The sequence below is a fragment of the Treponema denticola genome (assembly GCF_024400535.1).
Lineage (GTDB): Bacteria > Spirochaetota > Spirochaetia > Treponematales > Treponemataceae > Treponema_B > Treponema_B denticola_C.
This window is the reverse complement of the sequence record NZ_CP038800.1, coordinates 2,595,215-2,710,557: the sequence shown is the minus strand read 5'-3', so window position 1 is coordinate 2,710,557 and position 115,343 is coordinate 2,595,215. Positions and strand designations below refer to the sequence as shown.

The following is a 115,343-nucleotide window of genomic DNA, read 5'->3' as shown; positions in this document are numbered from 1 at the left end:
AGTTCCAATATCTCGGCTTGAATTGTAACATCCAGTGCCGTTGTAGGTTCGTCGGCAATTAAAATTTTAGGATTGCTTGCTAGGGCTATCGAGATTAAAACCCTCTGCCTCATGCCGCCTGAAAATTCGTGAGGGTATTGCTTGAGTCTTTTTTCGGGGTCAGGAATTTGAGCCAGCTCTAAAATTTTTATAGTTCGCTCTAAGGCTTCTTTTTTGCTCAACCTTTGATGAATTAAAATGCTTTCCATAACCTGCTTGCCTATCGGCATTGTAGGGTTTAAATATGTCAGAGGGTCTTGAAAAATCATGGATATTTCATTTCCTCTTATGTGCTGCATTTCTTCTTCGGAATATTCCAAGATATTTTTATCTTCAAAAATAATTTGGGACTTTTCGTGTATGCGTGTTTTTTTTCCGGGGAGGAGTTTTAAAATTGAATGAGCCGTAACGCTTTTTCCGCAGCCGGACTCTCCGACAAGTACAAGAGTTTCATCCTCGTAGAGATTAAAAGAAATTCCGTTTACGGCATGGATTGTTCCGCCGTAATTTTTGAAAGTAACAGCCAAATCTTTAACTTGTAAAATAGGTTTCATTTGTACTTCCTTAAATGCGGATCCATTGCATCCCGTAAAGCATCGCCGATAATCTGCAACGATAAAATTGTCAGACTTATAAAAAGGGCAGGAAAAAATAATTGGTAAGGATAAAAAAGCATTGTCTTTTGGGCTTCGGATGCCAACACTCCCCAGCTGGTATATGGCGGCTGAATTCCTAAGCCGATATAAGACAAAAAAGCTTCTCCAAAAATAAATGAAGGAATATCAAAGGTTAAGGCTATTATCATAATGCTCACAGTGTTGGGAAGTAAATGTTTTATTATGATTTTAAATGAGCCCGTGCCCAAGGCCTGTGCCGCCAAAATAAAATCCTGATTTTTTATCTGTAAGACCTGACCGCGCACGAGCCGAGCAGTAAAACACCAGCCTGTAATTGTCATTGCAATGATAATCGAAAAAATTCCTTTACCGAAAATAAGAGAAATTAAAATAGCGGTAATTAAATAAGGAATACTTGAAAGTATTTCGACTATACGCATCATTATAGTATCGGTTCTTCCGTCTGCATAGGCTGAAATACCTCCATAAATTAAACCTATGCTCATGTCGATTGCGGCTCCTATAATTGCAATTATAAGAGAAACTTGTCCGCCCTTACAGACCCTTGTAAATATATCACGCCCCAATTCATCCGTTCCAAAAAAATGAGAAAACGAGGGGCTTAAATTTTTTTCTTTTAAGGTTCCGTCATCAGCCGGCCGGCTGCTTAAAATCGGGCCGAATGAACATATCAAAATAATTAATCCCAAGACTGCACACGAAAAAATAGCTCTCTTGCTTTTTTTAAACCTCCGTCTTACATCTTCCCAAAATCCTATACTGACCCTTGTTGTTTGAAGTTTCTTTTTTGTTCTTATAACAGGTTCAAAATCCGATGGACTTAAATTTAATTCTTTACTCGGCTCATCATAGCTTGCAATTTTTTCATCCATTTTTAAAGAACCTCATTTTTTGCTTGTACCTTAATTCTCGGGTCGAGCAGGCTATAAGCTATATCTACTATAATGAGAGATGCTACATATAAAAAAGAAATGAAAATAGTCTGACCCATGACCATTGTATAATCTCTTTCGGAAATTGAACGCACAAAATAGGAACCCAGTCCGGGAACCGAAAAAATATTTTCTATTATAAAAGTGCCTGTGAATGTAAAGGCTATTTGAGGACCGAGCATTGTTATGATCGGTAAAAAAGCGTTCCGTAGAATATGATTTTTTATAATTCTAAGCTTTGAAGCTCCTTTTGCTCTTGCAGTTAAAATATAATCTTGGTTTATAATATCCAAATAATTTGAACGCATATATCTGGAGTATTTTGCAATCGGGCCTATGGCCAAGGCCAAAGAAGGGAGTATGGTATATTTAAAACTTCCCCAGCCTGTAATCGGAAGAAGATTATGTTTAATGCCGAAAAAATATTGCAGCATCTGGCCCATAACAAAACTTGGAATAGATATTCCTATAACTGCAATTAATATAAGGCTGTATTCAATTTTTTCCCCGCGCTTAGCAGCTGCTAAAATTCCGAAAGCTAAACCTGCAGAAACACCGAAAAATAAGGCTTGGAGTCCCAGCCTTGCCGAAATAGGGGCATGGGTTTTTATTACATCGGTAACAAGCCTCCCTCTGTAATAAAGCGAGGTTCCTAAATCTCCTTTAACCAAAAGATTTTTCCAAAAAACTATGTATTGAGTAAAAAGAGATTTGTCGTATCCGTATTGAGAATAAAGCTCGTTCCGTCTTTCTTCAGGTAAATTTTCTGCTATGGTTTCAATCGGGTTTCCCGGAATAATATGCACTAAAAAAAAGGTAATACTTGCAACTATGAACATTGTAAGAATACCGTATAAAATTCTCTTAAAAATAAACTTAAGCATATTATAAACCGAGCCTTTTTGTTAAACCTAAGATTTAGAATACCATAAATTCTATATAATAGGAAGAGGGGATAGGTTGTAGATAATTGTTTAAAATGTATAGGCTTAAAGCAGAGGCCGGAAGCCTATACACTGTTTTTATATCTTAAATTTGCTTACTTCTTCAGCTAGAGCCTTAATATTCATTTTATTTTTTTGAGAAATACCTTTTACTTCAGTACAAGAATTTAATACTTGATCTGTTCCTGAAGACATTTCATAAATGCTTTCATTAACTATCTGTGTTAAACTCTCAAGCCGATTCATTTCATTTACTGCATCTTCTCCGGCTTTAAGTATTTCAGCTGAACCTGCTTGAACCTCGGCTGTGATATTATTTATATCCTGTATTGCGCTTAGAACCTCTTTGCTGCCTTTTTCTTGTTCATGCATTGCGGACATAACACTATTACTCATTGCTTTTACATTTTCTGCAAGGTTGAAAATTGTATTGAATTTTTCTTCAACGGTTTTTGAAGCATCCGATAATATTTCAATTTCTTGTGAGAATTTTTTTAGAGCTGAGGATATTGACTTGCCCTGCATACTTGATTCTTCGGCAAGTTTTCTTATTTCATCTGCAACGACGGCAAAGCCTTTTCCCGCTTCCCCTGCATGAGCTGCTTCAATTGCAGCATTCATTGCTAAAAGATTGGTTTGGCTTGCAATATGCTGAATTACATCCGATGCCTCTATTAAGCTTCCAGACTCTTCTGCAATTTTTTGAGTAACGGAATTTGAGAGGTGGAGAGCATCCTTACCGTAAACCGTTGCTTCCGCCAATTCTTTGATTGCAGAATCGCTATCATCTAAAGTTTTTGTAACTGAAGAAATATTGGCTGCCATTTCTTCGATTGCTGAAGAAGACTGTACAACATTGGCTGCCTGACTATCAATCCGCTTGCTCAGTTGCTGTATTGTTTGCAATATTTGCTCAACATTTGCAGTAGCTTCACTTACACTTGCAAACTGAAATTCGGATTGTTCTTTTACTTTAAAAATATTTTTGCTTATTTGGTTTATTGCACTCGCCGTCTCAAGAGCATTTGCTGCCAGGTCATCTCCTGTGTTTTGCATATTTTCAGTACTGCCTGCAACCGTGACTATAGAGTTTCTTATTTTTTTGATTGTTTGATTAAAAGAGTGGGATAAATCTGCGATTTCATCTTTACCGGATCCCTCTAAGCTAACCGTTAAATCTCCATCTCCTTGAGCAATATTTCTAAGAGCTTTTACCACATTTGACACTCTTTTTGTAATTCCATTTATTATAATGGAAAGAATAATTATTGAAATAAAAAAGCCTATTGTTAATATTATAAATATTAGCGATATTAACTTTCTTCCTTCCATATATATTTCATTTTCTGGAATTGAAGTTCCTACAAACCAAATCTCATTTGTACGGCCGATCTTTACGGGGGTAAATACTTCAAGATAAGTATTTCTGTTTATGGAGGTTTCAAGTAAAAAGGGTTCAAGAGATCTCTTTGCATCAAAAAATAAATCTGTTGTTTTCTTATCTTCAAATTCCGGAAGAGTTTTTGAGATTAGATTTTTATTTTTGTGTGCAAGAACCGTACCTTTAGCAGAAATAAGAATTGCATAACCGGAGTCAAAAAAAGTTTCTTTTGAAAGTTTTTCTTGCATATAATCAAGGGAGTAGTCAATTCCTACTACGCCTAACACTTTTCCTGTTTTATCCCTGATTGGAATTGCGGTACCTGCAACATAAAGCATTTTTCCTTGGAGTTCATAATTATTGGGTTCAATCAAAATACCCTGAGAAGAAGATTTAGGCTTTTCATACCAAAAGCTGCCTACATAGCCGGTTAAGGCTGTCATCGAGGTTTTTCCGTTTATCTTTGTCCAATATGGGATAAATCTTCCTGTATCATCATGTCCTTCGGTATTTTTAAATTTATTATCAAGACCGTCAAGAGCATTAGATTCCCAAACCGTCCACACATCTATAAATTGTTCGGAATCTTTTAGAATTTCTTTTTGTAGATTATTAAAATAATCTCTGCGTTTTTCTGCCGGAATTTCATAAAATGATTCAAAACTTTTGACTAAGGCTTTATTTGTATCATATACATTTTTAATAACCGATTCGGTAAAGCCGCAAAGCCCTTTACTTGAATCATATAATTTTGTAATAGCATTCCGGAGGGAGTTTTCACCGAGCCTTCTGATTAGGATAATGCTTGTAAAAATAATAAATACCGATAAAACGGAGATCAATGCCGTAAGAATCTTTTTTCTTATAGTCATTACTGAGGCACCATGAGGTCTTTCAAAAGAAGATACTGTTGTCCTTATCTTTTTCTTCATAAATTTAGCTCCTAATGATAATATAAAAACAAATTAAATAATTGGAAAGGCTGTACTGATTGAAGACAAGTTCAATTATTCTGTAAGAAAATTTCTTAGGCACTGACAGAATAAAATATAGCCCAAACGATAATAACACAATAGCTTCTTGAGATGCACAGCTTGAGCTAAATTTACAAAAAAACTTATAAATTGTCAAGATATTTTAGTAAATTTTATCTATATGCTTATTTAATAAAATTAGACTAAATTATTATGACAAATGTCATATTTAAACTCGCAAAAACATGACAATTTTCAGTTTTAAAATTGTAAAAAAAATGTATAATTATCTATAAGATATCGGAGGAAGTTATGATTTTAACGGTGAAAAATCTTGTAAAACGGTACAATGAAAAAACGGCACTTGATCACTTTAATATGGAAGTTAAAGAAGGCGAGATTCTAGGTCTTTTGGGCCCTAACGGATGCGGAAAAACTACAGCCATAAACTGTATGCTTTCCCTTTTAAAACACGGCAAGGGCGAAATCATCATTTTCGGCGAAGAAATGAAGCCTAACGCCCTGCACATAAAAAAAAGGATAGGCCTTGTTCCTCAAGAGGTCTCTGTTTTCTATGATTTTACCGTAAAACAAAATATAGATTATTTTTGCGGTCTCTATGTAAACAATACTCAAGAGAGAAAAAAACTGGTAGATGAAGCAATCGATTTTGTAGGCTTAAACAATTATGCTTCATTCCGTGCAAAAAAACTTTCAGGAGGCCTTCTCCGCCGGCTCAATATTGCATGCGGCATAGCTCATAAACCTGAGCTGATTTTTTTGGATGAACCCACAGTTGCCGTCGATGCCCAAAGCCGAAACTTCATTCTTTCAGGAATAAAGGAACTGGCAAAAAGAGGAAGCACTATCGTGTATACTACCCATTATCTTGAAGAAGTTGAAGAACTTTGCGATAGAATCATTATCATGGATGAGGGACGAGATATAGCAAACGGCACCTTAGAAGAATTGCACAAGCTGATCCGCACAAGCGAAAAAATGGTTGTTGAATTTGTTGAAACTAAGGATAACCTGCAAGAAGAACTAAAAAAAATCCCTCATGTTCTGGAAGTTACCAAAAACGGAAACGAGTTTTTAATCAGTTTTGAAAATTCGATTAACAACTTAAACGAACTTATTTTATTTATCAATAATAATAGTTTGGCTTATACCAAATTATATTCGGAGTTACCCAGCTTAAACGATATTTTCTTGGAGCTTACGGGAAAGGAGTTAAGAGACTGATGAAATTCTTTTTACGCGAAATAAAATATTATAGTATCGGAATGTTTTATTCTTTAGACGGAATGTTTTGGACGCTTTTATATCCTATTCTTATGGCTGGACTGTTCTTTACGATATTTTCGGCCGTAGGTAATTCCGATACCGGTAAAATAGAAATCGGAATTGAAAAAGACAATCCTGTTTATTATCCGCTTAAATTTACAGGGATGTTCAATACAAAAATAATAGATGAGACGTCGGCAAATGAGATGCTCCGTACAAAAAAAATAAAGGCCTTTGTTGAAGCCGATCAATCTTTGAGGCTGAGCGAAGACGGATTATCTCAGACAATAACAAAAACCGTGCTGGATCAAATAAAACAAATCGAAGCCCTTAATATTCCAATGAAGTCTTTTGAATACGGTAAAAATTATGTCGAAAGTAAAAACGAAAAAATGAGTTTAAGCATTATATTGTTCTATTCTCTTTTGGCAATGGTTTCGATTTATACAATGTTCGGCTCAATAGATATAGCTGTAAAAATACAGGGTAATATTTCAAAAATCGGAGCAAGAATTTGTACAACTCCCATTAAACGCTTTTATTCTTATCTTGCAGGAATTATATTTTATATTATCTTTAATCTTACAGCCAATCTCATATATATTTCCTTTGTGCTCTTTGTTTTAAAGATACCATTTATTACGGATTTTAAAATTACTCTTTTGCTCTTGATCTATGCGAATTTTTTTGGAGCGGCTCTCGGCTTATTTATAGGCTCAACGCCTATTGGAGATGTCCGGTCAAAAACTCTGATATGTACTTTTACAAGTCTTTTTTTAGCCTTTCTATCCGGTATGATGGGACCTGAGGTAAAAATGTCCATTGAAAAAGCAATACCGAGTTTGGGAATAATAAATCCTATAGCTCTTTTTACTACCAATCTTTACAACATAAATATTTTGGGAGAATATAACGCAGTACCGGTATTTTTTATTGTCTACACAATAGGTATCGTAATTCTTTTAACTCTTTCATTTATTAACTCAAGGAAGGTGCAATATGATAGTTTATAAAACCTTTTTAAGATTAATTTTGACAAAGATAGTAAGCACTATTATTTATGTTATTATTTTTTTATTTATCAGTTTTATGACATTAAAGTCTCAAAATTCTCAGGTAAGCGAGTTTGCAGAAACACCTTTAACCGTAAATATAATCGATAGAGACGGCTCCGAATTATCGAAGCATTTAATTTCTTATTTGAAGTCAAAACATGATGTTATTATCATAGACGAAAAAGGCAAGACCGATGAAGAAATTTTACGCGAGTTAAAAAAAGATATTTCTCTGCAAAGAATACATGCTGGGATTATTATAAATAAACATATGGAAGAAAATGTAATGAACGGTAAAAAGGCCCTTATAACTTTTAAAGATGACAGAAAAAAGTCGGGCTTTTATATGGATTTACAGCTTAATACATATTTAACATTTGCTTCAAGTGTAAAAAAGACTCAAGGATATTTCGATTTTCAGAGAATCGAAAAAGCTCTTAAAGTAAACACAAAGGTGAATAAGATTAGTTTTCAGGAGAATACTTCGGTAAATATTTGGTTTAAAATATTTTTTAACTTTTTAGGCTGGATAGTTTTTTCGGTTGTTCTTAATTCTGTAGGCTGGGCGATGTTCGAGTTAAATAATGAACGCTTAAAAATGCGGAATAATGTTTCTCCGGTATCGACTTTGCGCTTTGTTTGTGAAAACTTTTTGGCCCAATTAACGATAGTAGTTTTTATCCTTTCAATATTGATAGGCTTTGCTATTATTACAAATATAACGAGATTGGAAAACATCCCTCTTTTATTCTATACATTTAATGCCTTAATGTACACGGCCGTTATTTTAAGCTTAACTTTTATGCTTAATTCTTTTTTAAAAAAAGGCTCTGTTATGGGTATAGTCGGCACTGTTCTTCCTCTTTCATTAGCCTTTATTTCGGGTATCTTTGTTGAACAAGAATTGCTTCCGGATTTTATTGTAAATATCTCCCGCCTTTTCCCGACCTATTATTACATAATGGCAAACGAATTTACTCAAGTTAATTTATCGATTGATTGGAAAAATATCGGAATGCTATTTTTATTCCTATTTCTTTACTTTACGGTAGGTACCTACTTTTCAAAATTAGGAAGGTCGCAAAGCAAGATAGAATTTGCTCAGCAATAAAAAAAAGCCGGTAAGATTTTTAGGTATATCTAAAAAAGATTTCCTTTTATCTTATCGGCTTTCTTATTTAAATCATTCCTTCAACCATCAGTTTTTCAAACCATAAAAATGCTCCGACTGTAATAGTTAAGGTTCCGTTAACGGAGGGGGTTCCCTTTTTAACATAAACGGTAATTCCATTATTTTCGAATTTATTGAAATGATCTATGTTTCTGGGCGTTCCGACATACACGGCCGGATCTAAGGTTGTCCCTCCTCACGAAGCACACATATTAAGCATACAGTGAACCGTATCCGCGTTTTTCGCTTTAATTTTATCTCTAGCAGAATCTTCAACTATGATATTCATTTTTGGCCTCCAAAAGTTATTGGTAAAAATAAGAGTTTTTTAACTAAAAGTCAAGAAGGTTTTACAGCCTTTTTTTAAATCTTTCTACCCTTAAGCCGAACAGTCACAGTCATCTACAAAGAGCAAAAACCAACTATCGGCAATATCGAAAAAGTAAAAGGTCTTTTTGATAAAACCGCCGTCTAAGACAACTATTTTTAAGATTGCCTTATAGTTTTTTGGCAAGTCTATTTTTAAGTTCTTTATTTCATCGCTTTCAAAACTTGAAGGATCAACGGCCTCGGGGATTTCTTTGACAATGGCACAATATACGCCGTCTTTATCTTTAGATTCTTCACAAAAGCCGCCGTCAGGCATTCGATTATAAAAGGGGATTGAACCTACGAATTTATTGGCCGATGGTTTGGTAGAAAAATCGGCGCTTTCATCAAAGCCGAAACCATCCTCAGCCGAAAAAAGAAGGGGAGCCGCACCGGGATTATAAAAACGCCTTATGCCGTAATCAGGGTGTACAAAATCGGCTAATTTTGGACTTGAATTTTTTAAAAGAAGATTAAAGTTATTTTCCCAATACACATTCGATAAAAAACTAAAAGCAAAGGAGATGAGCTTTCCTTCATCATAAGATTTTTTGTCTTCACTTCCTTCTTGAGAAACTGATGCCGAAGTCAACTCAAAAGAATCTACTATATGAGTTAAAATATCTCTATATGTATCATACTCTTTTTTGTTATATTCAAATCTGATTGTATAGAACTTTTCATTTATAGCAAGAGCTTGACAAAAAAACATCTTGTCCTTTGAATAGCCTTTTAAAATAAAACCGTCACGGCCCATATTTTTATCGCTTACCGTAAATTTTTCCGCTTCTTTTTTTTCGTAAATGTCAGCGGTTTTAAAAATAAATTCAGGGCTTAAATCTTTTAAGTCCAAAACGGAAACCGATAAATTCACCTCTCCGTCATTGCTCGTAAATACTTGCTCTGCAGGAGAGCCGTCTATAGGTTTTAAAATTTCTGAAGGGTAATCGATTTCATAACCTGCTTCCGTATTTGTGTAGGTTAAATATTTTCCCGTAAATTCGGGATTTTGTTTTGAACAAGAAGATATAAAAATTAATGTAAAAAGAATAAAATAAACTTTTCTTAGATTAAACATATTTTCCTTTTGGATAATCCGTATTTAAAGTACAATTTGCATGATTTATAATATAAATATAAGCTAATTTACTTTTCATGTCAATAAACTACTTTATTTTATACTTTCTCACCGTTCATCTTACGTTGAAAGACAATAATAGCAAGAACGAAGATGACTATTGTATAGATCATTACAACAGTCAAATGAGAAAAGACATGACCGAAATTACCGCTTAAGGTCGACTTTATTGCTTCCGCACTATGATAAAATGGCAGGATATTTGTTATTTTTTTAAAAGCTCCGCCTATTAAATCAATAGGAATAAATACTCCGGATAACCATCCGGCTACATTTGTTAACAAGGCTCCGCAAACACCTCCTACGGCTTTATCATTCATAAGACTGCCGAAGAGCAGTCCTGTTCCCACGAATAGTAGAGAGGTTAAAGCTGTCACAATCACCGCAAACAGGAAGTTAATAGTTATTTCAAGACCAAAAGCTCCCGCCGTCAATAAGGTTATCGCAGCCTGCACTATTGTCATTGCTAGCATAGGCAAAGTGTAGCCTAAAATAAAATCTACGGAAGTCATAGGAGAAGTAAACAGGCGCATTAAAAAAGATGAAGTACGGTCTTTTGATAGCAGCATACCGGAGAATAATGCCATAAATACGCTCCCAAACATCGCTAAGCCTGGTGCAAGATTTCTTATTTCAAACATAGGATTTTCTGCTTCAGGCGGAATGGCATCATTGATAATGGATAGAAGAACCAACAGTATGATAGGAAATCCCAGACCGAAAAAGAAATTTATGGGGTCACGCAAAACTTCTTTTGTATTTCTTTTTGCAAATAAAAGTATCCTCATAGCACACCTCCGGAAAGTGTAACAAAAGCGTCCTCCAGCTTGACAGTATCGGTTTGCATAGTTAATTCCTCTACCGTACCCATCGCTTTTAACTTGCCTTTTGACATTATTCCGACACGGTCGGACAGCGTTTCAACTTCATCCATATAATGAGTTGTGAGTATAATTGTCACTTTTCCTTTTAACTCTTTAATGGATGCCCATAACTCACGGCGAGCCAATACATCAAGCCCTAGGGTCGGTTCATCGAGAAATAAAATCTGCGGATCTGAAATCAGTGCCATTGCAATAGAAAGGCGCCTCTGCATACCTCCCGATAAGTGTTTTGCTTTTTTGTTCAATTCATTTTCCAATTTGAATTTTTGAGCTATCTCGTAAGCGTTTTTCTTTGCTGTTTTACTGTCTTGCCCGTAGATTCCCGCAATAAGTTCCAGGTTCTCTAAAACCGACAAATTAGCGGCTACCGCCGTTTCCTGAGGAGAAATATTTATTTTTTTCTTTATTTCATGGGATGCTGAAATAATACTGTTTCCAAGCAACAAGGCATCACCGCTCGTGGGTTTTATTAGACAAGAAAGCATTTTAATTGTTGTGGTTTTTCCGGCTCCGTTCACACCGAGTAAGGCAAATAATTCACCCTGCTCAACAGTTAAATTAAGATTATCTACAGCAGTTATACCGCCGTATTTTTTTGTAAGTTGTGCAGTTACAATGGCACTCATTCTTCGTCCTCCTTTGGTACATTACCTCCGAAAATATTGTCGATAATACTTGCGAACATATTTTTAGGCGGAATGGCGATACCTTGGTTTATATCTCCCAAAACAATCAAGGTATCACCGGGATTAATGTTGAAAACATCACGGGCTTCTTTAGGTATAACGAACTGCCCTTTCTCTCCAACCTTAACCGTCCAAGCATATTTTCCTTTTGGATAACCCATTTTCTCTCCTCCAAACATAAAGTATGATTTGTATGATTTATAGTATAAATATAACATAATTTACTTTTCATGTCAATAAACTATCGGATAAATTTAATGAAGAACTTGACTATGAACTCCTAATGATATATTCTCTTTTGATGATTAATATCAAACCGGATATTACTTTGAAGGATGGGGAAATATGAGACTATGGCATGAAGACATGATCGGCAAACTGCCGCGGCAACAGCTTCTGGGGCAACATAGAGAGTGCTGTGCCTTGCGGGGAAACGGCTGGGGCAGGCGGCATGCTACAGTCGACTATGTTTTTCGCAGCTCGCCCTATATGCTATATCGATACCACCGGCTTATTATGGAAGAGATGCAGCGGCGAGGTTACAGAGTGAGCCCTGAATGGATGGACAAGAACTACCGCGGCAAGACCTGTCCGGGCTATGATAATTTGAAGGCTGTTAAAGTAGGGAAGCCCATCTATGCCGAACACGATGATAACTATTATCTTGAGTGTGTCGAGAATTTGAAAGGCAAGGGAATTAAGCTGGAATAAAAAAAATGCACTGCAAAAGTTTTGCAGTGCATAAAAATTATTGGATTATTTCTTCGGCCATGTCGATGGTCATTTTCTTTATGTTTGTAAAATCTGCGGACATAATTATCTTTGTATTTTCATCCATAGAACTTAAAGCGTTTATCCATTCTTGCGAAACGGTGAGCTTTGCAGCTTCCATACCGCCCTGAATTTGGGTAGAAGCGGCAATTTTTTTAATACCGTCTGCAGTAGCTTCGGCAACGGCAACAATTTCGCGGGCCTGACCTTCAGCCTCATTTATCATTCTTTCTTTTTCACCTTCGCTTATGTTTACGGCCTCTTCATAAGCAGCTCTTGAAAGGTTGATAACCGTTTCCATCTCTCCGACCGAGCGGGCTATTTCTGCACGCTTTTCTCTTTCAGCCTTCATCTGGTTTTCCATGGCATCCATGATAGAATCGGAAACTCTTATGTTTTGAATTTCATAGCGGGTAACTTTTACGCCCCAAGGATCCGAAGCTTCATCTACGGCTTTTACAACCTGAGCATTTATCTGTTCCCTTGCTTCAAATGTGTCATCCAAATCCAGCTGTCCTACTACAGAGCGCATGGTCGTCTGTGCAAGCAAAATAGTTGCATAGCGGTAATCGCGTATACCGTAGCTTGCCTTAATCGGATCAAAGACTTGAAGATAGAGGATTCCGTCAATGCGTACCTGAACATTGTCCTTGGTAAAACAGTCTTGGGCGGGAACATCTATGGCCTGTTCTTTTAGATTCTGCTTGTACTTTACTCTATCCAAAAACGGAAATAGAATATGAAAACCGGCATCCAATGTTGTGTGATACTTGCCTAAGCGTTCTACAATCAGAGCAACCTTATGCGGAACAATTCGAATGCTTCTAAAAAGAGCAACAATAAAAACTATGGCAATGATTGCCGCAATAACAATCGGGATTATAAAATTAAGCATTTTGACCTCCCTGGATGACCTTCACTTCTTTTCCTGCTGTTTTAATAATGTCGGTAAAGGCTGCAAGGCCTGCAATGTTTTCGGGGTAAACCGAAACATTTGATTTTTTAATAATATGCTCGAATCTTTGAATATAGTTTTCCGCAAGACGGATACCCATAGCCGTTCTGCCTCCCGGCTGAGAAAGCGCATCTGCAATTAAACGCAAACCTTCGGCTGTCGCATTACTCGTTATCTCGATAGCCTTTGAGCGGCCTTCGGCAAGATTGATTCTTCGCTGCTTTTCGCCCATGGCCTTGTTTATAGCTTCTTTCTTTTTACCCAAAGAAATATTTATTCGGGACTGCTGTTTTCCTTCACTTGAAAGAATATTAGCCCGCTTTTCGCGTTCGGCCCTCATCTGTCTTTCCATGGCTTCGAGGATTGTGCGGGTAGGCGTAATATCCCGTATTTCGTAACGGGTAACCTTTATGCCCCAGTTGTCGGAGGCTTCATCGAGAGCCTTTACTATATTGTCGTTTAAGCCTTCTCTTCCGCAAAAAGTTTTATCAAGTTCAAGCTTTCCTATTTCGCTTCGCATAGTTGTCTTTGCAAGCTGGGCGACTGCATAGCGGTAATTATCGATTCCATAGCTTGCCTTAACCGGATCAAAGATTTTTAGATAAAGAATTCCGTCAACCTGTACCTGAACATTATCGGCTGTGATACAAACTTGAGGATCTACATCCAAGGCTTCTTCCTTTAGGTTTTGCTTATAAGCAATCCTGTCTATAAATGGAGTTAAGATATGGAAACCCGCAGTAAGAGTCCGCGAATATTTTCCAAGTCTTTCAATAACATAACTTTCCTGTTCCGGAACTACAACAGCTATCGAAAATAAAATAATAACCGCTACGACCAGAGCAACATATAAAGCTATCATCAGAGCAACCTCCTCATTTGATTTTTAGGTTAATAAAATTGATATTTTAATAACTTATAATTGATTGTAACTTGTTTTGTAAGATTTGTCTATAGTCGGAAAAAGGACGGGACTGACTAGTTTCTGAATGGACATCTAGCGCCTATACATTGATTGTTCTGTTTGTAGTGAGTGCAATGTATTTCCGATTTTTCCATATTTATATTAAAAATTTTTTTAATAAAATCTATAGCCGTAAGCAACGATACATAGGAATCTCTTTTGCAACATCTTGGCCCTCCAATATTTCCTATTGCTTCAAGTGATTTGGAAGTCATTTTATTTGAAAGTCCCCACGGCTCATTCTCAAGCGGTGTAGATTTAGAAATAATGGAAAGAAATATGCCTGTACTTATTCCTGCGCCGCAGGCTCCCCAAAATCCGCAAACGCCGCCCGGCACGCTTTTCCCCCGTTTTTGCATCTCAATTAGATCTTGTTCTAAATCAATATCTCCACCTGCATTTTTATATGCTGTCAATAGTGCAGAACCTACCATCACATGATGTTCAGGCCCGTGCATATGACAAAATGGTGCAGCCATCAGCTTTTCAATAATTTCAATAGGATTCTTACTTTTTTCATTTAAACAAATGCCTATAATTGAATCCATCCCTTTTGTATGACATTCATTACATACATAATGACCTTTTTCACATCTGGTTTTACTTAATTCTTTCTTACGGCAAAGTACACACTCCATCATCTCATCATATTCGAGATATTCCAGCGGAGCCTTACATACTATACATTCATCTTTCATATTTATTATTTTAGTTGTTTTTTATAAATTGTCTAGTATCCGGAAAAATGGTAATTCAATCAATGCTGAGATTATTAAAGAAAAAATATATAGAAGGATTTGCAATTCTATGCTATAATCACAAGCATGAAGCAAAACAATATTCCGCAGCAAACGCATTTTATCGGTGTCTTGTTGCCGGAGGATATAAGTCTCAGCCTTGAAGATTGCCGGCTATATATGAACAGGGCTTACGGGTGTAAGTCAGGACATGGTACACCAATCCATGTTACTCTTGTTCCTCCGTTCAGATTGCAAAAAGACTATTCAACGGATGATTTAATAAGAGCGATTGAAAAAGAAGTTTTGCCTAAGGGCTTAGGTTTTACCGCTCATATAGATAATTTTGATGCGTTTGGGGATAGAACTCTTTTTGCAAAAATAGTTGCAGATGAAAATTGGACAAGGCTCCGTGATAAAACAGTAAAAGCAATTTTGAACGCCTGTCCGGGTTCTACCAAGAAAGACCGGAGGCCTTTTCAGCCTCATGCCACTGTTTCAAATCGGGATATTCCGCCAGGGGTAACGGCAAAGGCCCTTCAGGTTATGAATGAACTGAATCTTGTTGAAGATTTTCCGGTTGATAACATCACGATTTTTGAACGGAAAGCCAACAGGTGGGAAGCGGCGGTTAGTATGGAGATGTCCATATAGGTCTAAATATAAAGTTGTCGAACAATTTTCTCTAAGTACAACTTTCTCCAAGTACCTTGACAATAAAACGAATTAGTTGTATATTTACATGTGTTAGCTAACGCTGTATACAAAAAGAGGAGACTTATGCCGAGGGACAAAACCGCCAATCATATAAAAATTATGGCCGCAGCAAAAGCCGAATTTATGGAGAAGGGCTTTGATAAGTCTTCTATGCGGAGTATCAGCAAACGCTGCGGTATGACGGCTGCGGGAATATATCGGCATTGTGTAGATAAAGAAGATCTCTTCGATCAAATTGTTGCTCCTGCAGTGGACCGCATAAATGCGTGGCTGGATGCACATGTTGCGCGATATGTGGGTGCGGTGAATCACAAGGAACACATTCAGTGGCGGGATTCTGAAATCGATATGATGCGCGAGATAATCTATCCGAATATGGAGGAATATCATCTATTACTGGCAAAATCGCGGGGGAGTAAGTATGAGAATTTCCTCCACGATCTTACAGAGGGGCAGCAAACGCAGCTTTTAAAATATCTGCCGCTGTTGAAAGCGCAAGGATACGCCGTGAAAGACATAGATTCAAAGGAGCTGCATCTTCTGCTTTCGGCATATACGACCGCTCTTTTTGAACCGGTTATCCATAATTACAGTTTGGAAGAAGCATTACATTGTCTGAAAGCGGTGGAGGCATTCTTTGTTCCGGGTTGGAAGCAGTTGTTCGGGTTTTAATAACTTGCATAATTGAATTAGGATAAAGGCTCACCGCCTGTCTTTGTTTATAAAAATGGGCGATGGGTTTAAGTGAATGTTAGCTAACGCTAACTATTATTTGTTAGCTAACAAAAGGAAGTTTGCTTATGAAGGAAAAGGAAAAAAGTCCTTCGCCTATCGCGTGGGCGTTGGGACAAACAGGGGAACACAAAGGACAATATGTTTTGAGTGTTATCCTCGCAGTCATCGGCGTGGCCTTTTCCATCGCACCGTATTTTGTTGTTGCCGGCATCGTACACGGTTTGATGGGCGGAAACAAAGACCTATCATATTATATGATACGTTGTCTGATTATCGCAGCGTTTTGGTTTTGCCGTGTACTGTTTCATGCGCTTAGCACATCGAAAAGTCATAGGGCAACGTTTGCGGTGCTTGCTGAACTCCGAAAACGCTGCACGGAAAAACTGACAAGAATGCCGCTGGGGGCGGTGCTGGAGCAAAGTTCCGGGGCGCTCAAAAATACACTCATCGAACGTATCGACAGCATTGAAACAACACTGGCTCATATCGTTCCGGAGTTCACTGCAAATTTATTGATCCCCATTATTATTTTGATCTACATTTTTACAATTGACTGGCGTATGGGGCTGGCTTCTCTTGCAACGATACCGGTTGGCTTTTTCTGTTACGGTCTTATGATGAAGGGCAGTCCTCAATTTTATCAACGCACGGTTACAGCCACAAAGGCGCTCAATGATACGGCGGTTGAATATATCGGCGGTATTCAAGTCATCAAGGTTTTCGGGAATACAAAAAGTTCCTACGACCGCTTCGTGCATGACGCCTATGAAGCCGCTCACAGCTATATCGATTGGATGCGCTCCTGTATTCTCACCTTTACATTCGCCACGGTAATCATGCCCGCCACAATGGTTTCCGTGCTCCCCATCGGAGGTCTTTTGGTAAAGGGAGGATATCTTTCTCCGCAGAATCTCGTAACAATTATTATTCTGTCTGTAGGCATCATCACACCGCTTATAACCTTGATGAGTTATTCGGACGACTTTCGAACCATGGGAACCATCTTCGGTGAAGTTCAAAGTATTCTGTATGCTCCCGAAATGGAGCGCCCGTTAGACGGAACTGTTCCAAAGAAAAACACGTTGAAGCTGCAGGATGTTCATTTCTCGTATAAAGAAAAGGAAGTGCTTCACGGTATTTCTATGGAAATCCCGGAGGGCAGCTTTATTGCGCTGGTCGGTCCTTCCGGCAGCGGAAAGAGTACCATTGCTCGTCTCATCGCTTCGCTCTGGGATGTGAGCAGCGGCTCAATTTTGCTGGGGGATACGGACATTCGTGAAATTCCGCAAGAAGCATATTCGGATAAGATTGCCTTTGTCTCGCAGGATAATTATCTATTCAACATGACGGTCAGGGAAAATATCCGCATCGGACGGGCGGATGCAACGGATGCGGAAGTGGAGGAAGCGGCAAGACACAGCGGTTGTCATGAATTTATTTTGGAACTGGAGAATGGTTACGATACCGTGGTAGGCACTGCCGGCGGGCATCTTTCCGGCGGCGAGCGGCAGCGTATTTCCATTGCCAGAGCAATGCTGAAAGCGGCGCCCATTATCATTTTGGATGAGGCAACCGCATACACCGATCCTGAAAACGAAGCGGTTATTCAGCGCTCTATCTCTAAGCTGACGGAGGGTAAGACGCTCATCGTGATTGCGCACCGGCTCTCGACGATTACCGCTGCCGATTGTATTTATGTAATCAAAGACGGCACCGTTGATGACAGCGGAACCCATGATGAGCTTTTGTCTCATCACGGGTTATATGAAACGATGTGGAATGCACATATGGAGGTGAAAGATCATGCTTAAAGTTATTAGAAAGTTTTTTGCGTTTTGCGGTGAAGAAAACCGCCGGAAATTCATCACTTCCATTCGGCTCAATGTTATTCAGGCTCTGTTTGAGGCGCTAAAGATTCCGGCGATTGCAGTGATGATTCGGGCGCTGATGAACGGAACGGTAGAAACAAAGGATATCCTACTCTCGTTAGGGATTATGCTGATCAGCATTGCCGGATCGGGATTGCTAAAATCAAAAGCCGTTATGTTGCAGACCGAAGGGGGTTATGACACTTGTGCGAAAAAGCGGGTGGAGATTGCGGAGCACATGCGGTATCTTCCGATGGGATACTTTAACGCCAACAGCCTCGGGCAGATTACATCTATTACAACTAACATAATGGAAAGTCTTGAAAATATTGCGACTCGTGTGGTAATGCTTGTCTGCGATGGCTTGCTTACAACCTCGCTTATTGTCGTCATGCTGTTTTTCTTCGACTGGAGAATCGCCTGTGTGCTGCTCTGCGGTTTTTCGCTGTTTCTTTTTGCAAACAGCCGTCTCCGGATTGCTTCCGAAAAGGTGTCGGGAAAAAAGATACGCGCAGATGAAAGGCTCGTAGAAAAAGTTCTGGAATACTTGCAGGGTATGACCGAGGTTAAGGCTTACCGGTTGACGGGAGTTAAGAGCAAGGAATTAAATGAGGCCATCTCGGAAAATAGTAAGATCAATATCGATATGGAAATGACACTGGTGCCCCGCATAGCATTGCAGAGTTTTATCGCCAAGCTTACCGGTGCGGCAATGGTAGCTTTTTCATGCGCATTTTATTGTGCCGGAAGTATGGACGCGCTGAATGCTGTTGTCATGGTAATCTCCGCATTTATCATCTATACCAGTTTGGAAACGGCAGGACAATACTCATCACTGCTGCGCGTGGTTGATATGAGTGTTGACCGGGCGCAGGAAATTCTGAACACGCCGCAGATGGATATATCCGGAGAAACGATTGAACCGGCAGTGCGTGATATTGTTGCGCAGGATATCGCATTTTCGTATGAGAAGCGAAAGATTATCGACGGGATTTCATTGCATATCCCTGAAAAGACCACGACGGCGATTGTCGGTCCTTCCGGCGGAGGAAAAACCACCTTGGTAAATCTGCTTGCACGGTTCTGGGATGTAGACGGGGGAACCGTTATGCTGGGAGACCGGAATGTGAAGGATTACGATATGGATTCTTTGATGGCGAATTTCAGCTTTGTGTTCCAATCGGTTTATTTATTTCACGACACCATTGCCAACAATATCCGCTTTGGTCAGCCCGGCGCTCCGATGGAGGATGTGATCGCTGCGGCAAAAAAAGCCTGCTGCCATGACTTTATCTCAAGCCTTCCCCACGGATACGATACGGTTGTCGGTGAAGGCGGCGCAAGTCTTTCCGGCGGCGAAAAGCAGCGCATCTCCATTGCCCGCGCCATGATGAAAAACGCACCGGTCATCTTTTTGGATGAGGCAACTGCCAACATTGATCCCGAAAATGAAAATGAGCTGATGCGCGCCATCCAAGCGCTCACCGCCGAAAAGACCGTCATCATGATTGCTCATCGGCTGAAAACCGTAGAGAGAGCCGATCAGATTATCGTCGTAGACCGCGGCAAGATTGTGCAGCAGGGCACACATGCCGAACTGATGGAGCAGGACGGCATATACCGAAACTTTATCGGCGAGAGGCGCGAAGCTGCAAGCTGGAAGGTACATAAATAATTATATGGAGGTTCCCCTCACTGCGTTCGGGGCGCTACGTCCGCTGTTCCGCTGCCGCTCCATTCCTCCACTGCGTTCCGGAACGCCTACGGCGCAGCTACCATCGCTAACCTGGGGGGATCTGACAGTGGAGAAAAGCTTAAAAAATGGTATAATATTAGCAAATATGTAGAGAGAAAACTTTGAAGAAAAAGGTGGTGAGTTCGTTTGCTGAACTCAATAATTGGAACTTAGAAAGCAAAGAAATAAATCAAGTGTATAAGTTGGCGAGTAAATTTATTAGCTGACACATGAGAAGTTGTGGAGGGTGAGTGAGATTGTAAATAAATTGAGATATGGAAATACAAACACTTTTTTAATTAAAGGAGATACCGGTAATCTACTTTTTGATACTGATTATGCGGGCACAATGCGGGCTTTTTATAAGGAAATAAAGAGGCATAAAATTAGTCTTAGTGATATCACGAATTACAGACTTTTTTAACTTCCTAGTTTATCTTGGACAGATGTGATATCAAATAAATGTTAGGGGTGGGCGTTTGAATAAATACAGCCGAATACTAAATAAAGAAGTGAGAATATACAAAGAATGGGTTTATAAGCATTATTCTGAGATGACTGAAGATACTGATAATGGAGAATTTCTAGGTCCTTCTTTTAATAGAATGAGAGAATCTGCAATCTCATTTGTAAAGAATGTAGAAGTAAAAGATGTTACCGAAACTGATTTAGAATCTATACTTTATTGTGTAGCCAGGGACAATGAATGCGAATATTTGGCTGACTTTATTTCGTCATATAAAGAATGGTTTAAATATTTGATTGAAAGATGTATAGATTCAATTTATACAACTGCGAAGTGGCAGCTAGTAAAAAGATTGCCAGTTTATAAAGATGATAGTTCAGTTACTGATTGGGTATTCAAGTATATAAATGTAGATGATGAATATACACAGAGAATGTCTTTAAGTGCTTTAAGTGAGATAGATTATAAAAAAGCAGAACAGTATGCGATTGAATTTTGGGAAAGAGACAAATATAAGGGTGATACCTATGCTGAAGAGTATCAAAAAATAATGGCACTCAGTGTTCTTTATAAAATAAAATCAGATAAATTAAGCGAATATATTGAAGCGGCGAGACAATTAGACTTTGTTTATTTGAAAGAGAATTCAGATGAGATTGCAAATTCTGGACTGATACAATAAAAGGGCAACCGCCCTTAAAAAAACCAAATCAAACAGCAGCTAAAAAAAGTGTTGCTTAAATACATTTGGGATGTTCAGGTACTGAACTACTATTGACTATTCTATTCAGAAAAAATTATAATAGCAAAAAGGAGATATCATGGGAATTTTATCTATGCCAATGTTTAAAGGCGATAGCGGGTATTCATTGGAGAAAGTTATCGAGGATTTAAAATCATATTGGGGTCTTACGGTTGATCAGATAGAGGGTGATGATACTACCGCTTCATTTGAAATCGGCGAAGAATGTGTAGTCATTGGGTTGATGCCTGCACCCATACCCGCTGAAGAATTTGAATCCATGTACAGCTATTCTTACCTTTGGAAAGATGCGGAGAAAGAGGTAAAAGAACATACACAGCATGCAATAGTTTCAGTTTTAGCTGACAATACATCGGCAGTGGAAAGGTACTCTCTGTTAACTAAAGTGAATGCTTCTATTTTGAGAACGTGTGAAACGGCAATAGGGGTATATCAAGGTGAATCGACACTGTTACTCCCAAAAAATCTTTATCTTGATTTTGCTCATTTTTTATTGGAGGATATGTTACCAATTCAGCTGTGGGTGTATATCGGGATTATCAATGGAGATAAGAAAAGCAGTGCTTATACATATGGGATGAAAGAGTTCGGTAAATCCGAAATAGAAATAATCGATGCACATATGAAAGGTAGTGAAGTATATGATTTTCTATTATCTATCCTTGAGTACGTTTTAGAACAAGATGTAACGCTGCACCACGGAGAAACCATAGGATTTACCGAAGAACAGAAAATTAAAATCACAGAATCGGAAGCAATTTATTTGGATGGCACATCATTAAAGTTGGAATTATGACCCTGTCAGGAAAATTGTGTAAATGGATATGTACGTATTAGCAGATTGGAACCCGTTTGTCAAATAGTATGGCAAACTGATATTTGCTACAAAAGGTTTTTATTGGAGGTTAAACTATGAAAAAAATGGAACATCAATACTTCGGTCAGTTGAATCTTGCGATAACAGACGATGTGGTGGATGTAATTTGGGAAAAAGAGATTCAGGGGATAGATAAATAAAGGAACGATAAAAGAGAAGAGTACTTATGGTAGACTCAAATAACTACTGGGCTCTATTTGAGAAGGAAGGAAGAGGAGCTCCTCTTAGCCTTTCCGAAGGGATTATGCATACAGAATTCCAGAAAAAGAATCCTTTCGCCCCCTTACCTTCAGATTATGGAGACTGGAGGACTTCTGTCAATGCTCCTGTAGAGCTCCCCAAACAGCTTTGGTTTGTAACAAGAGATAGAGTGTATAACTTTGATTTACGCTTTAATAGTGCAGGATTTATAGTATCCCATGTTTTTCTTGGGTTATTACAGAGGCATACCTCTACACCGTATGTTTCAACTCCAGTGTATATGGTAAATAAGTTTGGAGATAGTGTCGCTAAAAAAGAGTATTACTACATCCGCTTCTATAATTATACAGACTTAATTGACCATACGTCATCTAATATTGTTTATGACAAGAAAGGCTTTATAAAGAAGCCTATAGAGCTACACTTAAGGACAGATATATCCCAACAGGTATTTATGACAGATAGTAGCTACTTCTTCAACAGGCTATTTTGTACTGATGAGTTTCGAAAAGCTTGCTTGGAAGCTTCTATTTATGGGGTGGAATTTGTGGAAGCGTTAAAAGCTGGAATCTATAAGCCATAATACTCTCAAGATAGTACGACTCGTATTGGGATTGTAGGTAATCCTACTGATTAGAATTATCCGCCGAGTAAGCGAGGCGAAGAAAAGTCATTGGGTTCTTAAATCCTCCCTTAGAGCTATCGCTTGCTCTTGTAGCTTAATGAGGAGCACGGAATACTTCTCGAGCTTGGCGAGCATTCGTTGAGCCGTGGCTACGGAGTGGTAGCTGTTCAGCGTCTTCACGGCTTCGTTGTAGAGGATGCCGATCTGCTGGATAGAGGCGATGATGGAAGACAATTCACGGAGATGCGAGTCTGTCCGAAAAATTGTGTAAATGGATATGTACGTATTAGCAGATTGGAACCCGTTTGTCAAATAGTATGGCAAATTGATATTTGCTGCAAAAAGTTTTCATTGGAGGTGAAACTATGAAAAAAATGGAACATCAATACTTCGGTCAGTTGAATCTTGCGATAACAGACGATGTGGTGGATGTAATTTGGGAAAAAGAGATTCAGGGGATAGATACCTGTCTTTGGCTCGGCAAAAATGTAGAACTGTCTACCGGCATGCTCGACCTTTATGCACAGTTTCTTGAGAACATAGACGATAAAATAAAAGAAGCAAGAAAAGCACTTATAGCATATTTAAAAGATGACAGTTACTATATCGACTTTCATATTGAAGAATGCGGACTAGAAGATTTGCCGAGCGATATTACCGAGTTTGTAAGTAAAATGACGGTAACGAATGTATCCTTATGGATTGACAGTGAACAGCCGCACATCGCAATGGATTTTATGATTGCACCTGATGAAAGCGATGAAATACTCTGCGTAAAATTCGGTGAAGATGCAAAGATCATAGCCATTGATTGGGAAAGTTAATTGGTGTTGTAGCTAAAGAGATTGAAAATGAAGAAGAGAAAAAAATGATAGTTACAAATTTAAGTTTTAAAGAGAAGAATATGAAAAAATTCATATCAAATAAATGTTAGGGGTGGGCGTTTGAATAAATACAGCCGAATACTAAATAAAGAAGTGAGAATATACAAAGAATGGGTTTATAAGCATTATTCTGAGATGACTGAAGATACTGATAATGGAGAATTTCTAGGTCCTTCTTTTGATAGAATGAGAGAATCTGCAATCTCATTTGTAAAGAATGTAGAAGTAAAAGATGTTACCGAAACTGATTTAGAATCTATACTTTATTGTGTAGCCAGGGACAATGAATGCGAATATTTGACTGACTTTATTTCGTCATATAAAGAATGGTTTAAATATTTGATTGAAAGATGTATAGATTCAATTTATACAACTGCGAAGTGGCAGCTAGTAAAAAGATTGCCAGTTTATAAAGATGATAGTTCAGTTACTGATTGGGTATTCAAGTATATAAATGTAGATGATGAATATACACAGAGAATGTCTTTAAGTGCTTTAAGTGAGATAGATTATAAAAAAGCAGAACAGTATGCGATTGAATTTTGGGAAAGAGACAAATATAAGGGTGATACCTATGCTGAAGAGTATCAAAAAATAATGGCACTCAGTGTTCTTTATAAAATAAAATCAGATAAATTAAGCGAATATATTGAAGCGGCGAGACAATTAGACTTTGTTTATTTGAAAGAGAATGCAGATGAGATTGCAAATTCTGATTAATTTTCTAATTTTCTCACTAGGAGGTAGATTGAAAAGTAGCTAACTTAATGCAGCATTCAATCCGTGAACTCATCGAGGCGTAACAGGTGTATAAAGATTTTTCAAACGAATCTTTTAAACCAAGTATCCAAAAAATTCATTTGTTCTTCAGTATGAAACCAATGCTCTCCCTCATCAAAAACCGTTAAGTTCGCATGTATTTTATTCGCAAAATTCGTTATTGTTTCTAAAGAAGTCATATCGTCTTTTTTACCGTAAAGAATGCCGGTAGGAATGTTCCATGCTATAGGATTTTTTCTGACAAAAGAAAGATATTCCCACGATAAGGGTTCGCCGAACTGAATGTTGATGACTTTTTTTAGTCTAAGTTCTTCTTCGGATATCTTTGCCCGTTTCATCATGTGTAAAATGATATTTTCCATATCGACAATGGGAGAAACAAACAGTGCTTTTTTGATCGGTTTTTCCGATAAGGCCAACATAGAAAGGTAAGCCCCTATACTGTTTGCAATTAATAAGATTTCATTATATTTCGGAATAAGGGAATCAAAATAGTTTTGAAATTCCTCACATGCCTGCCAAGGTAATTCCGATTTATAATCAAACCCTAAAACCTCATAATCGTCATTAAAAAACTTTTTATAGTAAAGCGCTTCGTCGGCAGAACCGCCTTTTCCGTGTATATATACAACTGCATTTTTCATTCAAAGTACCTCCATTAATTAAAAATAGCTATAACCGTGATTATTACCAATATCATGTATTAAATCGTACATGTGAAATTTTTCTCCGCAATTGCGGACTCTATCAAGCTTCATTCCAAGATGTTGATATCTTAAACTCTTATCCTTATCGTCGGTGTCAAGAATAATAGGAACCTTTTTTTCATTAGCTAATTCATAGACAAAGTCCATCATTTTTCTCATGTATCCTTGATTTTGATATTCCTGACATACTACCAATACTTCTATTCTGATAAATTTTCGTTTAGCTTTACGCATTCGGGTCTCAATTGTATTGCCGTCCGAAAAGCACGCAGATATAAAAGCCTTCATTTTCTTCCATCCGCCAAGAGCTTTCTTTTCGGCAATTATCATTTTGATACCATCGATGAACCTGATTTTTCCAAGTCCGTTTCCTGCTAATATCAGATATCCTTCTCTGTTTGGGGATGTTGTGTAAAGTAAGCCGCTATTATATGCAGCTTGAACGATTGCATGTATGTATACAAACATATTTTCGCGATTTGATATGTATTTAAGTAAGCCCTTATCATCGCTATTATACTTATAATCATAAAATGCATCCGCTATCCGATGAGATATAGCTTCAATTTCGTTTTTTGACAGCTCATTTAGTTTTTGCATTTTTACGTCCTTTCTTTTTCTATAAAAGTAAATCTGATGTTCCATATGGTATTAAAGCAGGCTGCAATTACCTTACAGAACCGTTCCGGCAGCATTTTTACTTGTTCAATAATTGTTTCGTAGGATATTGGGGCTCATCCTTTCGTAATTATAATTTAGTTATTTTCTGTATTTTCTTTGTTCTCATGTTTAGTTATTCCAAGCTTCTTGGCAAATTCTCCTATTTTTTCATTTTTATCTATCTTTATTCTAATATTTTCTTTAAATGTCTCTTGGTCTGATTCATCTGCTTTTTGTATTGTTTTTTTAATAGTTTCCAAAAAATTTAACAAGATTTCTATATGTGAATCAATAACATCCGTAGGGAATACTGTACGCAAGGACTCTTTGTTTTCTTCAAGTTTTCCATATTTTAGTAAGAATGAACCTATAACCGAGAATATATCGGAGGTCATAGTTACTTCTCCGCGCGTAAAGATATCTCGTATATTTTTTGCACCTGTCTGTAATGGATGTTTATCATTTTCAGCTTTACTGATAAGGTACTTAATTTGTTCAGAGCAATTTGTAAAACCTGATTCTGACTTTATAAAATTTTTAATAACTTCTTCCAATGCTTCAACAGCATAATGCGGTAGCGTACTGTATTCGATTGTTTGATAAGCAAAGCCTTCAGTTTTGATTTCTTCAATCCATTGTTCTTTAGTAAGGTTCTTAAAGTACTCATCAAGTATATTCATACAATGTTGTGTCAACTTATTATTAATGTCTTCAGTACTTACAGCTTTAAAAAATTCAACGGGTATATTTGTTATATTAGATATAGTAATATCTTTGATTGCATACTCACTCCATCCATTTAAACGAGAAATCAATACTTCATGGGCAAGTCCTAGTTTTTTACTAATAACATCATACTTATTTAATATTTCTTCTATATCTGCAGTAGATATACCATAGTGGTTTTCAGTAAGTTTTTGTGCAACGTGTTTATAAAGTGGAAAATTCATTTCCGACAGATTAATAAGAATATCTCCATAAGTTGTGTAGTACTCAATTCTTTCCGAAATCTTTGCAGTGGTATTATCATCAGTGCTTTTAAAAATATTCTCAAAATAGCTTTGATATGAAAATTGATCAAATCGTGCAATTCTCATACAAATTAAGTCATAGTAAAAATCATTTTTAGTATCCCAACCAGTAAAGAGGGAGTATATATTGCTATCCGATAAGAGACCTTGTGGAACATGACGTTCCAATTCTTTTAATCGGGTGTATAATATTTCAATATATTCTTTATTGCTCTGATTACTTTTAATGCTATCAATTAGTTTTGATTTGTATTTTTTAAAGGTATAATTTTCTACAATATGCGGTATAAATGTAACTTCCTTTAGTTTTTCAATCTCCAGTTCAGATAAATATGTATCAAGTTCATTATTGTCACAGCTAATTCTATAACTATTGATTTTGGATTCAGCAAGATTAATAAAGGCGATGAACTGTTCAATACTTAGTTTTTTTGAAGTGAGATAAGAAAATACATCAATATTTTTTAATTCAGAAATTTTTTTAATATCACTATAATATTGCTTAGGATTAAAATTCTTATCATTTGCTAATGTGTCTACAATAGCTTTTAGATATTGTATAGGTGTTTCAATATGTTTAAGTAATATATACTGATAATTTTCAAGTTTTATTTCTGCTTTACCTCTTGCTTTATTGTAAAGAACTCTCCAAATATGTTTGACATACGGATTGTTCGTCTTATCATCAAAAATATCGCTAATAACTTCTACAGCATTACCGATGCTGGTAACGAGCGGTACGGCAGATTCTAATACATCAATAAAAAGGGAAGATTTACTGATTTCTTTAACGGTATTTATATCTTTATTATCAAGCGACTGCTTAAGTTTTTCCTTAAATATAACACTCTCTACTTGCTCTGGCGGTAGCTGGTAATACAACGCTGCAAGATATTTTGCTAAGTCACTATCATTTTTGTATAAGAATTCAATAGCACCTAAAAAGGTAGGCGAGAAGATCTCAATAATACCTTTTTCGGTTATACTTTGCTTACCGAATATGTATAACGCAATGTATTGATAAGGTATGGTATCTTTTACAATTTGTTTAATTGTTACTATTTCATTTATAAATGCAATAATTTTTCGAGGCGATTGTTCTATTGTGAGCATGTCATATATTTGCATGACATTTTCATAGTTATTTTGATCAATTATATCTCCAAATGCTTCATGCCACTGCATTCTAAAATAACCTTTCCAGTCCGACATAATAGGCGGCGATACTCTATAAACAACATCAAAGGTTTTATTGATAAAATCATCACCATAGCATATGTATTTATCTGCAGAAGTATTTTCTTTTTCTGTCTTAGGTATTTGTATATCTTCTTTCTTAAAAGCATTTCGTATATGCATTCTATCAAAAGGAACAATAACCCATATATGTTCGTATCTTTCTTCTGCGAAAAAACTATGAATAGATGACCAAAGTTCTTGCACCTTATCCGATGGAAGTCTATCCATATTATCAAAAATGATTATGAGATTATTGTTATCACATAATGTCTCGGATATATCTTTTATCCATTTTTTAAACTTTCGAGAATCGGGAATTGATTCCGATATGCTCTCGTACGATATTATATCATTTCTATCTTTCGTATAAAAAGAAAATAAAGCTGAAAAGGCTTCTTTAATAGAACGGGTCTTACATACTTTATAAATAAAAAAAAGGACAAGGAGCATTGCAAATACAATGTATGTATACGTTGTAATATTTTCTGTATTTACTTTGAGTACTTTTAATATTGAAGTTATTATAGGGGGGAATATTATCGTTAACAATGCAATCACCATTCCACCGCTAAACTTTGGAATGGTCTTGGACTCAACCACCTTTGTTTTAGATAATAATTCTGACAATCTTTTTTCCCAATTTTTTGGATGGTCAACTTTTTTATTTGTTTTATCTTTAACCAGAAACTCGGTTAGATTTTCTAAAATCGCACGTCTTTGAATATCTTCTTGATGTCCCCATGCATCATATAGAAAAAAATGATATTTTTCACTCTCTTGTTGATTAAGCTGCTTTTCTACTATCTTTAACAGGTTTGATTTACCGGAGCCCCAAGAGCCATCAAGACCTATCATGCGGCAATCAGGATTATTTTTTATAGTATCACAAATATTTGCTGCAATTGTTGTATGTGCTTTACCGGCAAATAAATCTTCTGCACAAGGCATATTCTTGATAAGTTTAGGATATACGTTTGTTTCTGCATTCGTGTTATCTTCCATAATTTTCCTACTTCCCCTCCACAACCTTCACCTCATCCTCAGTCAGCCCGTACAGCCCATAAACAACAGCATTTATCTGCTTATCCAAAACATCAACCCTTTGCTGCAAGAATTTTTTATCAGAATCGGAGATTGCACTGTTCAGCTGTTCCTGTGCAGTAGCATAGATTTTGCAAGTCGTGTAAGCATTTCTATGTGTTCTGTATTCAGTTCCGGTAAAGGGAAAGGTTCAAGATATTTTGTTTTAAATCGAAAAAAGCCTCCACGTAGTGAAGTACCTGTCTGTTGTAGAAAATACCATGTTACCTTTGAGTTCAATATAGCAAGATAAGCATAATATCTATCCTCATTGCTATCATTAAGAATTAAGCCATACGAAGTATCGTTGTAGTAATATTTACCTTCTGAATCAAAACACATTGAAGTTCCAAAGCAAATATCGGGTGTAAGTATTTTTTTACTGGACAATATATGAGTATTTCTTGCATTCCATAAAGCGTACCATATCGGATACTTCATAGAGGCAGTTCCCCGTTTTGAAAGACGTGCTTTTATTGATTTGAAATATTCATAGCATTTTGGAAAATTCGTTTTCATTTCATTTTCTGTATAGAAAATAGTTTTCCCATTCGCACTATGATAAGGATAAATAATATATTCCTTTTTATTCATAAAGTTATATCTATTAATAGTTTTACCCGTAAGAATAGGCGTGCAAACACTTTTCTCGATTTGAATATATGTTTCAGTTATAGAATTATAACCAGTAATATATTGCTCGTCTAATCTACAATCGGAGAGATAAAATGCTTTATTATCACCGCTTACAATTCCTTGAAATATACCATGAAAAACATCCTTAACGGTGAACTTTTGCAATCTCAGTTTATCGATAAGGGCATTATCAACTGAAGATGCTAACTGCCAAGGGGCGCTGTCTTTCAAAACATCCAACGATAAAATATCAAAATGTAATTTTTCAGCTATCTTTTCAGGTTCAGTCTTAATAAACCTAAATGTATCATTATTATGTGAAAGCTCAATAATACAGGTATACACAGAAGCGGCATTAAACACGAGATGCGATTCAAAGTGAACAATGCTTTTTAGAGCACGATTATCATAAATAAATTGTCTTATACCGGTTCCAAAATCACTATTGATAAATTTATGAGGAAGAATAAAAGACTGTATGCCCTCTTTATTCAACAAATTAAATCCTTTTTCCATGAAAAGAATGTAAAAATCAAATCGTCCCGTTGCTGCCTTATATTCCTTTTCGTAGAATTTTGCTTCTTCTTCATAATTTTCACGAAGTCCCTGTACTCTCAAATACGGCGGATTCCCAATCACGCAGTCAAAACCGCCGTGTGCAAAAATATCAGGGAACTGTACATCCCAGTCAAAGGCATTCACCTTGCGCTGCTCCTCTATACCGAAAAGCGTTAAATCTTTACCGGCGTAATAATCCGTTCCGATAAGGCTGTTTCCGCATTTAATATTGTGCGACATATCCGGTAAAATTTTTGCCTGTATGTCGCTCGTTCTGAACAGTGCAGCCTGTCCCGTTGCGGAAAGCGCCTTGCCCTCATTTTCCAAGAGCTTCAAAAAGAGCGAAAGCTTTGTTACCTCCACCGCCTGTGCGTCGATATCCACACCGTAGATATTGTTTAGTAAAATACGTTTTTTCTCTTCAATGCTCAGCTTATACCCTTGCGTTGCCGCATCTTTGTAGATAAGCCCCTTCTTCTCTGCCTGCGCACGCCGCGCTTCCGCATAATACCAATCCAAGTGCCAGTCCAGCAAATACTGATACGCCCCGACAAGAAAGCTCCCGGAACCGCAAGCGGGGTCTACAAAGCTCAAACTCTTTACTTCATCAGGCGTTTTGCCTGCAAGCTTTTTACCGATTGTGTTTTCAACGATGTATTTAACGATATAAGGCGGCGTATAATACACACCCCCAGCTTTTTGTACTTCCGGCTTTTCAAGAATTTCTATGCTGTGCCCGTTCTTCGTTTTGCGCGTAAAGCGGATAATCTTTCCCAAAAAGCGTTCATAAATGGAACCGAGTATTTCAACTGGCAGCACACTCAACTCATACTGACATTCAGGATAATAGAGCGCATTGATAATACTGATAAGCGTTTTATCCGCAACAGCAAGCCCGTCAAGCCATGTATCGGAAGCAAAAGGCCCCGCATTAAATTTAGCATTCGCACTTTCAAAAAGCTTCTGCACATTTTTATAAATATTCGTTTTTTGTGCCGCAATTTTTTTAAGCTGATTTCCTTCTTCGATTTCTTTATCTTCACAAATCCGCAAAAAGAGAATCCTATCGATAATTTTTTGCACGGCAGCCGTCAAATTGAATTCATCGATTCCTTCGTTATGCAGAGCAATATCTTCGGCAAGCACTGTACGCCATTTTTCGATCATATTCAAAATGTCATCGTCAACGGTTGCCGTTCCCCGCTTATCCTTATTGCCTTCGTGATAAGTATCGAAGGTGCCGAGGTCAACGGCATCCCAGCTGATTTTATTGTACAACTCTTCAAATTTTTCGGTGAGCTTATCGTAGGTTAGATACTCAATGCGGGCAGTTGAAGCAGTGTCTTTTTCGGACGGCTTAATCCGCGTGTCGTAAATTGCCAATTCCTGAAAGTCCGTAAGCACCGCAATCGGCATCTTCGATGTATACGCATACCTCCGCACCTGAAGTGCAGGTTCAGGATTTGTTTTAAGGTCAACGCTCGGCTGTTTTGCTTCCACATACATCTTCCGCTCGCCCCCGTAACAGAGCGTATAGTCGGGATGCTTTACCTGACCGTTCATCACTACGCGGTCTTCGGTAATGACCTCCTGCCGGTCATGCCGCGCACCCTTCTCGTTTTTGACATCCCACTTCAGGCATTCAAGCAGCGGATCGATAAACTTATTGCGCACTTCGCTTTCCACAAAATTCTTGGAAAGATAAAATACCTCATTTTCTTTAAAGTGATTTACCAGCTGCGTCACACGCTCCTTGCGTTCAGCCATCGTCATGTCTTTTGCCTTAATGGACACCTCGACTACTCCTATTATTTGTATATTTAGGGTATTATAGCACACTTATAAGGATTTAGTAAAGAAGAAAATTTAGAGACGAAAAAACTTATAGAAATAGGGAGCGGTTAAGAATTAATCCTTCCTAAAAATCCCCAGTGTTTCAATGTGGTGAGTTTGAGGATAAAAATCGAATAGAAAATGTTTTTCTAACTTGTAGCCGGATACAAGAAGGTTTGCCGTGTCGCGGGCGAAGGTTACGGGGTCGCAGGAGATATAAAAAATCTGACGGGACCCGCTTGAGCAAAACCAAGACAGGGCTTCCTTATCGATGCCGCTCCTCGGAGGGTCTACAAATACCGTATCGAATTTCAATTTTGATTCTTTTGTTTTTGCCCAATTTTTTCCGTCCAAGGCATGATAAAAAATTTTAGGGAAACCGTTTTCTTTTTTTTCTCTGACAATTCCGTTTGATGAGCTGTTTATCAAAAAATTTTCTTGGGCATAAGCGAGAGCGTGTTTATTATGTTCTACAAGGTGAATCTCTTTTGCCTGATCATAAGCAAAGAGAGAAAATGTTCCCACACCTGAATAAAAGTCCAAAACAGAATTTGAAATTTCTGCGTATTCAAAAATCGTGTTTATCAGTTTTTCGGTCATTTCCAAATTAGATTGAAAAAAGCCCAAGGGATTAAATTTAATCCTTTTTCCTGCAAGCCTTACCTCACAGTCTTTTGCATTATCTTGGGTAAAAATTTTTTCTCCGTCCGAAAAAATATGGATTCTCGAATTCGGAGTATATTCTTTTAAATTCGATTTTAAAAGATTTCTTATTGCAGGTACTGCAATAGGGCAATCCTTTATCTTTACCGAACCGTAACTTTTATTTTCTTTTAAAGAAAGAGAGCCGTCCTCGTCAATGTAAAACTGAAAGCGGGCTCTATAATCCCAGTCCGGGCCGCTTACAAAAATACTTTTTCCAAAAAGATTCTTTTCAAGAGCTTGCTTTTCAAAAACAGCTTTTTCCTTATATAAACCCAAGGCTCTATCAAGGGCTTCAAGGGCCATGCTTTTTCTTAAAAAATGCTGGTATTTGTCATCGGCTGTTTGGAGGTTACAGCCCCCGCAAACATAAAAGTGTGGGCACCTAGGTTCTACTCTGTGGGGAGAGTCTTCTAAAATTTTTTCGATTTTTCCTTCGGTATAATTTTTATGTTCTTTTACGATGGAAATTTCCAAAACCTCATCGGGAAGAGAATAGGGAACAAAAACGGTTTTGCCGTCTTTTAAGGAAGCTATACATGAAGCGCCGAAAACCATCTTTTTTGTTTTTACGATTTCTTTTTGCATAATTTTTATTTTCTAATTAGCCTGACTATCTTGCAGAGGCGGAAGGTCGGGATGGAGTGCCCGTAAATTTTCGTAAAACCTGTCTTCAATCTTTATACCGTTTTTTGAAGTTGTTCCGAGTTTTCTGTCCTTTCGGATTGAGCCGTGAAAATCGCTTCCGGCAGTTATGGGCATATCGAGGGATGCCGCCAGTTTTTCAAGCCTTTTACAATCATTGTATTTTGTCGAAGAATTCCAAGCTTCAAGCCCCACAAGGCCCTGTCTTTTAAAATCGGCTATAACATCGGGAAGGGAAGACCAAGACAAATACAGGGACATAGGATGAGCTAAAACGGGAATCCCTCCTGCAGATTTTACGGCAGAAATTGCCGCTGCAAGGTCTGCATTTTCTTTTTCTTCAAAAAAAGGCCTTCCCTTTGCAAAATACTTATCGAAGGCATCCTGATTTTTTTTGACCATTTTATGAGCTGCCATGTAGGCCGCAAAATGGGGGCGGCCCAAGCCCTGATCTCCGCCCGCAAAATCTCTTACCTTTTCATAAGAAATATCAAAGCCGGCTTTTTTTAATTTTTCGGCCATCCTTTGATTTCTGTTTATCCTTTCATCCTGCAGATCCTGTAAGAGCATGTTAAGCTCACGGGAATCTTTACGCAAATCAAGGCCCAGTAAATGGAGCTCTCCGGGGCTCCATTTAACGCTAATTTCGACACCGCGTATAAAAATTATACCCTGCCTTTTAGCTTCTGCAGCAGCTTCATCGAGTCCGCTTAAAATATCGTGATCGGTTAAGGCAAAGGCTGAAATGCCTGCCTCTTTAACGGCTGCGGCAAGTTCCGCAGGGGTAAAGGTGCCGTCCGATGCCGTTGAATGAGTGTGTAAGTCCACCATAGAAAAAGATTATATCAAAAAAAACAAAGAAGGGCTAGGTTTTTCTTAAAAAATATGTTAAAATATAAGAACGCAAGTTTTGTATTGGGAGGCCGTAATGCCTAAGGCTATTAATTACAAGGCAAATTCAGTAGTTTATTTCTCCGGCGATTTTGATGAACGTGTTTTCCTTTTAAATACGGGCAGCATAGCTCTTACATCTATAGATATTGAAACCGGAGAACAGGTTACCGACTATATAAAGACAGGAGAATTTTTTGGAGTAAAATCGGCATTGGGTAATTATCCTAGAGAGGAAAGCGCAATGGTTTTAACCGATTCCATAGTTTATTCTTTTACAAGCAAGGGATTTGAAGCCTTTGCACAGACGAATACCCGTATTATTTTACAGATGATAAAGGTGTTTTCCCGCCAGCTTAGAGCTATTCATAAACAGTTAGCCTCTCTTTTGGACAGTGAAGAAGAAACAAATCCTGAAGAGGGCCTTTTTAATGTTATGAATGCCTTTTATTCTTCCCAACATTATCAGGCGGCAGGGCAGGTAGGTTCAAGGTATAAAACTATTTACCCCAATGGAAAATACATCTCAGAAGTAGACCAAATTGTTAGAAGTACGGCAGAGGCTGCAGGCCGCTCTTTCGGAAATGCAGAAGGACATAATAATGAGGCTTCTTTTGTTCAGCCTGAAAAACCGGCACCGGTTGCCGACGGCACGGTCTATCTTGCATATAATAAGGCTGAAGATTTTTTGGAAAAGGGAGAGTTTGAGGCTGCCTATAATCAATATCATGCCGTAATCGAGGCAGGGGCAGGCGATGAAATTACCGACAAGGCATATATCGGTGCGGGAAAAGCTCTCCATGCCCAAAAAGAATATGTGCGCTGTCTACAGCTTTTAACGGGCTTTATTTCTCAGCATCCCAAGTCTTTAAAGATAGGAGATGCCCTTATGTATTTGGGTATGTGTTATATGAATATGGAAAGACCTGATAAGGCGATTGCCTTTTTTGATAAGGCTGCTCTCTTGTCAGGTGCCGATATAATCGGAAAAATTCGGGAACTTCAAAAAGAATGCAGCACTCGGCTGCAAGGAGCATAAACTATGTCGGATCTTTTTTCTTCATTTTCAAGATTTGCAAAAAGCTTTCCTAAAGGCTCTCTTATATTTGCAGAATTTGAACCCGGTTCATCATTCTATTTGATACAGTCGGGCCGTGTTCAGCTTATAAAGATTATCAACGGATTTGAAAAAAATCTTGACATCTTACAGCCCGGAGAAATCTTCGGTGAAATGGCTATTTTGGATAATTCGCCCCGTTCTGCTTCTGCTATAGCCTATGACGATGTGATGGCCCTCGAATTCAATAAAGAAAACTTTGAAATTTTGATGAAGGGAAATCCGGCCATTGCTATGCGGCTTTTAAAGACCTTTGTAAGGCGTATCTATGCCCAAAGACGCCGGTTTATGATTTTAACCATTGAAGACAGGCCTGCAAGAATAGCTGACGTTTTCTTGATGCTGGATGAAACCCAGCCCAGTCTTGACCGCACCACGGAAATGCGCTCCTTTGATACGACAATTGAAGAAGTTGCCCGCTGGGCAGGTCTTTCAAAAGAAGAAACAGAAGACAGTATGCGCAAATTTATAGATCAGGGAAGAATTTCCGTCTATGATGATAGAATTATCGTACAAAACATGACCGACTTAACGCGGTATGTAAATACTCGACGCTCAAAAGAGCAAAATCTATATGTATTATAAGGCAGGTTCCTTGTGAGCAATAAAAAAGATTATTATCTTCCTTTTATTATGACTGCAATAGTTATTATTGTAGATCAGATCAGCAAGTTACTGGTTGTACAATATATGGAGGCATATCAAGTTATTCCTATATTGGGTGATTTTTTAAATTTACGGCTGGTATATAATACCGGAGCCGCCTTTAGTCTCGGTGCCGGTTTTGACGGTATCGTCAGAAAAGCGCTTTTAGGTATTTTACCGGCCATGCTTTTATTCGGACTCATAGCAGTTCTATTAAAGTCCAAAGAATTAAGTAAAGCCCAGCGATGGTTTATATGCGGTATAATAGGCGGAGGCTTTGGAAACCTTATAGACCGTTTTTTTAGGCCTGAAGGTGTTGTGGATTTTATCGATGTAAAATTTTTCGGCATTTTGGGAATGGAAAGATGGCCGACCTTTAATGCAGCCGATTCTTTTATTGTTTGCTGCGTAATAGGGCTTGGAATAAACTTGATTTTACAGGGTATCAAGCAAAAAAAGCTTCAAGACAGCTAAACCGGAGCCTCTTATGTTTAAAAAAACTATCTTTTTCTCATTTTTAGCTTTTTACCTGCTTTTAGCTTTTTCATGTAAACCTGCAATAAAAGAATATTCCAATACTTGGCTGGTAATGGGAACGGTTTGCAGGGTACGCATTCTGACCGCAGAGCCTAAGAAAAAGGCGGAAGAGGTTTTGGAAAAGGTATATGCCGAATTGACAAAACTTGATTCAATCTTTAATGCAAACACCGATAAGGTTTCCGCAGAAAATAATAATCTAAAAGGGCTGACTACTGTAAACGAATCGGAACTTGAGCGCTTAAACAAAGAGGCCGGTATTTCTCCTATAGAAGTTTCGCCGGAATTATATGAACTTTTGCAAATCTCCCTTATGATGGCGGAGCTTACCGATGGAGCTTTTAATCCGGTTATAGGCCCCTTGGTAAAACTTTGGAATATAGGCTTTGAAAATGAGACCGTGCCGTCTCAAAAAGAAATCGATGAGATATTACCGCTTTTAGACTATAAAAACATAATCCTAAGTGAGGGGAACAAGGTCTTTTTACAAAAAGAAGGTATGAGATTGGACCTTGGCGGGATTGCAAAAGGCTATGCCGCCGATAAAATTGCAAAAATACTTTTAGAGCATGATATAAAAGATTTTCTAATAGATTTGGGTGGCAATATCCTAGCTTCAGGTAAAAATCCCTCAGGAAAAACTTGGAAGACAGCCCTAAGGAATCCCATAATAGGAAAACAAAATCCTGTTATAAGTATGGATCTTCAAGATGCTTCACTTGTAACATCAGGCAACTATGAAAGATTTATAAAAAAAGACGGAATACTTTATCATCATATCTTTGACTCAAAAACCGGCTATCCTGTACAAAACAGCTTAAATGCTTCTTCCATTGTAAGTGAAAGCTCTACCCTTGCCGATGCTCTTTCTACATCGAGCTATGTTTTAGGAGAAGAAAAAACAAGGGCTCTTTTACAAAGGTTAGTTAAAGTAGATTTTCCCCTTATCGGCAGGCCTAAAACACCCGTCTGCATTTTATTTTATAAGGATAATTCCATTTCTGTTTTTGGAAATGATGGGATTACTGTTGAAATTATCGATCGTAATTTTTTTATAAAAAAATAAATTAAATTTTGCTCAAAAAAAGAAAAGAACCCCCGAAAGGAGGATACGGGGGTTCTTTTGAAGTAGTATGTGTATCTTTTCTGTGTGTAAACATAATCTACCAAATTAAATAAAAATTGTCAAGTGTTTTTAAGAAAAAAATGTATTTTTATTACTTTTATTACTATTTTCTGCGGTTTATTCTAAAATCTCTATTTATTGCTAAAATCTACCCTATATTCTATATATTTTATCTTCTTTTTTTCGATAGCATCTTTTAAAGCTTTTTCAACAGGACTCAAAGCTGATGAGCCTGTTTTTATTTCTATAAAGCTTATATCGGTAATAGTCCCTTGGGAAGAACCGTTAAAGGCAATATAGTCTACAGGTTTACCTATAAAGCGTACTTCTGTGGGGTCTGCAGGAAAATCGGGGAAAAAAGGAGCTAGCTGCTCTGAAAGCTGTCCGTTTAATACCGCTCGGGATCGTTTTACGGCATCTTTTCTTGCTTCATTTAGCTTTTTTAGATTTAAACTCCTTTCCTTGTATTTTCCGATGGCCATACCGAGTAAAAAGAATATTAGAATTATAAATATCCCTAAAATAATCTTAATCAATCATTTCCTCCAAATATTCAGGTTCCTGAGGTTCTTCTATATTTTCTTCTTTTTCAAAATTGTCCTCTTCCGTTTTATCGCTGTTACAGTAAAAAGATAGTATATTACGGGAAAATGATGAAGTAAATTTTATCAATTCAGCCATTTTAAAAATATCGGCAAGCTGTTGAGGTATTTGTTTATCCGGTTTATCCGTTTCAATTTGAGGCCTTTGATATAGACCTTGTGTATCCTGCGCTATAAATTCATTAAATTCCTCCTTTAGAAGAAAATTTCTAATATATAAGAGTTCGGGGCGGTATTCAAAGTGCATATTATCCCAGAGAGTCCATTTACCGCCCCAAATAAACCCTTCGCTTTCAAAGGCTTCTATAACCGCCTTAGGAGGAGACCATCTTCTATAAGGCATAATCTTCATCCAGAAATCATTACGGACGGCTTCCCAAAACCAATAAATTTTTTTATTTCTATAGTTTGCCGGCAAAAGATCTATAGCCGAACCCCAGCTGTGATTGCTCAGCTTACCTGAATCTGCTATAACTCTCCAATTAAAACTCCAACATTGATTTAATTCTTTTAAGAATTTTTTTACCTCGGCATCCGTTTTTAGGACTTCGTATATTTTTTTTTGAACTCGTTTTAAAGGAGCGGCTGCACGGTTATGTACCCAAACATCATAGCCCAAAAATTTAAAGCGGGTCAGTTGTTGTATAATTTCCTTTCTGTTTCTTCCATTAAATAAAAGCATCGCAAATGTATAGTTTGGAGGGGGCATATTTTTTCTGTTTTTTATTAAGCCTTCAGGTTTTAACCGGTTTATGAGATATTCTGAAAAATCCTTCGGATTTTGTACTTCATCAGGATAAAAATAGGAAATTGCAGGTGCCCAGTTTTGCCAATTTTCTACATCCTTTTTTAATAAAAGTCTACCATGTGCCCAATATAAATTTTGGTTTCTGATATTTATAAACCAATCGTTTACCTCCGAATCAAAAGATATGTTTTTTACAAGATCAGGATATGAGGTCTGGATAGCTTTTAAACTAAGCCATGGATTATCAATGTCTATATCAAATATGTCAAGCCTATACTTATTTTGTCCCAAGGCCGGACTTAAATTAAAAATATAAAAAAGCAAGAAAACAAAAACCTTTTTTTTAAAAATTGTTTTCATTTTGGGCGGTGTAAACATTTATCTAAGTACGGAATCGACAAGAGCCTTAAAGTCTTTATTTTCAGGTTTAAGATTTTCAGTTTTTCGGATAATGAAGACGCCGTCTTCATTTATAATGGTTTCATCTTCATTTAAATCCAACAGAGGCAGCGGCTCTATATCGCCTACTACATCTAAATTTCCTATAATGGGGCTATCATCGTATTTTCCCCACATTGAACGTATCGGGCTGTAGTCTTCTTCTATATATTCAACTTTTTTAGCTTCGGCATCTTTAAGTTCTTCTATAGGCACATCAAGTTCGGAAAAATCCAAACCTGAAATTGTATATCCGAAATCCTCTAACCTAAGCATGGGATCATCCATATCTAAGTTTGAATCCGGGTTTTCTTCAAGGTCTAATTCTTCCATAGGAGCAAGATCTTCAGCCTCTGTAAGCTCTTCTTCAGGAGTGAGGTTTTTAGCCTCTGTAAGTTCTTCTATGGGTGAAAGTTCTTCTGCCTCTGTTATTTCTTCTATGGGAGCGAGCTCTTCTGGTTCTGTAAGCTCTTCTTCAGGAGTGAGGTTTTGAGCCTCTGTAAGTTCTTCTACGGGTGAAAGTTCTTCTGCCTCTGTTATTTCTTCTATGGGAGCAAGGTTTTCTGGTTCTGTAAGCTCTCCTTCAGGAGTGAGGTTTTGAGCCTCTGTAAGTTCTTCTACGGGTGAAAGTTCTTCTGCATCTGTTATTTCTTCTATGGGAGCGAGCTCTTCTGGTTGTTCTGTAAGCTCTTCTACAGGAGTTAGTTCTTCGGCTTCTGTAAGTTCTTCTATGGGAGTAAGGTCTTCTGGTTCTGTAAGCTCTTCTTCAGGAGTGAGGTTTTGAGCCTCTGTAAGTTCTTCTACCGGTGCAAGTTCTTGAGCCTCCGTAGCTTCTTCTATGGGAGCGAGATCTTCGGCCTCAGCAGCTTCTTCCATGGTTTGAGCGGCAAGGTTAGGCGAATCTTTATGTCCTTTCTTTAATGTTTCCATCAAAAGACTAAGAAGCTCTTCCATATTGACATTATGTGCAGATGTCCCGCTTAAAGTCTTTTCACTTAGTTTTGCTCCGGCTGTTTTAGTTATGATGTCAAATATTTCTTGCCAGTTTTTTTGCAAAAATTCATCTATTTCTTTTTCTTTTGTTCTAAGGAGCTTCTTTCCTATACCTCTCTTTATTTCCGTATTGACTTCATGGCGGTGATATTCAAGCTCTTGTTGAAGTTCCTGCCAGTTCTCCGTTTGTGAAGTTTTTAGATAATTTCTTAAAATAGATAAATGTAATTGTTGAATTTTATTTTGAGCAATAAATAGTTTATCCCTTTTTATATTGAGAAGTAAAAAGAAGATTAAAAATAAAGTTATAAATGCCGTAAATATTAAAAAATATTTTACGGCAGCCGGAAATAAAAATATATGCTTTTCAGCGAGCCTACCTACATAGCCCAAATTTGATTTTTGGGTAATAAGCACCCAGTTATCTTTACCTTCAAAGCTTATAGTCCTTATGTTTTGAGGCAAACGCTCCCAGTCATTTAAAATAATTTCCTGCAATTCAGGTAAGGTTATGTTTTGAGAGCCGGTTAAAAGACCGTTTATGGTATGGGCCTCGTCTGAAATCATCGTTAAACCGTCTCCTATAGAAATCAGTTTTTCTGCCATCAATTGATAGAAAAGGCTTGTTCCTTCAACATAGAATACTGCTGTTCCCCTATACACATCATAAATATCATAAAACGGAAAACAATATAAGAAAAAGTCATATACCGAATTCGATGTTATTTTTATATCTTCTCCATCGAGAACTGCTATGTGCTGATATGGAATTAATTTATTATTGTCATTATATTTTTTATAAGATATCATTGAAGTGCTTTTACTTAGGATATCTTCGGCAAAGGTACTAAAATGTATCTTTTGATACTGCGAATCTATAATACGGAAACCCATAAATCCGGGCAGGGTCGATATTAGGTTTGAAACTAATGTATTCCTCTGATCTATATCGGAACTTATTTGTTCTTGTAATGATACTCGTTTTACCCCGTCTTCTTTTAGTACTTTTTTAAATATCTCTGCATTTTCATTATGCCAACGTTCTGATGCAGCGGCTATTTCCAATAAGTTTTCATTAATAGATCTGATTACTGCCGGTTGGTAGATTTTAGTTTCTGTAAAAGAGTCATAGCCTGATGAAGTTAAAAAGAAAAAGCCTACAAATACAGCTAAAGAGATAATCAAACTTATAAGAACTTTTAAACTCGTACGCAATTTAAATCTCCAAATATTATTATATCATATTTACAAAAAATTTGTAACCACTTGTAAATAAGCCGGTTATTTAAAAATAAAGAACTCAATAGTTTATCGGCTTATTTTCGTAATTCTTTATAAATTTGAGTTTTTTCAATATAAAATTTATCTTCAGCCTTGAGTATATTTTTAAAAATATAACGCAGGAGGTCTGTCCCGGACTCGGATTCTCGCGGCCTACTTAACATCCTTTTGTTTTTATGGTATTATTGCTTTCACTTATGGAAAAAAATGACAATAAAATATCAAAAGAGGTCTTTTCAACGCTTTTATATCTTTCCCGATTATCTTTAGGAGAAGAAGAAAAGATCCGCTTATCAGGACAGGTAAACAGTTTGATCGGCTATTTTGAAATATTGGATAAATTTGCCGACAATAATTTAGATTCTTCAATGTATGAAAAGCATGATGAAAGGGCCTTACGCTCCTCTGAAGTAAAGGAAGGTCTTGAACAAAGAGATCTTAAAAAAATGACCTCAGAATACATGGATAACTATTTTAGGGTTCCCAAAGTCTTGGGATCCGGGGCTTAGGGGGCTTATTTTATGATAACCGACTTAACATTTACACAATTACGTGAAAAATTAAAGAATAAGGAGCTTTCTTCTCTCGAAATTATGAGGGCTTTTAAGGCTGAGTATGAAAAAGATCTAAAACATCCTCTTCCCTTAAACGGATTTATCGAATTTTTTGAAGATGCTGAGGAAAATGCTAAAAAAGCCGATGAACTCATTGCTCAAGGCTGCTCTTTTGATGATAAACCTCTTTTAGGTTTGCCGATTGCAGTAAAAGACAATATTTCTATGATAGGCAAATTATGTACATGCTGCAGCCGCTCATTGCAGGGTTATTATGCTCCTTATAATGCAACAGTTATTGAGCGCCTTTTAGCTGCCGGTGCTGTTTTAATGGGTAGAATAAATATGGATGAGCTGGCTATGGGATCTTCAACGGAATTTTCATGTTATGGGCCTTCGCGTAATCCTGTAGATCGGGCAAGGACTCCCGGAGGGAGCTCGGGCGGTTCAGCCGCTGTTGTTGCCGGAAATCAAGCTCCTTTTTCTTTGGGCACTGAAACAGGGGGCTCTGTACGCCTTCCTGCTTCCTATTGCGGTATTTACGGACTTAAACCTACATACGGCCTTTTAAGCCGGTACGGCGTTGCAGCTTTTAGTTCATCTTTAGATCAAGTAGGTCTTTTTGGAAAAGAAATAAATGATATAGCCCTAGGTCTTGCTGTAATGGCAGGAAAAGATAAAAAAGACGAAACCTCTGAAGATGCAGACTTATCGTCATTGCTAAAACTATCGTCTTACTCAAAAGAAGAATTTGCCTCGTTAAGGTTTGCAATACCGAAAGAATTTTTAAATACTAAAGGCCTTGATGCGGATGTAAAAAAGGTTTTTGATGATATTTGTCTTTGGATTGAGAAAAATGGTGCAAAGCTTGAAGAGGTTTCAATTCCTGTTTTGGAAGCTTCAATTCCTACCTATTATACTCTTGCTCTTTCTGAAGGTGCAAGTAATCTTTCCCGTATAGACGGTATAAGATTCGGGCTTAGAAAGGATGTAGGAAAAGGAAATGATGAGCTCTATATTCAGACTAGAAGTGAGGGCTTCGGGCCTGAGGTTAAAAGGCGAATCATAACAGGTAATTATGTACTTTCAAAGGAATTTTCAGGTGATTGTTATGAAAAAAGTTTAAATGTCCGTTCTAAGATAGAACAAGGAGTAAATGAAGTTTTGGAAAAATATGATTTTATCATTTGTCCGACAGCTCCGGCTCCGGCTTTTAAACTTAACGAAAAAATTGATGACCCCATAGCCATGTACCTTTCCGACCTTTTTACAACATTTGTAAATCTTGCTCGAGTTGCCTCCCTTTCAGTACCGGCAGGAAAGACCAAGGACGGACTTCCGGTTGGAATTCAGTTTTGCGGTAAAAGATTTTCGGAAGAGCGTATTTTAAAACTTGCAAAGACTTGGGAGGAACAAAATGCTTAAATACGGTAATTTAGAGTATGAAATAATAATCGGCTGTGAAATACATTGTCAGCTTTTAACTAAAACAAAGGCCTTTTGCTCGTGTGAAAATAGGTATGGAGGTATTCCGAATACGAGGGTATGTCCGTGCTGCCTAGGTCTTCCCGGAGCATTGCCTACTGTAAGCAAAGAGTATGTAGAATTCGGTATTCGGGCAGGACATGCTCTCGGCTGTAAGATAAATAATTTTTCTAAGTTTGATAGAAAGCATTATTTTTATCCTGACCTTGTAAAAGGTTATCAAATTACACAGTTTTTTAAGCCTCTTTGTGAAAACGGAATAGTTGAAATAAATCTTTCAGGACAAAATGAAGAACCTCGGTTTAAGAAGATAAGAATTGAACGCATTCATTTAGAGGAAGATGTAGGCAAAAGCCTCCACATAGAAGGTTCTCACAGCTATATAGATTTTAACCGCTCAGGAGTTCCTCTTATAGAGATAGTTTCAAAGCCGGATATGTCCGGTCCTGAAGAAGCTGCAAGGTATATGCAGACTATCCGTGAGATTTTAAGGTTTGTAGGCGTAACGGATGGAAATATGGAAGAAGGGGCTCTTCGCTGTGATGCAAATATCAACCTAAAAATCATAGACAATGGAACCGAATTTAGGACGCCGATTTCAGAAATAAAAAACATGAATTCCTTTAAGGCTGTAAAGGATGCCTGTGCTTATGAGGTATTACGGCAGTTGGAAGAATATAATAGCAAGGACCGCATAGCCTTTAAAGCCGGCTTTAAGCGTACTATGGGCTGGGACGAGCCTTCAGGTAAAACCTCTATTCAGAGGACAAAAACAATAGCTGAAGATTACCGCTTTATGCCTGAACCTGATTTAAGGGCTTTGGAATTAAGTGATGACTTTATAAAAGAGGTATGCGATTCTGTCGGTGAGCTGCCCGAAGCAAAGCGGCTCCGCTTTAAAAAAGATTACCATCTTTCGGAATTTGATGTTCAAACTCTTACTTCAGAAAGAGACTTAGCCGAATGGTTTGAGGAAGCTGCAAAAAAATCTTCTTCTCCTAAAAAATGTGCAAATTGGATTCTTGCAGAAGTTCTGGCTGTCTTAAATGAAACGAACTCTTGTCTTGCAGACTTAAAATTCGGACCTGAGTTAATAGCAGAGCTTGTAAATATTATCGAAGACGGAAAGATTACAAGTAAACAGGCAAAGGATGTTTTTGTGGAGATGATTGCTTCAGGTAAAAAGCCCGCGCTTATAATCTCTGAAAAAGGTATGGAACAGATAAGCGACACTTCCTCTATCGAAAAAATAGTGGAAAAGGTATTTGCCGAAAATACGGAAGCCGTTAAGGATTGGAAAAACGGAAAAACAAATGTTGCAGGCTGGCTCATGGGGCAGGTTATAAAAGAATCCGGGGGCAAGGCTAATCCCAAACAAGCCGCTGAGCTTGTAAATAAGAGACTTAGCCTTTAGTTCTGCGGGGAATCCTAAATGATATTCCTAGTACGGCATCAAAAATATTAAGAAAATAAATATTTCTTGTGTTAAAAAATAAATCGGGGATGATGATGAATTTATTGCTTACTGCAAAATAAAGCCCGCAGACTTCTGTAAAAAATTTTGACAGGCTAAATTGGGCAATAATTTGAGGCATAATCATCATAACGCCTCCAAAGCCTCCTGCAAGCGTCATTTCCAAATCGTTTTTTAAAGCAAAGGTGTAACCGGCTAAGAAACCGAAATTCCATAGAGTACCTGTAGGAGGTTCTATTTTCTTTTTTGTGTTATCATACAGGAAGGGAAAATTCATCTCATTTGTAATTAAAAGAGAGAATCCGGATTTAAATAAAAACTGTGTATCAAATTTTAAGCTGGGACCGAAAAAGACGGTATAATCGGCTTTATTTGAAGGGGAAAGATCTACACCTATGCCCATACCCCCTGCAGCAGCAAAGACAAAGCGGTCAAAACCCCATTTTTTTTCATTAAGACTCGTTTTTTCTTGAACGGAATATTCTTCCTTATACGGCTCTTCTTCTGAAAAAAGCAAAAAAGGCTTTATAAAATATATAATAAATATTAATATAAAATATTTTTTTCTTTTCATGTATTGGATTCTGCCATATTATATATATAAATTCAAGATATAAATAAAATCCGTTTTTATGATTTTTTTCAAAAATCCATTTGATGTAAAAATTTATCTTAATTTATTTACTAAACCTTGATTTTTTTGTATTATGTAGACCTTAAGCTTTCAGCTTAAGCAGGAGACTCTATGAGACTTATCATAAAAAACAATTATGAAAATTGTTCAAAATGGACTGCCGATTATATCTGCAATAAAATTATCGAATTTAAACCTACAAAAGAAAAGCCCTTTGTTTTAGGACTTCCGACGGGTTCTACTCCCTTAGGGGTTTATAAGGAACTTATAAAAAAGCATAAAGAAGGTATTCTATCCTTTAAGCATGTAGTTACCTTTAATATGGATGAATATGTAGGCTTGGAAGCCGCCCATCCTCAAAGCTATCATTATTTTATGATGGATAATTTTTTTAATCACATCGACATTGAGCCTAAAAACATTCACATATTAAACGGAATGGCCAAAGATAAGAAAAAGGAATGCGAGGACTACGAAAAGGCTATCCGCTCTTACGGGAAAATCCATTTATTTTTAGGCGGAATAGGGGCAGACGGTCACATAGCTTTTAATGAGCCCTATTCTTCATTAACCTCCCGCACAAGAGAAAAAACCTTAACGCGGGATACCATCATAATGAATTCACGCTTTTTTGAGGGAAATGAAGCCCTTGTTCCAAAGACAGCCTTGACTGTTGGCATCGGCACGATTATGGATGCCGAAGAAGTTCTTATAATGGCAACAGGGCACGCTAAGGCTGAAGCTGTTCATCAAGCAGTAGAGGGGGGGGTAAGCCATGTTTGGACTGTAAGCGCTTTACAACTTCATCCTAAATCCATTATAATCTGTGATGATGCTGCAACAGATGAACTTAAAGTAAAAACCGTAAAATACTTTTTGGATATCGAAAAAGGAAAATAGAAACTGATGTATCAAGAAAACAAGCACCGACTTCAAACTATTTCGTTCTTCGTATTACTTGCAGGAATGTTGATTCTTGTGGGTAAATTATTTTTGCCATATGCAAGCGTTTTATTATGGTCGGCAGTAATTTATGTTTTGGTAAGGCCCTTATATAATAAGATACTATCCAAAATGAATAAAGAGAAAAAGACTTTCCCGATAAAAAAAAGATTGCTTGCAGGCAGTTTTGCAATAATAACGGTTCTAGTTGTGGCAGGTGTTTTGTTTTTTGTGGTGATAAAAATATTCGGGCAAGGAAAAATCCTTGTTCAAAATATTCAAAGCTTTTTAGAAAACATAAACAATGCAGAGTCCGGCTTTTCAAAAAACGATATAGCCGCAGCTGTAAACCGTTTATCTATGGGAACGGTAGATATTTCCAACCTTGATTTGCAAAAAGAATTTTTAAGCCTTTTATCTTCTTCTTCGGATAAAATATTGCGGTATGCAACAAGCCTTGTAAAAAATGCCGGTTCGTTTTTTTTATCCCTTGTTTTTTTTGCCTTTGCTCTTTACTTTTTTTATGTAGACGGAGCTTATCTTTTTAGCTTATTAAAACATGCCATTCCTATAGAGAATGAAACATCAGACAAACTTTTTTCTAAAATAGGCGAAATTACAACCAATCTTTTTAAGGGACTTTTTTTGGTTTCGTTTTATCAAGGTCTTGCATCTTTTATAGTTTATCTTATATTCGGTGTGCAAAGTGCACTCTTGCTTGCAATTCTAACCTTTTTTAGCACATTTTTACCCCTTGTCGGCTGTGGCCTAATTTGGTTTCCTGTAGGAGTCGGGCTATGCTTTACGGACGGCCTTGCAAAGGGTCTTATCTTTTTGGTTGTTGCAGGTTCGATAATCAGCTTTATGGATAACTTTCTACGCCCCTTCTTTTTAAAGGATAGAATAAAGATACATCCTCTTTTAATCTTTTTTTCAATGCTGGGCGGAGTGAGTATGTTTTCATTTGACGGTATTATTTTGGGGCCGATGATTGTAATCTTGTTCTTTACGATTTTGGATATGGCCTTGGACATAGAAGAAGAAAAAAAATAAAATGATAAAGACAGTTTTGAGCATTTAGTATAAGGAGAAATTTATGATAACGGAAAAAACTATTTTGCCGCATAAGGCCTTGTTTAATGAAAACGGAGATATAGAAACTCATAAGCGTAAGATGATTGGAGGAAACACCACCAACCTAAACGATTTTAACAATATGAAGTATTCATGGGCAAGCGATTGGTACCGTCAGGCTATGAATAATTTTTGGATACCCGAAGAAATAAATATGACCACCGACGTACAGGACTACCGAAAATTATCGGCTCCCGAAAAAACGGCCTATGATAAAATTCTTTCTTTTTTAATTTTCTTGGACAGTATTCAAACTGCAAATCTTCCCAACGTCGGCCAATATGTAACAGCTAACGAGGTGAACCTATGTCTTACCATTCAAGCCTTTCAAGAAGCCGTTCACTCGCAAAGTTACAGTTATATGCTCGACACAATTTGCTCTCCCGAAGAACGGACGGAAATCTTATATCAATGGAAAGATGATGAACATCTTTTACGCAGAAACAAATTTATCGGCGATTTATACAATGAATTTCAAACAGATAAGAGTGCTCTTGCCTTTTTAAAGGTCTGCGTTGCAAACTATATTTTGGAAGGTGTCTATTTTTATTCCGGTTTTATGTTCTTTTATAATTTGGGAAGAAACAATAAGATGCCCGGTTCTGTTCAGGAAATCCGTTATATCAACCGAGATGAAAATACGCATCTCTGGCTTTTCCGCTCGATGATACAGGAACTTCAAAAAGAAGAGCCGCAGCTATTTACTCCGCAAAATGTCGAACTTTTTAGGGGAATGATAAAAGAAGGCTGTGAACAAGAAATAGCTTGGGGAAATTATGTTATAGGAAACGACATTCCCGGGCTTAACAGTCAGATGATTACGGACTATATTCAATATTTGGGAAACCTCAGATGCGAAAACCTCGGTTTTGCACCCATTTATGAAGGGCACAGGCAAGAACCTCAATCTATGAGCTGGGTCAGTCAGTATAGCAATGCGAATCTGATTAAGACCGACTTCTTTGAAGCCAAATCCACCGCCTATGCAAAATCATCGGCGATGGTAGATGACTTATAAAAAGATAAAGCTCTTTAATTAAAGCTCTTCCGCCATGCGGCAGGGTTGCCGGGACCGACCCATTTATTAAGTTGGAATCCGTTTTGAAGGCTTAAAGTGATAAACTTTTTTGCTCTTCTTACGGCTTCATAAGGTTCAAGGCCTATGCCTAAGCCTGCGGCGATGGCTGCGGCCGTTGTGCAGCCTGCTCCATGTGTCCACCTTGTATCGATAAGCCCGCCTTCCACTTTTAAAAATTGTTCGCCGTCATAAAAAATATCTATAGACGATTGTTCCCCGTTCAACTTGGGTCCGCCCTTTATAAAGACATAGGGAACACCCATTCCGTGAATAATCTTGCAGGCTTCTTTTATTTCTTCGATTGTAGAAGGCGTCGGCATTTTTGCAATCTGTCCCGCTTCAAAAAGGTTCGGCGTAATAAGCTTTGCCAAAGGCAAAAGTTTTTTTATAATGAGATTATTAAGCTCGGGGTTTAAGGCAAGGTCTCCGCCCTTACAAACCATTACAGGATCCAGTACATAATTTTCTACATTATATTTTTTTAAGTATTCGGCAGAAAGTTCAACTGCATAATTTGTTGCAAGCATTCCCGTTTTTGCAGCGTTAACGCCTATGCCCTTAAAAATTGTTTCAAGCTGGGCTCTTATGGTTTGCTCGTCGAGAGGAAAAACTTCATGTCCCCACTCTTTATCTGGATTCATCGTTGCAATTACCGTAACGGCAGCCATTCCGTATACACCGTACTCCTGAAATGTTTTTAAGTCGGCTTCCAAGCCGGCCCCTCCGGATGCATCCGATCCGGCAATTGTTGCAAGTTTTATCATAGTAATCTCCTATAAAAACTTTTTGCAAGGATTATTAAATCCTGAAAAGAGTTTTTTCACGCAGTTTGTTTACAAACTGCATACAATAATGCGATGTTTTGTACTCAAGGTACAAAACTCGCAGATAAACAGTGAGGCTGAATTTCTGCCGAACTGTTTATCATATCTCCTAGTGGGTGGAATTATAACATTTTCTTTGATGTTTGTCTTGAGGCTAAGAAATTCAATTATACTTCTTTAAATTCAAAAACCTTATCGCAAAGAGCAAAAGATTTTTTGCGGTGAGTTATAAAAAGGATAATTGAATGAGGGAAAGCCTTACGCAATGCTTCGATAGACTGTGTTTCCCTTACTTCATCAAGACCCGAAAGAGCTTCATCTAATATTATAATTTTAGGTTCTTCTTTAAGGGCAAAAAACCTTAACAACACCACCCTTTGTTTTTGTCCCAACGAAATATTTGTTCCTTCAGTTTCCAAATTAGTTTCAAGCGAAAGGTTATCGCTTTCATCAAAAATAGAATCAAAGACTTCTTTTGTAATATGAGCATCTTCGGTAAGTTCGGCATTTTCTTTAACCGTACCTTGAAAAATTATAGACTTATCGTTTATGTAAAAAATATTTCCGTTAAGAGAATCGGGGTTTAAGGTTTTGACCTCCTTACCTCCGATATAAGCGGCAGCCGTTTCGGAATATAAAAGTCCTGAAAGAATTTTTAAGGCAGTACTTTTACCTAAACCTGATGGGGCGGAAATACCGTAAAGTCCCGCCGATGAAATATCTACATCGGTTTTAATGTTTATGTCTTTACTTTCAAAAGAATGTTTTATATCCTTTAATAAAATGGAGTTAAAGTTTTCGGCTTTATTGTGCCCTGCCAAATCGGCGGCAAATTCTTTTTTTATCTCATCAACCAGTTTCTTTTTTTCGTTAGAATTTAAAATTGCCATACGCAGGTCGGCAAGATTTTGTACCGGTTCAATAAAATGCCCTACATACATATAAAACGAAATTATAGCACCCAATGTAGTTTTTCCGTATTTCATTAGTATAAAACCGGCGACTAAATTTACAAGAGGTAAAGAGGTGTACAAAAATCCGTTTATGTCCCGATAAAGCCGCTGATAAAATTCTTCCGATTTTTCCACCTTTAACATATCTCTTCTTACCTTTGTTAAGGATGTTTTTATTTTCTTTTCGGCAGAAAAAATTTTTATATCTAAAAAACCTTTTAAGGCTTCACCTAAATGCAAAAGAAATTTTTCGGAGGCTAAAGAACTTTCTTTCGAATACTTCATAATGTTTTTTCTTACAAAGCAGCCTATAAGATATATCAGCGGAATAAAAAGAGAAGTTAAAAGTAAGAGCTGCCAATTTAAATATAAAAGAACACAAACAGCCACTACAAACATCATAATATTATTGACAAGCATTACAGGGCTTATCCCATAAAGAGAACCCAATTTATAAGGTTCATTGGCTATACGGTTTAAAAGTTTTTCATTATTAAATGTACCGGCTAAATTAGACTTTGCACTTAAAAACTCGTCAAGAAGAATTTCGGTTTCTGCAGCAGCAACAATATTTTTTGCCGTATTAAAATTATAGTTCCAAACAAAATTAAAAATTTTTTGAACAAAGATAATGATAAAACAAATTATTATGGTTCTAAATACTTCGGGTGAAAACCCCTTGTTTAAGTCATCTATTATTTTCCCTAAAAGCAATGGAATCGCAGCAGAGCATGCAAGCGGAATAATTGAAAGTAAGACAATTTTAGCATGTAATTTAAAATAAGATTTTTTATACAACATAGACAGCTCCTGTTATATTATATTATATTATATAGTGTTGTCAAGCTCATTTTTAAAGTATTCCCAGCCTCTCAACCGATTCTATTATGCCGCCGCCGATGATATAATTGCCGGCATAAAAAACTGCGGCTTGTCCTTCGGCGACGGCTTTTTCAGGCTCTATAAATTCTACCTTAAATTTCCCTGTATGTTTAAAGTCCTCATTTTTAAGCGGAATCAATTTTGCCTTTTCCTTTTGTTGACGGTACCGTGTTTTTATCTCAATATCGATTTCTTTATCTATTGTTTTTTTTGAGATTATATTTACCTTTGAGGCGATGAGGCTTTCGGCAAAGAGTTCTTCATCCTTGCCTACAGTAACCGTGTTCGCCTTTGCATCTTTTTTTACAACATAGACGGGATAGCCCATCGCGATTGCAAGGCCCCGTCTTTGACCTATGGTGTAATATTGAAGCCCTTTGTGGCGGCCTATTTCATTTCCCATTGTATCAACAAATTTTCCTTCTTTAAAAGAACCCGCAGCAAGGGCGTTTATTACCCTTGTATAATCGTCATCTGGAACAAAACAGATGTCTTGGCTGTCGGGACGGTGAGCATTTATAAGACCGGCATCTTCGGCTATGCTTCTCACTTTTTCTTTGGTAAAATCTCCTAAAGGAAAAATAGAACGGGAAAGCTGTTCTTGAGTAAGAAGTGCTAAAAAATAGCTTTGGTCTTTTTGAGCATCCTCAGCCTGTCTTAGTAAAAATCTTTCATCGCCTTCAATTTCGGTTTTTTCTATTTTTGCATAATGGCCTGTTGCAATTTTATCGAAGCCGTCCTTTAAAGCTTGTTCCAAAAAAAGGCCGAATTTTATTTTGCTGTTACATATAAAGCAGGGATTCGGCGTTCTTCCTTGTTTGTACTCTTCTACAAAGTAGTCGATGATTTCAGCCTTAAAAGTTTCCCTCATATCGTATACGATGTGCTTTATACCTAGCTTGGCTGCAACTTTTTTTGCATCTTCAATATCATCGGTCTGCTCTTTATAAATACCGGATAGTTTCGGTAAAAGCTGCATCGTAACTCCTGTAACATCATAGCCTTGATCTATCAATAGTTTTGCTGCAACAGCGGAATCAACCCCTCCGCTCAAACCAACAAGCACCTTCATCAAGCTTAAAGTCCTCTTAAAATTTTTTCTGGGTTTAAAATCATGGCACATCCCTGTTCTGCTAAATCCCTTTCAAGGGCAATACGGTTTTCGATTTTTTTTATGCTTGTAATTTCAGCTGTTTTTGCAGAACCGATTATCCTTCTGTTTAACTCGGTGCCGCAAAAAGAAACGGCATCGATTTTTATTTTTTCGATATAGTTGTCAATAAAAATTTCGTTTTGATAAACCGGATCTTTTATATTTTTAATAAGAAAATCTTTTGCAAAAACATGGAAGAATTTAAATAGATTGTTTTTTGCGTCTTCAAGCCAAGATAAAAAGTCCGTTCTTTGCTTTTCTTCATCAACAAAAAGAGGCGAATATTTTGCATAGCCTTGAGCAAAAATAAAATGAGCAAGGACATTTCCAAGGTCATAGGCTATTGGGCCGTAAAAGGCGAATTCGGGATCGATTATTTTTATCTTTGTTTCTTCATTTTCATTTTTTACAAAGATAGAACCCGAATGCAGATCCCCGTGAATAAGCCCTTGAGGATAGTTATTGAATTTTTCTTTTAAGGCAGCAACCCTTGCAATAAGGTTTAAATCTTCATAAAACTTTTTTTTAAGCCAGTCTGCATTTTCGGGGAGCAAAATATTTCTTTGCCTTACATCCTTATAAGGATGAGTAAAAACCAAGTCTTCAGTAATTTTACAAAGATCGGGATTATAAAATTTGGCTGCGGCTTGGAATTTTTTTTGATAAGCTAAAACCAAATCTGTGGAAGGCAGGCTTGTGTCCACAATAAACCGAGCAATCAGTTCTTCAATTCCGTAAAATATTTTTCCGGCCATTAATTCCATTCTTAAATTAGAATAAGAACCGATGTCTTCCATTATGATTGCAGCCATAACCGGATCGGCATAAATTATTTTCGGAGAAAAACCGGGAGCACATTCGTTATACAGTTTTAAAACTTCGGCTTCACGGATGCTCCTATCCGGATTTAAATATCCGTCGGGGCGCACCCTCGTTTGAACATCAGCTTGTTTTAAAATAAGAGATTTTTTTGTGTTCGTGTCAAAAATGCGGTAGACATAATTTATATTTCCGTCCCCTATTTCCTCGCAAACTAAATTTTCATTCGAATCAAAAAAATTACTGTGCTCAAAGACATAATCGATTATATCATCGCCTTCCATCTTGTAATGGGAACTAAACCGCATCCTGCCTCCGTTTTAATAATGCAAACCTATCCCGATAAAAATTTCGGAAACAGGTTTGCCGTCACGTTTTGCATAACCGTCTTTATTGTTTATTTCTCTTAAATCATGTCCGTAACTTATGCGTGTATAAATACTTCGCATTTTGATCGGATACATTATTATTTCTAAACCGCCCGAATACCAGCCGTATTTCGGATTGTAATAGGTATTGGTATTTTTATCATGAACCAAGGCCATATCAAAAAACGGTACTATGTGCAGCTCAAAGCCGAAAAAACGGGTCCATTCAACACCGGTAATTTCTTCCCATTTAAAAACGCCTATTTTTATAGGTACATCAAAATTAAAACTAAAGGCCGTATCCGTTTCAATTCGGTTATTTAAAATACCGCGCAAAATTTTTCCGGTATGTTCGCTTGATGTTTTTCCGAATAGATTATAAAAAAAATCGAACCTTCCGTATAAACCTATTCGGTCTAAAAAAGAATAGAAGCCCTTTGTTTCCAAATTAAAAGAAATATCTACATTACCTTTTTTATAAGTGTTATATTTATAGCTATTATCAAGATTTACCGTAAAGCCTTGTCTAAAATTATTTATCCAGTTTACCTTGCCCATTCCAAAGCTATGCGACCAATTAATGTTTAAGCCTTTTTTATTTTCCTTGGTAATTTTTGTAAATTTCCAATTACCGTCTATACCAAAATAAGGAGTCCATTTGATTGTGCCCAATGTTTGATTTTTATATATGTCAAATGTCAGCGATGTATAAAATCCGTTTTTAAGATAATAATCCTTTTCCGATGGAGAAGCTGATACATTTATACTTTGTGTGATGCCTGCCGTTAAAGTGAGCCAATCAAGGCCAAACTTATATGAAGCACTTAAGCCTGTTTCAATATTTAAACCGAATTCTTTGTCCTGATTTATACTCAAACCGGCTTCATTAAACAATACAAGTTTAACGGGATTGACATAAAAGGGTAATGCAAACTTTGTGCCTAATGAAAAAGATGATTTATCATTGTTATCTTTATTATATATTAAATCAATAGTGAAAGGTTCGAGTCTGCCTAAAAAATTAAAATCTTTTAATTTTAGTTTAAATTCAAACCCCTTGTTTGAATCGAAACTAGGGTAGGGGAGGGCTATAACATTCCATGTATCTTTAACATATATTTTAAGCTTTACAGGAATAATATTGTTTTTCGGTTCTAAAAATTCAAAACTAATTTCATGGCTTTCAATTGTCCTCATGTTATGGAATTCAGTATTAAGCTCTGAAATATATGCTTCGAATTCTTCTTGCGAATAAAATATTCTTTTTTTGTCTACCTGTATTTTATCTGCTAAAGGAGCTTCTTTTGTAAAACCGTTTATTATATATTCTACATTTTCAATTTGATAAGATACGGTAACTTGATAATCATCGAATATATTATCCATATCTTGAGTATAAATATTAATTAGAAAAAATAAGCATAATAGGGCCGTTAAAAACAATCGTTTGTGCATTTTAATTCCGTCATAATTTTTTTTGGACAGTTTATTTATTGTGAATAAAACTGCCGTTATTGTAATTTTAGTTTTGAATCGTCTTCAATTATTTTTTGAGCATTTGATTCCATATAAGATTTAACTGAAGCCGCTATTTCCTTATCATAAAGTGAAAAAATTCTTGCAGCAAGGAGAGCCGCATTTTTAGGCTCCAACACCAAGGCCGGAGAAATACCCGAGGGCATCCTAAGAGAAGAATAAATATCTGCTCCTCCAAAGCTGTCGGAGTGAGGAGGACAGGCAATCGTCGCACCTTTTACAAAACCGTCCACAAAGCCTGAAAGAGCATTGCTCCTTCCTGCAATAGTGATATAAAGTTTCGGCCTATTAAGAGCTTCATATTCTTTTAGAATAGAAATAACATGCTCCGCCGTTTTATGAGCCGAGCCTATTCTTATAGCATACTCGATTCCAAAGCTCTTTAACTCCGAAGCTATTTTTTCTGCATGGCCCATATCTGAAGATGAACCCATAAGTATTATTACAAGAGGTTTCACATTAAGCCTGCCTTTTTTAAGTTCTTTACTATGCGCTCTTCAACCGGATATTCTCCCGGAACAAATTTAGATTTTGTCAGTTTTTCGTAAGCAGTAATATAAAGCTGAATAGCCTCATTCCAGACATTTTCATCGAGTTCTGGGATTTCTCCGTCGCCTCGGTAGCCTTTTGCTGCATAGGCCATTCTCACAAATTCCTTGTCAAAGTTTTCCGGCTCCTTCCCTTCCTTTAATCTTTGTTCGTAAGTATCGAGTTTCCAATAGCGTGAAGAATCGGGGGTATGAACCTCATCTATTAAAAGAATATTATTATCCTTATCTACACCGAATTCGTATTTTGTATCTACTAAAATCAAGCCCGCTTCTTTTGCACTTTTTTGGCCGCGTGCAAAAAGGGCAAGGGCCGCTTTTTGTACAAAGTCCCATTCTTCTTTTGACAGATAACCTTGCGAAACAACCTCATCGCAGGTAAGTCTTTCGTCATGACCTGTAGGGCCGCCCTTTGTGGTAGGCGTTATAATCGGCTTAGGAAGTGCCTGATTTTTTTTCAAGCCTTCAGGAAAATCATATCCGTATATATTTCTTTCACCTAAAGAATATCTGTACCAAAGGGCTGTAGATGTTACGCCTGTAATATACCCCCTTACTATGACCTCTATCGGAAGCGGTTTTACTTCAGTTACGATAATGCAGTTAGGATCAGGACAAGATATTATGTGATTTTTGATTATGTCCTTGGTATTTTCAAACCACCAAAGAGAAAGCTGGTTTAAAACCTGCCCCTTGTATGGAAGGGCTGTAAGAACCCTGTCAAAGGCAGAAATTCTGTCTGTGGTTACAATCAAGCGTTTCCCTTCTTCGGGAGAGTACCAATCCCTTACCTTTCCTGTTTGTTTTGAAGGGAGAGGTAAATTAGATTCTCTAAAAGCTGCATTTCGTGAAATCATTTTAAACTCCTTAGGTTAATTTACACCGTCCAAGTATATATGAAGATTTATAAATTTTCAAGTATCGTGTATATTTCTACACGGAAATCAATTTTACTAAAAACTGCCGATAATGTAGGTATGGAAATAGAAAATATATTTGATTACTTTAACGACATCAAAATAATAAGCAATTACGACGGATATTTTTACAGCGTAAATGAAGCTTTAAAAATATTACTACTTGGACTTTGTACCGTAAAAACATTAGAGAAATACACGAATGGGCAACTGCCGACATTATAAAAGATAGGCTCAATAAAGAATCTGGCATAAAAGATACCTTGCTATTATTGGCTAACCTGTCTACTTAAATTGATAAACATAGACTCATTAAACGAATGTTTTATGAATATGGCTGAAGCTCTTATCAAAGAATACGGTACAGAAAAGCCTCTTACAATAGCGATAGACGGAAAACTATCCGTTCAACAGATAAAATGAGCAGCTATGAAAGTCCGCTGCACATAGTCTCTGCACAAGTTGCAGAATTGGTATAACATTGGCACAAAAGTGTGTTAAAGGAAAGACAAATGAGATACCTACGGTTCAATCTCTTATAAAAACTCTTAATATAAAAGGGCATATAATCGTTGCAGATGCCTTAAATTGTCAAAAAGAAACGGCAAAAATCATAAAAGAAGGAAAAGGGGACTATTTATTGTCGGTAAAAGGGAACCAGCCTTTATTAAAAGCGGATATTGAAGAATATGTTCAAGATGAAATTCTAAGAAAACAAATGGACACGGCTTGTAAAAGTGAAAAAAAATCGTGAAAGAGTTGAAAAGCGAACAGCCTTCTGCACAACTAATTTAGGTTGGATGGATAATACGGATGAATGGGAGGGGTTAAGCTGTATTGGAGCTATTCATTCAGAGTTTAAGAGTAAGAAAGGAAAGAGTGATGAATGGCATTATTATATTTCGAGCAGAAAACTTACAGCTCAACAGCTATTGGATATAGCAAGAAAAGAATGGGTTGTAGAAACCATGCATTGGTTATTAGATGTTCATTTTAGAGAAGACTTTTGTCGGCTTTTAGATAAAAATCTACAACAAGCCTTGAACATAGGACGGAAAGTGGCGTTAAATTTGGTCTCGCGATACAAACAAAAAAATGCACCTAAATCTTCTTTGTCACACATTATGTTTAAAGCTCTCATGGATATATCTTTTATCAAAAAAATATTACAAAATTGATTTCCATGATATTTCTAAATTTTCCGATAGAAGAAAAAAAAGAATTTTATCTATAATGATGAAGACTTTAATTTAGCTGAAACGGGGTATAATTATGAGAAAAATAGCGGTAGTAGCGGGAGGCTCAAGCGGTATAGGTCTTGAAATTACAAAGGCCTTGGTTCTAAAAGATTATTTTGTTTACACCATGAGCCGCAGAGAATTTTTAAGTTTGCCTCAAGAAAAAAGTAAGCATATCAGCCTTGATATTACGGATGAAGAAAATCTTACAAAAGCCTTTTCCGATATTTGGAAAAAAGAAGGGCGGATTGATTTAGCCGTCTGTGCAGCGGGGTTCGGTATTTCAGGCGCTGTAGAATTTACAAGCCTTGAAGAAGCAAAAAGACAAATGGATGTAAACTTTTTCGGAGCTTTTTTATTTATAAGGGCAGCCGCCTCGTATATGAGACCCCAGTCTTTCGGAAAGATATTTGTGATCAGCTCTATAGCCGGAGAAATCGCCATTCCCTTTCAGGGTTTTTATTCGGCATCAAAGGCTGCACTCGGCAAGCTCTTAGAAGCTTTTAGAGCGGAGCTTCAGCCCTTCGGTGTGGACTGTGCCCTAATCATGCCCGGAGATGTTGCCACTCCCTTTACGGCTGCAAGAAATAAGTCAAATCTGGGAGATGATGCCTATAATGGAAGAATTTCAAAAAGCGTTTCTAAAATGGAAAAAGACGAGCAAAAGGGGATGAGCCCTGAAAGCTTAGGAAAATTCGTTGTCTCCCTTGCCGAAAAGAAGAAGATTAAATTCTTTTATCCTTATAATTGGACTTACTCCTTCTTGCTTCTTTTATATAGAATTTTACCCCGTCAATTAGGTCTTTTTATCGTAAAAAAACTATATGCAGAATAAAGACGCTATCAAGGCCCGATGTGAGAATAACCTGTAAAGGAGATTTTAGGTAAAAAAATCGTCTTAGGCCTTGACAGCATAATTATTTAAAATGCCATTACTTTTTCTTCAATAAGAACTTCCCCCTTTGCCTGTGTTTTTTCGCCCGCATTTTTAAAGATAGGCTTAAACTCTACATGTTCTGCAACAACCTTTACCTTGCTGTAGTTTTTTCCGTCAGTACCTACCCATCTATCCTGTTTGATTCTGCCTACGACACGTACGCCTCTGCCCTTTGCTCCATTTTGTTCACACAACTTTGCAAGGTTTGCCCATGTTTCTATATCAAAATAGGAAGTTTCCTGTACAAAGTTATCATCTTTTTTGTAGTTCCTATTTGATGCAATAGAAAAAGTACATAAAGTTGTTCCGTTTGCCGTAGTTTTTACTACCGGTTCCCTAACCATGTTTCCTTCAATGATAAGCGAGTTTAATGACTTCATTTTATACCTCCGAAAATCAAAAAAATAACTTCAACTTGAACACTTGTCCATCCATATTACTAAGCTTAGTTACGGCGCCGTTGCCTTGCTTTCACCTAATTATAGGCTTATAAATGCAATTTTTAGTAAAATTTTGAAAATATTTTTGTAAAATTTAAGTATAAAAAACTCTTTTTTAAAGGCTTACCTCTTATTGACTGAATATGTAAAAATATGGTATTGTATTTCCCTATATTTATATTTTAAATTACTTTAAAAAGGATGGCTTTTATGAATTTTATGCCTTTATTGCAAGGAGCCGCTCCGGGCGCTTTCGGTTCCTTCGGTTTTTTAATACCAATGCTCTTGGTATTCGTTATTTTTTATTTTTTGCTTATCCGCCCGCAAAAAAAGGAACAGCAAAAAACCGAAAAGATGATTTCTCAGCTTCAGAAGGGTGATAAGATCATCACCATCGGCGGTATTCACGGTGTTGTAAGTTCTACAAAAGAAAAGACAATTATCATAAAAGTTGATGATAACTGCAAAATTGAAATCAACCGCTCCGCTGTAGGTGCCGTTTTAAAAGATGAGCCTCCTAAGCCTGATTTTGCCGGAGAGGGTGAAAAGAAAAAATCTCTATTCGGAAAAAAATCCAACGATTCCGAAAACGGCGGCACAGTTTCACAAAACGAGTCAAAATAAAACAATCTGCGGTTTTAGTATTAAAACCGCAGCTATTTGGAGATAAATAATGAGTAAAAGAGTTAGATTTATCATTGTCCTTCTTGTTATTGCCTTGTGTTTTGTTTTTTTACATCCTACCCTTAGATGGTATTTTTGGACGGATAAAGAAGATAAAGCTTTGGCATTGGCATCCAGAGAAAAGATTAAAGATTATTCCGAGAATATGGCTAGGGCTGATGTTGATCGGCTTATAGAAATGGCTGCTTCAAATTCAACAGAGACTCTTCCGGAAAAATATGATCCCATCATTAAAGAAGCTAAGTCCCGCCGAAAGGCTTTGGGTATGGAGCTTCCTTCTCAGTGGACGGCTCAAGAGGTTGTTGCAAGTTTTAAGCTTTCCTCCAAGGAAAAGTTTATCACGGCAGCTCAGCCTATTTTAGAAACTGCATATAGGGATTCCATTTTAGGTATAAAAAATTACCAAACAAATGCCGTTAAGCTTGGACTTGACCTTTCAGGCGGTATGTTGGTTATTATCAAAGCCGACTTGGATTCTGCAATTTCTGCCGATGGAGCGAGCAATGAGACAATAGCAGATTCAAAGAAGGCTGCCATGACTTTGGCCATGGATACGCTTCGAAGCCGAATAGACAAGTTCGGTCTTACGGATCCCGTTATCCGCCGTCAGGGTGAAGATAGAATCTATATTGAGATACCGGGAGCTGCCGATGCAGATAAGATAAATTCTATTATTATGGGGCGGGGTATCTTAGCTTTCCATATAGTGGATGATGAAGCTACTCAGGCCTTTAGGGAATATTACCGAAATAATCCGGGGAAAACCTTTGATGCAGAATACAATCTTTTAAACCCAGAAATTATTCCGGAAGACTGTATGGTACTGGGGGTATATCACAAAGATGCCTACGGTATAGATGAAAGAGATGATAGAGAGCCCTTCCTTGTCGTAAAAAAACAAGCAGGCCTTGAAGGGAAGCACTTGGTAAGCGTAGACACTACCGCAGATCAAAGGTCCAATAATCCCCTTGTCAATTTTTCTCTTGATGCTGAAGGAGCAAAGATATTTGCAGAATTAACTACAAATAATGTCGGAAAAAGGCTTGCCATAGTTTCGGACAATAAGATAAAGTCGGCCCCTAACCTTAAGGAGCCTATTACAGGGGGGGCAGGAAGTATAAGCGGAATGTCTGCAACAGAGGCAAACAATCTTAAAACCGTTTTAAGAACTGCATGGTTAAATGTTCCGCTGCAGCTTGAAACACAGCAGGTTGTAGGTGCCAGCCTAGGAGACGAAAAAATCAATGAAGGTATTAAGGCCTTACAGTGGGGCTTAATTGCCGTCTTGGTTTTTATGCTGGTATTCTATAAGGAAGCTGGAATCAATGCTTGTATTGCTCAAATTTTAAACCTTTATATAATGTTCAGTGTTCTTTCAGCCTTTAATTTAACTCTTACATTGCCCAGTATTGCCGGTATGATTTTAACTATCGGTATGGCTGTAGATGCTAACGTTGTAGTTTTTGAAAGAATAAAAGAAGAACTAAAATTAGGTAAGACAAGGGAAGCTGCTGTTAATGCAGGCTTTGACCACGCATTTTCCGCCATTATGGACTCAAATATCACTACTTTTATAGCTGCCTTCTTCCTATCCATCCTTGGAACAGGCCCGATTAAAGGTTTTGCATATAGTTTGGCTATAGGTGTTGTGTCCTCCGTATTTACCGCCTTGTTTGTTTCACGCTTAATATTCGATTTCGGAACTCAAACTCTAAAATTAAATAAGATTCATATCAGCTGGAGGAAGTTAGAAAATGAAAAAAATAATTAGTTTTTCGAAATTTTTCGTTCCGTGCATTATTTTCAGTATAGGGCTCATGATTTTTGGAATAGTAGGCTACTTTACTAAAGGAATAAATTTCGGTATTGACTTTCAGGCAGGTTTTATAGAAAAAGTAAAAATAGCTCCTACGGCAGTAGAGCTTTCCTATGAAGGACCTTTAACGGTTTCTTTTTCGCAAGGTATATCCGACATTTCGATTACTACCACCTCTCTGGATGGAGAAAACAAATCTTATGTCTTTAAGTTTGCCGATAATCCTTCTCTTAAAGACTTTGCTGACGGCCTTGCTTCTATTAACGGCTTAAAAGTAAAAGTTTCCGCTTCGGGAAATGTGCTTCTTAAAAACTTGTTTTCCAATTCGGAATCTTCTTCACGTCTTTCGTCTAATGTGTTTAGACTTCATTATTTAGAAAAAGGTCTTAAACCGATAAGTACCGATGAAGTTCGTCATGCTCTTTCTTCAATACCATCAGTTTCGGTTCAGCAATTAGGTGTTCCTGAAGACAGATATTTTCAGATAAGACTAGCCGATGACGGAAAATATGAAGATGCAAACAAAGAATTACGCTCGATTATAAACTCTGCCTTAAATGCAGCCTACGGTACCGAAAACATTGCAGTTATAAGTACGGACTTTGTAGGTTCACGTTTTTCTTCTTCGTTGGCACAACAGGCAATATTGCTGGTAGGCGGTGCCTTGGTTTTAATCTTTGTTTATGCAATGTTCCGCTTTCAGTGGAATTTTTCGCTTGCGGCAATTATTGCTCTGCTTCACGATACGCTCGTAATGATTATGTTTATTTCGTGGACACAGATGGAATTTAATTCTACGACGATAGCCGCCATTCTTACGATTATAGGTTATTCTATAAACGACACAATCGTTATCTTTGACCGTATCCGCGAAAAGATTCATCTTGAACCGAAGCTGGAATGCAACGAAATTTTGGACAAAGCCCTGACTGAGGTATTTACACGAACAATTATTACAACCCTTACAACGATGGTTGCAGTTGTAGCACTTTATTTGTTTACCACCGATTCGATGAAAGATTTTGCCTTAGCCTTAATTGTAGGTCTTATAAGCGGAACCTATTCGTCAATCTATATTGCGTCTTATTTTATCGCTCTTACCTCCAAGGGTAAAAAAGCCGGAGAGATGATTACCAGAGGCAAAAGAGCCCCCGGAGAACTTTCAGGAGCGGTTATCTAACAAGAGAGAATAAATCTCAGTAGAAATTATTTTAAGCCAAGCGGCCGGTTTTAAAAATCGGCTGCTTTTTTTATGAGTTTTGAGCTATTTGTTTTAAGGCCTCGGCAGCTTGCTTGACTTCTTCAAAGGTATTAAAAGAAGAAAAACTAAAGCGGACTATACCCTGCTCTTCGGTTCCGAGAGCCTTGTGTACCAAGGGAGCACAGTGGGCACCCGGCCGGCTTGCGATGCCGAACTCTTCATCGAGGCGGCGGCTTACTTCTCCCGAGGGAATATCTCCTATATTTATACCTACAACAGCTCCCGTTTTTTCGCTCCAAGGATTCCCGTATATTTTAAGATTAGGAATAGTTTTTATTTCCTCGATAAAAAGCAATTTTAAATCGGCCAATTTCTTTTGAATGGAAGAGATTCCTGTTTTTAAAACGTAGGACGCCCCTGCATTTAAACCCATAAAGGACGGAACATTCATGGTACCCGCTTCAAAGATGTCGGGCATCTCGGAGGGGTGAGTTTTATCGAAAGAGTGAACTCCGCTTCCTCCCGAAAAGACGGAGGCAAAATCAAAGGTTCCGTTTACGATAATACCGCCCGTGCCCTGCGGCCCATAGAGCCCCTTGTGGCCGGTAAAACAAAAAATGCTTTGCCCGTATTTTGATACGTCTATAGGAATTGTACCCGCACTTTGAGAAGCATCTACAATTAAGATTAGGCCGTGTTTTTTGCATATGGAATGAACAGACTCCAAGTTACAGATTGAGCCTATCACGTTTGAGCAGTGGTTTACAATAATGGCTTTAGTGTTTGATTTGACTTCTTTTTCTATGAGTTCATAGCACAAAAAGCCGTCTTGGATAGGGATAATGGAAAGTTCGGCTCCTTCTTTTTCGAGCTGATAAAGGGGGCGCAAGACCGAGTTATGTTCAAGAACGGTGGTTATGATGTGAGTATTTTCTTTGCCTGAAAAAAGGCTTTTTATAACAAGGTTTAAGGCAGATGTAGCATTTTGACAAAGAGCAACTTTTAAGGGATTTTTTATATTAAAAAGCTTTGCCAAAGTTTGCCTTGTTTTAAAAAGCTCTGTGAGCGCTGCATGGGCCGTACTATGAGCTCCTCTCCCCGGATTTCCGAATTGATGTGAAGCAATCCCCTTAAATACCTCTTGGGCCACGCTTTCAGGCTTTTGAAGGGTGGTTGCGCTATTGTCAAGATAGATCATATTTTTCCACAAACCTTTTATTTGTTTCTATTTTTAAAAGATAAGTTCCCGTATAAGGAATTTCGGCCTCGCTTAAAAGGCGTGAAGCCATTTTTATGCCTTCTTCATTTACCCGCAAAACCAAACCGCAGCCCGCAGAAATTTCAGGCGGAAGAGGAATAAGCCTCGCCTCAGTCAGGCCCTCAATTGCAGCAGAAGAAAAATCTCCCGAAGTTTCCAATGCTTCAGCATCGGAAACTTCACCTGAAGCTGTAAGTGCGTCAGCAGTTACAGCTTCAGCGGCTATCGCATGATGAGAAGACGAAAACGAAAAAACTCCGTAGGTTTTCAAATCTTTATTCCGTTATTCTTTTTTGCTATACTTTGGTAAACTATGGGCGTACTACAAAGTGGGTGCGCATAATTTCGGTAATGCGGTACATATTTGTAGGGGTTCCTACCTTGAGCTTTTCTTTAAGTCCGTAAAAGTCAAGACACAAGCCGCAAGACAGAACTTCGCAGCCTTGAGAGGCAAGAGCTTTTAGGTCGTTTACGGTTTTTTCGTTTTCGGTTGTAAGCTTTACACCCGAATTATAGCAGACAACGAACTTGGGAAGCACATCCTGTTCCGTGAGTGCATAGATAAAGCCTTCTAAAAGCTTTTTGCCGAAGCCTTCATCTCCAGACCCCATCTGATCCGAGTTTATCACAACAGCATATTCTCCGCTTGAAGTTTGAGGAACGGCAACAGGATTTAAATTTACACCGTCTTTTGCCTTTAAAAGAACGGTAAACTCTTTTTCCGAAACCTTGTTTACTTCAATCCCTATACCTAGCTGAGCCGCCATCTTTGAAAGGTTTTGAGTTGCAACCTCATTATCCACCTTGACCGAGATATTTTCTTTACCCGTATTTTCCCTGACAGCCTTTTTCGCCATAATAACGGGAATAGGACAAGCCTGTCCCATAGCATTTACTTCTATCATAAAAACCTCACAATATATTAAATTTTTAGATATATTATCATAAATGCTTATAATTAGTCAATGATGAAGATTGGAATATTAAGATGTTGTAAACATCTCTTTACATAAAATTTTTCTATCTACAGACATGGCTTTATTTCCCTGACTCAATTTTTAATTCATTCTCTAATTCCTCAATGCTATGATGATGACCATGTTTTGAATCAGAAATAAAGTGATTATGTAAATGAGAATGGGATATTGTATGGGTATGCGTTATGCCGTTATGTGTATGTGTAAATGTATGCCTATGTCCGTGCAAATGTTTTCTAATTAATGTGTCATACACGGCAAAGGCAGTACCTATAATCATTACGAATAATGCCGATATATATTTAATTGATATTTTTTCTTTTAATAATACAAAAGCCAAAAATGTTCCTATGAATGGTGCAATCGAATAATATGCACTTGTTTTAGCTGCACCCAAGTATTTTTGAGCACGAATGTATGTAAAAATACTTAATCCGTAGGATACAAATCCCAACAATAATGCGAAAGGAATATATTTAAGAGTAAAATCGGTTTCACCTGAAACAAAAGCTACAATTATCGAACCGAATCCTGAACAAAGTCCTTTTATTGTTACAATCTGATATGTACTTTTATCCGACATTCTGCGGGTACAATTATTTTCCAAGCCCCAGCAAATTGTTGCTCCAAGAACAAACAAAGAGCCTATGGAAAAATTTAATCCTTCAATATTTTCAAACGAAAGAATTATACTTGAAGCAGTAATAAAAAGAATTGCAAGCCATAATCTCCATGTAACTTTCTCCTTGAATATAATCAATGCAATTAATGATGTAGCTGCTATTTCAAAATTTCCAAGCAAAGATGCATTTGATGAAGTTCCGTATTTCACTCCAAGCATTAACAAAATTGGAGCGGCAATATCAAGGAAAATCATTCCAATAGTGTACGGTAAATAATTTTTATCAAGCCGTTCAGATTTTTGCTCTTTTTTAAAATTGAATAAATATAAAATTCCTACGCCAAGCCCTGCTCCAATATAAAGAAGTCCGGCCATAAATACAGGTGAAATATTTTGAAGAAGTATTTTGGAACAAGGAACATTCAATGCATAGAAAGCTGCTGCAGCAACTGCATAAATAATCGCGATTATATTTTTATTCATTTTCAATTAAAACCTTCTTAATGTTTTAACAAACAGTTTTTACATCATACAACGGAATCTTTGTATCTTTTGTAACAATCGTTAAATTATTTTCTTGTGCCATTGTAATTAGAAGCTTATCAAACAAATACCATAGAAGTGCATGAGTATCTAAAAAATATTTCACATATACTCCTTAAAATCTTCCAATGGTTCGTCAAAAGCCGGCCACATATAGAAATTTGGTTGCTTTAAAATGTCTGGCCGAAGATTAGGAAATCTTTTTACAGATTCTTCATGTTGCTTTTTATAGAGTATTTTGTATTGTAAAAGTTCTAAATAATTATACACTTCACCCATGTAAGGGCGGGTAATTGCCTGAGTTACAATATCCCATGGCTCGGGAGTTTTAACCTCCCATAAAAGCTCAATGGAGTTCCCCATTTTTATAGCTGAAATAATTTCAATGTTATATCCTCCAGTATTAAAGGGACCGCATGTTAAAACTATGACAGCTTTACGGCTAAAATCAATTTTTGGAGCTTTACGGTTATTACCGTAGAGAATTGAATAAAGATTATCCAATTGACCTTGTTCTCTAATAGTTTGATCTATTCCGTTTTTTGCATTATTTCCTGACATCAGCAATTCGTGGTGAACTGTATTTATCCCTGCCGTTTCTATAGGGGCCGTAGAGGGAATATCGGCAGAGAGATTCGATTCTGCTTCCGGTAACCGTGCCTCTTTTACGCTTGTACAGCTTAAAACCAATAAACCTAAAAATAAAATTGTATAAAAATATTTTATATTCATGTTAATGAGTGTATCATGCTCCCATGTATTTTGGCAAGTGCCTTATAAAAGAAGCAGTTCTTGCGATTGAATTAAACGGACCCGAACACTATAATGCGAGGGGAAAATCAAAAAGATATGAGGGTGAAATACCTATATTCTAACGATACAAATGTAAAGTTAATGAGAGAAGAACGATGACAATTTCAAATATAAAAGTTACCCTATTGTGTCCGAGAGAAAAAGTGTGGTATCTTGAATTAGGTAATATACTGGTAAAAAATAGGAGCCGTTTATGATAAAAATTATAAAAATAGAAAACAAAGACGAAAAAGCAAAAATTGTCGAAGAAGTTTTGACGGATTTACCGGAATGGTTCGGCTTGCCTGAAAGCACAAAAGAGTATATCAATGATTCAAAAGAATTGGATTTATGGGCCTCAAAGGAAAATGATAAAATTATCGGGTTTATAACATTAACCGAATCAAGCCCTGATTGTGCTGATGTGCATTGTATGGGAGTAAAAAAAATATATCACAATAAGGGAATCGGCACATTATTATTTAATGAGCTGAAAAAATTTGCTTCAACTAAATATGATTATATACAGGTAAAAACGGTAGATGAAGGACATTATAAAGAATATGACCAAACAATAGCCTTTTATAAAAAACAAGGATTTAAAAAATTAGAAGTTTTTCCTACACTCTGGGATGAGTGGAATCCATGTTTGATAATGATCCAAAAATTATAAAAATGCAACTGCATGATAGTCTAACAGATTGATAATTTACAAAGGAGCTTCACCGCATGTATATAACCGATAACGAAACAAAAAAGGCCCTACTTATTTTTACGGATATATTTTCAGGGCCGGCCTCAAGCTCTTATATAAGCCGCTCCACATTACAGGAAAAAACTGCGGAAGCCCTAAAAGAAATAGAAGAAAAGGAGCTAAAAAGTCTTGTTGAAACCATCTTTTTAAAGTCCCTATCATCCCTCCGCTTTAGAATAGCAAAAGAAAACCCTGCGACTCTTGTAGGTTCGGGGCAGCTTGAAAAAATTGCTCAAGCTATCGAAGAAGAAGGAGCCGACCTTGTTGTGTTTAACAGTGCGGTAAGCCCCCGTATTCAGCGAAACCTTGAAGCAGCCCTTGCAGATTTTTTAATCATAGTCTGCGATGCAGCCCATCCTGCAATGCCTGAATGTCTTGAAGTAACAAAAAAAGTCTTAGACGAGCTTTCTTGCAGTGGTAAGCCCTCTATAATCGCAATAAACAAAATGGATGAAGTTTTTGATGAGGCCCAAATACTGAGCTTAAAAGAGCGATACCCCGAAGCCGTAGAAATTTCGGTTAAGACGGGCGAGGGTCTTGAAGGCTTAAAAAGAAAACTTGTTTCAATATGCGGTCTATAAACGGAAAATCATAAAAAAACCCCCGTAAGGGCCTTTTAAGGCATCCGTCTTACGGGGGTAAAAGCATAAGAGCTTAAATAACCGTTATTAATTACGGCAATTCAATATAGAAAAAGTCATAATCCGGCTTATCATTGCCATCCGCATCCTTACCGGGAGAAACCAAGTTGCAGGCGAATGTCTTATTCCATGCATCACCCTTTGCCTTAGCTTGGGTAGGATCATTATCCGGTTCATGGCTATCGTTCTCAGCTGCAGTACGGGCTCCGTCGGTAATACCTTCACCGTCAGGATTAAGAGCTGTATCTCCGATCTTTACCGCATAGTTACCACCATGGAAAACCTTCTTCGAATCAATATAACCTGTAATAAGCACATAGTACTTTTTACCGGGCATTGCAACAAAATAGGTTGTATCAAGCTCACCTTGGTCATATTTAATAACAGGGTTATCGAAATCAGGCGAACCGTCGGCTTTTTCTTCAAAAACTGCAATTTGAGTATCGGTTTTGTCTTTACCGCCGTTATAATGCAAAGAAGGCACCGTAGAAACCCATACGATTTCCTTATTAAAAGCTATAGTAATGTTTTGATCCGTGTCTGTTACCGTAAATGTTTTTTCTTTAGCTTCTCCGGCAAAATTTGTATAAACGGAGTACTGTCTGCCTTTGATAAGACCTTTAAAAACGACAGGGGACTGGTCATTCAAATCGGCAACAAAGGCAAGAGGGGCTTTAGTAACGCTATCAATTAAGGTGATTTTGTTTCCCGATACCGCTTGTCCCTTATTGGTTACTTTAACCCTTATTTCCGCCTCACTATAGATGTCATTTGGAGCAGGAATTTCAGAACCGCCGTCTTTTACAGCCTTGGCTGCCTTGAACACATTGACCCGTCCGTAACCGTAGCGTTCATCAAACTCACCCATTCCGTCAATCTTATCGGCAGTCCTTTCGAGTAAGGTCTTAATCTGATAGGGTGTCAAATTACGGGCATTATCGAAGGATAAAAGATAGCCTATGGTTCCGGTTATAAAGGGAGTAGCCATGGATGTACCGCTCATACTCTGGTAAGAATCATCTCCGTGTACATTACAAGACATAACTCCGTCGCCGGGGGCGGAAATACTTATCCATGCCCCATTATTGCTAAAGTCTTTTTGCTTATCTTGTGCCGTAGTAGCTCCTACTGCAAGTACGCCGGGGAAGGCGGCAGGGTAAGCTGCAGTATAGCGGCCTTCATTTCCCATAGCGATTACGGGAAGAACATCATTTTTTACGGCATTGGTTAGAACAGCAAATGCGAATTCGGTGCCGTATGAACCTCCCAAACTCATATTTACAGGAACAGTTTTTTGGGTAATTTGATAGTCGGTATCTTTAAGATAGGAGGGGAGAGCATCAATTTCTTCAGCTGAGCGGTCTGCCTTAGGTTTACGCAAAATTTCTACGGTATCTACGAGGTCTGCCATTGCACCGTAAATAGCCCAAGTTCTTCCGCCGTCTTTAATACCTAAGCCTTGATAAGAGATAATTTTTGTATTTTTCCATGCAACGCCTGCAATACCCACATGGTTATCACCGCGAGCTGCTATGGTACCCGAACAGTGAGTACCGTGTTCTCCATGGTCCCAGTTTTCGCCTATGGGTATTTCTGTAAAGGCGTTTCCGTCTCCTACATAAGTCTTTCCTGTCTTGTCGGTTGCGGCGGATTTTGCATAAAGCACGATAGATTTGTTGCTATCGTCTTTAAAATCTCTATGCTCCATGTTAATACCGGTATCGATAATGCCTACAACTACCTGTTTATTCTCGTAGCCCACATCCTTATAGGCTCTTAAAGCTTCGGTTATCTTAAGCCCGTAATCCGAATTATTGGCTATGGGGTCATTAAGGTAATCTCCATTGAGGAGTCCCATAGCTTCTATAGGCTGTTTACCTTGAGAAATTGGGCCTTTGGTATATTTAGGTTCTTCAACCTTATAATCATATTCGGCTGAAAGAACTCCCTTAATAAAAAGTACCCTTGAAAGGTTCTTTTTTGCATTTCCTTCCTTGTGGATGTTCCAATATCGGATATCTTCGCCTCTAAGGGAAACAAAACCTCTAACTTCAAAGCCTTCTTTTCCAAAAAGGGTTTTGTCAAAATTTGAGGCAGTTTTTACGATAAAAGAACCTTCTACAATATCTTCAAGTCCTTTTTCGGTAAGGGCAGGAATGTCTATATTTAAACTTTCCTTAATTTTTTCATGCTTTGAACTTTCGGGAGTCTTTATTCCGAAAGAGCATGAGGACAGTATAACGGCTAAGGCCGTTAGCAAATAAAAAAATCGTTTCATTAAAATCCTCCATTCCTTATTCTGTTACCGTAAAGGTAAATCTTCCATTAATTGCATTAGCACCGTTAGAGCGGGTATTACCCCAAGTTTGGCTCTCAATCGATCCTGTAGAACCGTCGGGATTTGTATACTCATAATTTTTGACGATCAGCATCGGTCTATCATCGTCCAACCTATAGGCATTATTACCCCAATCCTGCATATCCCACTGATAGGTAGTACCTGCCGTGTATTCAAGAGCTCTGCCTTTTGTGTAGGTTTCAACGTTAAAAATACCTATCCGGGTAAATTTAGAAGTAAGAGTAATCTCTCCTGTTGCAGAGTCTACTTTGATGATATCTTCAAGGCTGTTAATACCCATTCGTGCCAATCGACCTTTCAAAACATCCTGATATGAAATCTTTGAGTACACCTTGCCTTGCTGCGCAATGTCTATAAGAAGGTCAGGACCCGAATTTCCGTCTTTATATGTTCTATTGTAGAAATAGCGGAATCTGGCACCGAAAAGAGCTTCTCCCTGTCCGTCAACTACTAATAGCCCTGAATTAAAGCGGTCTGCATTTTCTTTTTTAAGAAGATCGGGATTACTTACCTTGCAGATATAGCTCATGTTTTGAGCAGCTGCCTTTGTAATCAAAGCACGGTTATCGGGAGCTGTAAGCTCGTAGGTAAAGGATTCCATTACCTTCATTTTTAATACGGGAGATTCTGCCGTATGGCTTGCATTATAGGCTATAACCTTATATTCATATTCTACATTTTCTTCCAAGCGTGAATCCGTATCAAGTCCCTGATGTCCTCCTTCACTTTCTGTCGTAAGGTTTCCATAAATTGTACGGCTTACGCGTTCAAATTTATCACTTGTACCCGCTTTTTTTCGGTAAAGGTCAAAGCCGATAATGGGAATGTGGTTACCATTATTCTTATCCACAAGACTGAATATCATTATGGATAGATATGAAGAGCGTCTTCCGTCTGCGGGATCAAGGGCTAAAGGCTTTATATTGCCGTTAAAGCTCTTTCCCATTATATCTACATGTGTAATATCCTCTCCGTCATTTGAATAAATATTTGCCGAATAGGGTACGCGTCTTGAAATCATAACCATTTCGTCAAATTTAGCATTCTCTAAGGATTCTCCGTTTGCAGAGTTTTCCGATTTAATGCTTATGTGTTTTTCGACACGGTTATTTGCAATATCGTACCCGACAACTATTAAGTCGAAGTTTCCGTTGGGGAAGATAAAGTTTCCTGTACCAGGTTTTAACTCAAAATCGTATTTTGAAGTAAAAGTTGGGGCAGAATATGTTGTGCCGTCATAGTAACCTTCAATTCCTGTTATGCTGTTAGGAATCATTCCCATACCTAACTTAGCCCCAAAGCCGCTCCAAGCTTTTTCTTCGACAGCACCTACGCTTGAAGAAAATTCGACCTTAATGCTTTTTAGACTGTTATCAATGGAATCGCCTTCATTTATGGGTGTTTCAACTCCGTCGGCAGCCGCCTTCATAATTGAAGCTAGTTTAGGCGGTTCTACTCCCCGTGTATGATCCCCATGCGGGAATTGGATCATCGTAAGTTTTTGATTTGGTAAAGCTGAAATATAGTAGTTTTCGATTAAAGAACCTGCCCACTGTCCAGGAATACCTTCAAGTTTAAAATTATAGCGTAGATCGCGTTGTAGGGCTATTACATTGGCAATACCGTTATGAACCGGTATATCCAGTCCGATTTGGGCGTTTGTTCTTGCGTCAAAAACCTTAAGCGTGGTACCCGATACCTTTGTACCTCCTATAGAATCGACTACAAGGACTTCAACGTTTACGACGCTATGAGCGGCTTCAACAAAGTTAAGGGTGTACTCCTTTGAATTGCCGCCCTTGGTTACTTTAACAATTACTCGAAGTTTTGCGGCACTTATCGCAACGGTACCATAGCCCGGATCGCTGCTATTTTTACCGTCAATCATAACCTCTGCATTAGCATAAGCTACGGCTTTAATAAGGACATTTCCGTAAGGAACCGGAATATCTTGATATTCGGTTTTAGTGCCGTCAAAGATAAAACCGGGAGCCTTGTCTATCGTAAGCGATTTAAGTGAAGAGTTTTCATCTTCAAAGTTATTTCGGTGGACATTAATAGTTATAAGGCTTCCCTTAGTTGTACCGTCAGCAGCCGTTACCTGTAAAGTTATTGTGTTATCTCCAATGTTTAAGGGGCAGGTAAACTTGGTTTTGTCGTTTGTATCTGCTGTGATTGTAGAGCCATTACACTTTAGTTCAACTTTTGCTTCATTACATTTAGTCTTTGCCGTTATAACAATGCTGTCTGTTACATTTTTTACAGGGTCAAGAGTAATGGGGCTTGCTATAATGGATAAAATATCTTGGGTTCCGGCTTTTAAAACTTCAAGTGACGGGTCCTCCTCCAACAAGGTATATCGGTGAATATCGATGGATATATCTTCTTTTGTTTTTCCGTCGGCAGCCGTTACTTGTAAGATTATCTTATTGCCGCCTTCTTTTAACGGGCATACAAACTTTGTTTTGTCGTTTGCATCTGCCGTAATTTCGGCTTCATTACATTTTAAAGAAAGACTTGCTTTCTCATTTTTTGGAGCTGCTATTATAACAATTCCCGTTGTTGCATTTGCTACAGGATCGGCAGTAACGGTATTTTTGTAAACCATCTGCAAAATATCATGATTATTGGCTTTTAGTGTTTTAAGTGAAGTATCTTCACTCTCTCTTTTTCGATAAACGATGATTGTTGCAGTTTTAGTGTTATTACCCTTTTCGGCAGTTACAACTACTTTAATAGTGTTATCACCCTCATTTAACGGACATTCAAACTTCGTCTTGTCGTCCTTATGAGCAACTTGTGTATTGTTACATGTAACCTTAAGGCTTGCGTTACTATCCTCAGGTTTGACAATAAGTGTAACTTTGTTGGTTGCGTAGCTCACTGTTGTCTTCCAACCGGATGATAAAGCTTCTTTAATGTCGGCTTTAGTATCACCCACCTTAATTTCGGTAATATTGGCATTTTCTGAACGAGTGTCCACCTTTGCAGGACAGCCGATCAGTACCAATAGTACCGAAATCATTCCAAATAACGCTATTGCGTTTTTAATTTTTTGTGACATATAGTCCCTCCTAAATAAAAATATCCTTATATTAGGCTCTTTTTAGAGCTCCTTATTTAGAGAAGCTCTTTTCAGAGCCATTATAAGTGTCGTTTAGGCATTTTATGAGGATGGAGCCGTTTTGCTCTGCATCCACAGAAAATATACCATAAGGGCGGGTAATTGCCTGAGTTACAATATCCCATGGCTCGGGAGTTTTAACCTCCCATAAAAGCTCAATGGAGTTCCCTTTTTTTATCACTGAAATAATTTCGATGCTATATCCTCCAGTATTAAATGGACCGCATGTTAAAACTATAACGGCTTTACGGCTAAAATCAATTTTTGGGGCTTTACGGTTATTACCGTATAAAATTGAATAAAGATTATCCAATTGACCTTGTTCTCTAATAATTTGATCTATTCCGTTTTTCGCATTATTCCCTGACATCAGCAATTCGTAGTGAACTGTATCGGCTTCTATCGTTTCTATAGAGGCGGCAGAGGTAATAACTTTAGAAGCACCAGCTTCGGCTTGGGGCAACTGTGCTTGCTTTAAACTTGTACAGCTTGAAACCAATAAACCTAAAAATAAAATTGTGTAAAAATATTTTATATTCATGTTAATGAGTGTATCATGCTCCCATGTATTTTGACAAGTGATTTTTTTATAAATTATGACAAATTTTTAAAATGCCCTTGACAGAGTATTCATTTTATTGATATAATCAGTACATGTTGATGGGGATATAGCTCAATTGGTAGAGCGCTTGCATGGCATGCAAGAGGTCAGGGGTTCAATTCCCCTTATCTCCAATGTTTAAAGTTATTAGTCTTTTCCGACTTATTGGTTTAATTAAGGTGGTTTAATCGGTGGATTCGACAACTGAAATAGATCTTGATGAACTTCTCAAAGACGTAGTAATGCCTTCAGGTGATAAGCCGGCACAGCCGCCTCCGGTTTCTTCCGGTTTTGACTTCAATGTCGGTCAAAGGGCTCCGTTTCCTGATATAAAAGCCGGCGGGTTAAGCAAAGATACGATGTTTTCCATGGCTCCTGAGGCCAGAGGAGAAGCAAAGCGGGATCCGAGCGAACCCGATCTTACCTTAACTCATTTTGAAAAAGTTGAAAAGTTTTTTTCCGATACCCCCCATACATTATTTGATACTGCAGAGTTTTACAAGGCTGTTTTAAAAGGCGAAGGCGAAAATGCTCAGCGTCTTCATACTTCCCTTACCAAATTTTTAACGACTACTGACCCTAAAGACCGAACCGTATTCAGACAGCAAGTCGAATCGGCCTATTGGAATCTTGTTTCCGATATGGTCATGAAAATAGCCTCAGGAAAATCTTCAAAAGAAAAACAATATGCAGTAAGATACGGACTTGTTCTTCCTACGCTTTTAACCGCAGAACAAAAAGATATGTTTGCAAAAGTAATAGATGAAAATACATATTGTGAGGCCGTCTATTATTTGGATGAGTGGTTCAGGGAGATCGGAATAGGAAAAATCAACCCTTCTGCAACAGACGAAGTTAAAATTTCAAAAAAAGACGATAATTCAAGATTTAATCAGCTTTTAGAAAAGGCGAAGGGAAAACTCCAAACTGCCGATAATCTGCTGAGGGCAAAATCGGAAGAAATAAGCCGGTATGAAGACTCCATAAAACAGCAAATTGATAGCATGTTCTCTCATGATATGCTGGCTAATTTTTCCAATGTAAAATCGCCTTATTCAGAATCACAAAAACAGCAAATCATGCAAATAAATGACAGGCTTAAAAAACTGCTCAATTTTGACAAAGAATTACAAAGCTGTATTTCCGATTATAAAGAAGCCGATGCAGATGTACGCAGCTTGAGGGAAAAAGCAGATGCTTCCGGAGGAATCACGACCAATATGTCGGGAGCCGAAGGGGAATTCGATACTGTTAAGCAGATGGCTAAGATGACCTGCGGACGCAAAGGTAATCATTTCCCGATTCTGTCAAGAGAATATTTTAGGTGCTCATCAAAGGAGATGGGAACCAGAGAGAATATCTTGCGTGAAATGAAATGGCTTGAAGATATAGATGTGCAAGCCTATTGCAGGCAATATAAGAATCAATTAAACCGGATTCCTCCCTTTGTCGTATTGGTTCCGACTTATGGAGATATAGGCTTTTGCTGGGAACCTTTTGACCGCTATAATAGGGTTACAAGTAGAGGCAGAATAGTAATCCCGATGTATCCTAAAAGTCTTAAAGTTTCTCTCTTAATGGCTACTGCAGATTTACGCTGGCAGGTTGCTAAGGAAAAAGCTTCTTACTATTGGATGGAAGAAGGCTTGACCGGCAATTATTATCAATGGTTCCAAAACCAAAAATTAAAAGGTGACATAAAAGAATATTTTATTCAGGATTATATAACTTGGATGATAAAAGAAAGCGAAGGCATTCAAAAATTAGACAAAGAAGTTAGAGAAGTATTTTGGAGGTACATGCCCTTTTCTGACTCGGTTAAGGCAAAACTAAAAGATAGAGCCTTGGTATATCAAGAGCTTTGTCAAAGAGACCTAAACCGTCAGATGTCGGATGGGTACTAGATTATGAAAAAACAATTATTTTTATTCGGTAGTAAATTATGCCCCGATTGCGGGCCTGCAAAGGAATATTTAGAAAGAAAAGGAGTAAAGTTCCGCTATTTTGACATTACTGAAGATTTAGGTTATCTAAAGTTTTTGTTAAAATATCGGGACGAGAGAGCTGAATTTGCTCAGCTCAAAAAGGAGGGAAAAATCGGCATTCCTTGCTTGATGGTTGGAGACGGAGAAGAGTTTATATTCGACGTTGAAGAAGCTGACCTATCAAAATGGTCTTAAGGCTGACCGACTTTCTTGCTCTAAGTCATGTATCTTAGCCGGTTGGTATTTAGGTTTGACCCTAAATACAATCTTGCAGGACGTGTGAGGACACGGCCTGCTTTTTTTATGTAAATTCTTATTTTAAGACTGTTAGAGGATTAATAAGCTTTCCGTTTTTGTAAACGGAAAAATGAACATGAGGCCCTGTGGAACGGCCTGTGTTTCCTACAGTTCCGATAATGCTGCCCTGACTTAGAATCTGACCGCGTTTTACTTTTATCGTATGCATATGCCCGTACATAGACTGATACCCGCCTGAGTGAGTAACTATGACATAATTACCGTAAATGGTAGAGTAACCGGTATAAGAAACCGTACCGTCAAGGGTCAGTTTAATTGGTGTTCCTGTAGGAGCTGCAATATCTATACCTGTATGAAAACTCTTTCTGCCTGTAAAAGGATCCCTCCGGTAGCCGAATGGGGATGTAAGCCTTCCGGCTATTGGATAGATAAAAAGTTCTCCTAAGGCCTTTCTCAGCTCAAAAGTACTGATGCTTGCACCTGGAATAAAAAGCCTTTGTCCTAAGCTTATTGTTTGACTTTCCATATCATTTGCATCTAAAATTGCCGTAAGGGGCAATTTAAATTTTGCAGCTATTTCCCCTAAAGAATCTCCTTTTATAACTGTATAAATTATTCCGTCTGTCGATGGGATGGACAGTTTTTGTCCTACCGTCAAACTTTTGGCATTGTTTATATTATTTACTGAAAGCAGGGTGCCCATATTTTTAAGTCCGAATTTCTGAGTAATACCGCTGACTGTATCCCCTCGTGCAACTATATAATCTTTAAAATCTACAGATGTAATAAAAACTGAATTATCTGAGGGAGAAAGAGGTTCGGATATTTCTAATTGAGGCGTAAGGCTTTCATCCTTTGTGATATCGCTAGTAGGCATAGCCAAGTCCCGCATAGCATTAGTTGCCGACGGTTCATCCAAAAATGTTATAGCTTTTATTGATGAAATACCCCAATTTAACCTTAATAGAGGAATGTAAAAGATGCACATACATAGTAAGAGTAAAAAAAGAGACCATAACATAAAGATTTCTTCTTTTTGGCCTAATCTCTTTTTTGCATTTTTTGTTTTATAGGATGAGCCGAATAAAAGCTTCTGCGGGTTAATAGCTGCCGCCAGACTGCTTGATGAAAAATCATTTGGCTGCAGACTTGTAATAGAATAAGCTGCCGTTCCAACAGAAGTTCCGGCAGAAGTCTTGCCATTTAAAAAATTTGCTTTTCTTTTTTTAGGTTGTGTATTTTTATATCGTACAACATCAGAATAGGTTATAATATCCATATTCAGTATATCGGCATAAAAAAATATGGTTTTAGGCTAAATTAAATAAGAAAAAAGCATAAAAGTTAAGGTAATATCCGGCAATGAATTTTAACTTGAATAGGTACCGCTCTCTTGAAAAAATATAAGATTTATGGTAAGTTAGTTTATCGGGACTATTTATTTCCGTTATATTGTAGTATGCTTTTAAATCATATTTTTCTCTTTATATAATAGTTTTGAATAATCCCTAATACTTTTATAAGGACGGTTTTTATGAGCCAAGAAAAAAAACTTGTAATGATCGACGGTAATACTGCTGCCGGTCACGTTGCCCACGCCTTAAGCGAGGTAATTGCCATTTACCCGATCACACCGTCAAGTCCGATGGGTGAGGTCGCTGATGAATATTCAGCCCGCGGAAGAGAAAATATTTGGGGTACTGTCCCCGATGTTGTTGAGCTTCAATCCGAAGGAGGTGCTGCAGGTGCCGTACACGGAGCCTTGACCACAGGAGCTCTCTCTTCAACTTTTACAGCATCTCAGGGCTTGCTCTTAATGATTCCGAATATGTACAAAATAGCCGGCGAGTTGACCAGCACTGTTTTCCACATTGCTGCCCGAGCCGTAGCTTGCAGTGCTCTTTCAATCTTCGGAGATCATCAGGACGTAATGGCCTGCCGCCAGACAGGTTGGGCTATGTTGGCATCCAACTCGGTTCAGGAAGTTATGGACCTTGCCATTATTTCTCATGCAGCCACATTGGAAGCAAGAGTTCCCTTCCTTCACTTCTTTGACGGATTTAGAACTTCTCACGAAATTCAAAAAATTGAAGAAGTTTCTTATGACATTATGCGCCAAATGGTAAGCGATGAGCTTGTTCGAGCTCACCGAAAACGCGGTTTAACCCCTGAAAAGCCCGAACTTCGCGGAACAGCTCAAAACCCCGATATTTACTTCCAAGGCAGAGAAGCCGTAAATAAATACTATCTTGCTACTCCCGAAATTGTTCAAAAACAAATGGATAAGTATGCAAAACTTACAGGAAGACAATATCACCTTTATGACTACTACGGAGCAAAAGACGCCGAGCAAATCATAATCCTCATGGGTTCAGGTGCTGATACTGTTGAAGAAACGGTAGATGAACTTAATTCTAAGGGCGGAAAATACGGTGTTCTTAAAGTAAGGCTTTACAGGCCCTTCAGCGCCGAACATTTTGTAAAGGCTATTCCGACCACAGTAAAAGGAATTGCAGTTCTCGACAGATGTAAGGAAGCAGGCTCTTTAGGTGAACCCCTCTACGAAGATGTAAGAACAGCCATCGGCGAAATGCAGGCTGCAAAAAAATGCCCCTTTACTCATTATCCCGTTATCATCGGCGGACGCTACGGTCTCGGTTCAAAAGAATTTACACCGGCAATGGTTAAGGGCGTATTTGACAACCTTGAAGGCGAAAAGAAGACAAACTTCTCTGTAGGTATCGAAGATGATGTTACACATACCAGCATCAAATATGACCCCAACTTTAAACTTGAAGATAAGGACATGCATCAGGCTATGTTCTTCGGTTTGGGTTCAGACGGTACTGTAGGTGCCAATAAAAACTCTATCAAGATCATCGGTGAAGCTACAGAAAATAAGGCACAGGCCTACTTCTCCTATGACAGTAAAAAGTCGGGCGGTTTTACGATTTCTCACTTGAGATTCGGAAAACACGCAATCCGAAAGCCCTACTTAATTACAAATGCGGACTTCGTTGCATGCCATAAGTTCAGCTATCTTGAAACCTATGATATGCTCCACAGCCTTAAAAAAGGCGGAACCTTCCTTTTGAATGCTCCTTACGGAAAGAACGAAATATGGGACAATATGCCCGTCGAAGTTCAAAAGCAGATTATCGAAAAAGAAGCTAAATTCTATGTAATCGATGCTATCAAGATTGCAGAAAAAGCCGGAATGGGCAACCGAATTAACGTTGTTATGCAGACCGCCTTTTTCAAAATCTTCGGAATCTTGCCTGAAGCCGAAGCCGTAGACCTAATCAAAAAATTCATTGAAAAGTCCTACGGAAAAAAAGGTCCGGAAATCGTTCAAAAGAATATTACGACAATCGATATGGCTCTTGAGGGAGTTGAAAAGGTTGATTATCCCAAGACAGCAACAAGCAAGCTCAAGATGCACCCTGCAATCGCAGGCGATGCACCCGAATTCGTAAAGAATGTTTTGGGCAAGGTTGCCATCCAAAAAGGTGATGATATAAAGGTAAGCGAAATGCCCGAAGATGGCACTTTCCCGACCGCTACCACTCAATACGAAAAGAGAGCTATTGCAGAACATATTCCGATCTGGAAGAGCGATATCTGTATTCAGTGCGGTCAGTGTGTCATGGTTTGTCCCCATGCCTGTATCCGCATGAAGGCCTATGACGGCTCGCTCTTGGCAAAGGCACCCCAGGGCTTTAAATCCTGCGATTATAAGGGCAAGGAATTTGAAGGAGCTAAATTTACAATTCAGGTTTCTTCAGAAGATTGTACAGGCTGCGGTCTTTGCGTTCAGCAGTGTCCTGCAAAGTCCAAGGAAAATCCCGAAATTAAAGCCATCAATATGGAAAGCTTTGTTGAACACAGAAAGCAGGAAGTTGCAAACTGGAACTTCTTCTTTAACGATATTCCTGAGCCTGATGTAAAGAAGCTTAATTTGAGCGTTCCCAAGGGCATCGGTATGAAGAGACCTCTTTTCGAGTTCTCAGGTGCATGTGCAGGCTGCGGTGAAACACCTTATGTAAAGCTTCTTTCACAGCTTTTCGGAGACAGAGCCGTTATTGCAAACGCAACAGGCTGTTCTTCAATTTATGGAGGAAACCTGCCCACAACACCCTATGCAAAACGATGTGACGGAAGAGGCCCGGCTTGGTCTAACTCCTTGTTTGAGGATGCAGCAGAATTCGGTTACGGTATGAGGTTGACAAGCGATAAGCTCGCCGTTTATGCCCGCGAAGTTGCCGCTAAGGTAAAAGCAAAGGGTATTGCAGCCGGTGTAATCGATAAGATTCTCAATAATGCTCAAGAAGATGATGCAGCTATTGAAGAGCAGAGAGCCTTTGTTGCAGAACTTAAAAAAGAGTTAGCAGGTTCAAAAGATGAATTGGCTAAGGAGCTGGATTCTTTAACCGACCACTTTATCAAGCGCTCCGTTTGGATCCTCGGAGGAGACGGATGGGCCTACGATATCGGATACGGCGGATTAGATCACGTTCTTGCTTCAGGTAAAAACATCAATGTTCTTGTAATGGATACTGAAGTTTACTCGAATACCGGCGGACAGATGTCAAAAGCTACACCTATCGGTGCAGTTGCAAAATTTGCCGCTTCGGGTAAGGAAGTAAGCAAAAAAGACTTAGGCATGATGGCCATGAGCTACGGCTATGTCTATGTCGCTCATATTTCTATGGGTGCAAACATGAGTCAGGTAATCAAAGCCTTCCGCGAAGCTGAAAGCTATGACGGACCTTCGATTATCATCGCTTACAGTCATTGTATCAACCACGGTATCAACATGACAAAGGGTATGACAAACCAAAAAGAAGCCGTTTCTTGCGGTTTATGGCCCTTGTACAGATACGATCCGAGACTTGTCGAGCAGGGTAAAAACCCCTTCCAGCTTGACAGCAAGGAACCGGACTTTAATCTTGCCGACTTTATGTACAAAGAAGTCCGCTTCAAGACCTTAAAGAATGCCGATCCTGCAAGAGCTCAAATGCTCTTGGATAAGGCTGTTGCTAAGGCTAAGAGGCAGTGGCAGGAATACAAGTATTTGGCTGATAGGCCCTTCTAAAAGTCAATTTACGGTATAAAAAAAGAAGTCCCCTTAACTTCTAATGAAGATAAGGGGACTTCTTTTAAATTTTACTTATCCAAGATAGTTATTTCGACACGTCTGTTTTTAGCCATATTTTCAGGTGAATTATTGGCAGCAACGGGACGGCTGGCACCAAAACCGCGGGTGTAGACGTGTTCTCTTTTTTGGACTCCCAAGTCAATAAGATAATTAGCTACGGCAGCGGCCCTTTCTTCAGAAAGCTTTTGTCTTTCTTCTTCGGTACCGGCTAAGGCCGTATGCCCGGAGATCAAAAATTCCCTATCTGGAAATTTTAAAAGAATTTCGCCTATTTTTTTTATTTTTTCTTTTTCACTATCTCTTAAAATTGCAGAATCGGGTAAAAACTGGATATTTTCTATGCTGATTGTTAAACCTTCATCGGTTTTTTCAATAGTGGTATTTTCAAGATTTAGATCTTCAACACTCTTTTTTATTTCTTCTTCAGTGCTTGTATCAATCTTTTTTACTTCAATGACCTTAGCCCTTGCTGTCCCGATAAAATTATAGGTGTAACCTGAGTAAAGGAGCATTTTAATGCTGAATTCTTCATCATAGCAATAGAGATTCCCTCTTTCTTCATCCCAATATAGGTTTTGACGTGACTTCCCTAAAATTTTGACAGGTACATCTATTTTTCCCTTATAATTTTTAAGAACCCCTTGAGGAACAGCATGGTTTAAATCATAGCTTGCGGTTATGTGACGGTAGGTTTGACCGTCTATTTCTTCAAGGCCTATGTATTGATATTCAACCTTAAACGGAAAGGTAAAGGGCTTTTCAATCCCGAAGGCATCCCGAAAATCGTGGGCTTCAAAGCCTTCTCCTGTCCATGTATCGCCGGGTTTAACGGGGTGCTTTGGAAATGTCGGCACATTCCGTACAACAGGCATATAATATTCATCGCCTATAGAGTAAAAACCGGCTTCATCCCGTCTAAAAACGCTTGGGTAATTTCGGGACCAGTCAAATGTTTTGTTGGAATTTTGCTCGCTGGTCATAAACATGCACGAAAAAAGGGCTGAAGAGGTTTTATCGCCGTCTCCTGTTTCTATATCCGAGACTTCTACCTCAATCCTATTGATAATTTGGGCTTTATGATGAAATTTTCCGTTTACATAGACATTTTCATCTACAACGGAGTGAATTTTATATGCATCCTCGTCAATAAATTTAAATTTAAAGAGAAATTCAGCATTTTTTTCATCCTCTTGAGCAAAAAGGATAGAAAAAAGCAAAACAAACACGAACAAGACAAGTTTTTTTAAAATATTATTCTTAAAAATACGGTATTCCACACTTTCTTATCGGTATTTTTAGCATAAACCTTTAGAAAAGGTTTTTTGTAAAAAAATTCTATATTTTACACAAAAACTTAAAAGTTTTTCTTAAATTTTTAAATTTTTGTGTAACTAAAAGCCTCTAAATAGTTTTGTTTAGTGTATGTTGAACGACAACAAATAATTCAATATACCTCCTTTGCAGTTTCCCGACAGGTTTTTTCTCCTCCTTTTGCCTGTCGGGTTTTTTATTTTTATAGATAACTACCACAATCTAAATGCAGATATAAATCATTGACATGTAAAAATTTTTATATTGACTTTTTTATAAACTAAAGTATAATATGTTTATGTTGCTTTTATGTAAACTTAGATCACAAAAAATGGTTCTCGCTGAAATTACGTGCGCCTGCAAAATGTTATCTCCAGTTTACCCCCCCCTGTATACAAAAGTATACACTTGATTTATAAAATTATACTCATAAAAATCATATTTTTCTCCAACCTTTTGTATTTTCAAAAACTTGTACCTTGCTTTTTATTTTTACCCATTTTTAGATGTACAAGCTTTTGTCAAAATATAAATTTGCAAGAATTCCTTGCGAAAGTAATTTTATTAGGAGGTTTCAACTATGAAACACAAGGTATTAACTAAATTTTTATTATTTGGAGCATTATGTACAATACTGCTGTCGCTTACAGGCTGCCCTCAAAATAAGCAGCCTGAGAACATCAAAATTGTTTTTGATGAAGAAAAAATGGTATGTTGGAAGGACGAAGGTGATAAGTGGAATAAAATAACAAGCGGAACTGCAGTACCTGAAGGTACCAAATTATGCTTTTATCCCCGTAAATTGCCGAATCAACAAATACCGGATAAATGGACTTTCGGCAATAAAACCATTACAGCGGCTTTACAAGCAGATATTACTGTCAATAAATCTTATGCCGATAAAGAAAAAACAATTAATGTAGCCTATACTCTAAGGAATGTAATAAAGTTAAAAATAGTCTTTGATCCCGCAAAATTAAAGGTTGAAAAAATAATAGGAGAAAACACATTTACTACGATAAGCAATGAGGCAATGATTGATGAAAGGGTAAAACTAAGATTTTCTGCAATAAATATTCCCTTAGATAAGATAGTATACGGTTGGACTTTTAATAGATCTCCTGCGAATTTTTACAAGTATTCTACAAAACCACGAATTGCAATTTCAAAAGACTATGCCGATTCAACTAATACTATTAACATAGACTATAATTTAAAAACGCCTGAACAAATTATCATCAACTATGATAACAGCAAAATGTACTGTGATTATTACGATTCATCCACAGATTCATGGCCAATAATAAATCCGGGAGAAACCTTTCCCGAAGGTAAAAAGGTTTGGTTTAACTTAAAGGAAGTTGAAGAAGGAAAGGTTCCCGTGTGGACTATAAACGGTAAAACCGAAAAAAGCGGTCTTTTTGAATATGTATCTTATTTTCTCGATATAGATAAGATAGGAAGCGGTAAATCCGTACAAGCTGGTTTAAGTTATAGAGGCGGTAAAACATTTACTGTAAAATTTGATTCTTCAAAGATAAAATGCACAAAGAAAAAAGACGGCTTAACTATTACTAGCGGAACTCAGCTTATCGAAGGCACCAAGATAAATTTTAAAACAACCGACGGTACAAATGTTACATGGATTATAGGTAATTATACCTATAACGATAGGAATAGCATTGACTACATCGTTTTTGAAAATGACACCGATACCGATATCATTGAAGTAAGTTATGAATAGGCTTTCTTTTTAATAATGTGCAAACAAAGGCTGTTCCATTTGGGAACAGCCTTAACACGCAATGCCGGTTAGGCTAATATTATTTGTATACGCCGTCGGTGTTCAAGGAAACATGGCAAACAGAAGTTTGATTTTTTCATTGGATAAGCTGCCCGGTGAAGGAAAATTGCGCATAAAGGGGCTTTCGGAAAGCGAGTACAATATTCCGCTCATATACCGTATTCTCGTGAGTGTAAATCTGCAGGCGACACATTCAATTATTTGGAAGACTGATGAAAAAATTGCAATCACAGCAGATTATGCAGGCAGGGTTGCTAAGTTTGCAGAGTTTTTTGAGCATCTTCCCAAAAATAAAAAGGATAAAAAAGATGCGGAAAAAGTATTAAAGTTCTTGAATGATGAGGCAAATGCCGGAAAATACATTCATCTTGAGTACGGAGAAATTTTTGAAATGGAAGATGAAGAGCCGGAGGTTCAGATGACCAATCACAAAATAACATTATGGTAAATCGGGAATTATTTACGGGTTAAATCCGTCCTGCAATCTTCCCAAACTTCATCAAACCGTATTTTTTTCATTCGCCCGTTTCGATCTTTCGTACGGGTTAGCTTGAAACCCAGTGTTTGTTGTGATATGATTAAAACAAGGAGGTATGATAAACAGTTCGGCAGAAATTCGACCTCACTGTTTATCGATATTGTATACGATGCCGAGACCTACAACAAAAGAAGATTTGATTTTTGCTTCAAATGAGCAGTTTGAAAAACTGTGGAACTTAATTGACGGTATGACCGAAAAAGAAAGAACTGCCGATATAAATCCGAACGAGCGCGATAAAAATCTACGCGATGTAATTGTTCATCTTTATGAATGGCACTGCCTTTTATTGAATTGGATCAAGTCCAACACAAAAGGAAAACCGGCAGCCTTTTTGCCTGAAGCTTACAACTGGAAAACTTATCCTGAAATGAATGTTGAGTTTTGGAAAAAACATCAAGGCACCCCTTATGCCGACGCCGAAAAAATGCTTAAAAAAACTCATAAAGAAGTTATGAAACTAATCGAAACCTTTTCCAATGAGGAACTTTTTTCAAAAGCTGTTTTTAACTGGACAGGTACAACCACTCTCGGAAGTTACTGCGTGTCCACTACTTCCAGCCATTATGACTGGGCTATAAAGGATATAAAAAAAGCGTTGAAAAAATATAGAGCACGATAACACAAACGCTGCCGGAGTTTTAGGAATAATACATGCACTTTGTTCAAGCGAAAGGAATTTTATCAACTAAAAACGGAATGAATTTGTACCGCGGCTGTTCACACGGGTGTATTTACTGTGATTCAAGAAGTGAATGTTACCAAATAAAACATACGTTTGAAGATATCGAAATAAAAGAAAATGCAATAGAATTGCTTGAAAGCACCTTGCGTCGAAAACGAAACAAGTGTATGATCGGTACCGGTTCTATGACCGACCCGTACATGCCGCTTGAAGAAAAAATCGGCATGACGCGGAAAGCGGTAGAAACCGTTTACCGATACGGCTTCGGGTTTACGGTAATAACGAAATCGCCGTTGGTATTGCGTGACCTCGACCTTTTACGGGCGATAAACAAAAAAGCAAAATGCGTTGTGCAGATGACGCTGACCACATATAACGATAGCCTGTGCAAAATACTTGAACCGAATGTTGCCGTTACGAGCGAAAGGTTTGCCGTACTAAAAAAACTGCGTGATGCGGGTATCCCAACTGTTGTGTGGCTCACACCGATTCTGCCTTTTATAAATGATACGATAGAAAACATAGAAGGCATTTTACAGTATTGCATCGAGGCAAAAGTGTTCGGTATCATCTGTTTCGGCATGGGCTTAACGCTCAGGGACGGCAGCCGCGAATATTTCTATAAAAATCTTGACGCAGCTTTTCCGAGGCTAAAAGAAAAATATATACAACGCTATGGCAACAATTATTCCGTTATAAGTCCGCACAATGCACGCCTTATGAATCTATTCCGCACACGATGCAAGGAAAACGGAATAGAATACACCCCCGATACAATATTTTCTTATTTAACCGCTTTTGAAGATCAACAAAAAGACGCACAGCCTGAATTATTTTGATGGATAAATAGATATCTTATTGTACCTTATTCGTACGGAGAGTTTAATACCCCGACGATTGCGTCGGGGTTGTTGATTTTTTAATTGATAATTTTGTTATATTTATTTAAAGTAATCTTATAAAAAAGCAAATATAAAATCAGGGTAAAGCCTCCGGTTAAAAGCAGGGCGGCAAAAAAAACAGCCGTGTTAAAAAGGCCGAAGACCAATAGGAGCCGGCTGAACAAGGGAGAAGCAAAAAAGCAGTGGACTATCGAAACCAAAACAGGCAGCACAAAGAGCCAGACAAGCTGGGCGTGTGAAGCTTTTTTGATTAAAGAAGAGTCCATTCCTATTTTTAGCATTATTTGATAGCGCTTTCTATCCTCTACACCTTCAGCAATCTGTTTGAAGTACATAATTAAGATGAGCCATATTAAAAACATAAGACTTAAAAAGCCTCCTAAAAATAAAAAGCTACCGTCAAATTCTCTTCTGTCTTTATAAGACTGAAATTTATTGTCATAAAAAAAACCTGCGTCCGAAGACTTTGCCAATTTTTTTATGTCTTGAATGTAGTTTGGAGGGATAGTTTTAAGATTATCGGCGGAGGTATTCCAAAACAAGGATTCTTCAAGTGCAAGCAGTTTTTGGTTTTTAAACCGAGCCCTTTCGTTTTCTTTTAATGCGTTTAATTCATTTTTAATAAGCTCAAGATTTTCAGAATTTTTAGCTATCAGATTTATATAAGGAAAGGGAGAATACGGAATATAGGGCGAGTTATTCATTATAGAAACAAATTCGCTTTCAAGTTTTTTTAGTTTAAATTCTTTTTGCCCTATTTGTAATGGCTTTTTATAGTCAATCTTCTTATTAGAAAAAATAAAAAACTCATCATCACTCATACTTGCAGTATCCGTCAATAATTTTTTATAGAGGTCATTAGGGAAAATATTTTTAATATCTTCAAAACTGCACAACATAATCTGAACATTGTTGCGGGAAAAATATGAATCATCATTTTCATAAAGAGTATTATCGCTTATATTTGAAATTCCATAAAAATATCTTACATATAAAAAATCATTTGTTTCTATATTATGCTTTAGGCCTATCTCTTTTATGTCTGCAAGTAAGTTCTCTTTATTTTGTAATTCTATATTGTCTTTTTTAAAGAGCCTATTCAATTGATGATTTCGTATAAAAGCCTTTGATATGATTTTCTCGCTTACCATATAAATACTTGTTACCGAAGCTAGGGTAAGTAAGATCATCGTAAGCAAAATACAAATACTTGCCAAGCCCTTTGCATGCTGTCCCATTCTGTAAATCATTCCCGAAACGGAAATAAATCGTGCAGACCTGTAATAGGATTTGCGTTTTTTCATTCTATTTAAAATAAAAATAGTAATACTTTCAAAAGAGAAAAAGGTGCCAGCAATCACAACCAGAACGGCCGGTAAAAATGTTTTTAAGGCAGCTATGGGATTAAGACTTAAAACTGAAAGAGTATAACCGCCTCCGATAAAAAGAATAGCAAGGAATGTCTTTAAGCGTAAATATTTCGATCTTTTTTCTCCGCTCTTTGATTCGGTTAAAAGCTGAATGGGATTTAAAAGGCTTATCTTCTTTAAATTATAAAGATAATTTATTGTAAAAAAACAAAAGAATACGATACTCGCAGGTTTTAAAAAGCTAAAAGAAAGGCTGTAATTTATTTTTGAAGAAATACCGCTTATCTTAAACAATATTAAAAAGCATAATTTTCCAAAAAGAGCGGAACCTATTGCTCCGAAGAATAAACTCAAAAAATAACAGGCAAGGAATTCAAAAAATAAAACGCCTGCAATATGCTTTTTTTCAAGTCCTAAAACGGTATAAAGTCCTATTTCTTTTATTCTGTTTTTAATCAAAAATTTATTTCCGTAAAAGATAAAAATCATTGAAAAGAAACCTACTATTATCACACCGAAATTCATCAAGGTAATTAAACCGGCTGAATTTTGACTAAAGGCTTCTTTTGAAAGCGTATACATAATTGAGAACATCATTATCGAAAGTGAGCAGGCAAAAATGTATGGAATATAGGTTTTTGCTCCCGTCGAAATATTTTTTTTGGCAAGTTGAAAATAAAAATTAAGTTTCATAAATTTTTCTCCCGTACCTTATTCCAATTAAGAATCCATTCTGTTCATCATAAAAAGACCTTCGTTGATCCTTTCTCTGAATAGAGCCTGTCCCATATCGCCTTTATATATTTCGTAATAAATATTTCCGTCACGCAAAAACAAAACACGCTTTGCATAACTTGTTGCCCGTGCACTATGGGTTACCATTATGATAGTCTGCCCTGCCTCATTCATTTGAGAAAAAGTTTCTAAAAGCATATCCGATGATTTTGAATCAAGAGCGCCTGTAGGTTCATCGGCCAAGATGAGTTGCGGTTTTGTAATAAAGGCCCTTGCTGCAGCAGCCCTTTGACATTGCCCGCCTGAAATCTCATAAGGATATTTTTCGAGAAGGTCTGAAATCCTCAAAGCTTCAGCAAGAGGAAGAAGTCTTTTATTCATTTCATCAATAGGATAATTTGAGAGCACAAGAGGAAGCAATATATTATCCTTTACGGAAAACTGATCCAAGAGATTATAATCTTGAAACACAAAGCCTAATTTATTACGCCTAAAAGCCGAAATGTCCTTAGCCTTTATTTTGGATATGGGTTCTCCTTTTAAAAATATCTCACCGGAAGATGGCTTATCCAAGGTTGCAAGCAAATTAAGCAAGGTCGTTTTCCCCGAACCGGATTCTCCCATAATAGCTGTAAATTCATTTTGCTTTACCGAAAAACTTACATCGCGTAAGGCAACCGTTCCCTGTTTTGAAAATCGGGACTTATAAATTTTTTGAATATTTTTAACATCAAGCAATGTTTCCATAAAACACCTCCAATTTAAACAATTTTATCAAAAAATTAAAAGTCCTGCATTGACGGAGGCTTACATTTTGATTTTTTGACTTACATTTTTGTAAGGATTAAACCTGTTCAACAACGGGGTCATCGAATAGGTCTATTGAAGTTTCCGTTCCGAGTTTAACCTCTGCTCTAGTCCATTCACCTTGACGAGAGTTTATTGTAAGAGTGCAGCCGAGCCTTTCGGATATTTCCCGAGCAAGGTAGAGGCCGAGGCCTGTAGCTTTTTCGCTGAGACGGCCGTTTAAGCCGGAATATCCCTTATCGAAGATTTTGGGGAGGTCTGAAGGACTTATTCCGATTCCGTTGTCCTCAATTACAAGGGCTGAAGGATTTTGATTTTCAATATAGATGCTTAAAATTCCTCTTTTGCCGTCTATACCGCAATATTTTAGGCTGTTGGAAATTATCTGCTCAATCATCAATTCAAAAAGAACCGGGTCGCTTATAATGTTTAGATCACAAGTTTTATAATTAAGCTCTATATTTTTATAAATAAAAATACTTCTGTATTTACGGAAGATGTTTTGCAAAACTTCATTTAAATTAAACTTAAGAAAATCCAAATCCTTATCCGGTCTTTGGAGCTTTAAATAATGCAATGCCATTTGGGTATAATTATCTATACTTAAAAGAGCTTTTTTTATTTCAAATACCTCATCTTTTGAAGAATTCATATTTTGCAATAAAATATTTATAGAAGTAATAGGAGTTTTTATTTGATGAATCCAAAGAGAAAAATAATCGTTTTGATCGGTAAGCATTTTCCGGTTATTATAAATAGAAGCTTCTCTTTCCGACATTATTTTTTTTATCTTTTTTAACGAAAGAATTTGCGATAAAGAAAGCTCGAATCTGTTTTCAAACTCTTCATCATCAGAGCTTTCCGAATTTACTTCATATTGCTCCACGAGGTCAAAATAGTTTTTTATTTTACGATAGTAAAAAATAAATTTTAATATAAAGAAGATAATCAAAATGGAAATACTTAATAAGCTTATATAAGATATGAGCCCCCTTTCAGCATTACTCAAATATAAGATAAGCACTTGTAAGAAGATTAAAAGAAACGGAACAAATATAAATAAAAAATTATCTTTAAAAACACTTTTTATAATTACGCTTAATTTTAACTTACCGGTTTCCGTGATGTTCATTTAGTTTATATCCCAAACCTTTTTTGTTTTCGATAAAATTAAAAAGCCCTGCGTTTTCCAGCTTTTTGCGCAATCGGGTTATATTTACAGAAAGAGTATTATCGTCCACAAACTGATTATTTTGCCAAAGCACATCCATAATTTTTTCTCTCGAAACAAATTCGCCTTGAGCCAGATAAAGGCATTTTAAAATTTTAATTTCATTTGCAGTCAGCAAGGTCGTCTTATTATTATACACAAGAGTGAGCGTGCTCAAATTTAAAACGGTCCCCGCAAAACCGACTTCATTCATTGAAGCGGTAAATTGGTATGTCCGCCTGATAACGGCCTGTATCTTTGCAATGGTTATATCCATATCAAAGGGCTTTTCGATATAATCATCGCCTCCCATTTGCATGGCCATTACAATATCCATCTTATCGTTACGGGAAGATAAAAATATAATGGGGACTTGAGACTTATTCCTGATTTCGGAACACCAATGATAACCGTTAAATGCCGGAAGCCCTATATCCATTAAGACCAGAGAGGGGGCATAGTCTTCAAACTCCTCCAAGATATTGCTGAAATTTTTTGCACATCGTATATTAAAGTTCCATTGCTCCAAATTCTTTTTTAAGACCGAGGCTATTGTTTTATCATCTTCTACAATCAAAATTTTTATAAGCTGTTTCATTTTTTTATTCCGAATTATAAGAGCCAGTATAGCATATTAAGATATCTAATGTAAATATAAAAAGCCGCCCTAAACATTAAAGTTTAAGACGGCTTTAGGAATTTGCTTTTTAATAAATTTATAAACCTTAAGTCGGTCTAAAATTATTTACCAAGTTCCTTCATTACATAAGCTGCAAAGAGCGCTGCTCCTCTGTAAAACTGCGATTCATCCAAGGCAAATTTGGGATTGTGGTGAGGCCAAACTTTTCCTTCAATGGGTGAAGGCGTTGCCAAGAAGATAAATGAACCCGGAACTTTTTCTAAGTACCATGCAAAATCTTCTCCTCCCATAACAGGACGCTGCATAAGCTTAACATCATTCGGGAAAAGTCCTTTGGCAACTTCCATAACCTTATCCGTAACTTTCGAATCGTTTATAAGAGGAGGCGGCTGTCTAAAGAATTGATATTCAATTGAACCCCTAAAAGCTTTTGCAATATTGGAGGCAACTTCCTCAATCCGTTTCGCTATCAATTCCCTTGTCTCATTTGTTACGGCCCGTACTGTTCCTTCAAGATAAGCTTCAGGCGGAATTATATTAAATGCCGAACCTGAATGGAATTGTCCAACCGTTATTACAGCCGGTTCCGTTGGATGTACCTCGCGGCCTAAGATTTCCTGTATGGCGACAACTATGTGAGAGCCGATTACAACAGGATCTACTGAAAGAGAAGGATAAGCTCCATGAGCGCCTACGCCCTTAACCTTGATTGAAAATTTATCCATACAGGCCATCATCGATCCCTTTGAAAAAAGGAACTCTCCGGACTTTACTTCATCGCTTATACAACCTACATGAAGTCCCAGGATTTCTTTTACATCATCAAGGATTCCTTTTTCACAAATATCTACAGAGCCTGTTCCCAGTTCTTCTGCAGGCTGGAAGATAAGCTTAACGGTTCCTTTAAAATTGTCTTTTAAATCGTTTAATACCTTTGCGGTCCCAAGCAATATCGATGTATGTGCATCATGACCGCAAGCATGCATAAAGGAATTCTTAGAAGCAAACTCAAGCCCTGTAGCTTCACAAACAGGAAGGGCATCCATGTCTGCACGCAGAGCGATAACATCTCCTTTTTCTGCACCATGAATATAACCTATAACGGCACTTTTTGCTGCATTTCTGTCATACTCAATTCCAAACTCATCCAATTTTTTACATACAAAATCTATTGTATTAGGAAGTTCAAAGCCGACCTCAGGATTTTGATGTAAATGGCGGCGCCAAGAAATTATGTCTTTTTCTATTTCTTTTACCTTTTTTAATATATCCACTTTTCCCTCCCTTAAGCTTGTTCTTTAGTCTTAGGTTTTTTGTAAGTTAAAAAACCGAAAGCTACCGTTCCGAATACACAAGCCGGAATCATTATATATACCGGTATTTTGATAATGTTTAATAAAGACATGGCCAAGATAAAAGCAAAGATGCCGTATTTTATGTTTTTAACGGCAAACATTCCGAACATAGCCCCGAAGATTGCAGGCGAAACATAGGCAAAGGCTTCCAATACTTTTTTGGGGAAGATGTTCATTAAGGCCGCGCCTCCTACAGCAGCAATAGTTACAATTATAAGATTGGTAACTATCGAGCCTGCAATACCGAGGGTAGAAACTATTTCGGCTTTCTTTGTACCGGGTTCCACACCGACAGCTTCTTGCGTAACGGCCGAAGTAGGCAAGCGTACATTTCCGATATTACCTGAAAGGAAAGACATATAAGTTCCGGGTAAGCCGAGTATGGGGAAATAACTGATAGGTTCAACAACGGCATAGATTGCATATACGGATGCTGCCAAGCCCCAACCTGTCAATATATCCTGTGTTGACGGCTTTACTCCATAAACGACCCAAACAAGAATTGAAGGCAGAAAGCAAAGAACCAAGGATAATAGGTTTGTAAACCTTCCATACCTTATTATAGGTTTTGTAAAAGTTTTTTCATATAATTCGTCACTCATTTAGCTTCTCCTTATTTTAAAATTAAGTCTTTAAATACCATTGCAATTACCATTGCAAGAATCATAACTATTCCTAAGCTGTATTCTTTTAATTTAGGATATTTGTTGCCGAGTTTTTCAAATACAACCATTAGAAGAGCTGCAGATACGGCAGCAGCAACAGCCGGATAATTTTTTCCTTTTACCGATCGAAGAGCTTTTGTTATTTCATTACTGCATAAAAAGCCGAAGGCTCCACTCATTGCCGTAACCATTAAAATAGCCAGCTTGGCAGGATCCCCTTTCGATATTTTTTTTGATAAGCTATTAAGCTTATCGGAAAATAAACCTGTCATAAAAAGCCACGCACTTCCGTTTAAAGCCATAACCCACGTTGCATTTGCAAAATTTATTAAGCCGTAATCGGGGCTTGATAAGTCAATGCCTTGAGCTTGAGCTGCCATCTGTGCCGCTGCGAGTTCCGTTGAGGCTGCACCTATAATCGAAAGGCGCATCCACGCAAGAGGGCCGCCTATTACCGACATTAGGCCCAGCATTACAATAAAAACGCCCAAAACCGGTCCGATAGAAGATGTCATACCGATACGGAAAGACTTCCGCACATCGGCATCACTTAAGCCGACGATTTTAGCAGCGTCCTTTGCTTTTTTGCTAAAAATTATAGCTTGAAACAATACCGTAATCAATAACGGAAAAGCTGCAAGCCATAAAATCCAAGAGTTCGCAACATTCAAATAATTGTCCATAGATTCCTCCTAAATTTTGTTTGTAAGATACTCTATAACGAATAGTCTATCATGCTTTATTTAATTTGTCCAGAAAAATAATCATAATATTATAAAAAAATAATCATAAATAATCTTTAAAGATAAGATATTCTACAGATAGAGTTCCTTTTTTTTATACTTATCTTTTTTCCTTAAAATATTTTAAAAGTTTTAAGTGTAAATTATTTCTTCTTTGCCTCATATTCGGAAAGGCCGATAAAATATGCCCCTTGTTTTTTTCGGCAATAAGTTTAAGTTGTTCCTGTACTTTTTCATAAGCGGAATATCCGTCTTGTTTTAGTTTTTCACGCAGAAGATTAAAACTTTCTGCAATATTGCTTTCGCTTATTTTTTCATGTATATCAAGCGATTCAAGATGTGCATAGAAATTCTCTGTCAAAGTCTTAATATGTAAGAGTGCATCATGAAGACCGATTAGGGCTTTAAGCGTAAAAATAAAGTCAGCAATAAAAATAAAAAGTAAGGCTTTTGAAATAATCAAAATAAATAAATCTGGTATTTGATTTATATATTTTGAAATAAAAGGATTTATTACATACATTAACGCAAGCCCCAATATTCCAAAAAGGGTCGAGTTAAGAGCACAAACCCTTCCGTTAATATTCAGTTTGTGTTTTGAATAATCCCACCACAGGGTATCGAATAAATATTCCAAAATAAAACTTGCAGCGTATTCAAGAGAACTTGTTAAAAGCACGGCAGCAAAAAACAAGACTATAGGATGAGGGATTAAATTTTTTAGCGAAAAAATTAAAATCAAAGCCCCAAAACCGTATATGGGACATATAGGTCCGTAAAGCATTCCTCGGTTTAATACAAACTTTCTCTGTAAAAGCGAGCAATAGACTACTTCACAAAACCATCCGATAAAACTGTAAATAGTGAAATATAAAATTAAATAATCAAATGCCATAATTTCCCTTCTACTCTTAAAATTAAGTTATCCTGTTTTAAGGCCTTACGCAATGAAGGTGCTCCGCTTGTAGATACTGAAATTTTAAGCACACTTTCTATTTTTATGTTTTTAAAAATTTCCAATTCTTTTTTATTTGCGGGGAAGCAAAATTCTTTTCCGTTTATTTCTAAAACTTCATCTTGGGATAAGGGCTTTTTTCTGGCGAGGCTTATTGTCCACAAATTTGTTTTGTATAAGCCTTTTGAAATTTTTAGATTAAGTTCAAGCTCTGTGCAAATAAAATGAGAAGAGTAATAATCTTTTCCCGTAAAGCGGTAAAGTTTTTTTGTAAATGGAATTTCGTTTTTTTCTCCGTTTAGTTCTAAAATGCTATCTTGAGGAATATCTAAATTTAATTCTTTACAAAGTTTTTTTGCGCACCCTTGAGAAGGCGCTTTTGATTTGAAAAAGCTGCCTATTTTCTTTAAGACCTCGGCTTCAAATGCGACCACGGAGCCGTCACCCTTTGGGCCGATATTCAAAAGATAATTACCTCCCATAGCCCTTACCCTTATAAGGCTTTCTATAAGCTCTTGGGCCTTTTAATTTTTATCGCCCCGTCTTTGCCATGAACGGTAGCCCCATGTTTCATGGTAAATTGAAGCAGGGGTTTGCCAAGGAACATTTAAACTTCTATCAGGAAATTTGTTATCCCCCATTGTACAAAAATCTCCGCAGTCATTCCATATACGGCCGTTTATCATCGTATCGGGCTGAAGCTTTTGAGCAAGAGCTCTTACTTCTTCACTTTGCTTTTTTGTCGGGAAACCCATATCCATCCAAAGCTCGCAAAGAGGGCCGTAATTTGTAAATAGTTCTTTCAGCTGTTCAATATTAAATTTCTGATGCTTGGGCGGAATTTTATCGCTGTTATGATCGCTTATAGGAAGAGCGAATTCGCAGTTCCAATCTATCCACGAAAAATAAAGCCCGAACTTTAAACCGTTTTTTTTACATGCTTGAGAAAGCTCTGCAATAAGGTCTCTTTTTGCAGGAGCCTTCACCGAATTATAATCGGTAGTCTTTGTATCAAAAAGACAAAAGCCGTCATGGTGCTTTGCCGTGATAATTATGTATTTCATTCCTGCAGCTTTTGCAAGAGCACATATTTTTTCTGCATCGAAATTCTTACAGGTAAATTTATTTTGTAAGGCCTTATATTCTTCTTTAGGAATTTTACCGTGACTTAAAATCTGTTCACTATAACCGCGCTTTACCGGCTCACCCTTCCACACACCTCCGCATAAAGAATAAAGCCCATAATGAATAAACATCCCAAAACCTAATTTTTGCCACTGTGTAATTTTATCCGGTTTCATAAGATTGAGTATATAGGATAGAATGAGAGATTTCAAGTGAGCAAGAATAGGCTTAAAACCAAAAAAATTTAACGTCCGCGTAACATCCGTTACCGACTTCTATTCATAAAATGCTTATAATTTACTCAAACCTTTGATGAATAGGAGAATACTATGGACACTATGTTTTGTTTTCAATGTCAGGAGACATTTAAAAATTCAGGCTGCGTAAGGGTCGGAGTATGCGGGAAAAACCCCTTAGTTGCAGGATTACAGGACTTTCTTATCTGGGGAACAAAAAAGCTTTCCGAGGTGACAAGTTATATGAGGGAAAACGGGATTAAGGTTGAAAAAGAAATTAACCACATCGTAAGCACAAACCTTTTTGTTACAATAACTAATGCAAATTTTGATGAAAAAGCAATTAACAACAGAATAAATATTACTCTTAAAGCAATCCATGATTTGCATAGTTCCTTAAACAGACCACTTGATCCGGAGATACAAGCTCATCTTGATTCGGATATACCGAAAAGGTTGGGCAAGGCCATGACAATAGGTGTTTTGCAGACAAAAGACCCCGATAAGAGATCTCTAAAAGAGCTTATTATCTATGGTCTAAAGGGGCTATGTGCCTATGTAAAACATGCTAACGCCTTAGGCTATGAAGACGAAGAGGTTGATGCCTTTATTCAAAAAACGCTTTCAATGCTCATAGATGAAAATTTGAGTGTTGATGAACTTATTTCTCTTACCTTAAAGACAGGAGAAGCAGGAGTTAAGGGAATGGCTCTGCTGGATAGCGCCAACACAGGCAGCTACGGTAATCCCGAAATAACCGAAGTTTCGATAGGTGTAAGAAATAATCCGGGCATCCTTGTATCGGGGCATGATCTAAAAGATATCGAAATGCTTCTTGAGCAAACTGAGGGTACAGGAGTTGATGTTTATACTCACTCCGAAATGCTCCCTGCTAATTATTACCCAAAACTAAAAAAATATAAGCATCTTGCAGGTAATTACGGTAATTCGTGGGCAAAACAGGCTTCCGAATTTGAAAGTTTTAACGGCCCAATCCTTATGACAACCAACTGTATAATTCCTACGAAGGCTTCCTATGTATCAAGAATGTACACGACAAATGCAGCAGGACATCCCGGCTGTGTTCATATCGAAGCCGATGAATACGGTCATAAGGACTTTTCCGAAATTATAAAAAAGGCAAAATCCTGCCCGCCTCCAAAAGAAATTGAAAGCGGAAAGATTATAGGCGGCTTTGCTCACGCCCAAGTTTTTGCTCTTGCCGACAAAATTGTCGAAAGCGTCAAAAACGGGGATATTAGGAAATTCATAGTAATGGGCGGCTGCGACGGCAGACACACAACAAGGTCTTATTATACGGATTTTGCGGAGGCTCTTCCAAAAAATACCGTCATTCTGACGGCAGGCTGTGCAAAATACAGGTATAATAAACTAAATCTTGGAGATATAAACGGAATTCCAAGGGTATTGGATGCAGGACAATGCAATGATTCTTATTCCCTTGCCCTTATAGCTCTTAAGTTGAAGGAAATATTTAACCTAAGCGATATTAATGATTTACCTATAATTTTTAATATAGCATGGTACGAACAAAAAGCCGTTATAGTACTCTTGGCCCTATTGTTCTTAGGCGTAAAAAACATACACCTTGGGCCTACTATTCCCGGCTTCCTTTCCCCCAATGTAAAGGATGTTTTAATAAGCAAATTCGGATTATCGGGAATCTCTTCAATAGAAGATGATATAAAACATTTTTTCGGTTAGAAACATAATCGGGAGGACAGGCTAAGGGCTTTTATTGATAAGCCCTTAGCTAAAGTCTTCGAGTTTATCAAGGTTGACAATGATGGTATCTTTTTCGATTTTTAAAAGCCCATCTTTTTGCATGCTCATAAGCTCGCGGGATAAAGATGGCCGAGGAACTGCCAAGTATTCGGCCATAGCCTCCCTGTTTAGGTTTAGCTCAACCTTTGAACTTCCTTCAGCCTGCTGCAATAAATAGAGGGCTATCTTTTGACGAAGACTGAATGAAGAAAAAATAAGAAGCTTTTGGTTTAAAAAATAAGCTTTATGAGCTAAAATATTTAATAGGTTTTTTAGAACCTTAAAATGAGTTTCGGAGTACGCTCCGGCACCAAAGACCCCTTCTATGGGGAGACAAAGAATTTCGGCATCGCTAATTACACGGCATGAGTAATCGTAAACAGCCGAATCCAAAAGAGCATAGACTTCGGCAAAAACCGTACCGGGGTTTTCAAAGCGGTTTACAATAAGCCGCTTTCCATCGGCAGTGTTTTTTTCGATTTGAACGATACCCGATTTTAAAACAAAGAAAAAAGCGGGAGTATCGCCCTCAAAAAAGATAAAGGCATCTTTTTTATAGTTGAGGGTTTTAGCCTTGGTATTTTTTAAATATTTTTCCGCTTCTTGAGCGGGTATATTTTTAAAAATAGGATTCATACTTTTAATTTCGGGTTATTTTGATTTTAACTTGATTATATATCGGAGGATTATAATGAATAAATATTTTAATATGGATGAAAGTGTTTTTGATATTACCGAACGCTTTCCTGAAACGATAAGATACTTGGCAGAAAAAGGTTTTACCCCTCTTACCAATCCCCTTATGCGCAAAATAATGGGGAAAAAGATTAGTCTTGAAAAAGCCCTTTTAACGAAGAGTCTTGATATCGGCTTGTGCGAAAAAGAGCTTATTGAAGTTATCGAACAAAATAAAAATATCGGTTTTGCCGAAATAGATTTAAGCTTAGAAAAGAAAGACGCACAAAACACCGGTTATGATGACGGCAAAAAAAATATAAGGATTGAGGGAGTTCTTCCATGTCCTATAAGAATCCCCTTGCTTGAAGCCTTTAAAGAATTTCATTCCAAGTATATTGAAGAAAATAAAGATGAGCTTGAAAAACAAAACTATAAAATCAGCTATGATCTTCGTTCCGCAAACCTCGGAATCGACTGGATAATAAAAGAAGCTCAAACAGGAAAAAAAGAAAACCTTCCCGATATTCTCCTTTCTGCAGGGTTTGAGCTTTTTTTCGACAAAAAACTAATGGGCTCCTTTATCGAAAACAAAGATTTTCATTGTTCAATCGAAAAAATGAATAAGGACTTTTGCAACGATTATATAGACCTTAGAGACGGCAAAAAAAACTATGCAATTATCGGGGTAGTTCCCGCAGTAATGATTGTAAACACCGAGCTGTTAAGAGGAAGAAAAATGCCCGAAACTTGGGCAGACCTCCTCTTACCCGAATTTGAAAATTCGGCAGCAATCCCCTTCAGCGATTTGGATTTGTTTAATTCGGTAATCCTAAATATTTACAGCCGTTTCGGAGATGAAGGTATAAAAAAATTGGGCAGGGCTTGCCGCACCTCTCTTCATCCGGCACAAATGGTAAAGGGAAAAGCGTCTCTGGTTTTAAAAAATCCTAAATCCGTTGTCAATGAACCTCCTGCCGTAAACATAAGCCCCTACTTTTTTTCAAAGATGATAAAAGAAGATTCGGCATTAAAAACTGTTTGGCCCAAAGACGGGGCTATAGCGGCTCCGATTTTTATGCTCGTAAAAAAAGAAAATGAGGCTCTGACCAAGGCCTTTGCGGATTTCTTCCTTTCAGAAAAAACCGGAAGGGTATTTTCCGAAAGCGGTTTTTTCCCGTCAACGAATCCCGATGTCGATAACCGTTTAGGCGAGGATAAAAAATTTTCTTGGGTAGGTTGGGACTTTATTTATCAAAACGATATAGGTTCTCTTTTGGAAAAAATCAAAACCGATTTTGAAACAGCTGCCGGAAAAATTTAAGGTCTGTGTAACATCCGTTACAGACCTCGTCACATAGATTTGTTATATTATATTTATGAACTTAATAATATTTTCAGGCCCGCCATCGTCGGGCAAAACAAGCGTAATCTTAAAAACAATAGATGCCTTAAAAAAACAAAATATAAAAACGGGGGCGGTAAAATTCGACTGCCTTTATACTGATGATGACCTTCTATATCAAAAGGCCGGAGTTCCCGTCCAAAAAGGAATCTCCGGCTCCCTATGTCCCGACCACTTCTTTGTGTCAAACATAGAGGAGGCCGTGCAATGGGGAATCAAGGAAGGGCTTGACCTTTTGGTAAGCGAGTCCGCAGGGCTTTGTAACCGCTGTTCCCCCTATATAAAAAATATTTTAGGTATCTGCGTAATCGATAACCTGTCGGGGATAAATACGCCAAAAAAAATAGGCCCTCTTTTAAAGTCAGCCGACATCGTAGTTATCACAAAGGGAGACATCGTTTCTCAAGCTGAACGCGAAGTTTTTGCGGCAAGGGTAAATGCCGTAAATCCTAGGGCGGTCATCATGCATGTAAACGGTCTTACGGGCCAAGGAGCCTTTGAGCTCAGCACCCTTTTAAGGGATAAGGCCGAAGAAATTTCTACGGTACAAGGAATGGAGCTCCGCTTTCCCATGCCTGCTGCCCTTTGCTCTTATTGTTTGGGTGAAACAAGAATAGGAGAAAATTTCCAGATGGGAAATATCCGCAAGATGAAAATTGCCGAAGAACAGGGGAGAAAAAATGAACAATGAATTTTATTTAAGTGATGAAAATACAGAGGTTAAAAAACTTTCTGAAAAATCGATTCAAGATATTTTAAGCGAATACCCTTTTATCGAAGATTTTATCAAGGAAAACCGCTTGATTGAAATAGGTATTTTAAAAAACAAAGAGCAGACTCTAAAAGATTTTTTACAATCGCTTTCCGATGAAGTTTGTGAAGAAGAAGCAATAAACAGAGAAGAACTATACTCTGCATTTTTTGAATACATAATTCAAATGAAGTCCTTCCTTAATTTGGAAAATGCAAACGAGGTTCACAGCCTCACAATTCTTCCCGGAACAAACAAGTCAGGCAAAACCGAAAACTTTGATGAGCTTACCCTTTATACCTCTCAAATTATTTCGATTGTAGGCCCGACAGGTTCCGGAAAATCAAGGCTCCTTGCCGACATCGAATGGACTGCTCAAAAGGATACCCCTACAAACCGCAGCATTTTAATTAACGGTAAAACACCCGATAAGACAATCCGTTTTTCGGTAAACAATAAACTTGTGGCTCAGCTCTCGCAAAATATGAACTTTGTAATGGATTTATCCGTCAAAGAATTTATCGAGCTCCATGCGGAAAGCCGTCTTATCCAAGACAAAGAAGGGACGGTAAAAAATATCATAGAGGCGGCAAACAATCTTGCAGGCGAAAAATTTAATTTGGATACTCCAATAACGGCCTTGAGCGGAGGACAGTCGAGGGCTCTTATGATTGCGGATACGGCTATTTTAAGCTCCTCTCCCATCGTCCTCATAGACGAAATAGAAAATGCAGGTATTGACCGCAAAAAAGCCTTGGAACTCTTGGTTTCAAAGGAAAAAATTGTTTTAATGGCCACACATGATCCGGCTCTGGCCCTCTATGCGGATAAGCGAATAGTTATCAAAAACGGAGGAATAGCATCCGTTATAGAAACTTCAAAAAAAGAAAAAGAAATTCTTGCCGAGCTTGAAATTATGGATGCAAAAATCCAAAATATGAGAACAAGGTTAAGGGCAGGAGAAGAGCTTGGGCTTACAGGCTAGAGGAGAATGATAAATCGGGAACTTCAAAATCGCAGCTAAAATTGCTCTTTATGCGTTTTTTAATTTTTCCCAAAGTTCTGAAATCTTTTCGATGATTATTTCCTTTTCTACCTTGCCAGAAATATAGGCATCGGAAAGTTTTTTTAGCTCAGGTAAATCTTCTTTAAAGATTTCAAACTTTGACAGAGGCAGGGCCTTTGCATCATACTCAATGCAAAGGCTTCCTGTCCTCTCATTCCTTTCAATTTTGCTGACAGCCTTATGAGAAGAGGCGGCCTTTTCAAAAGCTTCAAAAATATCCTTATCTTTTATCATCTCGCCCCTGAGCCTTATATGCCCGGGAAAAAAACTTGAAACAGTCATTACTTCCTCCGATTAAATAGATTCGGCAAGGGGCTGCTCATAGCTTCTCATTGCAGACATACCTATGGCAACCGTCGAACCGTTATGAACTAAGGCCGCTGTAGCCGGAGGAATTGAGCCCGCAAGTTCCCCTGCAATGAGGGCTGAGTTAATGCCGATAATCGCCTTATTGTTTACATTGATTCTTTTGATCAAGCCCGTTGCTATACGCCTTAAAACGGGTAAGGCCTTTAGCCCGTCATCGGGCAAAAGAATGTCGGCGGTTTCTCCTGCTATCGAGGAAGCTTGTCCCATTGCAATGCCTACATCCGCTTCCGACAGGGCGGGAGAATCGTTTATCCCGTCGCCTATCATAACGATTTTTTTACCCTCCGCTTTTAACTCTTTAATAAAATCGGCCTTTGTATCGGGAAGAGCTTGAGCATGATAACGGTCGATGCCTGTCTTTTCGGCTATACTGCCTGCGGTTTGGGGGCCGTCCCCTGTCAGCATAATTATGTTTTTTATTCCCAGTTTGTGAAGCTCTGAAACAACTTCTTTTGCCTCAGAGCGAACAGGATCTTCTATCGCAATGATACCGGCAAGTTCTTTTCCTATCGATAAATATAACTGGGAACAGCCGCTCTTCGACAAATCTTCAATAGCTTTTTCGGCTTCTTCCGTTTTTGGAATACCTTCATCATCGAATATAAAATGAGCGCTTCCTATACGCAGCTCCTCTCCTTTTAAGGTAGAAGCAAGGCCATGGGCTAAAATATAGGAAACTTTTGTATGTTCTTCTCTGTGTTTAATTCCCCTGTTTTCGGCTTCCCGTACAACGGCCCTTGCAAGTGAATGTGGAAAATGCTCTTCAAGACAGGCCGCTATTTTTAATACATTTTTTTCCGGCCTGCCGCCGAAGGTAATTATCTTTTTAACCGAGGGCTGTGATTCCGTAAGAGTTCCCGTCTTATCGAATACGATTGTATCGGCATGGGCAAAGTCTTCTAAAAACTTTCCGCCCTTTACGGTAATACCATGCTCTGCACAGTTTTTCATGGCCGAAAGCACGCAGACAGGAGCAGATAACTTCATCGCACAAGAATAGTCGACAAGAAGAGTCGAGGCTGCCTTTGCAAAGTTACGGGTAAAGGCGTAGGTTAAGCCTGCAAGTAAAAAGTTATAAAAAACAAGTTTATCCGCAGTTCTTTCGGACTTGATTTGAGAAGCCGCCTTCAAAGATTGAGAGCGGTCAATCATATCGGCTATCTTGCTCACTCTGGTTTCCCGTCCGCAAGCTTTTACGCATACATGAATTTCCCCCTCCTCAACGACGGTAGAAGCAAAAACAGTATCTCCCGAAACCTTGTGCACGGGAAGGCCTTCTCCCGTCATTGAAGCTTGATTAACGGAAGCCTCGCCCGATACGACCGTTCCGTCCGCGGGAATAACCGACCCTATCCTAAGAATAACCGTATCTCCGGCTTGAAGAAGATTGGCTGAAATTTCAGTTTCATTTCCGTCTTTTAGAACATGAACAGTTTCTTTTGTATTTAAAAAGCTCCGGGTTAAATTTTCATAGGACTTTCGGCGGGTATACTCTTCCAAGATTTCGCCCATTTCAAGCATCATTGCGATGGTACCGGCTGTGTTTAGGTCTCCCGTCGCATAGGAAAGAGAAAGAGCCGTTGCATCTAAGGTTTCGGCACAAAAGGGCCTGCCTCTTTTCAAGGCTCTCATTCCGCCTTTTACGCGGGGCATAATTGAAAAAAGAGCCAATATCTTGCGGACAGGAATAGGTAAAAGCCTGCGCATAAAAAATTCCGCAAGCAGCATTCCCAGAGAAACCGTTAAACTCTCGCTTACTATCGGTTCATCCACACTCGCTAATAGTTCTTCATTTTCAAGGTAAGAAGAATTTAGAGCTCTTATATAAGAAAGAGCTTCGGCTTCGCTTATCCCTGAATATTCAATTAATATACTTCCTGAAACAGGATTTACACTTATCGATCTTATACCTTCTTGCAAAGACACAAGGGTTTCTACAAGAACGGCTTGTTTGCGGCTTAAACCTCTCCGGCTATACCTTAAACGCAAACGCCCAGGGAGGCGGTGAGCAATACAAAAATTCATAAAGATTTAAAAAATCAGATTAGTTTGCTGCCGAAGCGGCTTCTTTGTTATAAGCTGCTTCCGCCATTATATCTTGAGCGTCTTCTTTTACGGTTTCAACGAAAGCGGCTGCGTCGTCTTTTAATTTTAAGCCGGCCCCAACTACCTTGGCACAAGCCTTTTTAAAATTAGCGTTTCTGGCTAAAAGAACTGCGGCTCCGCCTGCAACAACACCGAGTGCAAATGCTCCCCATTTAGTCATATATACCTCCAATAATGCGATGTTTTGTGCTTTGCACAAAACTCGTCAGATAAACAGTAAGGCAGAATTTCTGCCGAGCTGTTTATCATACCTCCAATAATCCTATCTTTGTAGGGCGTATTTTATCATTTTTTTATTATATTTACAAGCAGTCGCATTGCCTCAAGTTAAATCTAACCGAAAAAAAAGAAGAATAAAATTCAAAAGTAGAATTTTATTCGTGCGGAGGGTTTAATACCCCGACGCTCGCGTCGGGGTTGTTGATTCCTCTTAATTTTTATACTTTAAATCTTTCAACCTCGCTTACGAGATTGCCGATATTTTCTTTATTTTTTTGCGAAATGATATTGACTTCTTGAGTTGCTTCATTTATTTGGAGTGCACCTGCTGCCATTTCATTCATGCTTGCAGTGATAACTCTTGTAAGGTCATCAAGTTTTTGCATTTCAACGGCAATGTTTTTTCCTCCCTCAAGCATTTCGGCTGAGCCGTCATTTACCTGCGAAGTTATTAAATTGATATTATGAATTGCCGTCAAGACTTCACGGCCTCCGTTTTCTTGCTCTTTCATTGCAAGCATAAGAGTTTCACTCATCTTTTTTACCTGCTCAGATAAAGCGAAGATGCTGTCAAATTTTTCTTCGGCCAATTTTGAAGAAGACGAAAGGTTTTCAATTTCTTTGCTTAAAATCTTTAATGTTGAAGTTATTGTTTTTCCCTGTGAACTTGATTCTTCTGCGAGTTTTCGAATTTCGTCGGCAACAACGGCAAAGCCTTTTCCGGCTTCTCCGGCATGAGCTGCTTCAATAGCTGCATTCATGGCAAGGAGGTTTGTTTGACTTGCTATATGCTGGATAACGCTTGAAGCTTCTAAAAGACCGCCCGATTCCTCCGAAATTTTTTGAGTTACGGTATTTGATAGTGAAAGAGTTTCTTTTCCTTCTGCTGTAGCTCCTGCAAGATTTTTGATTGCGTCATCCGTTCTTGCAAGAGTCTGAGTTATGGAGCTTATGTTTCCTACCATTTGCTCTATTGCCGATGAGGATTCGGCTACACTGGCAGCTTGAGATTCTATCATGCCGTTTAATTGTGCGATAGTTTTAATAATCTGTTCGATAGTCGCTGAGGTCTCGGTAACGCTCGCAGCCTGTGTAAGGGCTTGTTGTTTTACTCCTTCTATGTTTGTGCTTATTTGATGGATGGCGCTTGCCGTTTCCGTCATATTACTTGCAAGTTCATTTCCTATCTGTTCCATTTCCTGAGTGCCTGAACCTACCGTTTTGATTGAGTTACCGATTTTTTCAATTGTTTTGTTAAAATATTTTGATAAATCGGCTATTTCATCATTTCGTTTAATAGGTAAGCATACTCTTAAATCTCCATCGCCATCTGCAATATTTTTAAGAGCCTGAACTGTTGATGTAATGGGCTTTACTATTGTAAGGGCTATAACAGCCGTAAGTATAATAGATATAATCAATATGGTAATGCCTATAATTCTGATTGTGATTTTTAAGGGCCTTAGACTGCTGGTAAGTTCATGAACAGGAGCACTGATTATTACTTTCCAGTTTTTCGTTTTCATAGGAGAATAAGCGGCTATTTCTTTTAGTCCTTCATATACAAATCTAGCTAAACCTGCTTCAGAAGATGCTAAAACTTTTTGTTCAAAATCGGCAATACTCTTAAGTTCAGGGTTGGATATAGCGCTTTTAATGCTGTTTTCTTGGTTTTTAACCAGTTCTATGTCCTTATCGGCAATCGTTGTTCCTGAAGCATCGATAATGTAGCAGCCGCCCGTTTCTCCTACTACAATGTCATCAATTATATCATTAAGAGATAAGCCGCTAACAACGGCACTAAACACACCTAAAATATTGTGTTCATCATCATAAATAGGTACGGAAAATATAATTTGCAGTTCACCTGTTGTACGGCTTATAAGCGGCTCAGAAATAAAATTATTGCCTTTAATAGCCTCCTTATACCAGTCCCTATCACCGGCAAAAATGGAAGTTCCGTCAGCATAATATATCGTCCCGTTTTTATCGGAAATACCAAAGTATTCTATAGTATTATTCCGAGCTGCGTCTTTTTGTAAAGCCCTTGCTTTTTCATAAAAAGTGAGGCCGGAGTCGCGCAGTGTCGGAATACGGGCAAGACCTTCCAAAAAATATAATAAGGCATTGGCCCGGCCGTCGACAATTTCTGCCGTATCCTTTGCCTTCATTATTAAGGCCTCTTCAATTTTTCCCATTAAGGCATTTCTTGCTACAAATAAAGCAGAGGCTCCCATCGTAAATCCTCCTATCAGGATTAACGTACCAAAAAAGAAAACCAATTTTCTTAAGATAGAAAACCGTATTCCTTCCTTCTGATAAATTTTTTCAGCTACCATAATTTAGAGTTCCTTTCAAATGTTATTTTAAAAACTATTTGTAATTGATTTTTATTGAATGTACATTAAGAATTGGCAGGAGTGATTATACATGATTTTTTTTATTTTTGCTAGGTGTTTATGTAATAAATAAATGAAAAAGATTATAATGGAGAAAATTTATAAAATAGAAATTTATAGCCGATAGGTTTTTACGAGCCTGTAGATTTGTATTTCGAAACTCCGAGCCGCCAAAAAAGATAAGCAGGAATCAAAACCAAAAATGAAAGAAGGGGTAAAAAGGCGAGAGCAGGATTTTTGTATTTATCGAATAAGAACAAAAGCGGATAATATTGGAAAAGGGCATAAGGAATTATAAATGTGCAAAAGCGTAAAATTTTATTTCCGTATATTGAGACAGGGTATGAGGCAAAGGTTCTGGCTCCGTCGGTAAAGATATTCATAAACTCAAGGCTTTGTATGGTAAAAAAAGAAATAGCTGCATAGATTAAAAAGAGCCCTGAAAATACTGCTATACCTCCTAAGAGCATTGATATAATTGTAAACACCTTTAAAAAAGACCAATCTATAGCTCCGAATCTTAAACCGTAAAAAAATAAAATGACGGCTATGAGCAATCTTCCTATCCTTGAAAATTCGAATTTACTTCCCAGTACTTGAAGGGGTAAATTTCGGGGACGCAAAAGAAGTCTGTCAAAGTCTCCGGTTATAATCAGTGTAGAAAATGAATCAAAGCCTCTTGCATAGCTTTCGGTAATGGCAAAACTTAACTGCATTATTGAATAGCAAAAAACAACTTCGGCAAAGGAAAAACCTTTTATGGACTGAAAGCGTGCAAATAAAAAATAAAGAGCTGCCGCGCTGTTACATGTTAAAAGGAATTGCCCCAAGCAGGATAAAAAAAATGAAGCCTTGTATTGCATTGTGCTTTTTAAAAGAATGCCTAGATATTTAAAATAAAGTTTTAAGCCTTTCATAATTATTTTAAAATTTTAATTTAGCCTCCTTGCACTACCAACCTTTTTTCTGCTGCTCTTGCAATAATTTTTCCCGATAAAAATAAAACGAGGAGCCAGAAGACTTGTAAGAGTATTTTTTTACCTGCATCGGCAGGTAAAATATCGTAAGAAAAAATTCTTAAAGGAATATTTTGAATTCCCGTAAAGGGAGAAAATTCCAAAATCTTTTTTATTGTTTCAGGGAAAAAAGGAATAGGGATTATCTGCCCCATGAGCATCTCGGAGGCCGAGAAAAATACTATTTGAAGCCCCTTGGGAGAAACCGTAAAAAAGCAAAGCACATATATCAGGCAGGTAAAAGCTGCCGCCGTGCAAAGCCCCAATATCATAGAAGCTATAAATATAAAAAAGGTAATAGGATCGGGCATTATCAAACGGTAAGGCTGAGGTAAAAGTGAGGCAACTATTAAAACCGGAAAACATCTTAAAAGACCTCTTGCAAGTCTTAATGCAACCGAGCGGGTAAACCAAAGATTGTATATGTTTATCGGTTTAGACATTTGATATGCGATAGAGCCCGAAACAATCGAATCGGTTATATCACTTTCAAATGTCCACATTGCAAAAAACGCTAAGAAGGCCTGCTGCATCCAAATATAAGAAACAAAAGCAGAAAAGCCCATAGGAAAATTTTCCGGAGAAGATTCATAAAAGGCTTTAAATAAAATGATATTTAAAGTTCCCCAAGCAAATTGAGTTGAGATACCGGCAAGAGCTGCTGCCCTGTATTGTAAGTTTGCGATAAAGCGTATTTTAAAAAAAGAAAGATATTTTTTCATAAGCCGTACAGCCCTTTAACAATTTTTTTTATAAAATTCGGCAAGGCTTTCATCCAAAGATAAGGAATCCTTCTTAATGTCTTTTAATGTGCCGTCCAAAAGAATCCGTCCTTTGTCTATTAAAATAATTCGCTCGGTAATTGCTTCTATATCCTGCATATCATGGGTTGTTAAAATAATAGTCGTTTTATTTTTTCTGTTCAGTTCCGAAATAAATTTTCTCACCGTCAATTTTGAAAGAGCATCAAGTCCGATTGTCGGTTCATCCAAAAAAAGAATTTTGGGACTGTGTAAAAGCGAGGCTGCAATTTCGCACTTCATCCTTTGGCCTAAAGAAAGTTGACGGGAAGGTGTTTTGACAATTTCTTTTAATTCTAAAAGATTGATCAGCTCTTCCAAATTGTTTTGAAAAATATTTTGGGGCACAGAATAAATATCCTTTAAAAGCTCAAAGGAATCTATAACTGGAATATCCCACCAAAGTTGAGTTCTTTGCCCGAAAACTACGCCGATGTTTTTTACATATTCCACTCGCTTTTTCCATGGAACAAGGCCTGCAATTTCGCAAGTTCCCGAATCGGGAGTAAGGATTCCGCATAACACCTTTATGGTAGAACTCTTTCCGGCTCCGTTCGGTCCGATGTAACCTACGGTTTCTCCTTCGCTAATCGAAAAAGAAATATCGTTTAAGGCTTTTACATATTCATAGTCTCTCTTAAAAAGAGCCTTTGCAGCTTCTTTTAAGCCCTTATTTCTTTTTGCGACCTTGTATGTTTTGCAAATATTTTGAACCTTAATCATTTTTTTTCCATAGAAATCTTACAGGGGCGGTATAATATCATTAAAAAGAAACTTGGTCAATAGAAAATTCAAGTGCGATGTAATTTCTCCGAAACTATAGCTATGAGAAAGCGGATTTTTTATATCTTTATTTTTGGTTTATCGTTTTTATTTTTTTCTTGTTTGAGTTTTTTTGTACGGCCTCCTCATTTAATAGAAAGCCGGGGCAGATGCTCGGCTGAGGATTTAACCGTTTTTTTTATGAGCCAAAACCCCAAGGCCGATAGGGCGAAGGTAAAACGGCTGGCTCAATTTTATATAGAAGAATCAGAGACGGAAGGAATAAATTCGGATATTGCTTTTTCGCAAATGTGTTTGGAAACAGGTTTTTTGCGTTTCGGAGGTTTGGTAAGCGAGGAGATGAATAATTTTTGCGGACTGGGCTCACTCGGAGACGGAAAAAAAGGAGAAAGTTTTCCAAGCGAAAAGACGGGAGTTTTAGCCCATGTTCAGCACTTAAAGGCCTATGCTACGGCTAAGACCCTTGTCCGCCCTCAGGCTGATCCGCGATACAAATATGTTAATCCTAAGGGGAAGGCTCCTACAATTTACGGGCTTGCCGGAACTTGGGCATCAGATCCGAATTACGGCAAAAAGCTTGAAAACATATTGACAAGATTGTACAAATCGGTTTATTAAGCGAAGCGGTTTTATTCAATGTAGAGACTCTTTTAAACTTATCAAATTCTTTCTATAGAGATGTCTGAAAGTTCGGTTGCCTTTGTAAACATATCCTTGATTATTCTATAAGAACCTAAGCCGGCAAACAAAAAGCCGAGACCTAAGCTGGGAAGAATGGATTTTATAAAGACCGGATCGGCAAAAAATACCGGAGAGAATTTTACAAAGGATAAAAAATCTAAGCTGACCTCTTTTTGGACTGCTAAAAACAAGCCTATGTATTCGGCAAACAGCAGAGCAAAAACTATCGCAATGATATTTATTATAGCACCTGTTTTGGTTGCCTTTCCTTTTCCAAAATTATAACCGTAAAATGCAGAGTAGGCTATAAAATATCCTGCAATGGATGCATAAAAACCGAAATAGCCTATTAAGATCCAAGCTAAAGAGCCGACTAAGGCGCCTATAATACAGCACAAGGCTCCGATTAAATAATTATTCGGTTCATTGTTTACTTTTTCCATCTTAGTTTTAAAATTATCTACACATCCGGAGCATAAGAAGGTTGGGACATCTTTGATTTTATAAGCATTTGTTTCCCGTATTTTATTACATGAAAAGCAAACATCGTGTGATTCTAACTTTGTTAAAAGATCGGAAAGATCTTTTAAGAAAAATTCAAACTCGGAATCGTTGTTACTGTAGGTATAGGTCAAGGATAACAAATCTTCATCCATATTAAAGGTTTTTATCTTTCCCATCTTTTTTTGCTCATCTAAAAAAGCGAATAGGTCTCCCTTTGCTCCGCTTACGGCACAAGAAGTTTTAAGAACAAGTTCTTGATTGGTTGATTTATCTTGCCTAATAAGAAATTTATTATTGCCTATATTTCCTGTCCAAATACCGTTTACATTTTTAAAAAAGAAACGGTTAAGTATTTTTTCCACATTGTCTGTCATTTAAATAGCTCCAAATATTTTATCGCCCTTATTCTATCAAAAAATAAAATAAAAAACAAGATAAAGTTTTTTAAGTACCGGATTTAGACTGATGAACATACTTTTTTAAAAAGCCGGCGATGAATCTTGTACCGCAAGAAAATAAAGCAAGTCCTATGCCTGAATATAGGGGGCCGATTACATAATCGGGGGCAAGGTTTAATTTTCGTACAATAGTTCCGCCTGTCATCATTACAAACATAATAATATAAGATTTAAGATCAAAGAACTGCCAGATGTACCCCCTCTCATCCATCGTATCTCTTATCCGCTCTACATGTTTGAAAACAAGATTTCTAAAAATGATCCAATAAAATATAAAAAAAATAACTAGGCTTAAAATAAAGGCAATAGAACTTTTCATGGCAAATAGAATAGGGGCTCCGGTTTTAAAAACCATAGTGCCTGCAAATAATCCATAAGATACCGGCAATTAAAACAAGATAATTTTTGGGGATAGTAAACATTTCTTTTTTCATTTTAACCTCTTTAATAAAATGATCTATCTACCTAAGAGCAGTCTTTATATTTAAAGATAATACAATTTATTAAAAGATTCAATTATATAAAGGAAGTGTCTTCCATATTTTTTGATAATAGAGTAAACTAATCGGAATATGAAACTTAAATTTACCGGACAAACTACGGCACAAAGGCGTGAACTCATTTTAACTGCATCCCCTGTCAAAACCTTACTCATACTTTCTTTGCCTGCCCTTATGATGGCAATGCTGCAAGCTATGATGCCCTTTACGGACGGCCTTTTTATAAACAGGCTTACGGACCATGTAACAGCCAGTGCAGTAAGTTTTTCCCAGCCCATTATATCCATTGTTTTAGCTCTCGGCCAGGGCTTGAGTGTTGGAGCTACGGCAATTATCGGACAGCTCAATGGACGAGGCGATATTGATGAAAGTAAAAAGGTTGCAACCCAAATTTTTGTATTTTCTTTTTTATTGGGAATAGCATCAATTCCTCTTTTATTTATAATAGGAACAATAATAAGCTATACCCTCAAAAGCGAAATAGCTCCCTTGGTTTTTAGATACATTTCGCTTTACTGTTTTGTAATGCCTCTCAGCTTTATGGAAGCTATATATAATGGTATAAAAAATGCAAACGGCAAGCCTGAAGCACCTTTTTTTAGAATGATTATAATGCTTATAATCAAAATAATAGGCAATTTTATCTTTTTATATATTTTTAGAATGAAAATAGACGGCTGTGTACTAGCTTCTCTTTTAGCCAATATGGTAGTAGCAGCGTGGATGTTCTATGACCTTTTTTTAAAGAAGAACCCCGATAAGCTTAGTTTAAAAAAATTTAAGTTTTCTTCTCCTACTCTCAAAGAGCTCTTACACGTAGGCTTCCCTGCAATGCTTAATTATGCCTTTGTTTATCTCGGTTTTTTCCTTATAAATAACGAAATGGAGCCCTATGGGGCTGTTATTTTAAACGGACAAAGTATCGCAAGCAATATATCTACAATTTGCTTTAATATTCCCGGCTGTTTTAGTGCCGCCGTTACAACCATGGTCAGCATGAACATAGGCTCCGGAAATCCGAAAAAGGCAAAAAGAGCTTGTCTCTTAGGCTGTATTATAAGTGCTATAAGCGGAGCGGTGCTGATTGCTATTATTGTGCCTTCTTCTGCCTATCTCGTATCGATGTTTAAGCCGGAAATGCCCGAAATCGGCGATATTGCCGTTAAGGCCCTGCATATTTATACATATTCGGTCATAGGTTTCGGTGTCTGTATGACAATTCAAGGAGCCTTTATCGGCCTAGGAAAAACTAAAGTTCCGTTAATGCTGGGTGTTTTGCGTATCTGGCTTTTACGATATATTTTTATTCTTGCAACAGAAAGGTTTCTTTCCTACTATTCAATATATTGGGGAAACCTTTTTTCAAACCTCACTGCCGGTCTTGTTGCGGTTATCTTGATATTGAACACCAAGTGGGTTTCGGGAATCAACAACCCTCCGCACGAATAAAAAAATAATTTTTCCAAATTTTACTCTTAAATGAAATAAAATCCTACAATAATAATGATAAGGCATAAAAGAATTTTTTGCTTTATTCTAACCATTGATTTGGTATGCAAATTATTATTAGGGAGAAAAGTTATGTCAAATGAAAAAATTATTTTAAACCCAAAAACAGATTGGGTTTTTAAGCTGATGTTTTCAAAAGGCGAAGAAGGCAATAAAGCCCTTACAAGCTTTTTAAACGCTTTTTTGGAAGATTCTTACGGTAAAATCAACAACCCCGACGCGAGCGTCTGGGTTGTTGTTCTCATAAGGTGGTTGCAGTCGGCTTTAATACCCTTTGTTACGACGCAAGCGTCGGGGTATTAAACCCTCCGCACGAATCAATAAGGCCGAAATCATAAATACCGAGCTTATCCGCGATAGACCTTCGGGAGAAACTTACCGCCTCGATTTTTTGATTAGAACCGACAACGGTCTTATTGTAGACCTTGAAATGCAGCAGTTTTGGAAAACAAACTATCCTCGCAGAAGTCAAATGTACCTTATGCGGCTCGCTTCCCGCTTT

The 115,343-nt window shown here is 37.6% G+C and carries 102 protein-coding genes, 1 tRNA gene and 5 pseudogenes (2 of these 108 running past the window's edge); 47 read left to right on the top strand and 61 right to left on the bottom strand.

Annotated features, from left to right (window positions below):
- The 4 genes from E4N78_RS12830 to E4N78_RS12815 form a co-directional block, all read right to left on the bottom strand.
- On the bottom strand, positions 1 to 593 hold the 5' portion of the coding sequence (locus E4N78_RS12830; protein WP_255810934.1) for an ABC transporter ATP-binding protein. Its footprint begins 406 nt before the window's first position; 593 of the gene's 999 nt are visible here — the first part of the coding sequence; its start codon is at positions 591 to 593; its stop codon lies beyond the left edge, outside the window.
- Positions 590 to 1,549, bottom strand: a complete 960-nt coding sequence (locus E4N78_RS12825) for an ABC transporter permease (RefSeq protein WP_255810933.1) — start codon at positions 1,547 to 1,549, stop codon at positions 590 to 592. Before E4N78_RS12825 ends, E4N78_RS12830 begins: the two co-directional genes overlap by 4 nt.
- A gap of 2 nt (positions 1,550 to 1,551) precedes the next feature.
- Positions 1,552 to 2,493, bottom strand: a complete 942-nt coding sequence (locus tag E4N78_RS12820) for an ABC transporter permease (protein WP_255810932.1) — start codon at positions 2,491 to 2,493, stop codon at positions 1,552 to 1,554.
- A gap of 138 nt (positions 2,494 to 2,631) precedes the next feature.
- Positions 2,632 to 4,866 (bottom strand): methyl-accepting chemotaxis protein, encoded by a 2,235-nt coding sequence (locus tag E4N78_RS12815; RefSeq protein ID WP_255810931.1) that lies wholly within the window; start codon positions 4,864 to 4,866, stop codon positions 2,632 to 2,634.
- Between the two features lie 354 nt (positions 4,867 to 5,220).
- On the opposite strand from E4N78_RS12815, the gene E4N78_RS12810 reads away from it, so the two are divergent.
- The 3 genes from E4N78_RS12810 to E4N78_RS12800 are packed head-to-tail and all read left to right on the top strand — an operon-like array spanning position 5,221 to position 8,361.
- Entirely contained in the window at positions 5,221 to 6,153 is a 933-nt protein-coding gene (locus E4N78_RS12810; RefSeq protein WP_002677076.1) for an ABC transporter ATP-binding protein, read from the top strand.
- Positions 6,153 to 7,208 carry an ABC transporter permease gene (locus tag E4N78_RS12805; RefSeq protein WP_255810930.1) on the top strand — a complete coding sequence of 352 codons (1,056 nt, stop codon included), beginning with the start codon at positions 6,153 to 6,155 and terminating at the stop codon, positions 7,206 to 7,208. The genes E4N78_RS12810 and E4N78_RS12805 overlap by 1 nt, the downstream gene beginning before the upstream one ends.
- Positions 7,195 to 8,361, top strand: coding sequence for an ABC transporter permease (locus E4N78_RS12800; protein WP_255810929.1), 1,167 nt, complete (start codon positions 7,195 to 7,197; stop codon positions 8,359 to 8,361). The genes E4N78_RS12805 and E4N78_RS12800 overlap by 14 nt, the downstream gene beginning before the upstream one ends.
- A gap of 67 nt (positions 8,362 to 8,428) precedes the next feature.
- Here E4N78_RS12800 and E4N78_RS13740 read toward each other — a convergent pair whose 3' ends face one another.
- The 5 genes from E4N78_RS13740 to E4N78_RS12775 all read right to left on the bottom strand — a co-directional run bounded on the left by E4N78_RS13740 (position 8,429) and on the right by E4N78_RS12775 (position 11,659).
- Entirely contained in the window at positions 8,429 to 8,710 is a 282-nt protein-coding gene (locus tag E4N78_RS13740; protein WP_304665933.1) for a CC/Se motif family (seleno)protein, read from the bottom strand.
- Between the two features lie 90 nt (positions 8,711 to 8,800).
- Positions 8,801 to 9,868 carry a hypothetical protein gene (locus E4N78_RS12790; protein WP_255810927.1) on the bottom strand — a complete coding sequence of 356 codons (1,068 nt, stop codon included), beginning with the start codon at positions 9,866 to 9,868 and terminating at the stop codon, positions 8,801 to 8,803.
- Between the two features lie 98 nt (positions 9,869 to 9,966).
- On the bottom strand, positions 9,967 to 10,716 hold the full coding sequence (locus E4N78_RS12785; protein WP_255810926.1) for an ABC transporter permease: 750 nt from the start codon (positions 10,714 to 10,716) through the stop codon (positions 9,967 to 9,969).
- A complete protein-coding gene (locus E4N78_RS12780; protein ID WP_255810925.1) occupies positions 10,713 to 11,438 on the bottom strand; it encodes an ABC transporter ATP-binding protein in 726 nt (241 codons plus the stop codon). Before E4N78_RS12780 ends, E4N78_RS12785 begins: the two co-directional genes overlap by 4 nt.
- Positions 11,435 to 11,659: an AbrB/MazE/SpoVT family DNA-binding domain-containing protein gene (locus tag E4N78_RS12775; protein WP_002669948.1), complete on the bottom strand. Its 225-nt coding sequence runs from the start codon at positions 11,657 to 11,659 to the stop codon at positions 11,435 to 11,437. Before E4N78_RS12775 ends, E4N78_RS12780 begins: the two co-directional genes overlap by 4 nt.
- 184 nt (positions 11,660 to 11,843) lie before the next feature.
- On the opposite strand from E4N78_RS12775, the gene E4N78_RS12770 reads away from it, so the two are divergent.
- Positions 11,844 to 12,209, top strand: a complete 366-nt coding sequence (locus tag E4N78_RS12770; RefSeq protein WP_255810923.1) for a TIGR02328 family protein — start codon at positions 11,844 to 11,846, stop codon at positions 12,207 to 12,209.
- A gap of 37 nt (positions 12,210 to 12,246) precedes the next feature.
- On the opposite strand, the gene E4N78_RS12765 is transcribed toward E4N78_RS12770, so the two are convergent.
- The 3 genes from E4N78_RS12765 to E4N78_RS12755 form a co-directional block, all read right to left on the bottom strand.
- Positions 12,247 to 13,164, bottom strand: a complete 918-nt coding sequence (locus E4N78_RS12765) for an SPFH domain-containing protein (RefSeq protein WP_255810921.1) — start codon at positions 13,162 to 13,164, stop codon at positions 12,247 to 12,249.
- Positions 13,157 to 14,086, bottom strand: a complete 930-nt coding sequence (locus E4N78_RS12760; protein WP_255810920.1) for an SPFH domain-containing protein — start codon at positions 14,084 to 14,086, stop codon at positions 13,157 to 13,159. Before E4N78_RS12760 ends, E4N78_RS12765 begins: the two co-directional genes overlap by 8 nt.
- Before the next feature lie 116 nt (positions 14,087 to 14,202).
- Positions 14,203 to 14,886, bottom strand: coding sequence for a DUF5714 domain-containing protein (locus E4N78_RS12755; protein WP_255810919.1), 684 nt, complete (start codon positions 14,884 to 14,886; stop codon positions 14,203 to 14,205).
- Between the two features lie 126 nt (positions 14,887 to 15,012).
- Between E4N78_RS12755 and E4N78_RS12750 the strand changes: the two genes are divergently transcribed.
- The 8 genes and pseudogenes from E4N78_RS12750 to E4N78_RS12720 all read left to right on the top strand — a co-directional run bounded on the left by E4N78_RS12750 (position 15,013) and on the right by E4N78_RS12720 (position 22,870).
- Positions 15,013 to 15,579, top strand: coding sequence for a 2'-5' RNA ligase family protein (locus E4N78_RS12750; RefSeq protein ID WP_255810917.1), 567 nt, complete (start codon positions 15,013 to 15,015; stop codon positions 15,577 to 15,579).
- A gap of 126 nt (positions 15,580 to 15,705) precedes the next feature.
- Positions 15,706 to 16,314 (top strand): TetR/AcrR family transcriptional regulator, encoded by a 609-nt coding sequence (locus tag E4N78_RS12745; RefSeq protein ID WP_255810915.1) that lies wholly within the window; start codon positions 15,706 to 15,708, stop codon positions 16,312 to 16,314.
- Between the two features lie 128 nt (positions 16,315 to 16,442).
- Entirely contained in the window at positions 16,443 to 18,188 is a 1,746-nt protein-coding gene (locus tag E4N78_RS12740; protein ID WP_255810913.1) for an ABC transporter ATP-binding protein, read from the top strand.
- Positions 18,181 to 19,920, top strand: a complete 1,740-nt coding sequence (locus E4N78_RS12735; protein WP_255810912.1) for an ABC transporter ATP-binding protein — start codon at positions 18,181 to 18,183, stop codon at positions 19,918 to 19,920. The genes E4N78_RS12740 and E4N78_RS12735 overlap by 8 nt, the downstream gene beginning before the upstream one ends.
- 539 nt (positions 19,921 to 20,459) lie before the next feature.
- On the top strand, positions 20,460 to 21,128 hold the full coding sequence (locus E4N78_RS12730) for a hypothetical protein (protein WP_255810911.1): 669 nt from the start codon (positions 20,460 to 20,462) through the stop codon (positions 21,126 to 21,128).
- A gap of 139 nt (positions 21,129 to 21,267) precedes the next feature.
- Positions 21,268 to 22,005: a DUF4261 domain-containing protein gene (locus E4N78_RS12725; protein WP_253824583.1), complete on the top strand. Its 738-nt coding sequence runs from the start codon at positions 21,268 to 21,270 to the stop codon at positions 22,003 to 22,005.
- A gap of 116 nt (positions 22,006 to 22,121) precedes the next feature.
- Positions 22,122 to 22,220: pseudogene (locus E4N78_RS13950) on the top strand (DUF2004 domain-containing protein); the annotation flags it as partial.
- A gap of 32 nt (positions 22,221 to 22,252) precedes the next feature.
- Entirely contained in the window at positions 22,253 to 22,870 is a 618-nt protein-coding gene (locus tag E4N78_RS12720) for an Imm43 family immunity protein (RefSeq protein WP_253704000.1), read from the top strand.
- Between the two features lie 87 nt (positions 22,871 to 22,957).
- On the opposite strand, the gene E4N78_RS13735 is transcribed toward E4N78_RS12720, so the two are convergent.
- Positions 22,958 to 23,146 carry a plasmid mobilization protein gene (locus E4N78_RS13735; protein WP_304665932.1) on the bottom strand — a complete coding sequence of 63 codons (189 nt, stop codon included), beginning with the start codon at positions 23,144 to 23,146 and terminating at the stop codon, positions 22,958 to 22,960.
- Between the two features lie 131 nt (positions 23,147 to 23,277).
- Between E4N78_RS13735 and E4N78_RS12715 the strand changes: the two genes are divergently transcribed.
- Both E4N78_RS12715 and E4N78_RS12710 read left to right on the top strand, forming a co-directional pair.
- Positions 23,278 to 23,736: a DUF2004 domain-containing protein gene (locus E4N78_RS12715; RefSeq protein ID WP_253824590.1), complete on the top strand. Its 459-nt coding sequence runs from the start codon at positions 23,278 to 23,280 to the stop codon at positions 23,734 to 23,736.
- Positions 23,737 to 23,856: 120 nt separating this feature from the next.
- Positions 23,857 to 24,516 (top strand): hypothetical protein, encoded by a 660-nt coding sequence (locus E4N78_RS12710; RefSeq protein WP_255810910.1) that lies wholly within the window; start codon positions 23,857 to 23,859, stop codon positions 24,514 to 24,516.
- 101 nt (positions 24,517 to 24,617) lie between these two features.
- Here the strand turns inward: E4N78_RS12710 and E4N78_RS12705 are convergent, their stop codons facing one another.
- The 6 genes from E4N78_RS12705 to E4N78_RS12680 all read right to left on the bottom strand — a co-directional run bounded on the left by E4N78_RS12705 (position 24,618) and on the right by E4N78_RS12680 (position 34,498).
- Entirely contained in the window at positions 24,618 to 25,220 is a 603-nt protein-coding gene (locus E4N78_RS12705; protein WP_255810909.1) for an alpha/beta hydrolase, read from the bottom strand.
- Positions 25,221 to 25,238: 18 nt separating this feature from the next.
- Positions 25,239 to 25,883: a GNAT family N-acetyltransferase gene (locus E4N78_RS12700; RefSeq protein WP_255810908.1), complete on the bottom strand. Its 645-nt coding sequence runs from the start codon at positions 25,881 to 25,883 to the stop codon at positions 25,239 to 25,241.
- A 155-nt stretch (positions 25,884 to 26,038) separates the two neighbouring features.
- Positions 26,039 to 29,215: a P-loop NTPase fold protein gene (locus tag E4N78_RS12695; RefSeq protein ID WP_255810907.1), complete on the bottom strand. Its 3,177-nt coding sequence runs from the start codon at positions 29,213 to 29,215 to the stop codon at positions 26,039 to 26,041.
- A 141-nt stretch (positions 29,216 to 29,356) separates the two neighbouring features.
- The gene (locus E4N78_RS12690; RefSeq protein ID WP_255810905.1) at positions 29,357 to 32,281 is read right to left on the bottom strand and encodes an Eco57I restriction-modification methylase domain-containing protein; all 2,925 of its coding nucleotides are present in this window, start codon (positions 32,279 to 32,281) and stop codon (positions 29,357 to 29,359) included.
- 114 nt (positions 32,282 to 32,395) lie between these two features.
- Positions 32,396 to 33,610 carry a class I SAM-dependent RNA methyltransferase gene (locus tag E4N78_RS12685; protein WP_255810904.1) on the bottom strand — a complete coding sequence of 405 codons (1,215 nt, stop codon included), beginning with the start codon at positions 33,608 to 33,610 and terminating at the stop codon, positions 32,396 to 32,398.
- A gap of 12 nt (positions 33,611 to 33,622) precedes the next feature.
- Positions 33,623 to 34,498, bottom strand: coding sequence for a PHP domain-containing protein (locus E4N78_RS12680; protein ID WP_255810903.1), 876 nt, complete (start codon positions 34,496 to 34,498; stop codon positions 33,623 to 33,625).
- 97 nt (positions 34,499 to 34,595) lie between these two features.
- Between E4N78_RS12680 and E4N78_RS12675 the strand changes: the two genes are divergently transcribed.
- From E4N78_RS12675 to E4N78_RS12660, 4 genes are read left to right on the top strand one after another with little or no spacing between them, the layout of a single operon-like run.
- The gene (locus tag E4N78_RS12675) at positions 34,596 to 35,597 is read left to right on the top strand and encodes a cyclic nucleotide-binding domain-containing protein (RefSeq protein ID WP_255810902.1); all 1,002 of its coding nucleotides are present in this window, start codon (positions 34,596 to 34,598) and stop codon (positions 35,595 to 35,597) included.
- A gap of 3 nt (positions 35,598 to 35,600) precedes the next feature.
- Positions 35,601 to 36,260 carry a Crp/Fnr family transcriptional regulator gene (locus E4N78_RS12670; RefSeq protein ID WP_255810901.1) on the top strand — a complete coding sequence of 220 codons (660 nt, stop codon included), beginning with the start codon at positions 35,601 to 35,603 and terminating at the stop codon, positions 36,258 to 36,260.
- Between the two features lie 12 nt (positions 36,261 to 36,272).
- Complete coding sequence (gene lspA, locus E4N78_RS12665) at positions 36,273 to 36,794, top strand: signal peptidase II (protein ID WP_255810900.1); 522 nt, start codon at positions 36,273 to 36,275, stop codon at positions 36,792 to 36,794.
- A 13-nt stretch (positions 36,795 to 36,807) separates the two neighbouring features.
- Entirely contained in the window at positions 36,808 to 37,923 is a 1,116-nt protein-coding gene (locus E4N78_RS12660) for an FAD:protein FMN transferase (RefSeq protein WP_255810899.1), read from the top strand.
- 191 nt (positions 37,924 to 38,114) lie between these two features.
- On the opposite strand, the gene E4N78_RS12655 is transcribed toward E4N78_RS12660, so the two are convergent.
- The 3 genes from E4N78_RS12655 to E4N78_RS12645 are packed head-to-tail and all read right to left on the bottom strand — an operon-like array spanning position 38,115 to position 41,979.
- Positions 38,115 to 38,519, bottom strand: coding sequence for a Holliday junction resolvase-like protein (locus E4N78_RS12655; RefSeq protein WP_255810898.1), 405 nt, complete (start codon positions 38,517 to 38,519; stop codon positions 38,115 to 38,117).
- A complete protein-coding gene (locus E4N78_RS12650; RefSeq protein ID WP_255810897.1) occupies positions 38,512 to 39,693 on the bottom strand; it encodes a M15 family metallopeptidase in 1,182 nt (393 codons plus the stop codon). Before E4N78_RS12650 ends, E4N78_RS12655 begins: the two co-directional genes overlap by 8 nt.
- Positions 39,694 to 39,711: 18 nt before the next feature.
- Entirely contained in the window at positions 39,712 to 41,979 is a 2,268-nt protein-coding gene (locus tag E4N78_RS12645; protein WP_255810896.1) for a hypothetical protein, read from the bottom strand.
- Positions 41,980 to 42,242: 263 nt separating this feature from the next.
- Between E4N78_RS12645 and gatC the strand changes: the two genes are divergently transcribed.
- From gatC to gatB, 3 genes are read left to right on the top strand one after another with little or no spacing between them, the layout of a single operon-like run.
- On the top strand, positions 42,243 to 42,554 hold the full coding sequence (gene gatC / locus E4N78_RS12640) for an Asp-tRNA(Asn)/Glu-tRNA(Gln) amidotransferase subunit GatC (RefSeq protein WP_255810895.1): 312 nt from the start codon (positions 42,243 to 42,245) through the stop codon (positions 42,552 to 42,554).
- A gap of 12 nt (positions 42,555 to 42,566) precedes the next feature.
- Positions 42,567 to 44,024 carry an Asp-tRNA(Asn)/Glu-tRNA(Gln) amidotransferase subunit GatA gene (gatA, locus tag E4N78_RS12635; RefSeq protein ID WP_255810894.1) on the top strand — a complete coding sequence of 486 codons (1,458 nt, stop codon included), beginning with the start codon at positions 42,567 to 42,569 and terminating at the stop codon, positions 44,022 to 44,024.
- Complete coding sequence (gatB, locus tag E4N78_RS12630; RefSeq protein WP_255810892.1) at positions 44,017 to 45,498, top strand: Asp-tRNA(Asn)/Glu-tRNA(Gln) amidotransferase subunit GatB; 1,482 nt, start codon at positions 44,017 to 44,019, stop codon at positions 45,496 to 45,498. The genes gatA and gatB overlap by 8 nt, the downstream gene beginning before the upstream one ends.
- On the opposite strand, the gene E4N78_RS12625 is transcribed toward gatB, so the two are convergent.
- Positions 45,488 to 46,075, bottom strand: a complete 588-nt coding sequence (locus E4N78_RS12625; protein WP_255810891.1) for a DUF2715 domain-containing protein — start codon at positions 46,073 to 46,075, stop codon at positions 45,488 to 45,490. The two genes, gatB and E4N78_RS12625, sit on opposite strands and share 11 nt — an antisense overlap.
- 228 nt (positions 46,076 to 46,303) lie before the next feature.
- On the opposite strand from E4N78_RS12625, the gene nagB reads away from it, so the two are divergent.
- Genes nagB through E4N78_RS12610 form a run of 3 tightly spaced genes read left to right on the top strand, consistent with a single transcriptional unit; the run spans position 46,304 to position 49,286 of the window.
- Positions 46,304 to 47,092 carry a glucosamine-6-phosphate deaminase gene (gene nagB / locus E4N78_RS12620; RefSeq protein ID WP_010694105.1) on the top strand — a complete coding sequence of 263 codons (789 nt, stop codon included), beginning with the start codon at positions 46,304 to 46,306 and terminating at the stop codon, positions 47,090 to 47,092.
- A 6-nt stretch (positions 47,093 to 47,098) separates the two neighbouring features.
- On the top strand, positions 47,099 to 48,187 hold the full coding sequence (locus E4N78_RS12615) for an AI-2E family transporter (protein ID WP_255810890.1): 1,089 nt from the start codon (positions 47,099 to 47,101) through the stop codon (positions 48,185 to 48,187).
- A 43-nt stretch (positions 48,188 to 48,230) separates the two neighbouring features.
- Complete coding sequence (locus E4N78_RS12610) at positions 48,231 to 49,286, top strand: ribonucleotide-diphosphate reductase subunit beta (RefSeq protein WP_255810889.1); 1,056 nt, start codon at positions 48,231 to 48,233, stop codon at positions 49,284 to 49,286.
- Between the two features lie 14 nt (positions 49,287 to 49,300).
- Here the strand turns inward: E4N78_RS12610 and thiD are convergent, their stop codons facing one another.
- The 7 genes from thiD to E4N78_RS12575 form a co-directional block, all read right to left on the bottom strand.
- Positions 49,301 to 50,110 carry a bifunctional hydroxymethylpyrimidine kinase/phosphomethylpyrimidine kinase gene (gene thiD, locus E4N78_RS12605; RefSeq protein ID WP_255810888.1) on the bottom strand — a complete coding sequence of 270 codons (810 nt, stop codon included), beginning with the start codon at positions 50,108 to 50,110 and terminating at the stop codon, positions 49,301 to 49,303.
- A gap of 227 nt (positions 50,111 to 50,337) precedes the next feature.
- Positions 50,338 to 51,924, bottom strand: a complete 1,587-nt coding sequence (locus E4N78_RS12600; RefSeq protein WP_255810887.1) for an ABC transporter transmembrane domain-containing protein — start codon at positions 51,922 to 51,924, stop codon at positions 50,338 to 50,340.
- Between the two features lie 52 nt (positions 51,925 to 51,976).
- Positions 51,977 to 53,077, bottom strand: coding sequence for a tRNA 2-thiouridine(34) synthase MnmA (gene mnmA / locus E4N78_RS12595; protein WP_255810886.1), 1,101 nt, complete (start codon positions 53,075 to 53,077; stop codon positions 51,977 to 51,979).
- A gap of 5 nt (positions 53,078 to 53,082) precedes the next feature.
- On the bottom strand, positions 53,083 to 54,285 hold the full coding sequence (mtnK, locus tag E4N78_RS12590) for an S-methyl-5-thioribose kinase (RefSeq protein WP_255810885.1): 1,203 nt from the start codon (positions 54,283 to 54,285) through the stop codon (positions 53,083 to 53,085).
- 12 nt (positions 54,286 to 54,297) lie between these two features.
- A complete protein-coding gene (locus E4N78_RS12585; RefSeq protein WP_370644955.1) occupies positions 54,298 to 55,800 on the bottom strand; it encodes a hypothetical protein in 1,503 nt (500 codons plus the stop codon).
- Positions 55,801 to 55,856: 56 nt separating this feature from the next.
- Positions 55,857 to 56,339, bottom strand: a complete 483-nt coding sequence (gene purE / locus E4N78_RS12580; protein ID WP_255810883.1) for a phosphoribosylaminoimidazole carboxylase — start codon at positions 56,337 to 56,339, stop codon at positions 55,857 to 55,859.
- Complete coding sequence (locus tag E4N78_RS12575) at positions 56,336 to 57,286, bottom strand: phosphoribosylaminoimidazolesuccinocarboxamide synthase (protein ID WP_255810882.1); 951 nt, start codon at positions 57,284 to 57,286, stop codon at positions 56,336 to 56,338. Before E4N78_RS12575 ends, purE begins: the two co-directional genes overlap by 4 nt.
- Before the next feature lie 39 nt (positions 57,287 to 57,325).
- Between E4N78_RS12575 and E4N78_RS12570 the strand changes: the two genes are divergently transcribed.
- The 3 genes and pseudogenes from E4N78_RS12570 to E4N78_RS12560 all read left to right on the top strand — a co-directional run bounded on the left by E4N78_RS12570 (position 57,326) and on the right by E4N78_RS12560 (position 59,419).
- Positions 57,326 to 57,571, top strand: a complete 246-nt coding sequence (locus E4N78_RS12570; protein ID WP_255810881.1) for a hypothetical protein — start codon at positions 57,326 to 57,328, stop codon at positions 57,569 to 57,571.
- Positions 57,572 to 57,827: 256 nt separating this feature from the next.
- Positions 57,828 to 58,524, top strand: a pseudogene (locus E4N78_RS13895) (ISAs1 family transposase).
- A gap of 94 nt (positions 58,525 to 58,618) precedes the next feature.
- Positions 58,619 to 59,419 carry an SDR family NAD(P)-dependent oxidoreductase gene (locus tag E4N78_RS12560; RefSeq protein WP_255810880.1) on the top strand — a complete coding sequence of 267 codons (801 nt, stop codon included), beginning with the start codon at positions 58,619 to 58,621 and terminating at the stop codon, positions 59,417 to 59,419.
- Between the two features lie 86 nt (positions 59,420 to 59,505).
- On the opposite strand, the gene E4N78_RS12555 is transcribed toward E4N78_RS12560, so the two are convergent.
- On the bottom strand, positions 59,506 to 59,901 hold the full coding sequence (locus tag E4N78_RS12555) for a single-stranded DNA-binding protein (RefSeq protein ID WP_255810878.1): 396 nt from the start codon (positions 59,899 to 59,901) through the stop codon (positions 59,506 to 59,508).
- Between the two features lie 270 nt (positions 59,902 to 60,171).
- Between E4N78_RS12555 and yajC the strand changes: the two genes are divergently transcribed.
- From yajC to secF, 3 genes are read left to right on the top strand one after another with little or no spacing between them, the layout of a single operon-like run.
- Positions 60,172 to 60,585, top strand: coding sequence for a preprotein translocase subunit YajC (gene yajC / locus E4N78_RS12550; protein WP_255810877.1), 414 nt, complete (start codon positions 60,172 to 60,174; stop codon positions 60,583 to 60,585).
- Positions 60,586 to 60,634: 49 nt separating this feature from the next.
- Positions 60,635 to 62,416, top strand: a complete 1,782-nt coding sequence (secD, locus tag E4N78_RS12545) for a protein translocase subunit SecD (RefSeq protein WP_255810876.1) — start codon at positions 60,635 to 60,637, stop codon at positions 62,414 to 62,416.
- Positions 62,400 to 63,641, top strand: coding sequence for a protein translocase subunit SecF (gene secF, locus E4N78_RS12540; protein ID WP_255810875.1), 1,242 nt, complete (start codon positions 62,400 to 62,402; stop codon positions 63,639 to 63,641). The genes secD and secF overlap by 17 nt, the downstream gene beginning before the upstream one ends.
- Positions 63,642 to 63,711: 70 nt before the next feature.
- On the opposite strand, the gene E4N78_RS12535 is transcribed toward secF, so the two are convergent.
- From E4N78_RS12535 to prcB (E4N78_RS12515), 6 genes and pseudogenes are all read right to left on the bottom strand, one after another.
- Positions 63,712 to 64,860: an aminotransferase class V-fold PLP-dependent enzyme gene (locus tag E4N78_RS12535; RefSeq protein WP_255810874.1), complete on the bottom strand. Its 1,149-nt coding sequence runs from the start codon at positions 64,858 to 64,860 to the stop codon at positions 63,712 to 63,714.
- Complete coding sequence (locus E4N78_RS12530) at positions 64,847 to 65,191, bottom strand: putative Se/S carrier protein (protein WP_255810873.1); 345 nt, start codon at positions 65,189 to 65,191, stop codon at positions 64,847 to 64,849. The genes E4N78_RS12535 and E4N78_RS12530 overlap by 14 nt, the downstream gene beginning before the upstream one ends.
- 40 nt (positions 65,192 to 65,231) lie before the next feature.
- A complete protein-coding gene (yedF, locus tag E4N78_RS12525) occupies positions 65,232 to 65,825 on the bottom strand; it encodes a sulfurtransferase-like selenium metabolism protein YedF (protein ID WP_255810871.1) in 594 nt (197 codons plus the stop codon).
- Positions 65,826 to 65,958: 133 nt separating this feature from the next.
- A complete protein-coding gene (locus tag E4N78_RS12520) occupies positions 65,959 to 67,002 on the bottom strand; it encodes a DMT family transporter (RefSeq protein ID WP_255810870.1) in 1,044 nt (347 codons plus the stop codon).
- Positions 67,003 to 67,027: 25 nt separating this feature from the next.
- Positions 67,028 to 67,126 (bottom strand): annotated as a pseudogene (locus E4N78_RS13890) (type II toxin-antitoxin system VapC family toxin); the annotation flags it as partial.
- A gap of 38 nt (positions 67,127 to 67,164) precedes the next feature.
- A complete protein-coding gene (gene prcB, locus E4N78_RS12515; RefSeq protein ID WP_255810869.1) occupies positions 67,165 to 67,794 on the bottom strand; it encodes a dentilisin complex subunit PrcB in 630 nt (209 codons plus the stop codon).
- A gap of 274 nt (positions 67,795 to 68,068) precedes the next feature.
- Here prcB (E4N78_RS12515) and E4N78_RS12510 point away from each other — a divergent pair, with 274 nt between their 5' ends.
- Complete coding sequence (locus E4N78_RS12510; RefSeq protein ID WP_255810868.1) at positions 68,069 to 68,527, top strand: GNAT family N-acetyltransferase; 459 nt, start codon at positions 68,069 to 68,071, stop codon at positions 68,525 to 68,527.
- 56 nt (positions 68,528 to 68,583) lie between these two features.
- On the top strand, positions 68,584 to 69,189 hold the full coding sequence (locus E4N78_RS12505; protein ID WP_255810867.1) for an HflX-like GTP-binding protein: 606 nt from the start codon (positions 68,584 to 68,586) through the stop codon (positions 69,187 to 69,189).
- Between the two features lie 91 nt (positions 69,190 to 69,280).
- On the opposite strand, the gene prtP is transcribed toward E4N78_RS12505, so the two are convergent.
- From prtP to prcB (E4N78_RS12490), 3 genes are read right to left on the bottom strand one after another with little or no spacing between them, the layout of a single operon-like run.
- Positions 69,281 to 71,527, bottom strand: coding sequence for a dentilisin complex serine proteinase subunit PrtP (gene prtP, locus E4N78_RS12500; protein ID WP_255810866.1), 2,247 nt, complete (start codon positions 71,525 to 71,527; stop codon positions 69,281 to 69,283).
- A 16-nt stretch (positions 71,528 to 71,543) separates the two neighbouring features.
- Positions 71,544 to 74,672 carry a dentilisin complex subunit PrcA gene (gene prcA / locus E4N78_RS12495; protein WP_255810865.1) on the bottom strand — a complete coding sequence of 1,043 codons (3,129 nt, stop codon included), beginning with the start codon at positions 74,670 to 74,672 and terminating at the stop codon, positions 71,544 to 71,546.
- A 52-nt stretch (positions 74,673 to 74,724) separates the two neighbouring features.
- Entirely contained in the window at positions 74,725 to 75,273 is a 549-nt protein-coding gene (gene prcB, locus E4N78_RS12490) for a dentilisin complex subunit PrcB (protein WP_255810863.1), read from the bottom strand.
- 121 nt (positions 75,274 to 75,394) lie between these two features.
- On the opposite strand from prcB (E4N78_RS12490), the gene E4N78_RS12485 reads away from it, so the two are divergent.
- The 3 genes from E4N78_RS12485 to E4N78_RS12475 all read left to right on the top strand — a co-directional run bounded on the left by E4N78_RS12485 (position 75,395) and on the right by E4N78_RS12475 (position 77,513).
- Positions 75,395 to 75,467: transfer RNA gene (locus tag E4N78_RS12485), tRNA-Ala, on the top strand.
- Positions 75,468 to 75,524: 57 nt separating this feature from the next.
- Entirely contained in the window at positions 75,525 to 77,237 is a 1,713-nt protein-coding gene (locus E4N78_RS12480; protein ID WP_255810862.1) for a hypothetical protein, read from the top strand.
- A 3-nt stretch (positions 77,238 to 77,240) separates the two neighbouring features.
- Positions 77,241 to 77,513: a glutaredoxin domain-containing protein gene (locus E4N78_RS12475; RefSeq protein WP_255810861.1), complete on the top strand. Its 273-nt coding sequence runs from the start codon at positions 77,241 to 77,243 to the stop codon at positions 77,511 to 77,513.
- Between the two features lie 118 nt (positions 77,514 to 77,631).
- Here E4N78_RS12475 and E4N78_RS12470 read toward each other — a convergent pair whose 3' ends face one another.
- Positions 77,632 to 78,855, bottom strand: coding sequence for a M23 family metallopeptidase (locus tag E4N78_RS12470; protein WP_255810860.1), 1,224 nt, complete (start codon positions 78,853 to 78,855; stop codon positions 77,632 to 77,634).
- Between the two features lie 255 nt (positions 78,856 to 79,110).
- Here E4N78_RS12470 and nifJ point away from each other — a divergent pair, with 255 nt between their 5' ends.
- On the top strand, positions 79,111 to 82,671 hold the full coding sequence (gene nifJ, locus E4N78_RS12465; protein WP_255810859.1) for a pyruvate:ferredoxin (flavodoxin) oxidoreductase: 3,561 nt from the start codon (positions 79,111 to 79,113) through the stop codon (positions 82,669 to 82,671).
- 71 nt (positions 82,672 to 82,742) lie between these two features.
- On the opposite strand, the gene E4N78_RS12460 is transcribed toward nifJ, so the two are convergent.
- Positions 82,743 to 84,011 carry an OmpA family protein gene (locus E4N78_RS12460; protein ID WP_255810858.1) on the bottom strand — a complete coding sequence of 423 codons (1,269 nt, stop codon included), beginning with the start codon at positions 84,009 to 84,011 and terminating at the stop codon, positions 82,743 to 82,745.
- Positions 84,012 to 84,625: 614 nt separating this feature from the next.
- Between E4N78_RS12460 and E4N78_RS12455 the strand changes: the two genes are divergently transcribed.
- The 4 genes from E4N78_RS12455 to E4N78_RS12440 all read left to right on the top strand — a co-directional run bounded on the left by E4N78_RS12455 (position 84,626) and on the right by E4N78_RS12440 (position 87,911).
- Positions 84,626 to 85,789 carry a hypothetical protein gene (locus tag E4N78_RS12455; RefSeq protein WP_255810857.1) on the top strand — a complete coding sequence of 388 codons (1,164 nt, stop codon included), beginning with the start codon at positions 84,626 to 84,628 and terminating at the stop codon, positions 85,787 to 85,789.
- A 112-nt stretch (positions 85,790 to 85,901) separates the two neighbouring features.
- The gene (locus E4N78_RS12450) at positions 85,902 to 86,297 is read left to right on the top strand and encodes a DUF7822 domain-containing protein (RefSeq protein WP_255810856.1); all 396 of its coding nucleotides are present in this window, start codon (positions 85,902 to 85,904) and stop codon (positions 86,295 to 86,297) included.
- Positions 86,298 to 86,496: 199 nt separating this feature from the next.
- Positions 86,497 to 87,009 carry a ClbS/DfsB family four-helix bundle protein gene (locus E4N78_RS12445; protein ID WP_255812362.1) on the top strand — a complete coding sequence of 171 codons (513 nt, stop codon included), beginning with the start codon at positions 86,497 to 86,499 and terminating at the stop codon, positions 87,007 to 87,009.
- A gap of 32 nt (positions 87,010 to 87,041) precedes the next feature.
- Positions 87,042 to 87,911 carry an SPL family radical SAM protein gene (locus E4N78_RS12440; RefSeq protein WP_255810855.1) on the top strand — a complete coding sequence of 290 codons (870 nt, stop codon included), beginning with the start codon at positions 87,042 to 87,044 and terminating at the stop codon, positions 87,909 to 87,911.
- 80 nt (positions 87,912 to 87,991) lie between these two features.
- Here the strand turns inward: E4N78_RS12440 and E4N78_RS12435 are convergent, their stop codons facing one another.
- From E4N78_RS12435 to E4N78_RS12395, 9 genes and pseudogenes are all read right to left on the bottom strand, one after another.
- Entirely contained in the window at positions 87,992 to 90,037 is a 2,046-nt protein-coding gene (locus E4N78_RS12435) for an FtsX-like permease family protein (protein WP_255810854.1), read from the bottom strand.
- Between the two features lie 27 nt (positions 90,038 to 90,064).
- Positions 90,065 to 90,826, bottom strand: a complete 762-nt coding sequence (locus tag E4N78_RS12430) for an ABC transporter ATP-binding protein (protein WP_255810853.1) — start codon at positions 90,824 to 90,826, stop codon at positions 90,065 to 90,067.
- 97 nt (positions 90,827 to 90,923) lie between these two features.
- Positions 90,924 to 92,018, bottom strand: a complete 1,095-nt coding sequence (locus E4N78_RS12425; protein ID WP_255810852.1) for a sensor histidine kinase — start codon at positions 92,016 to 92,018, stop codon at positions 90,924 to 90,926.
- On the bottom strand, positions 91,996 to 92,694 hold the full coding sequence (locus E4N78_RS12420; RefSeq protein WP_255810851.1) for a response regulator transcription factor: 699 nt from the start codon (positions 92,692 to 92,694) through the stop codon (positions 91,996 to 91,998). The genes E4N78_RS12425 and E4N78_RS12420 overlap by 23 nt, the downstream gene beginning before the upstream one ends.
- Before the next feature lie 143 nt (positions 92,695 to 92,837).
- Complete coding sequence (locus E4N78_RS12415) at positions 92,838 to 94,010, bottom strand: M20 metallopeptidase family protein (protein ID WP_255810850.1); 1,173 nt, start codon at positions 94,008 to 94,010, stop codon at positions 92,838 to 92,840.
- An 11-nt stretch (positions 94,011 to 94,021) separates the two neighbouring features.
- The gene (locus E4N78_RS12410) at positions 94,022 to 94,693 is read right to left on the bottom strand and encodes a hypothetical protein (protein WP_253688585.1); all 672 of its coding nucleotides are present in this window, start codon (positions 94,691 to 94,693) and stop codon (positions 94,022 to 94,024) included.
- Positions 94,694 to 94,704: 11 nt separating this feature from the next.
- Positions 94,705 to 95,439, bottom strand: a complete 735-nt coding sequence (locus E4N78_RS12405) for a DUF5058 family protein (RefSeq protein WP_255810848.1) — start codon at positions 95,437 to 95,439, stop codon at positions 94,705 to 94,707.
- Between the two features lie 160 nt (positions 95,440 to 95,599).
- Positions 95,600 to 96,394, bottom strand: a complete 795-nt coding sequence (locus tag E4N78_RS12400) for a putative ABC transporter permease (protein WP_255810847.1) — start codon at positions 96,392 to 96,394, stop codon at positions 95,600 to 95,602.
- A pseudogene (locus E4N78_RS12395) lies at positions 96,376 to 97,803 on the bottom strand (alpha-L-fucosidase). The gene E4N78_RS12400 and the pseudogene E4N78_RS12395 overlap by 19 nt, the downstream one beginning before the upstream one ends.
- 105 nt (positions 97,804 to 97,908) lie before the next feature.
- Between E4N78_RS12395 and hcp the strand changes: the two are divergent.
- A complete protein-coding gene (hcp, locus tag E4N78_RS12390) occupies positions 97,909 to 99,540 on the top strand; it encodes a hydroxylamine reductase (RefSeq protein WP_255810846.1) in 1,632 nt (543 codons plus the stop codon).
- A 45-nt stretch (positions 99,541 to 99,585) separates the two neighbouring features.
- Here hcp and E4N78_RS12385 read toward each other — a convergent pair whose 3' ends face one another.
- Positions 99,586 to 100,236: a Crp/Fnr family transcriptional regulator gene (locus E4N78_RS12385; RefSeq protein WP_255810844.1), complete on the bottom strand. Its 651-nt coding sequence runs from the start codon at positions 100,234 to 100,236 to the stop codon at positions 99,586 to 99,588.
- Positions 100,237 to 100,291: 55 nt separating this feature from the next.
- Between E4N78_RS12385 and E4N78_RS12380 the strand changes: the two genes are divergently transcribed.
- Genes E4N78_RS12380 through E4N78_RS12370 form a run of 3 tightly spaced genes read left to right on the top strand, consistent with a single transcriptional unit; the run spans position 100,292 to position 103,416 of the window.
- Positions 100,292 to 101,599: an ABC transporter substrate-binding protein gene (locus E4N78_RS12380; RefSeq protein ID WP_255810843.1), complete on the top strand. Its 1,308-nt coding sequence runs from the start codon at positions 100,292 to 100,294 to the stop codon at positions 101,597 to 101,599.
- Positions 101,600 to 101,654: 55 nt separating this feature from the next.
- On the top strand, positions 101,655 to 102,371 hold the full coding sequence (locus E4N78_RS12375) for a GTP-binding protein (RefSeq protein ID WP_255810841.1): 717 nt from the start codon (positions 101,655 to 101,657) through the stop codon (positions 102,369 to 102,371).
- Positions 102,361 to 103,416, top strand: coding sequence for an ATP-binding cassette domain-containing protein (locus E4N78_RS12370; RefSeq protein WP_255810840.1), 1,056 nt, complete (start codon positions 102,361 to 102,363; stop codon positions 103,414 to 103,416). Before E4N78_RS12375 ends, E4N78_RS12370 begins: the two co-directional genes overlap by 11 nt.
- A 48-nt stretch (positions 103,417 to 103,464) precedes the next feature.
- Here E4N78_RS12370 and E4N78_RS12365 read toward each other — a convergent pair whose 3' ends face one another.
- From E4N78_RS12365 to E4N78_RS12335, 7 genes are all read right to left on the bottom strand, one after another.
- Entirely contained in the window at positions 103,465 to 103,779 is a 315-nt protein-coding gene (locus tag E4N78_RS12365; protein WP_002681569.1) for a hypothetical protein, read from the bottom strand.
- A 12-nt stretch (positions 103,780 to 103,791) separates the two neighbouring features.
- Positions 103,792 to 105,891: a heavy metal translocating P-type ATPase gene (locus E4N78_RS12360; RefSeq protein WP_255810838.1), complete on the bottom strand. Its 2,100-nt coding sequence runs from the start codon at positions 105,889 to 105,891 to the stop codon at positions 103,792 to 103,794.
- 19 nt (positions 105,892 to 105,910) lie between these two features.
- Positions 105,911 to 106,132 (bottom strand): DUF6110 family protein, encoded by a 222-nt coding sequence (locus E4N78_RS12355; protein ID WP_255810837.1) that lies wholly within the window; start codon positions 106,130 to 106,132, stop codon positions 105,911 to 105,913.
- Positions 106,133 to 106,409: 277 nt separating this feature from the next.
- Positions 106,410 to 108,530, bottom strand: coding sequence for a methyl-accepting chemotaxis protein (locus E4N78_RS12350; protein ID WP_255810836.1), 2,121 nt, complete (start codon positions 108,528 to 108,530; stop codon positions 106,410 to 106,412).
- 191 nt (positions 108,531 to 108,721) lie between these two features.
- Positions 108,722 to 109,507 (bottom strand): ABC transporter permease, encoded by a 786-nt coding sequence (locus E4N78_RS12345; RefSeq protein WP_255810835.1) that lies wholly within the window; start codon positions 109,505 to 109,507, stop codon positions 108,722 to 108,724.
- A 20-nt stretch (positions 109,508 to 109,527) separates the two neighbouring features.
- Positions 109,528 to 110,328 (bottom strand): ABC transporter permease, encoded by an 801-nt coding sequence (locus tag E4N78_RS12340; RefSeq protein WP_255810834.1) that lies wholly within the window; start codon positions 110,326 to 110,328, stop codon positions 109,528 to 109,530.
- 15 nt (positions 110,329 to 110,343) lie between these two features.
- The gene (locus tag E4N78_RS12335; protein WP_255810833.1) at positions 110,344 to 111,129 is read right to left on the bottom strand and encodes an ABC transporter ATP-binding protein; all 786 of its coding nucleotides are present in this window, start codon (positions 111,127 to 111,129) and stop codon (positions 110,344 to 110,346) included.
- Positions 111,130 to 111,231: 102 nt separating this feature from the next.
- Between E4N78_RS12335 and E4N78_RS12330 the strand changes: the two genes are divergently transcribed.
- Positions 111,232 to 111,807 carry a glucosaminidase domain-containing protein gene (locus E4N78_RS12330; RefSeq protein WP_255810832.1) on the top strand — a complete coding sequence of 192 codons (576 nt, stop codon included), beginning with the start codon at positions 111,232 to 111,234 and terminating at the stop codon, positions 111,805 to 111,807.
- A 41-nt stretch (positions 111,808 to 111,848) separates the two neighbouring features.
- On the opposite strand, the gene E4N78_RS12325 is transcribed toward E4N78_RS12330, so the two are convergent.
- Complete coding sequence (locus E4N78_RS12325) at positions 111,849 to 112,748, bottom strand: MFS transporter (RefSeq protein ID WP_255810831.1); 900 nt, start codon at positions 112,746 to 112,748, stop codon at positions 111,849 to 111,851.
- Positions 112,749 to 112,818: 70 nt separating this feature from the next.
- Positions 112,819 to 113,151, bottom strand: coding sequence for a hypothetical protein (locus E4N78_RS12320; RefSeq protein WP_255810830.1), 333 nt, complete (start codon positions 113,149 to 113,151; stop codon positions 112,819 to 112,821).
- A gap of 253 nt (positions 113,152 to 113,404) precedes the next feature.
- Here E4N78_RS12320 and E4N78_RS12315 point away from each other — a divergent pair, with 253 nt between their 5' ends.
- Both E4N78_RS12315 and E4N78_RS12310 read left to right on the top strand, forming a co-directional pair.
- On the top strand, positions 113,405 to 114,781 hold the full coding sequence (locus tag E4N78_RS12315; protein WP_255810829.1) for an MATE family efflux transporter: 1,377 nt from the start codon (positions 113,405 to 113,407) through the stop codon (positions 114,779 to 114,781).
- A gap of 132 nt (positions 114,782 to 114,913) precedes the next feature.
- Positions 114,914 to 115,343 (top strand): annotated as a pseudogene (locus E4N78_RS12310) (PD-(D/E)XK nuclease family transposase); it runs 570 nt beyond the window's last position.

Excerpts from the sequence above, each read along its gene's own strand:
- E4N78_RS12825 (WP_255810933.1), bottom strand. The coding sequence starts at position 1,549 with ATGGATGAAAAAATTGCAAGCTATGATGAGCCGAGTAAAGAATTAAAT.
- E4N78_RS12820 (WP_255810932.1), bottom strand. The coding sequence starts at position 2,493 with ATGCTTAAGTTTATTTTTAAGAGAATTTTATACGGTATTCTTACAATG.
- E4N78_RS12815 (WP_255810931.1), bottom strand. The coding sequence starts at position 4,866 with ATGAAGAAAAAGATAAGGACAACAGTATCTTCTTTTGAAAGACCTCAT.
- E4N78_RS12810 (WP_002677076.1), top strand. The coding sequence starts at position 5,221 with ATGATTTTAACGGTGAAAAATCTTGTAAAACGGTACAATGAAAAAACG.
- E4N78_RS12805 (WP_255810930.1), top strand. The coding sequence starts at position 6,153 with ATGAAATTCTTTTTACGCGAAATAAAATATTATAGTATCGGAATGTTT.
- E4N78_RS12800 (WP_255810929.1), top strand. The coding sequence starts at position 7,195 with ATGATAGTTTATAAAACCTTTTTAAGATTAATTTTGACAAAGATAGTA.
- E4N78_RS12790 (WP_255810927.1), bottom strand. The coding sequence starts at position 9,868 with ATGTTTAATCTAAGAAAAGTTTATTTTATTCTTTTTACATTAATTTTT.
- E4N78_RS12785 (WP_255810926.1), bottom strand. The coding sequence starts at position 10,716 with ATGAGGATACTTTTATTTGCAAAAAGAAATACAAAAGAAGTTTTGCGT.
- E4N78_RS12780 (WP_255810925.1), bottom strand. The coding sequence starts at position 11,438 with ATGAGTGCCATTGTAACTGCACAACTTACAAAAAAATACGGCGGTATA.
- E4N78_RS12775 (WP_002669948.1), bottom strand. The coding sequence starts at position 11,659 with ATGGGTTATCCAAAAGGAAAATATGCTTGGACGGTTAAGGTTGGAGAG.
- E4N78_RS12770 (WP_255810923.1), top strand. The coding sequence starts at position 11,844 with ATGAGACTATGGCATGAAGACATGATCGGCAAACTGCCGCGGCAACAG.
- E4N78_RS12765 (WP_255810921.1), bottom strand. The coding sequence starts at position 13,164 with ATGCTTAATTTTATAATCCCGATTGTTATTGCGGCAATCATTGCCATA.
- E4N78_RS12760 (WP_255810920.1), bottom strand. The coding sequence starts at position 14,086 with ATGATAGCTTTATATGTTGCTCTGGTCGTAGCGGTTATTATTTTATTT.
- E4N78_RS12755 (WP_255810919.1), bottom strand. The coding sequence starts at position 14,886 with ATGAAAGATGAATGTATAGTATGTAAGGCTCCGCTGGAATATCTCGAA.
- E4N78_RS12750 (WP_255810917.1), top strand. The coding sequence starts at position 15,013 with ATGAAGCAAAACAATATTCCGCAGCAAACGCATTTTATCGGTGTCTTG.
- E4N78_RS12745 (WP_255810915.1), top strand. The coding sequence starts at position 15,706 with ATGCCGAGGGACAAAACCGCCAATCATATAAAAATTATGGCCGCAGCA.
- E4N78_RS12740 (WP_255810913.1), top strand. The coding sequence starts at position 16,443 with ATGAAGGAAAAGGAAAAAAGTCCTTCGCCTATCGCGTGGGCGTTGGGA.
- E4N78_RS12735 (WP_255810912.1), top strand. The coding sequence starts at position 18,181 with ATGCTTAAAGTTATTAGAAAGTTTTTTGCGTTTTGCGGTGAAGAAAAC.
- E4N78_RS12725 (WP_253824583.1), top strand. The coding sequence starts at position 21,268 with ATGGGAATTTTATCTATGCCAATGTTTAAAGGCGATAGCGGGTATTCA.
- E4N78_RS12720 (WP_253704000.1), top strand. The coding sequence starts at position 22,253 with ATGGTAGACTCAAATAACTACTGGGCTCTATTTGAGAAGGAAGGAAGA.
- E4N78_RS12715 (WP_253824590.1), top strand. The coding sequence starts at position 23,278 with ATGAAAAAAATGGAACATCAATACTTCGGTCAGTTGAATCTTGCGATA.
- E4N78_RS12705 (WP_255810909.1), bottom strand. The coding sequence starts at position 25,220 with ATGAAAAATGCAGTTGTATATATACACGGAAAAGGCGGTTCTGCCGAC.
- E4N78_RS12700 (WP_255810908.1), bottom strand. The coding sequence starts at position 25,883 with ATGCAAAAACTAAATGAGCTGTCAAAAAACGAAATTGAAGCTATATCT.
- E4N78_RS12695 (WP_255810907.1), bottom strand. The coding sequence starts at position 29,215 with ATGGAAGATAACACGAATGCAGAAACAAACGTATATCCTAAACTTATC.
- E4N78_RS12685 (WP_255810904.1), bottom strand. The coding sequence starts at position 33,610 with ATGCAAAAAGAAATCGTAAAAACAAAAAAGATGGTTTTCGGCGCTTCA.
- E4N78_RS12680 (WP_255810903.1), bottom strand. The coding sequence starts at position 34,498 with ATGGTGGACTTACACACTCATTCAACGGCATCGGACGGCACCTTTACC.
- E4N78_RS12675 (WP_255810902.1), top strand. The coding sequence starts at position 34,596 with ATGCCTAAGGCTATTAATTACAAGGCAAATTCAGTAGTTTATTTCTCC.
- E4N78_RS12670 (WP_255810901.1), top strand. The coding sequence starts at position 35,601 with ATGTCGGATCTTTTTTCTTCATTTTCAAGATTTGCAAAAAGCTTTCCT.
- E4N78_RS12660 (WP_255810899.1), top strand. The coding sequence starts at position 36,808 with ATGTTTAAAAAAACTATCTTTTTCTCATTTTTAGCTTTTTACCTGCTT.
- E4N78_RS12650 (WP_255810897.1), bottom strand. The coding sequence starts at position 39,693 with ATGAAAACAATTTTTAAAAAAAAGGTTTTTGTTTTCTTGCTTTTTTAT.
- gatC (WP_255810895.1), top strand. The coding sequence starts at position 42,243 with ATGGAAAAAAATGACAATAAAATATCAAAAGAGGTCTTTTCAACGCTT.
- gatA (WP_255810894.1), top strand. The coding sequence starts at position 42,567 with ATGATAACCGACTTAACATTTACACAATTACGTGAAAAATTAAAGAAT.
- gatB (WP_255810892.1), top strand. The coding sequence starts at position 44,017 with ATGCTTAAATACGGTAATTTAGAGTATGAAATAATAATCGGCTGTGAA.
- nagB (WP_010694105.1), top strand. The coding sequence starts at position 46,304 with ATGAGACTTATCATAAAAAACAATTATGAAAATTGTTCAAAATGGACT.
- E4N78_RS12615 (WP_255810890.1), top strand. The coding sequence starts at position 47,099 with ATGTATCAAGAAAACAAGCACCGACTTCAAACTATTTCGTTCTTCGTA.
- E4N78_RS12610 (WP_255810889.1), top strand. The coding sequence starts at position 48,231 with ATGATAACGGAAAAAACTATTTTGCCGCATAAGGCCTTGTTTAATGAA.
- thiD (WP_255810888.1), bottom strand. The coding sequence starts at position 50,110 with ATGATAAAACTTGCAACAATTGCCGGATCGGATGCATCCGGAGGGGCC.
- E4N78_RS12600 (WP_255810887.1), bottom strand. The coding sequence starts at position 51,924 with ATGTTGTATAAAAAATCTTATTTTAAATTACATGCTAAAATTGTCTTA.
- mnmA (WP_255810886.1), bottom strand. The coding sequence starts at position 53,077 with ATGAAGGTGCTTGTTGGTTTGAGCGGAGGGGTTGATTCCGCTGTTGCA.
- mtnK (WP_255810885.1), bottom strand. The coding sequence starts at position 54,285 with ATGCGGTTTAGTTCCCATTACAAGATGGAAGGCGATGATATAATCGAT.
- E4N78_RS12585 (WP_370644955.1), bottom strand. The coding sequence starts at position 55,800 with ATGCACAAACGATTGTTTTTAACGGCCCTATTATGCTTATTTTTTCTA.
- E4N78_RS12575 (WP_255810882.1), bottom strand. The coding sequence starts at position 57,286 with ATGATTTCACGAAATGCAGCTTTTAGAGAATCTAATTTACCTCTCCCT.
- E4N78_RS12570 (WP_255810881.1), top strand. The coding sequence starts at position 57,326 with ATGAAGATTTATAAATTTTCAAGTATCGTGTATATTTCTACACGGAAA.
- E4N78_RS12560 (WP_255810880.1), top strand. The coding sequence starts at position 58,619 with ATGAGAAAAATAGCGGTAGTAGCGGGAGGCTCAAGCGGTATAGGTCTT.
- E4N78_RS12555 (WP_255810878.1), bottom strand. The coding sequence starts at position 59,901 with ATGAAGTCATTAAACTCGCTTATCATTGAAGGAAACATGGTTAGGGAA.
- yajC (WP_255810877.1), top strand. The coding sequence starts at position 60,172 with ATGAATTTTATGCCTTTATTGCAAGGAGCCGCTCCGGGCGCTTTCGGT.
- secD (WP_255810876.1), top strand. The coding sequence starts at position 60,635 with ATGAGTAAAAGAGTTAGATTTATCATTGTCCTTCTTGTTATTGCCTTG.
- secF (WP_255810875.1), top strand. The coding sequence starts at position 62,400 with ATGAAAAAAATAATTAGTTTTTCGAAATTTTTCGTTCCGTGCATTATT.
- E4N78_RS12535 (WP_255810874.1), bottom strand. The coding sequence starts at position 64,860 with ATGATCTATCTTGACAATAGCGCAACCACCCTTCAAAAGCCTGAAAGC.
- yedF (WP_255810871.1), bottom strand. The coding sequence starts at position 65,825 with ATGATAGAAGTAAATGCTATGGGACAGGCTTGTCCTATTCCCGTTATT.
- E4N78_RS12520 (WP_255810870.1), bottom strand. The coding sequence starts at position 67,002 with ATGAATAAAAATATAATCGCGATTATTTATGCAGTTGCTGCAGCAGCT.
- prcB (WP_255810869.1), bottom strand. The coding sequence starts at position 67,794 with ATGAATATAAAATATTTTTATACAATTTTATTTTTAGGTTTATTGGTT.
- E4N78_RS12510 (WP_255810868.1), top strand. The coding sequence starts at position 68,069 with ATGATAAAAATTATAAAAATAGAAAACAAAGACGAAAAAGCAAAAATT.
- E4N78_RS12505 (WP_255810867.1), top strand. The coding sequence starts at position 68,584 with ATGTATATAACCGATAACGAAACAAAAAAGGCCCTACTTATTTTTACG.
- prtP (WP_255810866.1), bottom strand. The coding sequence starts at position 71,527 with ATGAAACGATTTTTTTATTTGCTAACGGCCTTAGCCGTTATACTGTCC.
- prcA (WP_255810865.1), bottom strand. The coding sequence starts at position 74,672 with ATGTCACAAAAAATTAAAAACGCAATAGCGTTATTTGGAATGATTTCG.
- prcB (WP_255810863.1), bottom strand. The coding sequence starts at position 75,273 with ATGAATATAAAATATTTTTACACAATTTTATTTTTAGGTTTATTGGTT.
- E4N78_RS12475 (WP_255810861.1), top strand. The coding sequence starts at position 77,241 with ATGAAAAAACAATTATTTTTATTCGGTAGTAAATTATGCCCCGATTGC.
- E4N78_RS12470 (WP_255810860.1), bottom strand. The coding sequence starts at position 78,855 with ATGGATATTATAACCTATTCTGATGTTGTACGATATAAAAATACACAA.
- nifJ (WP_255810859.1), top strand. The coding sequence starts at position 79,111 with ATGAGCCAAGAAAAAAAACTTGTAATGATCGACGGTAATACTGCTGCC.
- E4N78_RS12455 (WP_255810857.1), top strand. The coding sequence starts at position 84,626 with ATGAAACACAAGGTATTAACTAAATTTTTATTATTTGGAGCATTATGT.
- E4N78_RS12450 (WP_255810856.1), top strand. The coding sequence starts at position 85,902 with ATGGCAAACAGAAGTTTGATTTTTTCATTGGATAAGCTGCCCGGTGAA.
- E4N78_RS12445 (WP_255812362.1), top strand. The coding sequence starts at position 86,497 with ATGCCGAGACCTACAACAAAAGAAGATTTGATTTTTGCTTCAAATGAG.
- E4N78_RS12440 (WP_255810855.1), top strand. The coding sequence starts at position 87,042 with ATGCACTTTGTTCAAGCGAAAGGAATTTTATCAACTAAAAACGGAATG.
- E4N78_RS12435 (WP_255810854.1), bottom strand. The coding sequence starts at position 90,037 with ATGAAACTTAATTTTTATTTTCAACTTGCCAAAAAAAATATTTCGACG.
- E4N78_RS12430 (WP_255810853.1), bottom strand. The coding sequence starts at position 90,826 with ATGGAAACATTGCTTGATGTTAAAAATATTCAAAAAATTTATAAGTCC.
- E4N78_RS12425 (WP_255810852.1), bottom strand. The coding sequence starts at position 92,018 with ATGAACATCACGGAAACCGGTAAGTTAAAATTAAGCGTAATTATAAAA.
- E4N78_RS12420 (WP_255810851.1), bottom strand. The coding sequence starts at position 92,694 with ATGAAACAGCTTATAAAAATTTTGATTGTAGAAGATGATAAAACAATA.
- E4N78_RS12410 (WP_253688585.1), bottom strand. The coding sequence starts at position 94,693 with ATGAGTGACGAATTATATGAAAAAACTTTTACAAAACCTATAATAAGG.
- E4N78_RS12405 (WP_255810848.1), bottom strand. The coding sequence starts at position 95,439 with ATGGACAATTATTTGAATGTTGCGAACTCTTGGATTTTATGGCTTGCA.
- E4N78_RS12400 (WP_255810847.1), bottom strand. The coding sequence starts at position 96,394 with ATGGCATTTGATTATTTAATTTTATATTTCACTATTTACAGTTTTATC.
- hcp (WP_255810846.1), top strand. The coding sequence starts at position 97,909 with ATGGACACTATGTTTTGTTTTCAATGTCAGGAGACATTTAAAAATTCA.
- E4N78_RS12385 (WP_255810844.1), bottom strand. The coding sequence starts at position 100,236 with ATGAATCCTATTTTTAAAAATATACCCGCTCAAGAAGCGGAAAAATAT.
- E4N78_RS12380 (WP_255810843.1), top strand. The coding sequence starts at position 100,292 with ATGAATAAATATTTTAATATGGATGAAAGTGTTTTTGATATTACCGAA.
- E4N78_RS12375 (WP_255810841.1), top strand. The coding sequence starts at position 101,655 with ATGAACTTAATAATATTTTCAGGCCCGCCATCGTCGGGCAAAACAAGC.
- E4N78_RS12370 (WP_255810840.1), top strand. The coding sequence starts at position 102,361 with ATGAACAATGAATTTTATTTAAGTGATGAAAATACAGAGGTTAAAAAA.
- E4N78_RS12365 (WP_002681569.1), bottom strand. The coding sequence starts at position 103,779 with ATGACTGTTTCAAGTTTTTTTCCCGGGCATATAAGGCTCAGGGGCGAG.
- E4N78_RS12360 (WP_255810838.1), bottom strand. The coding sequence starts at position 105,891 with ATGAATTTTTGTATTGCTCACCGCCTCCCTGGGCGTTTGCGTTTAAGG.
- E4N78_RS12355 (WP_255810837.1), bottom strand. The coding sequence starts at position 106,132 with ATGACTAAATGGGGAGCATTTGCACTCGGTGTTGTTGCAGGCGGAGCC.
- E4N78_RS12350 (WP_255810836.1), bottom strand. The coding sequence starts at position 108,530 with ATGGTAGCTGAAAAAATTTATCAGAAGGAAGGAATACGGTTTTCTATC.
- E4N78_RS12345 (WP_255810835.1), bottom strand. The coding sequence starts at position 109,507 with ATGAAAGGCTTAAAACTTTATTTTAAATATCTAGGCATTCTTTTAAAA.
- E4N78_RS12340 (WP_255810834.1), bottom strand. The coding sequence starts at position 110,328 with ATGAAAAAATATCTTTCTTTTTTTAAAATACGCTTTATCGCAAACTTA.
- E4N78_RS12335 (WP_255810833.1), bottom strand. The coding sequence starts at position 111,129 with ATGATTAAGGTTCAAAATATTTGCAAAACATACAAGGTCGCAAAAAGA.
- E4N78_RS12330 (WP_255810832.1), top strand. The coding sequence starts at position 111,232 with ATGAGAAAGCGGATTTTTTATATCTTTATTTTTGGTTTATCGTTTTTA.
- E4N78_RS12325 (WP_255810831.1), bottom strand. The coding sequence starts at position 112,748 with ATGACAGACAATGTGGAAAAAATACTTAACCGTTTCTTTTTTAAAAAT.
- E4N78_RS12320 (WP_255810830.1), bottom strand. The coding sequence starts at position 113,151 with ATGAAAAGTTCTATTGCCTTTATTTTAAGCCTAGTTATTTTTTTTATA.
- E4N78_RS12315 (WP_255810829.1), top strand. The coding sequence starts at position 113,405 with ATGAAACTTAAATTTACCGGACAAACTACGGCACAAAGGCGTGAACTC.